Source organism: Bradyrhizobium sp. BR2003 (assembly GCF_009720285.1).
In the GTDB taxonomy this organism is placed as follows: domain Bacteria; phylum Pseudomonadota; class Alphaproteobacteria; order Rhizobiales; family Xanthobacteraceae; genus Bradyrhizobium; species Bradyrhizobium elkanii.
Genome location: NZ_SMYJ01000048.1, coordinates 53,491 through 166,238 on the forward strand (window position 1 = coordinate 53,491; position 112,748 = coordinate 166,238).

General features: G+C 63.5%; 107 protein-coding genes and 2 pseudogenes (2 of these 109 only partly in view). 78 read left to right on the forward strand and 31 right to left on the reverse strand.

Annotation, left to right across the window (positions count from 1 at the left end; all coding sequences use genetic code 11):
* Both E2I15_RS37000 and E2I15_RS37005 read left to right on the forward strand, forming a co-directional pair.
* A protein-coding gene (locus E2I15_RS37000) for a hypothetical protein (RefSeq protein ID WP_028342613.1) crosses the window boundary here: on the forward strand, positions 1 to 215 show its end. Its footprint begins 265 nt before the window's first position; 215 of the gene's 480 nt are visible here — the last part of the coding sequence; the start codon falls outside the window, past its left edge; it ends in the stop codon at positions 213 to 215.
* 19 nt (positions 216 to 234) lie between these two features.
* Positions 235 to 1,131: an HpcH/HpaI aldolase/citrate lyase family protein gene (locus E2I15_RS37005; RefSeq protein WP_155262773.1), complete on the forward strand. Its 897-nt coding sequence runs from the start codon at positions 235 to 237 to the stop codon at positions 1,129 to 1,131.
* A gap of 20 nt (positions 1,132 to 1,151) precedes the next feature.
* On the opposite strand, the gene E2I15_RS37010 is transcribed toward E2I15_RS37005, so the two are convergent.
* The gene (locus tag E2I15_RS37010; RefSeq protein WP_137476707.1) at positions 1,152 to 2,366 is read right to left on the reverse strand and encodes an EAL domain-containing response regulator; all 1,215 of its coding nucleotides are present in this window, start codon (positions 2,364 to 2,366) and stop codon (positions 1,152 to 1,154) included.
* A 350-nt stretch (positions 2,367 to 2,716) separates the two neighbouring features.
* Positions 2,717 to 4,000 (reverse strand): MFS transporter, encoded by a 1,284-nt coding sequence (locus tag E2I15_RS37015; protein ID WP_137476708.1) that lies wholly within the window; start codon positions 3,998 to 4,000, stop codon positions 2,717 to 2,719.
* A gap of 147 nt (positions 4,001 to 4,147) precedes the next feature.
* Here E2I15_RS37015 and E2I15_RS37020 point away from each other — a divergent pair.
* The 4 genes and pseudogenes from E2I15_RS37020 to E2I15_RS37035 all read left to right on the forward strand — a co-directional run bounded on the left by E2I15_RS37020 (position 4,148) and on the right by E2I15_RS37035 (position 8,660).
* A pseudogene (locus tag E2I15_RS37020) lies at positions 4,148 to 5,094 on the forward strand (TAXI family TRAP transporter solute-binding subunit).
* 176 nt (positions 5,095 to 5,270) lie between these two features.
* Complete coding sequence (locus E2I15_RS37025) at positions 5,271 to 7,379, forward strand: TRAP transporter permease (protein WP_137476709.1); 2,109 nt, start codon at positions 5,271 to 5,273, stop codon at positions 7,377 to 7,379.
* Entirely contained in the window at positions 7,340 to 7,753 is a 414-nt protein-coding gene (locus E2I15_RS37030; protein WP_137476710.1) for a DUF1850 domain-containing protein, read from the forward strand. The genes E2I15_RS37025 and E2I15_RS37030 overlap by 40 nt, the downstream gene beginning before the upstream one ends.
* A gap of 100 nt (positions 7,754 to 7,853) precedes the next feature.
* Positions 7,854 to 8,660 (forward strand): SDR family NAD(P)-dependent oxidoreductase, encoded by an 807-nt coding sequence (locus tag E2I15_RS37035; RefSeq protein WP_018269644.1) that lies wholly within the window; start codon positions 7,854 to 7,856, stop codon positions 8,658 to 8,660.
* Between the two features lie 104 nt (positions 8,661 to 8,764).
* Here E2I15_RS37035 and E2I15_RS37040 read toward each other — a convergent pair whose 3' ends face one another.
* Together E2I15_RS37040 and E2I15_RS37045 are read right to left on the reverse strand one after the other, a co-directional pair.
* Complete coding sequence (locus tag E2I15_RS37040; protein WP_137476711.1) at positions 8,765 to 9,535, reverse strand: hypothetical protein; 771 nt, start codon at positions 9,533 to 9,535, stop codon at positions 8,765 to 8,767.
* Between the two features lie 53 nt (positions 9,536 to 9,588).
* On the reverse strand, positions 9,589 to 11,133 hold the full coding sequence (locus E2I15_RS37045) for a cation:proton antiporter (RefSeq protein WP_028342605.1): 1,545 nt from the start codon (positions 11,131 to 11,133) through the stop codon (positions 9,589 to 9,591).
* A 135-nt stretch (positions 11,134 to 11,268) separates the two neighbouring features.
* Here E2I15_RS37045 and E2I15_RS37050 point away from each other — a divergent pair, with 135 nt between their 5' ends.
* The 3 genes from E2I15_RS37050 to E2I15_RS37065 all read left to right on the forward strand — a co-directional run bounded on the left by E2I15_RS37050 (position 11,269) and on the right by E2I15_RS37065 (position 14,886).
* Positions 11,269 to 12,039, forward strand: a complete 771-nt coding sequence (locus E2I15_RS37050; RefSeq protein WP_137476712.1) for a tetratricopeptide repeat protein — start codon at positions 11,269 to 11,271, stop codon at positions 12,037 to 12,039.
* A 300-nt stretch (positions 12,040 to 12,339) separates the two neighbouring features.
* Entirely contained in the window at positions 12,340 to 14,247 is a 1,908-nt protein-coding gene (locus tag E2I15_RS37060) for a propionyl-CoA synthetase (RefSeq protein WP_137476714.1), read from the forward strand.
* 366 nt (positions 14,248 to 14,613) lie between these two features.
* A complete protein-coding gene (locus E2I15_RS37065; protein ID WP_075969207.1) occupies positions 14,614 to 14,886 on the forward strand; it encodes a hypothetical protein in 273 nt (90 codons plus the stop codon).
* Positions 14,887 to 14,995: 109 nt separating this feature from the next.
* Here E2I15_RS37065 and E2I15_RS37070 read toward each other — a convergent pair whose 3' ends face one another.
* Positions 14,996 to 15,694 carry a DUF1013 domain-containing protein gene (locus E2I15_RS37070; protein WP_170991393.1) on the reverse strand — a complete coding sequence of 233 codons (699 nt, stop codon included), beginning with the start codon at positions 15,692 to 15,694 and terminating at the stop codon, positions 14,996 to 14,998.
* A 229-nt stretch (positions 15,695 to 15,923) separates the two neighbouring features.
* Here E2I15_RS37070 and ispH point away from each other — a divergent pair, with 229 nt between their 5' ends.
* From ispH to rnhA, 3 genes are read left to right on the forward strand one after another with little or no spacing between them, the layout of a single operon-like run.
* The gene (gene ispH, locus E2I15_RS37075) at positions 15,924 to 16,898 is read left to right on the forward strand and encodes a 4-hydroxy-3-methylbut-2-enyl diphosphate reductase (protein ID WP_137476716.1); all 975 of its coding nucleotides are present in this window, start codon (positions 15,924 to 15,926) and stop codon (positions 16,896 to 16,898) included.
* A gap of 5 nt (positions 16,899 to 16,903) precedes the next feature.
* Complete coding sequence (locus E2I15_RS37080; protein ID WP_137476717.1) at positions 16,904 to 17,884, forward strand: homoserine kinase; 981 nt, start codon at positions 16,904 to 16,906, stop codon at positions 17,882 to 17,884.
* On the forward strand, positions 17,881 to 18,333 hold the full coding sequence (gene rnhA, locus E2I15_RS37085) for a ribonuclease HI (RefSeq protein ID WP_028342599.1): 453 nt from the start codon (positions 17,881 to 17,883) through the stop codon (positions 18,331 to 18,333). Before E2I15_RS37080 ends, rnhA begins: the two co-directional genes overlap by 4 nt.
* 165 nt (positions 18,334 to 18,498) lie before the next feature.
* Here rnhA and E2I15_RS37090 read toward each other — a convergent pair whose 3' ends face one another.
* From E2I15_RS37090 to E2I15_RS37120, 6 genes are all read right to left on the reverse strand, one after another.
* Complete coding sequence (locus E2I15_RS37090; protein ID WP_137476718.1) at positions 18,499 to 18,984, reverse strand: peroxiredoxin; 486 nt, start codon at positions 18,982 to 18,984, stop codon at positions 18,499 to 18,501.
* Between the two features lie 210 nt (positions 18,985 to 19,194).
* A complete protein-coding gene (locus E2I15_RS37100; RefSeq protein WP_137476719.1) occupies positions 19,195 to 19,752 on the reverse strand; it encodes a DUF924 family protein in 558 nt (185 codons plus the stop codon).
* A 22-nt stretch (positions 19,753 to 19,774) separates the two neighbouring features.
* A complete protein-coding gene (locus E2I15_RS37105; protein ID WP_137476720.1) occupies positions 19,775 to 21,457 on the reverse strand; it encodes a long-chain fatty acid--CoA ligase in 1,683 nt (560 codons plus the stop codon).
* Positions 21,458 to 21,619: 162 nt separating this feature from the next.
* Positions 21,620 to 23,134, reverse strand: a complete 1,515-nt coding sequence (locus E2I15_RS37110; protein ID WP_422109810.1) for a D-alanyl-D-alanine carboxypeptidase family protein — start codon at positions 23,132 to 23,134, stop codon at positions 21,620 to 21,622.
* A 202-nt stretch (positions 23,135 to 23,336) separates the two neighbouring features.
* Positions 23,337 to 25,115, reverse strand: coding sequence for a glucan ABC transporter ATP-binding protein/ permease (locus tag E2I15_RS37115; RefSeq protein WP_137476721.1), 1,779 nt, complete (start codon positions 25,113 to 25,115; stop codon positions 23,337 to 23,339).
* A gap of 205 nt (positions 25,116 to 25,320) precedes the next feature.
* Positions 25,321 to 26,376, reverse strand: coding sequence for an ABC transporter substrate-binding protein (locus E2I15_RS37120; RefSeq protein ID WP_246667900.1), 1,056 nt, complete (start codon positions 26,374 to 26,376; stop codon positions 25,321 to 25,323).
* 265 nt (positions 26,377 to 26,641) lie between these two features.
* Here E2I15_RS37120 and E2I15_RS37125 point away from each other — a divergent pair, with 265 nt between their 5' ends.
* From E2I15_RS37125 to E2I15_RS37155, 7 genes are all read left to right on the forward strand, one after another.
* Positions 26,642 to 27,076, forward strand: a complete 435-nt coding sequence (locus tag E2I15_RS37125) for a hypothetical protein (protein WP_026192198.1) — start codon at positions 26,642 to 26,644, stop codon at positions 27,074 to 27,076.
* Between the two features lie 118 nt (positions 27,077 to 27,194).
* On the forward strand, positions 27,195 to 27,596 hold the full coding sequence (hisE, locus tag E2I15_RS37130) for a phosphoribosyl-ATP diphosphatase (protein ID WP_018269659.1): 402 nt from the start codon (positions 27,195 to 27,197) through the stop codon (positions 27,594 to 27,596).
* Between the two features lie 63 nt (positions 27,597 to 27,659).
* Entirely contained in the window at positions 27,660 to 28,241 is a 582-nt protein-coding gene (locus tag E2I15_RS37135) for a YqaA family protein (RefSeq protein ID WP_137476723.1), read from the forward strand.
* A 215-nt stretch (positions 28,242 to 28,456) separates the two neighbouring features.
* Positions 28,457 to 29,047, forward strand: coding sequence for a hypothetical protein (locus E2I15_RS37140; protein ID WP_137476724.1), 591 nt, complete (start codon positions 28,457 to 28,459; stop codon positions 29,045 to 29,047).
* A 178-nt stretch (positions 29,048 to 29,225) separates the two neighbouring features.
* A complete protein-coding gene (locus E2I15_RS37145; protein WP_137476725.1) occupies positions 29,226 to 30,197 on the forward strand; it encodes an NAD(P)H-dependent flavin oxidoreductase in 972 nt (323 codons plus the stop codon).
* Between the two features lie 100 nt (positions 30,198 to 30,297).
* A complete protein-coding gene (locus E2I15_RS37150; protein ID WP_137476726.1) occupies positions 30,298 to 31,071 on the forward strand; it encodes a thioesterase family protein in 774 nt (257 codons plus the stop codon).
* A 396-nt stretch (positions 31,072 to 31,467) separates the two neighbouring features.
* Positions 31,468 to 33,591, forward strand: a complete 2,124-nt coding sequence (locus E2I15_RS37155) for an ATP-binding protein (RefSeq protein WP_137476727.1) — start codon at positions 31,468 to 31,470, stop codon at positions 33,589 to 33,591.
* A gap of 152 nt (positions 33,592 to 33,743) precedes the next feature.
* Here E2I15_RS37155 and E2I15_RS37160 read toward each other — a convergent pair whose 3' ends face one another.
* A complete protein-coding gene (locus E2I15_RS37160) occupies positions 33,744 to 35,306 on the reverse strand; it encodes an AMP-binding protein (RefSeq protein ID WP_137476728.1) in 1,563 nt (520 codons plus the stop codon).
* 66 nt (positions 35,307 to 35,372) lie between these two features.
* Between E2I15_RS37160 and E2I15_RS37165 the strand changes: the two genes are divergently transcribed.
* The 3 genes from E2I15_RS37165 to E2I15_RS37175 all read left to right on the forward strand — a co-directional run bounded on the left by E2I15_RS37165 (position 35,373) and on the right by E2I15_RS37175 (position 37,580).
* Complete coding sequence (locus E2I15_RS37165) at positions 35,373 to 36,371, forward strand: NAD(P)H-dependent flavin oxidoreductase (RefSeq protein ID WP_170991394.1); 999 nt, start codon at positions 35,373 to 35,375, stop codon at positions 36,369 to 36,371.
* A gap of 126 nt (positions 36,372 to 36,497) precedes the next feature.
* Positions 36,498 to 36,740 (forward strand): hypothetical protein, encoded by a 243-nt coding sequence (locus E2I15_RS37170; protein WP_137476729.1) that lies wholly within the window; start codon positions 36,498 to 36,500, stop codon positions 36,738 to 36,740.
* A 108-nt stretch (positions 36,741 to 36,848) separates the two neighbouring features.
* Positions 36,849 to 37,580 (forward strand): hypothetical protein, encoded by a 732-nt coding sequence (locus tag E2I15_RS37175; protein WP_137476730.1) that lies wholly within the window; start codon positions 36,849 to 36,851, stop codon positions 37,578 to 37,580.
* A 142-nt stretch (positions 37,581 to 37,722) separates the two neighbouring features.
* On the opposite strand, the gene E2I15_RS37180 is transcribed toward E2I15_RS37175, so the two are convergent.
* Positions 37,723 to 37,974, reverse strand: coding sequence for a C40 family peptidase (locus E2I15_RS37180; RefSeq protein ID WP_137476731.1), 252 nt, complete (start codon positions 37,972 to 37,974; stop codon positions 37,723 to 37,725).
* Positions 37,975 to 38,861: 887 nt separating this feature from the next.
* Between E2I15_RS37180 and E2I15_RS37185 the strand changes: the two genes are divergently transcribed.
* The 10 genes from E2I15_RS37185 to E2I15_RS37230 all read left to right on the forward strand — a co-directional run bounded on the left by E2I15_RS37185 (position 38,862) and on the right by E2I15_RS37230 (position 51,360).
* Positions 38,862 to 39,620, forward strand: a complete 759-nt coding sequence (locus E2I15_RS37185; RefSeq protein ID WP_137476732.1) for an IclR family transcriptional regulator — start codon at positions 38,862 to 38,864, stop codon at positions 39,618 to 39,620.
* Positions 39,621 to 39,761: 141 nt separating this feature from the next.
* Positions 39,762 to 40,823, forward strand: a complete 1,062-nt coding sequence (locus E2I15_RS37190; protein WP_137476733.1) for an acyl-CoA dehydrogenase family protein — start codon at positions 39,762 to 39,764, stop codon at positions 40,821 to 40,823.
* Entirely contained in the window at positions 40,820 to 41,983 is a 1,164-nt protein-coding gene (locus E2I15_RS37195; protein ID WP_137476734.1) for an acyl-CoA dehydrogenase family protein, read from the forward strand. The genes E2I15_RS37190 and E2I15_RS37195 overlap by 4 nt, the downstream gene beginning before the upstream one ends.
* Before the next feature lie 31 nt (positions 41,984 to 42,014).
* Entirely contained in the window at positions 42,015 to 43,469 is a 1,455-nt protein-coding gene (locus E2I15_RS37200) for a CoA-binding protein (protein ID WP_170991395.1), read from the forward strand.
* Entirely contained in the window at positions 43,466 to 44,575 is a 1,110-nt protein-coding gene (locus tag E2I15_RS37205) for an acyl-CoA dehydrogenase family protein (RefSeq protein WP_137476736.1), read from the forward strand. The genes E2I15_RS37200 and E2I15_RS37205 overlap by 4 nt, the downstream gene beginning before the upstream one ends.
* Positions 44,576 to 44,586: 11 nt before the next feature.
* Positions 44,587 to 45,765 carry an acyl-CoA dehydrogenase family protein gene (locus tag E2I15_RS37210; protein WP_137476737.1) on the forward strand — a complete coding sequence of 393 codons (1,179 nt, stop codon included), beginning with the start codon at positions 44,587 to 44,589 and terminating at the stop codon, positions 45,763 to 45,765.
* 66 nt (positions 45,766 to 45,831) lie between these two features.
* Entirely contained in the window at positions 45,832 to 47,049 is a 1,218-nt protein-coding gene (locus E2I15_RS37215; RefSeq protein WP_137476738.1) for an acetyl-CoA C-acyltransferase, read from the forward strand.
* Positions 47,046 to 48,326, forward strand: a complete 1,281-nt coding sequence (locus E2I15_RS37220) for a 3-hydroxyacyl-CoA dehydrogenase (RefSeq protein WP_137476739.1) — start codon at positions 47,046 to 47,048, stop codon at positions 48,324 to 48,326. The genes E2I15_RS37215 and E2I15_RS37220 overlap by 4 nt, the downstream gene beginning before the upstream one ends.
* 266 nt (positions 48,327 to 48,592) lie before the next feature.
* Positions 48,593 to 50,023, forward strand: coding sequence for an MFS transporter (locus E2I15_RS39435; protein ID WP_137476740.1), 1,431 nt, complete (start codon positions 48,593 to 48,595; stop codon positions 50,021 to 50,023).
* Positions 50,024 to 50,046: 23 nt separating this feature from the next.
* A complete protein-coding gene (locus tag E2I15_RS37230; RefSeq protein WP_137476741.1) occupies positions 50,047 to 51,360 on the forward strand; it encodes an alpha-amylase family protein in 1,314 nt (437 codons plus the stop codon).
* A 473-nt stretch (positions 51,361 to 51,833) separates the two neighbouring features.
* Here E2I15_RS37230 and E2I15_RS37235 read toward each other — a convergent pair whose 3' ends face one another.
* Genes E2I15_RS37235 through E2I15_RS37250 form a run of 4 tightly spaced genes read right to left on the reverse strand, consistent with a single transcriptional unit; the run spans position 51,834 to position 54,372 of the window.
* Positions 51,834 to 52,340, reverse strand: a complete 507-nt coding sequence (locus tag E2I15_RS37235; RefSeq protein WP_137476742.1) for a DoxX family protein — start codon at positions 52,338 to 52,340, stop codon at positions 51,834 to 51,836.
* A complete protein-coding gene (locus tag E2I15_RS37240; protein WP_170991396.1) occupies positions 52,340 to 53,125 on the reverse strand; it encodes an HvfC/BufC N-terminal domain-containing protein in 786 nt (261 codons plus the stop codon). The genes E2I15_RS37235 and E2I15_RS37240 overlap by 1 nt, the downstream gene beginning before the upstream one ends.
* Positions 53,112 to 54,023 (reverse strand): MNIO family bufferin maturase, encoded by a 912-nt coding sequence (bufB, locus tag E2I15_RS37245; RefSeq protein WP_137476743.1) that lies wholly within the window; start codon positions 54,021 to 54,023, stop codon positions 53,112 to 53,114. The genes E2I15_RS37240 and bufB overlap by 14 nt, the downstream gene beginning before the upstream one ends.
* A 49-nt stretch (positions 54,024 to 54,072) precedes the next feature.
* Positions 54,073 to 54,372, reverse strand: coding sequence for a BufA1 family periplasmic bufferin-type metallophore (locus E2I15_RS37250; RefSeq protein WP_137476744.1), 300 nt, complete (start codon positions 54,370 to 54,372; stop codon positions 54,073 to 54,075).
* 331 nt (positions 54,373 to 54,703) lie between these two features.
* Between E2I15_RS37250 and E2I15_RS37255 the strand changes: the two genes are divergently transcribed.
* Positions 54,704 to 56,809, forward strand: a complete 2,106-nt coding sequence (locus E2I15_RS37255; protein ID WP_137476745.1) for an adenylate/guanylate cyclase domain-containing protein — start codon at positions 54,704 to 54,706, stop codon at positions 56,807 to 56,809.
* A gap of 225 nt (positions 56,810 to 57,034) precedes the next feature.
* Here the strand turns inward: E2I15_RS37255 and E2I15_RS37260 are convergent, their stop codons facing one another.
* Positions 57,035 to 58,189, reverse strand: coding sequence for a patatin-like phospholipase family protein (locus E2I15_RS37260; RefSeq protein WP_137476746.1), 1,155 nt, complete (start codon positions 58,187 to 58,189; stop codon positions 57,035 to 57,037).
* 66 nt (positions 58,190 to 58,255) lie between these two features.
* On the reverse strand, positions 58,256 to 59,080 hold the full coding sequence (locus E2I15_RS37265; protein WP_137476747.1) for a 3-hydroxybutyrate dehydrogenase: 825 nt from the start codon (positions 59,078 to 59,080) through the stop codon (positions 58,256 to 58,258).
* 167 nt (positions 59,081 to 59,247) lie between these two features.
* On the opposite strand from E2I15_RS37265, the gene E2I15_RS37270 reads away from it, so the two are divergent.
* Positions 59,248 to 60,147 carry a LysR family transcriptional regulator gene (locus tag E2I15_RS37270; RefSeq protein ID WP_137476981.1) on the forward strand — a complete coding sequence of 300 codons (900 nt, stop codon included), beginning with the start codon at positions 59,248 to 59,250 and terminating at the stop codon, positions 60,145 to 60,147.
* A gap of 33 nt (positions 60,148 to 60,180) precedes the next feature.
* Here E2I15_RS37270 and E2I15_RS37275 read toward each other — a convergent pair whose 3' ends face one another.
* Positions 60,181 to 60,888, reverse strand: coding sequence for a peroxiredoxin-like family protein (locus E2I15_RS37275; protein WP_137476748.1), 708 nt, complete (start codon positions 60,886 to 60,888; stop codon positions 60,181 to 60,183).
* 198 nt (positions 60,889 to 61,086) lie between these two features.
* Between E2I15_RS37275 and E2I15_RS37280 the strand changes: the two genes are divergently transcribed.
* From E2I15_RS37280 to E2I15_RS37300, 5 genes are all read left to right on the forward strand, one after another.
* Complete coding sequence (locus E2I15_RS37280; RefSeq protein ID WP_137476749.1) at positions 61,087 to 61,581, forward strand: DUF302 domain-containing protein; 495 nt, start codon at positions 61,087 to 61,089, stop codon at positions 61,579 to 61,581.
* Positions 61,581 to 61,820 (forward strand): oxidoreductase dimerization domain-containing protein, encoded by a 240-nt coding sequence (locus tag E2I15_RS37285; RefSeq protein WP_246667903.1) that lies wholly within the window; start codon positions 61,581 to 61,583, stop codon positions 61,818 to 61,820. The genes E2I15_RS37280 and E2I15_RS37285 overlap by 1 nt, the downstream gene beginning before the upstream one ends.
* 126 nt (positions 61,821 to 61,946) lie before the next feature.
* Positions 61,947 to 62,438 (forward strand): cupin domain-containing protein, encoded by a 492-nt coding sequence (locus tag E2I15_RS37290; RefSeq protein ID WP_137476751.1) that lies wholly within the window; start codon positions 61,947 to 61,949, stop codon positions 62,436 to 62,438.
* A 110-nt stretch (positions 62,439 to 62,548) separates the two neighbouring features.
* Positions 62,549 to 63,766, forward strand: a complete 1,218-nt coding sequence (locus E2I15_RS37295; protein ID WP_137476752.1) for an MFS transporter — start codon at positions 62,549 to 62,551, stop codon at positions 63,764 to 63,766.
* 90 nt (positions 63,767 to 63,856) lie between these two features.
* Positions 63,857 to 64,096: a DUF2798 domain-containing protein gene (locus tag E2I15_RS37300; RefSeq protein WP_137476753.1), complete on the forward strand. Its 240-nt coding sequence runs from the start codon at positions 63,857 to 63,859 to the stop codon at positions 64,094 to 64,096.
* A gap of 34 nt (positions 64,097 to 64,130) precedes the next feature.
* Here the strand turns inward: E2I15_RS37300 and E2I15_RS37305 are convergent, their stop codons facing one another.
* The gene (locus E2I15_RS37305; RefSeq protein WP_137476754.1) at positions 64,131 to 64,352 is read right to left on the reverse strand and encodes a hypothetical protein; all 222 of its coding nucleotides are present in this window, start codon (positions 64,350 to 64,352) and stop codon (positions 64,131 to 64,133) included.
* Between the two features lie 258 nt (positions 64,353 to 64,610).
* On the opposite strand from E2I15_RS37305, the gene E2I15_RS37310 reads away from it, so the two are divergent.
* From E2I15_RS37310 to E2I15_RS37370, 13 genes and pseudogenes are all read left to right on the forward strand, one after another.
* Positions 64,611 to 65,081 carry a DUF992 domain-containing protein gene (locus tag E2I15_RS37310; protein ID WP_276486348.1) on the forward strand — a complete coding sequence of 157 codons (471 nt, stop codon included), beginning with the start codon at positions 64,611 to 64,613 and terminating at the stop codon, positions 65,079 to 65,081.
* A 695-nt stretch (positions 65,082 to 65,776) separates the two neighbouring features.
* Positions 65,777 to 66,262, forward strand: coding sequence for a helix-turn-helix domain-containing protein (locus tag E2I15_RS39635; RefSeq protein WP_137476756.1), 486 nt, complete (start codon positions 65,777 to 65,779; stop codon positions 66,260 to 66,262).
* Between the two features lie 59 nt (positions 66,263 to 66,321).
* Positions 66,322 to 66,624, forward strand: a complete 303-nt coding sequence (locus E2I15_RS37320; RefSeq protein ID WP_246667904.1) for a hypothetical protein — start codon at positions 66,322 to 66,324, stop codon at positions 66,622 to 66,624.
* A 151-nt stretch (positions 66,625 to 66,775) separates the two neighbouring features.
* A complete protein-coding gene (locus tag E2I15_RS37325; protein ID WP_246729483.1) occupies positions 66,776 to 67,711 on the forward strand; it encodes a hypothetical protein in 936 nt (311 codons plus the stop codon).
* A gap of 249 nt (positions 67,712 to 67,960) precedes the next feature.
* Complete coding sequence (locus tag E2I15_RS37330; protein WP_137476757.1) at positions 67,961 to 68,725, forward strand: outer membrane protein; 765 nt, start codon at positions 67,961 to 67,963, stop codon at positions 68,723 to 68,725.
* Between the two features lie 182 nt (positions 68,726 to 68,907).
* Positions 68,908 to 69,261 (forward strand): HdeA/HdeB family chaperone, encoded by a 354-nt coding sequence (locus tag E2I15_RS37335; RefSeq protein WP_137476758.1) that lies wholly within the window; start codon positions 68,908 to 68,910, stop codon positions 69,259 to 69,261.
* Between the two features lie 210 nt (positions 69,262 to 69,471).
* Positions 69,472 to 70,332 (forward strand): AraC family transcriptional regulator, encoded by an 861-nt coding sequence (locus E2I15_RS39750; RefSeq protein WP_137476759.1) that lies wholly within the window; start codon positions 69,472 to 69,474, stop codon positions 70,330 to 70,332.
* A gap of 128 nt (positions 70,333 to 70,460) precedes the next feature.
* Entirely contained in the window at positions 70,461 to 71,207 is a 747-nt protein-coding gene (locus E2I15_RS37345) for an outer membrane protein (protein ID WP_137476760.1), read from the forward strand.
* Positions 71,208 to 71,294: 87 nt separating this feature from the next.
* Entirely contained in the window at positions 71,295 to 71,951 is a 657-nt protein-coding gene (locus tag E2I15_RS37350; RefSeq protein ID WP_246729485.1) for a hypothetical protein, read from the forward strand.
* A gap of 370 nt (positions 71,952 to 72,321) precedes the next feature.
* Complete coding sequence (locus tag E2I15_RS37355) at positions 72,322 to 73,758, forward strand: DUF1254 domain-containing protein (RefSeq protein WP_137476985.1); 1,437 nt, start codon at positions 72,322 to 72,324, stop codon at positions 73,756 to 73,758.
* A gap of 231 nt (positions 73,759 to 73,989) precedes the next feature.
* A pseudogene (locus E2I15_RS37360) lies at positions 73,990 to 74,303 on the forward strand (transporter); the annotation flags it as partial.
* Between the two features lie 175 nt (positions 74,304 to 74,478).
* The gene (locus E2I15_RS37365) at positions 74,479 to 75,588 is read left to right on the forward strand and encodes an HlyD family secretion protein (RefSeq protein WP_137476761.1); all 1,110 of its coding nucleotides are present in this window, start codon (positions 74,479 to 74,481) and stop codon (positions 75,586 to 75,588) included.
* A gap of 61 nt (positions 75,589 to 75,649) precedes the next feature.
* The gene (locus tag E2I15_RS37370) at positions 75,650 to 76,081 is read left to right on the forward strand and encodes a hypothetical protein (protein WP_137476762.1); all 432 of its coding nucleotides are present in this window, start codon (positions 75,650 to 75,652) and stop codon (positions 76,079 to 76,081) included.
* Positions 76,082 to 76,152: 71 nt separating this feature from the next.
* Here the strand turns inward: E2I15_RS37370 and E2I15_RS37375 are convergent, their stop codons facing one another.
* The gene (locus E2I15_RS37375; RefSeq protein ID WP_246667905.1) at positions 76,153 to 77,154 is read right to left on the reverse strand and encodes a helix-turn-helix transcriptional regulator; all 1,002 of its coding nucleotides are present in this window, start codon (positions 77,152 to 77,154) and stop codon (positions 76,153 to 76,155) included.
* A 624-nt stretch (positions 77,155 to 77,778) separates the two neighbouring features.
* Here E2I15_RS37375 and E2I15_RS39450 point away from each other — a divergent pair.
* Positions 77,779 to 78,024, forward strand: coding sequence for a helix-turn-helix domain-containing protein (locus E2I15_RS39450; RefSeq protein WP_246667925.1), 246 nt, complete (start codon positions 77,779 to 77,781; stop codon positions 78,022 to 78,024).
* Positions 78,025 to 78,230: 206 nt separating this feature from the next.
* On the opposite strand, the gene E2I15_RS37385 is transcribed toward E2I15_RS39450, so the two are convergent.
* From E2I15_RS37385 to E2I15_RS37395, 3 genes are all read right to left on the reverse strand, one after another.
* The gene (locus E2I15_RS37385) at positions 78,231 to 78,941 is read right to left on the reverse strand and encodes a hypothetical protein (protein ID WP_137476764.1); all 711 of its coding nucleotides are present in this window, start codon (positions 78,939 to 78,941) and stop codon (positions 78,231 to 78,233) included.
* Positions 78,942 to 79,010: 69 nt separating this feature from the next.
* Positions 79,011 to 79,205: a hypothetical protein gene (locus E2I15_RS37390; RefSeq protein ID WP_137476765.1), complete on the reverse strand. Its 195-nt coding sequence runs from the start codon at positions 79,203 to 79,205 to the stop codon at positions 79,011 to 79,013.
* Positions 79,206 to 79,383: 178 nt separating this feature from the next.
* Entirely contained in the window at positions 79,384 to 80,991 is a 1,608-nt protein-coding gene (locus E2I15_RS37395) for an AMP-binding protein (RefSeq protein WP_137476766.1), read from the reverse strand.
* A gap of 198 nt (positions 80,992 to 81,189) precedes the next feature.
* Here E2I15_RS37395 and E2I15_RS37400 point away from each other — a divergent pair, with 198 nt between their 5' ends.
* The 5 genes from E2I15_RS37400 (at position 81,190) to E2I15_RS37420 (ending at position 87,197) form a co-directional block, all read left to right on the forward strand.
* The gene (locus E2I15_RS37400) at positions 81,190 to 81,783 is read left to right on the forward strand and encodes a GNAT family N-acetyltransferase (protein WP_137476767.1); all 594 of its coding nucleotides are present in this window, start codon (positions 81,190 to 81,192) and stop codon (positions 81,781 to 81,783) included.
* Positions 81,784 to 82,024: 241 nt separating this feature from the next.
* Positions 82,025 to 83,374 carry a DUF3100 domain-containing protein gene (locus E2I15_RS37405; RefSeq protein WP_137476768.1) on the forward strand — a complete coding sequence of 450 codons (1,350 nt, stop codon included), beginning with the start codon at positions 82,025 to 82,027 and terminating at the stop codon, positions 83,372 to 83,374.
* A gap of 23 nt (positions 83,375 to 83,397) precedes the next feature.
* A complete protein-coding gene (locus tag E2I15_RS37410; protein WP_137476769.1) occupies positions 83,398 to 84,564 on the forward strand; it encodes a M20 aminoacylase family protein in 1,167 nt (388 codons plus the stop codon).
* The gene (locus E2I15_RS37415) at positions 84,564 to 85,961 is read left to right on the forward strand and encodes an L-serine ammonia-lyase (protein WP_137476770.1); all 1,398 of its coding nucleotides are present in this window, start codon (positions 84,564 to 84,566) and stop codon (positions 85,959 to 85,961) included. Before E2I15_RS37410 ends, E2I15_RS37415 begins: the two co-directional genes overlap by 1 nt.
* Before the next feature lie 162 nt (positions 85,962 to 86,123).
* Entirely contained in the window at positions 86,124 to 87,197 is a 1,074-nt protein-coding gene (locus tag E2I15_RS37420; protein WP_137476771.1) for an AraC family transcriptional regulator, read from the forward strand.
* Positions 87,198 to 87,476: 279 nt separating this feature from the next.
* Here E2I15_RS37420 and E2I15_RS37425 read toward each other — a convergent pair whose 3' ends face one another.
* The 4 genes from E2I15_RS37425 to E2I15_RS39755 form a co-directional block, all read right to left on the reverse strand.
* Positions 87,477 to 88,676, reverse strand: coding sequence for a CaiB/BaiF CoA transferase family protein (locus E2I15_RS37425; protein ID WP_137476772.1), 1,200 nt, complete (start codon positions 88,674 to 88,676; stop codon positions 87,477 to 87,479).
* Between the two features lie 119 nt (positions 88,677 to 88,795).
* Complete coding sequence (locus E2I15_RS37430; protein WP_137476773.1) at positions 88,796 to 89,770, reverse strand: 3-hydroxyacyl-CoA dehydrogenase NAD-binding domain-containing protein; 975 nt, start codon at positions 89,768 to 89,770, stop codon at positions 88,796 to 88,798.
* Between the two features lie 20 nt (positions 89,771 to 89,790).
* Positions 89,791 to 90,549, reverse strand: coding sequence for an acetoacetate decarboxylase (locus tag E2I15_RS37435; RefSeq protein ID WP_137476774.1), 759 nt, complete (start codon positions 90,547 to 90,549; stop codon positions 89,791 to 89,793).
* Positions 90,550 to 90,759: 210 nt separating this feature from the next.
* The gene (locus E2I15_RS39755; protein WP_349629439.1) at positions 90,760 to 90,987 is read right to left on the reverse strand and encodes a hypothetical protein; all 228 of its coding nucleotides are present in this window, start codon (positions 90,985 to 90,987) and stop codon (positions 90,760 to 90,762) included.
* On the opposite strand from E2I15_RS39755, the gene E2I15_RS37440 reads away from it, so the two are divergent.
* From E2I15_RS37440 to E2I15_RS37490, 11 genes are all read left to right on the forward strand, one after another.
* Positions 90,967 to 91,872: an AraC family transcriptional regulator gene (locus E2I15_RS37440; RefSeq protein ID WP_349629438.1), complete on the forward strand. Its 906-nt coding sequence runs from the start codon at positions 90,967 to 90,969 to the stop codon at positions 91,870 to 91,872. The two genes, E2I15_RS39755 and E2I15_RS37440, sit on opposite strands and share 21 nt — an antisense overlap.
* Positions 91,873 to 92,214: 342 nt before the next feature.
* Complete coding sequence (locus E2I15_RS37445) at positions 92,215 to 93,237, forward strand: AraC family transcriptional regulator (protein ID WP_246667907.1); 1,023 nt, start codon at positions 92,215 to 92,217, stop codon at positions 93,235 to 93,237.
* A gap of 182 nt (positions 93,238 to 93,419) precedes the next feature.
* Positions 93,420 to 94,229 (forward strand): esterase/lipase family protein, encoded by an 810-nt coding sequence (locus tag E2I15_RS37450; RefSeq protein WP_137476775.1) that lies wholly within the window; start codon positions 93,420 to 93,422, stop codon positions 94,227 to 94,229.
* A 61-nt stretch (positions 94,230 to 94,290) separates the two neighbouring features.
* A complete protein-coding gene (gene phaP / locus E2I15_RS37455) occupies positions 94,291 to 94,731 on the forward strand; it encodes a phasin family protein (protein WP_137476776.1) in 441 nt (146 codons plus the stop codon).
* Positions 94,732 to 94,769: 38 nt separating this feature from the next.
* Positions 94,770 to 95,537 (forward strand): SDR family oxidoreductase, encoded by a 768-nt coding sequence (locus E2I15_RS37460; RefSeq protein WP_137476777.1) that lies wholly within the window; start codon positions 94,770 to 94,772, stop codon positions 95,535 to 95,537.
* Between the two features lie 29 nt (positions 95,538 to 95,566).
* Positions 95,567 to 97,276, forward strand: coding sequence for a long-chain-fatty-acid--CoA ligase (locus E2I15_RS37465; RefSeq protein WP_137476778.1), 1,710 nt, complete (start codon positions 95,567 to 95,569; stop codon positions 97,274 to 97,276).
* A gap of 136 nt (positions 97,277 to 97,412) precedes the next feature.
* Positions 97,413 to 98,960 (forward strand): WS/DGAT/MGAT family O-acyltransferase, encoded by a 1,548-nt coding sequence (locus tag E2I15_RS37470; protein ID WP_137476779.1) that lies wholly within the window; start codon positions 97,413 to 97,415, stop codon positions 98,958 to 98,960.
* A gap of 98 nt (positions 98,961 to 99,058) precedes the next feature.
* Positions 99,059 to 100,393: an MFS transporter gene (locus tag E2I15_RS37475; protein WP_137476780.1), complete on the forward strand. Its 1,335-nt coding sequence runs from the start codon at positions 99,059 to 99,061 to the stop codon at positions 100,391 to 100,393.
* A 94-nt stretch (positions 100,394 to 100,487) separates the two neighbouring features.
* Positions 100,488 to 101,084: an adenylate kinase gene (locus E2I15_RS37480; protein WP_137476781.1), complete on the forward strand. Its 597-nt coding sequence runs from the start codon at positions 100,488 to 100,490 to the stop codon at positions 101,082 to 101,084.
* 308 nt (positions 101,085 to 101,392) lie between these two features.
* Positions 101,393 to 102,190, forward strand: a complete 798-nt coding sequence (locus E2I15_RS37485; RefSeq protein WP_137476989.1) for an SDR family NAD(P)-dependent oxidoreductase — start codon at positions 101,393 to 101,395, stop codon at positions 102,188 to 102,190.
* A 69-nt stretch (positions 102,191 to 102,259) separates the two neighbouring features.
* Complete coding sequence (locus E2I15_RS37490; RefSeq protein WP_137476782.1) at positions 102,260 to 103,036, forward strand: esterase/lipase family protein; 777 nt, start codon at positions 102,260 to 102,262, stop codon at positions 103,034 to 103,036.
* 26 nt (positions 103,037 to 103,062) lie between these two features.
* Here the strand turns inward: E2I15_RS37490 and E2I15_RS37495 are convergent, their stop codons facing one another.
* Together E2I15_RS37495 and E2I15_RS37500 are read right to left on the reverse strand one after the other, a co-directional pair.
* Complete coding sequence (locus E2I15_RS37495; protein ID WP_137476783.1) at positions 103,063 to 103,983, reverse strand: LysR family transcriptional regulator; 921 nt, start codon at positions 103,981 to 103,983, stop codon at positions 103,063 to 103,065.
* Between the two features lie 187 nt (positions 103,984 to 104,170).
* Positions 104,171 to 104,776 (reverse strand): MarR family winged helix-turn-helix transcriptional regulator, encoded by a 606-nt coding sequence (locus E2I15_RS37500; protein WP_137476784.1) that lies wholly within the window; start codon positions 104,774 to 104,776, stop codon positions 104,171 to 104,173.
* A 151-nt stretch (positions 104,777 to 104,927) separates the two neighbouring features.
* Between E2I15_RS37500 and E2I15_RS37505 the strand changes: the two genes are divergently transcribed.
* From E2I15_RS37505 to E2I15_RS37545, 9 genes are all read left to right on the forward strand, one after another.
* On the forward strand, positions 104,928 to 105,446 hold the full coding sequence (locus tag E2I15_RS37505; RefSeq protein WP_137476785.1) for a flavin reductase family protein: 519 nt from the start codon (positions 104,928 to 104,930) through the stop codon (positions 105,444 to 105,446).
* A 20-nt stretch (positions 105,447 to 105,466) separates the two neighbouring features.
* Complete coding sequence (locus E2I15_RS37510) at positions 105,467 to 106,936, forward strand: 4-hydroxyphenylacetate 3-hydroxylase family protein (protein ID WP_137476786.1); 1,470 nt, start codon at positions 105,467 to 105,469, stop codon at positions 106,934 to 106,936.
* A gap of 16 nt (positions 106,937 to 106,952) precedes the next feature.
* Entirely contained in the window at positions 106,953 to 107,333 is a 381-nt protein-coding gene (locus E2I15_RS37515) for a cupin (RefSeq protein WP_137476787.1), read from the forward strand.
* A gap of 198 nt (positions 107,334 to 107,531) precedes the next feature.
* Positions 107,532 to 108,779: an ABC transporter substrate-binding protein gene (locus tag E2I15_RS37520; RefSeq protein WP_137476788.1), complete on the forward strand. Its 1,248-nt coding sequence runs from the start codon at positions 107,532 to 107,534 to the stop codon at positions 108,777 to 108,779.
* 47 nt (positions 108,780 to 108,826) lie between these two features.
* A complete protein-coding gene (locus tag E2I15_RS37525) occupies positions 108,827 to 109,726 on the forward strand; it encodes a branched-chain amino acid ABC transporter permease (RefSeq protein ID WP_137476789.1) in 900 nt (299 codons plus the stop codon).
* Positions 109,726 to 110,649 carry a branched-chain amino acid ABC transporter permease gene (locus tag E2I15_RS37530; protein ID WP_137476790.1) on the forward strand — a complete coding sequence of 308 codons (924 nt, stop codon included), beginning with the start codon at positions 109,726 to 109,728 and terminating at the stop codon, positions 110,647 to 110,649. The genes E2I15_RS37525 and E2I15_RS37530 overlap by 1 nt, the downstream gene beginning before the upstream one ends.
* Entirely contained in the window at positions 110,646 to 111,392 is a 747-nt protein-coding gene (locus tag E2I15_RS37535) for an ABC transporter ATP-binding protein (RefSeq protein ID WP_137476791.1), read from the forward strand. The genes E2I15_RS37530 and E2I15_RS37535 overlap by 4 nt, the downstream gene beginning before the upstream one ends.
* Positions 111,392 to 112,084 carry an ABC transporter ATP-binding protein gene (locus E2I15_RS37540; RefSeq protein WP_137476792.1) on the forward strand — a complete coding sequence of 231 codons (693 nt, stop codon included), beginning with the start codon at positions 111,392 to 111,394 and terminating at the stop codon, positions 112,082 to 112,084. The genes E2I15_RS37535 and E2I15_RS37540 overlap by 1 nt, the downstream gene beginning before the upstream one ends.
* Positions 112,068 to 112,748, forward strand: partial view of a DUF2848 domain-containing protein gene (locus E2I15_RS37545; RefSeq protein ID WP_137476793.1) — the 5' portion only. It continues 3 nt past the right edge of the window; 681 of the gene's 684 nt are visible here — the first part of the coding sequence; its start codon is at positions 112,068 to 112,070; its stop codon lies off the right edge, out of view. The genes E2I15_RS37540 and E2I15_RS37545 overlap by 17 nt, the downstream gene beginning before the upstream one ends.

Consider the following 112,748-nt stretch of genomic DNA (forward strand, 5'->3'; position numbering starts at 1 on the left):
GCTGCACCAAGAAGCCGCGCATCTTCGAGACCGACGGCAACTACACGTTCGACGCCACCGAGACCGAGCCGCCGAACACCAACTCGTTCTTCGGTCCGGGCGGCTATGCGATCTGGGCGAGCGACGTCAACACCCAGAAGATTCGCGGCTGCATCACCATCTCGTCCGGCCTCGGCTCCGACATCTCGAAATGCCTCGACATGACGTTCCAGTGACGGCGGCGCGGGCCGCGTGATGCGCAAGCTGCGTCCGGCTCCGCTGTGCCGCTCCTGGCTGTTTCTCGAAGGCGCCAACGAGGACGTGCTGCAGCACGCGGCCGCCAGCGGCGCCGACGTGCTGATCCACGAGCTCGAGGATTTTACCCCGCCGCGGCTGCGCCCGAAGGCGCGGGCCCTGGCGGGCGAGCTCTACCCGGCCTGGCGCGGCCGAGGCGTGGTCGTCGCGGTCCGCGTCAATCCGCTCGACCAGGACGGCATGGACGATCTCGCCGCCGTGATGCGCGGACGTCCCGATATCGTCGCGCTGCCGAAGGTCGCCGAGCCGCACCATGTCGTCAGGCTTGACGAGGCGGTGACGCGGTTCGAGCGCGACTACGGTATCGCCGAAGGATCGACGTCGCTGCTGCCGAATATCGAGTTCGCGCGCGGTCTGGTGCAGACCGGCGCGATCGCCACGGCGAGCCGGCGCACGATCGGCTGCCTGATGGCCTCCGAGGATCTCGCCGCCGATCTTGGTGCCGAGCGCGGCAGCGATGGGCTGGAGCTGGCTTACGCGCGGCAGCGCTTCATCGTCGAATGTCGTGCCGCCGGCGTCGTCGCGGTCGATTGTCCCTACACCTGGAGCGACGCCGAAGGCGTCGAACGCGACACGATCTGGGCGCGACGGCTGGGCTACACCGCAAAGAGCCTGGTCGATCCCGCGCATGCCTCGATCGTCAACGGCGTCCTGACGCCGGGCGAGGAGGAGTTGCGCCGGGCGCGCAGGATCGTCGCGGCGTTCGAAGCGGCGCGAACGCAGGGCTTTGGGCGCGTCGAACTCGACGGCTCGTTGCTGGAGGTCCCGACCTATTCCAATGCAAAACGCCTGATCGCGCGCGGCGAAGCGCTGCGCGCGATCGATCGCGACGCATGAGCCTGACCAGAGAGCCCGCCTCAGGACGCCGGCTCTTTCTCCGAGAAATGCATGCGCGAGCGGGCGAACTTCTTGACGCCCATCGGCTTGCCGAACAGGTAGCCCTGGACCTGATCGAAATCCATTTCGTGCGCGGCGAGAAAGTCCGCGCGGGTCTCGACCCCCTGGGCCACGACCTGCGCGCTATTGTCGTGGGCCAGCTCCACGACACGCCGGCATACCGTCTGCTTCAGGCGCTGATCCGCGCAGCCGGTGACGAATTGATGGTCGACCTTGAGCTGGACGAACGGAAAGTTCGGCAGTCCCAGCAAAGACGGCCAGTTCGCGCCGACATTGTCGATCGAGATGCCGATATTGTGCAGCCGAACGCGCCGGGCGACATCGATTGCCAGATCCAGATTATCGATCACCTCGGTACTGTCGATCTCGATCAGCAGGCCCGCGAAGGCTGCATGATCCGGCATCCGGTAACAGAGCTCGCGCACGGCACGATCGTCGGCGAGGAAGGAGATCGGCAGATTGATCGAGAGATTGACCGGGCCGATCTGCTCGATGAGATAGCGCCAATCCTCGATGGCACGCTCGATCACGAACTCGGACAGCGCATGAAAATGCGGATCGCTTTCGTCTGGGATGAAGTAGGCCGGCGGCACGACACCCCAGGCCGGATGGCGCATCCGGATCAGCGCCTCGGCGCCGCTTGGCACCAGCGTCCGGAGATGAATTTTCTGCTGATACCACAGCTCGAGCCAGCCGGCCTTCAGCGCTTCGGGCACGTCCACCGCCGGGCTCGGCGCGGGTTCAAGCGGCATCAGCGACGCAAGACTGTCGCGAAGGGTTCCGGCGCTGAACGGCGTCGACAGCGCCGGCAGCATGGCAATGCCGTACTCATCGCCGATTTGCCGGACCGCCTTGACGATGATCGAGTCCGGCTGCCCGATGACGAGGACCTTGCCGCCATAGTCCTTTCTCACCAAAGTCTCGAGAATTTTACTGACTTCGATGCCGTCCACGGACACGCCGAGCACCAGGAGATCGGGCCGTTCCGCGTCCAGAACGGTGTCGAGTTCCAAAGCCTGGCTGCATTCACTGGTGATGAAGCCGAGATCTTCCAGCGCCTCGGCGAGGAAGGTGCGAAGGTGTTTTTTGCTGTCCGCAATGCATGCGCGTGGGGTCAGCTTGCGATGTCCGAACCAGCCGGCTCGCGTGCGTTCGATGTGACTGATGTGATTCATGCCCCGCCTTGTCCGTAGTTACCCCGGCTTGACTCGTACATCCTAGAGCGGCGGCAATCATGGAAATTTCTGGTTCATACATTGATTGCCTCGCTAACCTTAAAGGATTCAATTCGATTCAAATTACGCTGGAATCGCGACGTCTCACCGCTGTTACACGTGCAACAAATGCGTCATCTGACGTTCATGAGCGCGATCGCGTGCGACTTTGCACATCGGCAGCAACGCCGTGCGCGTGTGTCATCGAGAGACGGCGTTAATGACTGTGTTGTCGCGTCGATGCACGAGCGGAACTGCGTCATTGTCGGACATTGGATCGAGTTGCCGCCGAGCATTAACGGCGAATCGGATCATCCGTTCTGCGATGCCAATGCAGTCGTGCGTGACGTTGCCGTTGCCGATCGCAACGTCTCCGGCATCAACGCGCAGTAGCCGATCAGCCCGGCGCAGGCGACGGCTGCGAGGAAGAGAAATGCGGCGCTGTAACCGGCGTGGACAATAATGAATCCGGCGACGGCCGTGCTCAGCGCTGCGCCGAGGCCGGTTGCGGTGGCGATCGCGCCCTGGCTGATGTTGAAATGCCCGGTACCGTGCGTGAGATCGGCAACCACGAGCGGGAACAGCGCGCCGAAGATCCCGGCGCCGATGCCGTCGAGCAATTGTACCGACACCAGCCAATACGGGTTGTCCGACAACGGATAGAGCGCGCCACGGATCGCCAGCACCGCGAGTGCCACAGCAAAGATCGGCTTGCGGCCCCAGACGTCGGCCTTGCGTCCGACCAGCATCGCGACCGGCACCATCACGATCTGCGCCGCGATGATGCAGATCGACATCAGCGACGTCCCGAGGTTGCGGTTGACCAATGCGAGCTTCTGTCCGACCAGCGGCAGCATTGCCGCATTGGCGAAATGAAAGATCACCGTCGAGACCGCGAAGATCAGCAGCGGCCTGCAGGTCAGCAGCACGCGAAAGCCGGATGGCCGGTCATGCGACGCGCCGTGCTCCTCCATATCGTCGAGCCCGCGTGCGATCTGGTGATCGATGGCGGCGGCCGGGATCGACAGCGTCACGGCGATGCTGGCGAGCGCCATCGCCGCGAGCAGCCAGAACACCACAACTGGACCGAACCAGTAGGCGGTGCCGCCGGCGATCGCGGCGGCTACGGCATTGCCGGCGTGATTGAACGCCTCGTTGCGGCCGGTCCGTGCCGCGAACGCCTTGGGTCCGACAATGCCGAGCGTCACCGCGGCGATCGCCGGCGCGAACACCGAGCCGGCGGCCGCCGCCAGCGCCTGGGTCGCGGCGACCAGCTCGAACCGGTCGAGCAGCGGCAGCAGCAGGCATACGGCGGTCACGGCAATGGCCGCAGCGATCACCAGTCCGCGCTTGGCACGGCTGCGGTCGATCAGGGCGCCGGCCGGGGTCTGGGCCATGATTCCGGCGATGGCCGCGATCGACATCACTGACCCGATCGAGGCCTCGTCGCACTTCCGTTCGGTGAGGAGATAGATCGCAAGATAGGGGCCGAGCCCGTCCCGCACGTCGGCGAGGAAGAAGTTCAGCGCGTCAAGCGCGCGCCCAACGGTCGTCCCGGACGGCTGCAAGTCATACCCCGCGGCGAGATTGCGCATCTTAACCCGCTTGCAGGCGCCGGGTTCCCGCGCAGGTAAAGTGGTGTTGCTATCAGGGATTTCCGCAGCGCATGCGTCATTTGGATGGGTTGACCCGGCGGGGGTGTCCGGCCAATTTCCGGCCGGCTTAAGGGGAGAATAATACTCATGAATTCCAAGTTGATGGCTGCTGCGATCGTGGCAGCCAGCGTTTTGTCCGCGCCTGTCGCACAGGCCGAGCAGTTCATTAACGTGCTCACCGGCGGCACCTCCGGCGTCATTATCCGCTCGGCGTCGCGATGGGGAAGATCTACGGCGACAAGATCCCCGGCGTGAAAACCCAGGTGCAGGCGACCAAGGCCTCGGTCGAGAACCTGGTGCTGCTGCAGCAGGGCCGCGGCGAGATCGCCTTCACGCTCGGCGATTCGCTGAAGGCGGCCTGGGAAGGCGACGCCGAAGCCGGCTTCAAGAACAAGCTCGACAAGCTGCGCACCATCGGCGCGATCTATCCGAACTACATCCAGATCGTCGCGACCGCCGAGAGCGGCATCAAGACGCTGGCCGATCTCAAGGGCAAGAGCCTGTCGGTCGGCGCGCCGAAATCCGGCACCGAGCTCAATTCGCGCGCGATCCTCGCGGCCGCCGGCATGAGCTACAAGGATCTCGGCAAGGTCGAGTACCTGCCGTTCGCCGAATCGGTGGATCTGATGAAGAACCGCCAGCTCAACGCCACGCTGCAGTCCGCCGGCCTCGGCGTCGCCTCGCTGAAGGACCTCTCGACCTCGAGCGAGATCACCGTGGTCGCCGTGCCGAAGGAGACCGTCGACAAGATCGGTCCGCCCTTCGTCTCCGTGATCATCCCGGCCAACACCTATACCGGCCAGGACAAGGACGTGCCGACCGCCGCGGTCGTGAACTACCTCGTGACCTCGAGCGCGGTGTCGGACGATCTCGCCTATCAGATGACCAAGCTGGTCTACGAATCGCTGCCGGAACTCGCCAACGCCCACGCCGCGGGCAAGGAGATCAAGCTCGAGGCCGCCGCGACCGGCAGCCCGGTGCCGCTGCATCCCGGCGCGATCCGCTATTACAAGGAGAAGGGCCTGATCAAGTAGGGCCGGTTGCTTCGAGGATGGTGTGGCCGGGCGCCCGTCCCCGACTTGATCGGGGATGACCCGGCCATCCATCTTTCTAGAGACGGTGATTTTTCGATGGATGCGCGGGTCGAGCCCGCGCATGACGTGCGATGGGGCGCTACAAGCGCCGTAAGCATGGCGGGGGACTTAATTCGATGCAGCAGCAGGCTGAGGGCGAGCAGCCCATCAAGGTTGAATTCGACAATTTCGAGCATGGCTTTCCGGAAGGCTTCGGCCCGGGCGCCTGGGGACACCTGGCCTATGCCATCGGTCTCGCCTTTGCGGTGTTCCAGCTCTATGTCGCGGCCTTCAACTACCTGCCGAGCCAGGTGGTGCGCGGCGTCCATGTCGGCTTCCTGATCCTGCTGACCTTCGGCCTGATCGGCAATTTCACCGCCAAGACCGATTTCGGCCGCGCGGTGAGCTGGATCGTCGGCGCCGCCGGGTTCCTCTGCGGGCTCTACCAGTGGGTCTTCTATGCCGACCTGATCGCCCGCGACGGCGATCCGACCAACATGGACCTCGCCGTCGGCACACTGCTCGCGGTCCTGATCTTCGAGGGCACGCGGCGGCTGATGGGGGCGGCGCTGCCGCTGATGTGCGGCGCCTGTCTGCTCTACTGGTTCTTCGGCCAATATCTGCCGTCGCCGTTCAATCACCGCGGCTATGACTTCGACCAGATCGTCACCCATCTCTCGTTCGGCACCGAAGGCTTCTACGGCGTGCCGATCTACGTCTCGGCGACCTACATCTTCCTGTTCATCCTGTTCGGCTCGTTCCTGGAACGCGCCGGCATGATCCAGCTGTTCACCGACGTCTCGCTCGGCCTGTTCGGCCGCACCCGCGGCGGGCCCGCCAAGGTCGCGGTGTTCGCTTCGGGCATGATGGGCACGATCTCGGGGTCGGGCGTCGCCAACGTCGTTACCGTCGGCCAGTTCACGATCCCCTTGATGATCAAGTTCGGCTATCGCCGCGCCTTCGCCGCGGGCGTCGAGGCCACCGCTTCGATGGGCGGCCAGATCATGCCGCCCGTGATGGGCGCGGTCGCCTTCATCATGGCCGAGACGCTCGGCGTGCCCTATTCGGAGGTCGTCAAGGCCGCGGTGATCCCGGCGGTCCTCTACTTCGCCTCGGCGTTCTGGATGGTGCATCTGGAAGCCGGCAAGCATGGCCTCGTCGGCATGAAGCGCGCAGAGATCCCGAGCGCCTGGAAGGCGCTGGTGGCGCGCTGGTATCTCGTGCTGCCGCTCGCGGCGCTGGTCTACATGCTGTTCGAGGGCTTCACGCCGCTCTATGCCGGCAGCATGGGACTTGCGCTCACGGTTGCATTGATCCTCGGCGCCAGCATCACGCTCGGCCTCTCCAACACCATCGTGCGCTACATCTTCTGGATCGGCCTCGCGCTGGTGGTCGCCGCGGTCTCGCGCCACGGCATCGAGATCGTTCCGGTCGCCGGCGTCGTCGCCGGGCTGATCGTGATCGCGGCGATCACCCGCGGCGGCCGCGCCACGCTGAAAGCCTGCCGCGACTCGCTCGCCGACAGCGCCAAGTCCGCGCTGACCGTCGGCATGGCCTGCGCCATCGTCGGCACCATCATCGGCATGATGACGCAGACCGGCGTCGGCACCATCTTCGGCAGCTGGATCATCGGACTCGGCGCCAAGAGCCTGTTCCTGGCGCTGATCATGACCATGCTGCTGTCGATCCTGCTCGGCACCGGCATCCCGACGATCCCGACCTACATCATCACCGCGGCGCTGGCCGCGCCGGCGCTCGCCAAGCTCGGCGTGCCGCTGATCGCAAGCCACATGTTTGCGTTCTACTACGGCATCATGGCCGACCTCTCGCCGCCGGTCGCGCTCGCCGCCCTGGCCGCGGCGCCGATCGCCAAGGAGAATCCGGACAAGATCGGCTGGGAGGCGATGCGGATCGCGCTCGCCGGCTACGTCATTCCCTTCATCTTCGTCTATTCGCCGGCGCTGATGCTGCAGGCGGGAGACCCGATGCAGGCACAGCTCGGCTTCTACGGCGCGGTGGCGCTGGCGGCCTTCAAGGCGCTGGTGGCGATCGGATTGTTCGGCATCGTCGCGATCGGCTTCCTGTTCGCGCGGCTGACCTTCATCGAGATCCTGGTCGCGTTCGGCGCCGCGCTCTGCCTGCTCGGCGATTTCCCGTTCTCGGATACGGCGGGCTTCATGCTCGCCGCTGCTGTCGTGCTGTGGCAATGGCGGCAGCGTCCGCGCAATGCGGTGGCGGCGGCTTGAGCCTCTGCCTCGCTTCCGCGGGAGTCGTGAAGGCGCTGTCGATCGCGGCCTTCACGCTCGCCTGGACGCATTCGATCGAGAAGAGCGCCTGGCAGGAGGACTGGCTGGTCACGCCGGCCGGGCTCACGCTGCAACAGGCGCGCGTCAAGGGCACGGGCGCTGGCATGGAGCCGCCGCCGGAGGCGCGCCTTGTCGATGGCTGGTTTCAATGGTCGCCGCCGCCGGTGCCACGGCCGGAGGTCGTGCTCGGCAATTCCGGCGCCGCGGGTGAATGGCACCTGTGCCAGGAGGGACACTGCCAGACGCTATCGGAGATTTTCGGCCATCCGATCGGTGCTAATGTTACCACGATGAGTGTTTGCAAAAATCCGTAGCCCGGATGGAGCGAAGCGTAATCCGGGAACAGTGGCCCCGGATTTCGCTGCGCTTCATCCGGGCTACAAGAACCGCAAGAACAACAAGGGAGAACAGGCGATGGATCGGCTCAAGGGCAAGGTTGCGATGGTGGTCGGGGCGGGCTCGATCGGGCCCGGCTGGGGCAATGGCAAGGCGACCGCCGTCACCTTTGCGCGCGAGGGCGCCAGCGTCTTCTGCGTCGATCGCAACGGCGCCGCGGCGGAGGAGACCGTCGGCATCATCACCGGCGAAGGCGGCAAGGCCGTCGCATTCACCGCCGATGTCTCGCGCGCCGGTGAGGTCGAGGCGATGGTCGCGGCCTGCCTCAAGGCCTATGGCCGCATCGACGTGCTCGACAACAATGTCGGCATCGCCGAGGTCGGCAGCGTGGTGGAAGTGGGGGAAGCCGAATGGGATCGCGTCTTCGCGGTCAACCTCAAGAGCGCCTATCTGTCGATGAAGCACGTCATTCCGGTCATGATCAAGCAGGGCGGCGGCTCGATCATCAACATCTCCTCGATCGCCTCGATCCGCCATGTCGGCATTTCCTATGTCAGCTACAACGCGAGCAAGGCGGCGATGAATCAGATGACGCGCTCGACCGCGGTCGAGTTCGCCTCGAAGCATGTCCGCGTCAACGCAATCCTGCCCGGACTGATGAAGACGCCGATGGTCGCGCATTCCGCGGGCCTCGCGCAGAGCTACGCCAAGGGCGATGTCGAGGCGATGTGGCGCGCCCGCGACGCGCAGGTGCCGATGGGGCATATGGGCGACGCATGGGACGTCGCCAACGCCGCGCTGTTCCTGGCGTCGGATGAATCGAAATATGTCACCGGCATCGAACTCGTGGTCGACGGCGGCATCACCTCCAAGTCGGGTGCGTGAAGGGCGATCATGATGCGATCGGACGGGACCGCATCATAATCTTGCATTCTTGGTCGAGCATGATTTCTTCGGAAAACCGGTTCCCACTTTTCCGGATCATGCGACTATTGCGCCAGCGCCAGGATGCCGCCGGCCAGCGAATGCCACGTCGTCGAGCTGCTGATCGGCCAGTTCAAGAGCTTCACCGCGACCAGTGTCAGCCCGCCATAGACGTAGACCGGGTGTGGGCGGCCGCGGGTGCGCCAGTCGAACACGATCGCGACGACCAGCAGCAGATAGGCGACGAGCGCCGGTGCGATCGTGACCGGGACCGGCGGTGGGCCGGGCGGTCCCGGCGGCGCGAGGAAGGTCAGGAACCAGCGCGCGACCGCTGCATCGAGGATCGAGATCGACGCCAGCAGCATCAGCCGCTTGTGGGTTTCGCGGTCGCGCAGGCAGATGATCGCGAGCGCGAACACGACGGCAAAGAACAGGATGCCGCTGAGCGGAACGATGGCAAAGGCGAGGCCCTCATTGAGCTGTCCGATCGCCGCCGAGCGCTTCATGACGCTGATCGAGGCCACGATGCCCATCATGGTCATCGCGGTCGCCAGCGAGATGCCGATCAATCCGACGCTGCGATGCCGGCTGATACGTCCCGAGGCGGCGAGCCAGCTCTGGAACACGAAATAGAGCGTCCAGGCGAAGAACAGCAGCCCATGCAGGTGCACCACGGGAGGCGATGACAGCGAGCCTCTCGCCATCGGCATCCAGTAGGTCGGGGCAAAACCGAGAAAGGCGACCGCCATGCAGGACAGCGCCATATAGAAATAGAAGAACTTCGCCTCGACTTTCGCCGAGGCGCGCGGGGAATTGCGATCAATGAGGATTGTCATGATGTTAGGTCTGACAAACCCTGTGATGGTTCAAAAGATATTGCGGCGCGGCGCTACGCCTCCACGCTGAGCTCGGCGCGGTCGAGCTCTTCCTCGACCAGATGGAATGCATCGTCGCCGATCGCCTCGGTGCGGCGCAGATTGAGCAAGGCCTGACGCGCCGCGGCAATGGCGCGGCGGCGCAGCGGATCCGACGGCAGCTCGCGTGAGGTCAGGCCGCCGTCGGGATCATTCTCGGCGCGCAGCAGCACGGCGCGATATTCGAGCCGCAGAATCTCGGCCTCTTCCGACGGGTCGGCGTCGATTTCGTCGAGCGCGGCGCGAAACACCACGCCGCGGGCATGGGCCGCCTCGCGTCCGACCGGATCGTCGTCGGCGAAATTCAACGCCAGGATCAACGGCCGCAGCGTCAGCCCCTGGATCACGAGCGAACCGAGCACCACGGCGAACGCCGTCAGCAGGATCAGATCGCGATACGGAAACCATTCCGGCAACGCAAACGCCGCCGCCAGCGTGACGATGCCGCGCATTCCGCACCAGGACACGATGAAGCCGCGCTTCAAGGTCGGCACGGCGTCCACCACATGGGCGGGCAGCAGGTTGCGCGCCTTCAGCGTGCGCAGCAGCGCGCCGTAAGGCATCACCCAGAGGATGCGGGCGAGGATCACGACGGCGAGGATCGCGGCGGCAAAGCTGCAATATTTCCACCGCACCTCGTCGTCGAGCCCGGACCAGATCGGGCGCAACTGCAGGCCGATCAGCATGAAGGCGAGCACGTTGAGCACGAACACCACGGTTTCCCACACCGCGTAGGACGACACGCGCAGCCGCGCCGATGTGCGGGCCGGCGCGGTGCGCGAGATGGTGATCGCATAGGCGATGATGGTGAGGATACCGGACAGCCCGAGATGCTCGGCAATGATCCACACCATGAAGGTACCGCCGAACTGCGTGATGATCGCGCTCGGCGCCTCGGTGATGCGGCGCGTGATCATCATCCAGACTTGCGCGAACAGGAAGCCGGCGGCGAGGCTGCCGACCAGCGCAATCGTGATGGACGGCACGAACTCGCGGATTTTCATGTGCTCGGCGGCGACCAGGCCGACCGCCACACGATAGATGAGCAGCGCGCTGGCATCGTTGAGCAGGCTTTCGCCTTCGAGAATTTTCTGGATCCGGTAGGGCAGGTTGACCTGGCGCAGGATCGCGGTGGCTGCGGCCGCATCCGGCGGCGCCACGATGGCGCCGAGCGCGATCGCAACCGCCCACGGCATGTCCGGGCGCAGCCAATGCGCGACCACCGCGACCGCCGCCGTCGTGACGCCGACCGCGACCACCACCAGCGTCGAGACCGGCAGCCAGTTGTTGCGGAGATCGCGCAGCGAGGTGTCGAACGCGGCATCGAGCAGCACCGGCGCGACGAACAGCGCCAGCGCCAGTTTCGGTTCCAGCGCCCAGGTCGGGGCCCACGGCAGCAGCGTCAGCAGCACGCCGCCGAGCGCCAGGAAGGTCGGGTAGGGCACCTTGATCCGCCGCGCCAGCGCCGACAGGGCCACCGCTGCGAGCAACAGGCCGATGATCCATTCGAATGTGAGCAAGCCGAACCCCCGATGCAGCCGATCGTCGCAATTGACGTATAATCCAGCGTGTGGTTTTGCGGCAAATGGCGCGCTGCCGGGCATCAGAGGCCGGTGGTTCGGGGGCAAGAGAGGAATGACTTGTCGGCGATCGGGATGCGACACAAACGCGCAAATCTGGCCGTGATGCTGATCTGCGTTGGCCTGTCGGGCGGGCTGATGTCGGGCGTTGCGCGCGCCACCGGCAGCGAGCCGGGCGAGGATGTGCAGGCCAATGCCGGCCCCTGCATCGCGGCGGCAGCGGCGGCCGATGATGACAAGATCATCGACGTCTGTGGCGCGCTGATCGACAATGAGAAGACGGCGCGGCCGGATCGCGTCAAGGCGCTGATGGCGCGGGCGGGCGCCTATGACCGCAAGCAGATGATCGAGCGCGCGATCGCGGACTACGACACCGCGCTCAAGCTCGATCCACAGCTTGCCGATGCGCATAATGCGCGCGGTGAGCTGTGGCGCCGCAAGGGCGACCGGCCGAAGGCGATCTTGGATTTCGGCGCGGCCGTCAAGCTCGACCCCAATCACGCCGCCGCCAAGGCCAATTACAAGTCGCTGTCGCTGGAGCTGGAGCGGATCGGCGCCATGATGGCGGTCGCCGGCAAGCCGAGCTTCGATTGCCGCAAGGCGCGCCGGCCGGTGGAGAAGGCGATCTGCGCCAATCCCACGCTTGCCGATCTCGATCGCGAGATCGTCGCATCGACCTTCCGCACGGTGCGCGAGGCGCAGAATCCGCGCCAGGCGCGCGAGCTGCAGCGCGAGCAGGATCAGTTCATCGCCCGCCGCAATGCCGACTTCGGCAAGCCGGGCTACGAGCTCGAAAAGGCGATGCGCGAGCGGCTGCAGCGGATCAATGGCGTCGACGGCTACTAGAGCATGATCCGGAAAAGTGGAAACCGGTTTTCCGAAAAGATCATGCTCAAACAGGGAGATGAGATCATGATGCGATTCCGTGCAAACGCATCATGATTTAGTGCTCCGTTCCGATCGAAGCGGAACGGGGCTCTAGATTCTTGTTTTGACGCGTTTTCTTCACGCGAACCGGTACCCACTTCGCTCGAAAACGCCTTGCTCCGACCCGGCCGAAGGTCGCGGTCATTTCGGCTTGAAACGGCGCCACTTCCCGTGACAATGGTCGGCAAATGACGCGCGACCGCGCGAGGGAGAAACGCGATGAATATCCAGCAGAGCCGGTATCATGAGGTGTATGCCCGCTCGCTTCGGGACCCCGAGGGCTTTTGGGCGGAAGCGGCGCGCGAGATCGACTGGATCGAGCCGACCAAGAAGATCCTCGATCCCTCCGTGGGCGCCTATGGCCGCTGGTTCGCCGGCGCCGTGGTCAACACCTGCCACAACGCGCTGGATCGCCATGTCGCCGGCGGCCGCGCCAGCCAGGTCGCGCTGATCCACGATTCGCCGCTCACCAACACGATCACCAAATTCACCTATTCCGAATTGCTGGAGGAGGTGCAGACGCTGGCCGCGGTGATGCAGGATTTCGGCGTGGCGAAGGGCGATCGCGTCATCCTCTATATGCCGATGGTGCCGGAGGCCGTCGTCGCGATGCTCGCCTGCGCGCGGATCGGCGCGGTGCACAGCGTGGTGTTCGGCGGCTTCGCGGCCAAGGAGCTTGCGACCCGCATCGATGATGCCAAGCCGAAGCTGATCTTCTCGGCGAGCTGCGGCATCGAGCCCGGGCGCATCGTGCAATACAAGCCGCTGCTCGACGAGGCGATCCGCCTCGCCGGCAGCAAGCCCGAGACCTGCATCATCCTGCAGCGGCCGCAGCAGGCTTGCGAACTCACCGCGGGCCGCGATCATGACTGGGCGACGCTGCGCCAGGCCGCGTTCGACGCCGGCAAGGCCGCGCCCTGCGTGCCGGTCGCCGCGACCGATCCGCTCTACATCCTGTACACGTCGGGCACGACCGGAGTCCCGAAGGGCGTGGTGCGCGACAATGGCGGCCATCTCGTCGCGCTGAAATGGTCGATGCACAATCTCTACGGCGTGAAGCCCGGTGAGATCTGGTGGTGCGGCTCCGACATCGGCTGGGTGGTCGGCCATTCCTACATCGTCTACGGCCCGCTGATCCACGGCGCGACCACCATCATGTACGAGGGCAAGCCGGTCGGCACGCCGGATGCCGGCGCGTTCTGGCGCGTGATCTCAGAGCACAAGGCGGTCGCCTTCTTCACCGCGCCGACCGCGTTCCGCGCGATCAAGAAGGAGGACCCCGAGGGCAAGTTCATCCGGAATTACGATCTCTCGAGCTTCCGCACCCTGTTCCTCGCCGGCGAGCGCGCCGATCCGCCGACGGTGGAGTGGGCCGAGCAGCAGCTGAAGGTGCCGGTCATCGATCACTGGTGGCAGACCGAGACCGGCTGGTGCATCGCGGGCAATCCGGTCGGGCTCGGCCAGCTGCCGGTCAAGCACGGTTCGCCGACGGTGCCGATGCCGGGCTATCAGGTCGACATCGTCGACGAGGCGGCAAAGCCGGTCGGGGCCGGCACGATGGGCTCGATCGTGATCAAGCTGCCGATGCCGCCGGGCTGCCTGCCGACGCTGTGGCAGCAGGACGACCGCTTCAAAGACGCCTACCTCTCGGAATTCCCCGGCTACTACAAGACCTCGGATGCCGGCTACAAGGACGAGGACGGCTATGTCTGGGTGATGGGCCGCACCGACGACATCATCAATGTCGCCGGCCACCGGCTGTCCACCGGCGGCATGGAGGAGATCCTCGCCTCGCATCCCGATGTCGCCGAATGCGCCGTGCTCGGCGTCAAGGACGCGATCAAGGGCGAGGTGCCCTGCGGCTTCCTGGTGCTGAAGGCCGGCGTGACCAAGGCGCCCGCCGAGGTCGAGAAGGACGTCGTGGCGCTGGTGCGCGACAAGCTCGGGCCGGTCGCCGCGTTCAAGCTCGCGATCACGGTGGCGCGGCTGCCGAAGACCCGTTCCGGCAAGATCCTGCGCGGCACCATCAAGAAGATCGCCGACGGCGAGTCCTGGACCATGCCGGCGACGATCGAGGACCCGAAGGTGCTCGACGAAATCGGCGAGGCGCTGAAGGGGAAGGCGTAGCTCGACGTCGTGTTGCTGGCTCGCTGTTGAGACAGCACGTCGTGTGGCACCCTCCTCCCTAACCCTCCCCCGCAAGGGGGGAGGGAACCCTTCCGCCGGTGGCTTCTTCACACAAGACGAGCTGAGGGTACGCAATCGATAATGCTGCATCTTGTGAGGTGAGCACGCTAGTCAGGCTCCCGCCCCCTTGCGGGGGAGGGTTGGGGAGAGGGGTAAGCCCCGGGGCGCGATGGACGATGAGGGCACCATCGCGCAATCCGGCCGCGCACCCTCGAAACCCATCGGAAGCAAAACGGCCTTGATTTTGATGGATTGCCGGGTCATCCCGGCCTTCGCTGTCATATGCCACGAGATACGGACTCAAGGATGCGATCCATTTCCGCACGCGCGCCTCTCGCCTTGCTGCTCGCCCTGCCGCTTCTGGCGGGCTGTCTCGAGCGCGGCCGATCTCCGATCGCGGAGAGCATGGGTGACGACGATCAGTATTGCCAGGCCGGCGGCAAGGTTGCGGTCGGCTCGCCTGATTACGTCGCCTGCCGCAAGAACCGCGACGTGCAGCGCCAGAACGCCGAAGCCCGCACCGATCGAAGGCAGCGCGATCTCGGCGAATACATGATGAACAATCCGGACCGGCACTGAGCCGCGCCGACGGTCTCCGTCACGTCCATCGCATGCGCTTCCAAACAAAAACGCGGCGGGTCGCCCTGCCGCGTTTCGGATTCTGCTTTTCGAGTTGCGCGGCCCGCGCTTACTCTTCCTCGTTGTCGGGCTTCTTGCCGCCGATCGTCTTCAGCTTGGCGAACACGGCATCGACGTTGAGATCGTCGTGGCGCTCGATCGGCTGGTCGTCGAGCTCGTCCTTGCGCGTGGTCTCGGAGGCCGGCAGCAGCGTGGCGCCGCCATAGACGGTGGTGGTCGGCTTCTCCTTGGCAGCGCGCTGCACCTCGAAATCGAGCTCGATCTGCGAGCACAGGCCGAGCGTCACCGGGTCCATCGGGGTCAGGGTCGAGGCGTTCCAGTGGGTGCGGTCGCGCACGCTGGCGATCGTGGTCTTGGTGGTGCCGACCAGACGCATAATCTGGGCGTCCTTCAACTCGGGGTGGTTGCGCACCAGCCAGAGGATCGCGCTCGGCCGCTCATGGCGGCGCGACACCGGCGTGTAGCGCGGGCCCTTCTTCTTGGCGGCGGACGGCAGCACCACCTTGCTCTCCTGCAGCTTGAGGCGGTAATTCTGGTCGCGCTCGCCGCGCTCGATCTCCTCGCGGGTCAGCTGGCCGTTGGAAATCGGGTCCATGCCCTTGATGCCCTGGGCGGCGTCGCCGTCGGCGATGGCGCGGACCTCGAGGGGGTGCATTTTGGTAAAATCGGCCACCTGATCGAAGGTCAGGGCGGTATTGTCGACCAACCACACGGCAGTCGCCTTCGGCATCAGCGGTGCGTTGCTCATGGCAAATCTCCTTTGTGCTTCGCCCACCTCTGTCGAGGCGAAGCTGGTAGTCATCGGCGATGACGGGAATTATGAGCTGTATATAAGCCCTGAGGGGGGAATGGCGCAATGGGCGAGTAAAATCGCCTTGACAGCGCCCGAAAGCAGTCCCAAGTCGTTACCACAACTGGCCGTTCCCCGCCCGCCTGGCGAGGGGTGATTCGGTCCGAAATTGCCCCGAGACAGCCCGATGTCAGCGAAAAAACCCGATCTTAAAATCGTGCTTTGTTCCCCCCGCGGCTTTTGCGCCGGGGTGGTCCGCGCCATCGACACGGTCGAACGCGCCCTCACCATTTACGGTGCCCCGGTCTATGTCCGGCACGAAATCGTCCATAACAAGTATGTGGTCGACAGCCTGAAGACCAAAGGCGCCATTTTTGTCGAGGAACTGGCCGAAATCCCCGACGATACCAACGCGCCGGTGGTGTTTTCGGCCCACGGCGTTCCCAAGTCGGTTCCCGCCGAGGCCAAATCCCGCAATTTCTTCTCGCTGGACGCGACCTGCCCGCTGGTGACCAAGGTCCACCGCGAGGCGGCGATCCATTTCAAGCGCGGCCGCGAGATCCTGCTGATCGGGCATTCCCATCACCCTGAGGTGGTCGGCACCTTGGGCCAGTTGCCGGCCGGTGCCGTGACCCTGATCGAGACCGCCGAGGACGCCAAGACCTTCGTCCCCAAGGACCCCGACAACCTCGCCTTCGTGACCCAGACCACGCTGTCGATCGACGACACCGCGGAGATCGTGGCGCTGCTCAAGCAGCGCTTCCCGAACGTCAACGGTCCGCACAAGGAAGACATCTGCTACGCGACCACCAACCGCCAGCTCGCGGTGAAGAAGGTGGCGCCGGTGGTCGATGCCCTGATCGTGGTCGGCGCGCCGAACTCGTCGAACTCGCAGCGCCTGCGCGAGGTCGCCGAGCGCGAGGGCTGTCCGATCGCCGTGCTCGCCCAGCGCGCCAGCGACATCGACTGGCAGCGCTTTGAAGGCATCACGAGCCTCGGCATCACCGCGGGCGCCTCTGCGCCGGAGGTGATCGTCGAGGAGATCATGGGCGCCTTCGCCGAGCGCTACGAACTGCACGTGGAGACGGTCTCGGCCGCGGAAGAGAACGAGTTCTTCCCGCTGCCGCGTTCGCTGCGGCCCGACGCTGCCGCGGCGGAATAGACCATATGGCGGTCTACACCGACGTTGCCGCCGAAGACCTCGCGGAATTCCTCAAGAGCTACGACATCGGCGAGCTGCTCTCCTACAAGGGCATCGCCGAGGGCGTCGAGAATTCGAACTTCCTGCTGCACACCAGCCAGGGCGCCTACATCCTCACGCTCTATGAGAAGCGCGTGGCGGAGGACGACCTGCCGTATTTCCTGTCGCTGATGGCGCATCTCGCCGAGCGCGGCGTGTCGTGTCCGCAGCCGGCGCGCAACCGCAAGGGCGAGGTCACCAGCCGGCTCGCCGGCCGGCCCGCGGCGATCATCAACTTCCTCGAGGGCGTGTGGCCGCGGCGGCCGAACGTGGCGCATTGCGCCGGCGTCGGCGGGGCGCTGGCCAAAATGCACGTTGCCGGCCGCGATTTCCCGCTGGTCCGCAACAATCCGCTGTCGGTCTCCGGCTGGCGGCCGCTGTTCGATCTCGCCGCCGCGCGGGCCGACAGCGTGCAGGCCGGCCTGCACGATTTCATCGTGCGCGAGCTCGATCATCTCGAAGCCGCCTGGCCGGCGGATCTGCCGGTCGGCGTCATCCACGCCGACCTGTTTCCCGACAATGTCTTTTTTCTGGGCGACAAGCTCTCGGGCCTGATCGACTTCCCGTTCGCCTGTAACGACATCCTGGCCTACGACGTCGCGATCTGCCTCAACGCCTGGTGCTTCGAGCCGGATCATTCCTTCAACGTCACCAAGGCGCGCGCATTGCTCAACGCCTACGGCCGCGAGCGCCCGCTGTCGGCGGCGGAAGAGGCCGCGCTGCCGCTGCTCGCGCGCGGTGCCGCGATGCGTTTCCTGCTGACGCGCCTGGTCGATTTCCTCAACGTGCCCGAAGGCGCGCTGGTGCAGCCGAAGGACCCGCTGGAATATGTCCGCAAGCTGCGCTTCCAGCAGAATGTCGCGAGCCTGCGCGATTATGGCATCACGCCGGCCGGGTGCGCGGCGTGAGCGACAAGCCGCATGTGATCGTCTTCACCGATGGTGCCTGCTCCGGAAATCCGGGGCCGGGCGGCTGGGGCGCGATCCTCAGATTCGGCGAGGTCGAGAAGGAATTGAAGGGCGGCGAGCCGCACACTACCAACAATCGCATGGAGCTGATGGCGGCGATCTCGGCGCTGGAAGCGCTGAAGAAGCCCTGTGTGGTCGATCTCACCACCGACAGCCAGTATGTCCGCCAGGGCATCACCGGCTGGATCCATGGCTGGAAGCGCAACGGCTGGCGCACCGCCGACAAGAAGCCGGTCAAGAATGTCGAGCTGTGGCAGCGGCTCGATGCCGCGCTGAAGCCGCATGAGGTGCGCTGGCACTGGATCAAGGGCCACGCCGGCCACGCCGAGAACGAACGCGCCGACGAGCTGGCGCGCGAGGGCGTGGCGATGGCGAGGTTGAAAAGTTAGGGCGCGCCGCTTTCTGCTATCGCCATTCCCACAACTGTCATCGCCCGCGAAAGCGGGCGATCCAGTATTCCAGAGACGGTGGTGATTGAAACGAGAGGCCGCGGCGTACCGGGTCGCCCGGTCGAGCCGGGCGACGACAGTTTAGTTTGCTGCGAAAGCGTCAGCTCAGAGCTGCCCGAGCAGCGTGTCGCCGCCGGAGACCTCGACCTTGCCCGGGGCGGGCTCGAGGTTGAGCTTCTTCACCACGCCGTCCTCGACCAGCATCGAGTAGCGCTTGGAGCGGATGCCGAGGCCGTTGCCGGAGGCGTCGAGCTCCATGCCGATCGCCTTGGCGAAGTCGGCATTGCCGTCGGCGAGGAATACGGCTTCGTCGCGCTGGTCGGTGTCGCGCTTCCACGCGTTCATCACGAAGGCGTCGTTGACCGAGACGATCGCGATGGTGTCGACGCCCTTGTTCTTCATGGCATAGGCGTTGAGGAAGATGCTCGGCAGATGCATCTTGTGGCAGGTGCCGGTGTAGGCGCCGGGCACGGCGAACAGGGCGACCTTCTTGCCCTTGAAAATATCGTCGGTGGTTTTGACCTGCGGACCCTCGGCGGTCATCACGCGAAACTTGGTTTCCGGCAGCTTGTCGCCAACATTAATCGTCATCGTTGTTCTCCCTCGGTGAAGCGGAATTGTCTTAGACCCGGCGATTGGACGGCACAATACGGCCTGCTGCGAGAACGGCAATGCCTGAGGTGAGAGCGTTTTCGAGCGACGTGGATACCGGTTCGCGTGAAGAAAACGCGTCAAAACAAGAATCTAGAGCCCCGTTCCGATTCAATCGGAACGGAAAAGGCTCTGGTCACCGTTCCGTCATCAGCCGGAAAACCCGCCGGCGTCGAGAAAGGCCTGCTCCTCGGCCGCGGTCTGCCGGCCCAGCACGCGATTCCGGTGCGGGAAGCGGCCGAACCGGCGGATGATGTCGGCGTGGTCCTCGGCGTATTTCAGGTTGTCGGGATGGCAGTCATACTGCCGGAACAGCGCCACGCAGCGCTGCTGGTCGGCGAGGTCCTCCGAATGCTCGAAAGGCAGATAGAGGAATTCGCGCAGTACTGGGGCGGTCCGCGCATCGACGCCGCGGTCGATGGCGCGCGTTGCGACCTCACGCGCCAGCGCATCGCTTGAAAAGGCCTTGGCGTCGCCTCGAAACAGGTTTCGGGGAAACTGGTCGAGCACGATGGTCAGCGCCAGCGCACCGTCGTCGCTGGCCTCCCACGACGACAATTCGCCGGCAGCCGCCTTCTGCCAGGTGGCGAGGAAGCGGCTGCGGATCTCCGCATCGAAGCTGTCGTCGCGCTTGTACCAGCGGTCGCGGCCGGCATTCCGCCAGAAACCAAGCACGTCGGCCGGCGTCGCGAGGCTTGCGTCAGACATCGAATGTCAGTCCACTCACGCCTTAAGCCGCAGCCTTCTTCTCGTCGCGCAATTCGCGGCGCAGGATCTTGCCGACATTGGTCTTCGGCAGGTCGGTCCTGAACTCGATCTGCTTCGGTACCTTGTAGGCGGTGAGCTGGGTAGCGCTGAACCTGATGACGTCCTCGGCGGTGAGGTTCGGGTCCTTCTTGACCACGAAGGCCTTCACCGCCTCGCCGGACTTCGCATCGGGCACGCCGATCACGGCGCATTCGAGCACGCCCGGATGGCTTGCGATCACTTCCTCGATCTCGTTCGGATAGACGTTGAAGCCGGAGACCAGGATCATGTCCTTCTTGCGGTCGACGATCTTGGTGTAGCCCTTCTCGTCCATCACGCCGATGTCGCCGGTGCGGAAATAACCGTCCGCGGTCATCACGCGCGCGGTTTCGTCCGGCCTGTTCCAGTAGCCCGCCATCACCTGCGGACCCTTGGCGCAGATTTCGCCGGCCTCGCCGATCGGCAACTCATTGCCGTCGTCGTCGCGGATCGAGAGCCAGGTCGACGGGACGGGAAGGCCGATCGTCCCGGAGAACTCCTCGATCGTGGCAGGATTGCACGTCAGGGTCGGCGAGGTCTCCGACAGGCCATAGCCTTCCGACAACGAGATGCCCGTGACCTTCAACCATTTCTCGGCGACCGGCCTTTGCGTCGCCATGCCGCCGCCGTTGGCGATCTTCAGTTTGGAGAAGTCGAGCTTGTCGAATCCGGGCGTGTTCAGCAGGCCATTGTAGAGGGTGTTGACCGCCGGGAAGAAGCTGACCTGGTACTTCGACAGTTCCTTGACGAAGCCCGCCATGTCGCGCGGATTCGGAATCAGCAGATTGGTGCCGCCGCAGCGCATGCCCAGCAGATAGCACGCGGTCAGCGCAAAGACGTGGTAGAGCGGCAGCGCGCAGACGATGACCATCTGTTCGACGATCGGCGGTTTCGCCAGTGCCGGCTGCAGCCAGGCGTCGTTCTGCAGCACGTTGGCCAGGATGTTGCGATGGAGCAAGGTGGCGCCCTTGGAGACGCCGGTGGTGCCGCCGGTATATTGCAGGAAGGCGACGTCATCGAGCGTCAGCGCGGGCTTGTTGAGCTTCAGGCCGCGGCCGGCCGACAGCGCCTCATTGAAGCCGACGGCGCCTGATATCGACCAGGCCGGCACCATCTTCTTGACCCGGCGCACCACCAGATTGACGATCACGCCCTTGAAGCCGAGCAGGTCGCCCATGCTGCCGACGATGACGTGCTTGACCGAGGTGTTGGGCAGCACCTTCTGTACGGTGGTGGCGAAGTTCTCCAGCACGATGATCGACTCCGCACCGGAATCCTTCAGCTGGTGCTCGAGCTCGCGCGGGGTGTAGAGCGGATTGACGTTGACCACGGCAAAGCCGGCGCGCAGCACGGCGGCGGTCGCGACCGGGTATTGCAGCACGTTCGGCATCATCAGCGCGACCCGCGCGCCCTTCTGCAAGCCCTTGCTCTGCAGGTAGGCGCCGAGCGCCGCCGACATCTCGTCGAGCTCGCGATAGGTGATCGCCTTGTCCATGCAGATGAACGCCTTGCGATCGGCGAATTTCTTGAAGCTCTCTTCCAGCAGTTCGACCAGCGACGAATATTGCGTGACGTCGATATCGGCGGGCACGCCGGCCGGATAATGCTTGAGCCAGATGCGCTCCATGATGGTCAATCCCCTCTCTCAAATTTGGCTGATGTCCCGGATTGCTTCCGGGTTTTCCGACCTTCGGCCGCGCTATTTCAGGCAGTATTGAGCGATGCCGCGGCCGATGGCAAGCCGCTGCGCGTTATCGACGCATTGGAAGAAACGACGGGTGGGGGACCGCTAGCCGGCCGGCTTGGCGTCGGCTTTCGGCTTGTCGGCGGCCTTGGGTTTGTCGGCCGCGGTCTTGGGCTTGTCAGCCGAAGTCTTGGGCTTGGCAGCCGGCTTTGCCGCCGCCGGCTTGCCGGTGGGCTTTGCGGCGGCGGGCTTGTCCGCGGCCGGCTTCGCAGCTGCGGCATCCGGCTTGGCGTTGGCGTGACGCACGGGCTTCGCCGCCGGCTTGTTGTCCGACTTGGAGGCGTTCTTGGAGGCGTTCTTGGAGGCGTTCTTGGAGGTGTTCTTGGAGGCGCTCTTGGCGTCGGCCGTCGCGTCATCGGTCGCATCGGGCTTCTTGCCCGCGACGCGGCTGTGCTTGCCCTTGGCCCGCTTGACCGGCTGCATCTTCTCGGTGTCGGCCTCGACCGCGGCGATCAACGCAGCCCCGGTCTTGGTCGGCCCCGTATAAACCACGACCGGTTCGGAGGCCGCGGCGGGCTGTGCCAGCATGTCGGCCGGCTTGGCCGGCATCGCGGCCTGCAGGCCCGAGGCGAAGAAGCTGACGCCGCCGTCGCCATTGGTGCTGGAGCTTCCGGCGCTGGCAATGGTGTCCTCCGCGTCCTCGTCGCTGGCGGGCCGCTTGTGCTTGGGGCCGCACATCTCCTCGCGCAGGTTCGGCGGCGTGGAATCGATCGGCACCAGATTGTCGACGGTGCCGAGCGAGGGCCGCAGCCACGCCAGCCCGTTATTGGCAAAGCCGCGATCCAGGAGCTGCGCGGCGCGGATCGCGCGCATGCGGCCCGAGGAGGCGCCGAGCACTACGGCGATCAGCCGCTTGCCGTCGCGCGTCGCCGACGCCACGAGATTGTAGCCGGAGGCGCAGATGAAGCCGGTCTTGAAGCCGTCGGCGCCGGGATAGCGGCCGATCAGCTTGTTAAAGTTCTGGGTGATGCGGCGGCCGAAGCGGATCGAGGGGATGTGGACGAAATACTCGTATTCCGGCAGGTCGCGGATGATGGCGCGGGCGAGGATCGCCATGTCGCGCGCCGAGGTGATCTGGCCGTCGGCCGGTAGGCCGTTCGGATTGACGTAGCTCGTTTGCGTCATGCCGAGCTTTTGCGCGGTCTGGTTCATCATCCCGGCAAAGCCGTCGATCGAACCGCCGATGCCCTCGGCCAGCACCACGGCCATGTCGTTGGCCGACTTCACCAGCATCATCTTCAGCGCGTTGTCGACGGTGACCTGGGTGCCGGGCCGGAAGCCCATCTTCGAGGGCGACTGCGACGCCGCGGTCGGCGACACCGTGAGCAGCGTGTCGAGCGAGACGCGGCCGTCCTTGACCGCCTTCAGCGTCACATAGGCCGTCATCAGCTTGCTGAGCGAAGCCGGGTACCACGGCATCGTCGCATTATCGGCCTGCAGCACCTTTCCGGAATCGGCCTCGACAACCAGCAGCGCCTCGGCTTGCGCCATTTGCGGCGCGGCGACGGCGAGCATCGCGACGGCCAGAATCCATTTCAATGACGGGCGAGGAAGGTGCACGAATCCGGTTCCGGTCCTTTGAGACCCGCCTTGAAAAAGGAGGTCTTGCGATTGTGACGTACGGGTTTCAAGCGTGTCCGGCGCCGCATTGCGGCGATGCAAACCCTATACCGGCTTGCCAGCAGAGAACAGAGGCCGGGAAATTATATCGTGGACGAAATCGGCTGAATTTCGGCAGCCGCCTCAATTGGAAAGGCGAGAATTATGGTGTCTCGATGCCGGCGCGCGCCTGTTCCTGGACCATGAACTGGGCCCGCGCGAGCTCGGCAAAACGCCCGCCTTTCGCCACCAGTTCATCGAAAGTTCCGCTTTCGATCACCCGCCCCTGGTCGAACAGCAGGATGCGGGTGGCGTGGCGGATGGTGGAGAGGCGGTGCGCGATAACGAAGGTGGTGCGGCCCTTCATCACTTCATCGAGAGCGGCATTCACCTTGGCCTCGGTGACGGCGTCGAGGGCGCTGGTGGCCTCGTCGAGGATCAGGATCGGCGGATCCTTCAGCAGCGCACGCGCGATCGACAGCCGCTGGCGTTCGCCGCCGGACAGCATGCGGCCGCGCTCGCCGGCATGGGTATCGAACTTCTTTTCGCTGCGCTCGATGAAATCCAGCGCCTGGGCGCGCGCCGCGGCGGTACGCAGCTCCTCATCAGCCGCGTCGGGCTTGCCGACGCGCAGATTGTCGGCGAGCGAGCGGTTGAACAACAGCGCCTCCTGGAACACCACGCCGATGTTTCGCCGCAGCGCCGTCAGCTTCAGCGCGCGTATGTCCATACCGTCGATCCTGATGATGCCCGATTGCGGATCGAACGCGCGGTGCAGCAGCGCGATCGCGGTGGATTTGCCGGCGCCGGTCGAGCCGACCAGCGCGATGGTCTGGCCCGGTAGGGCGGTGAAGCTGAGATCCTCGATCGCCGGCCGCTTGCCGTCATAGGAGAACGAGACGTCGTCGAACTCGACGAGGCCGGACAGCCGTCCGGGATCGACCGCGCCGGGCCGGTCGCGCACCGCCGGCACCGCATCGAGCACGTCGAAGAACTCCTGCAGGCGCGGCGCTTCCATGAACACGTTGTTGATGAAGCTCACCACCTGCTCGAGCTTCTGGATCAGCATGGTGGCGAACGAGACGAACATCACGATCTCGCCGACCGTGGTGAGGTCCTGGTTATGCAGCGCGATGCCGACGGTGAAGATCGCGAGCACCGTGATCGTGGTCGAGGCGCGCGTGATCACGGTGACCAGTGCCCACCATGACAGCACCGGCATCTGCACCGCGAGCAGCTTGTCGGCGACGAAGCGCAGGCCCTGCACCTCGGAATCGATCCGCACGAAGCTCTGCACCAGCGCGACGTTGCCGAGCGCGTCCGAGGCGCGCGCCGAGAGGTCGCTGTAATAGGCCTCGACCTCGCTCTGCATGCCGTAGGTCTTGCGCACCACCAGCGTGGTCAGCACGGTGAACACGACGCAGAGCCCGAACAGCAGGATCGCCAGCCGCCAGTTGATGTAGAGCGAAAGCGGCAACAGCACGATCAGCGACATGATCGCGGCGAAATGCTCGCGGAAGAAGCCGAGCCAGAGCCGCCACAGCGCATCGGTGCCGTTCAGCATCACCTTCATCAGCCGCCCGGAATGGGTGCCGGAATGGAAGGTCAGCGGCAGCTGCAGGATGTGCTCGAAATAATCGGTCAGCACCGCCTGGCGCTGGCGGTGCGCCAGCCGGTCGGCCTGCAGCGCCACGATCGCGCTGCAGCCGATCGTGAACAGGCCGAACGCCGCCCAGGCGACGAGCAGCGGCCATGCCGAGGAGGTCGCGAACAGTCCGGTGACCGGCCGGCCCGACAGCACGTCGACGATCTTGCCGAACAGCACCGGCTCGGCGAATTGCGCGCCGGCGAGCAGCACGTTGGCGATGGCCAGGATCCAGCCGAGCCGCGCCTCCTTGCCGAGCAGTTCGAGGACGCGGGTATAGAGGCGAAGCATGGACATGCCGGCAGGACTCGTCAGCGGTGGGCGCCCGGTCAGGCGGGATGCAATCTAATCAGGGTTCGCCAGCGAGGACCAGCGGGGCGACGATGCATAACGCTCCGTCATGGCCGGGCTTGTCCCGGCCATCCACGTCCTTCTTGCTAGCGGTGACGAAAGACGTGGATGCCCGGGACAAGCCCGGGCATGACGACGAAGTGGGCTAGCCTCAATTCACCAGCCGGGCGTCGATCGGCGGCAGGAAAGCCTCGTCGAAGATGTCGGCGGCGTGCGGCCGCTTCTGGAATTTGAAGTCCTCCGCGAGCTGGTCGACCGAGCGCTCGAAGCGCTCCGCCTCGATGCCGCCGATGCCGTCGCGCTTCACCTCGCTGGTCAGGATGTTGTCGCGGATGATGGCGTTCAGCCGCTCCAGCTCCAGATCGCGCGAGCCGCCATCCATCCGGCTCGCGACCTCGCCGGCGGCGCGGGCAGGATCCTTGACCGCGAGGTTGGTGCCGCCGATCGCCGCGCGCACGAATCCCTTCACCGCATCCGGCTTCGCGGCGGCAAGGCGCGGGCTGACGATCACGGCAAAGCCGTAGGCCTCGCAGCCATAGTCGGCGAAGCGCAGCACCGCGAGATCGTCGGCGGGCACGCCGCGATCGCGCAAATTGATCGCCGAGAGATAGGAGAAGCCGGTGACGGCATCGATCTGGCCGGCGGAGAGCATCGGCTCGCGTACCGCGGCGCTGATCGTGCTCTCCTTCACGCTCGACAGCTTGATGCCGCTCTGCTTCGCGACCGCGGGCCACAGCCGGATCGAGAGGTCGCCCTCGGCGACGCCGAGGCTCTTGCCCTGCATGTCGGTCAGCGTCCTGATGCCGCGGCTCCTACGCGCGATGATCGCATAGGGCGCCTGGTTGAACAGCACGAACACCGCCTTGACGGGCGCAGCACCAGGCTTGTCGCGAAAGCGGATCAGCGAGTTGATGTCGACGAGGGCGAAATCGCTCGAGCCGTCGGCGACGCGCGCGATGGCATCCGCGGAACTGGTCGCGACGTTGGTGCCGACCGCAAGGCCCTCGGCGCTGAACAAGCCGCCGGTCGACGCCATCACGAATGGCGCTGCGGCGGCATCAAGCGGACGGTCGAGCGTGAACTGGATGGCGAGCGGCGGCGGCAGGTCGCTGGCGCGCAGCGGCGCCAATGCCGGCCACACGCCCCCCGCGAGGCCGATCATGCCGGCCAGTATCCAGCGGAGAACGGTGGTCCGACTTACCTGCATCATGACATCCGGGAGGCGAGACAAAGTGCCGCGCCGGCGCGCCTGCTTCATGACATCGAATGCGCCAGAGCAAGCGTCAATTTCAAGCGTTAATTGCAGGCATTTTGCCCCAGGCAAGGTGAACGGTCGATGACTGCCAGGCTTCGGCTTGCCATGTTTTCACCTCAGGTCGTTCAGCTTGCATTCGGTTTGGGGAACCTAATCTGGAGGCAGTGGGTTAGCTAACCAAGGCCCGTCGGGCCGGCTCCCACAAAGGATGACTGCAATGTTTGCGCGAAAAGGTGTTTTTTCGTCCATTGGCCGCGCAGCCACATTGGCAACGGTTGCCGCGGTGGCGTTGACGGCCGTCGAGCCGACGATGGCGTTCGCAGGCTCTGCTTCGGCAGGCAAGGCGACCGCTGTGACGACGTCACAAGGCACGAGCGGCGCGACCGACATCAGTGCCCGCCGTCGCTACTATGGCGGTGGTGGCGCAGCGGCTGCGGCTGCGTTCGCCGGGATCGTCGGTACGGGTCTCGCGATCGCCGCAGCCCAGAGCCGCCGCGACTATTACGACTCCTACGGCTACTATGGTGGCCCGGGCTACTACGGTGGTCCCGTCTACTATGGTGGCGGCCCGGTCTATTACGGCGGCGGACCGTACTATGGTTACCGGGGCTATTACGGGCGGCGATCGCAACTGCCGTATCAGCCGTACTGACCGCCGTCGGCGGTTCTCAGAACTGTCACAAAGCATCCGATCCACCGGCCGCGCGCCGGTGGATTTTTTCGTCGTCGCCGTTAACACGCTGGCGACGCGTTTCGACTAGGCTCGAAGCATGAGTGATTCGATCGAGCGGCTTTACCAGGCGGTGATCGCGGCCAAGGATCTTGATCCGGCTACGTCGCGCACGGCACGGCTGTTCCAGCGCGGGCCGGCCAAGATGGCCAAGAAGCTCGCCGAGGAAGCGATCGAAGTCGTGATCGACGCCGTCAGCGGCAAGTCGGATGCCGTCATTCGCGAAAGCGCCGACCTGTTCTACAACCTCGCCGTTCTCTGGGCGTCGGCCGGCGTGAAGCCGGAGGATGTCTGGCGCGAGATGGAGCGGCGCGAACGGCTGCTCGGGATCGCCGAGAAGCTGCCGAAGTCGCCGGTCAAGCTGCCCAAAACGGCGCCGGTCCCGGTGGCTCGGCGCCGAATTGTCGCGCTGGAGAGCCGGCTGCGCAAACGGCAGCCGTAAATCAACCAAATTCGGCCCAATCCCGGCATGGACAAATCCGCTCCATGATGGTTCATCGCGCCCATGTTGAAACGGACTTACGACTGGTGCGTCGACGCGGCCGACAAGCCCTATGCGCTGTGGATTCTCGCGGCCGTCGCCTTCGCTGAGAGCTCCTTCTTCCCGATCCCTCCCGACATCATGCTGCTGCCGATGTCGCTGGCGCGGCCGAAGCGGGCGTGGTGGTTCGCGGCGGTCTGCACGGCGGCGTCAGTTGCCGGCGGCGTGCTCGGCTATGCGATCGGCGCACTGCTCTACGACTCGCTCGGGCAGTGGCTGATCCATCTCTACGGCCTCTCCGACAAGGTCGACGCGTTCCGCGCCTCCTACGCCGAGTGGGGCGCCGTGATCATCCTGCTGAAGGGACTGACGCCGATCCCCTACAAGCTCGTGACGATCACCTCGGGCTTTGCCGGTTACAACATCTGGCTGTTCATCCTGTGCTCGATCGTCGCGCGCGGCGGCCGCTTCTTCTTCGTCGCGGTGCTGCTCAACCGCTATGGCGATTTCATCCGCGCCGAGCTCGAGAAGCGGCTCGGCCTGTGGGTCGCGATCGGCGCGGTCGTGCTGGTGCTGGGCTTTGTTGTCGCATTCAAGCTGATCTAGTGTGCTGAATGCGAAGTTCGTGCGATTTCGCGGCAACCACTTTCACGAACTTCGCATTCATAAAGCACACTAGAATCATAAGTTTGCTAGTGTCCTTATCGAATCCGAAGTTCGCTCCGAAGATGCGGCAAATGATGCGAACTTCGGATTCGGGACACTAGCGACGGACCGCTTGCGGCTTTGCCTGCGCGCGGCTTCGGGTTACGCTTGGCGCGATGGCTGAAGGAATCGCGGACCTGCTCGATCCTGCCGGGCTCACGCTCGCCAGGCTCACGTGTGCAAAGGCGCGCATTGCGCTGTCGGGTCTTGTGCTGTCGGGCCTTGCGCTGTCGATGACACTGACGACCTTCGACCACAGCTGGGCCCAGACAGCGCCGCCGGCGCTTGGCGTGCAGTCGCCGCCGCAGCAGCCGGTCCCGCCTCAGCAGCAGATCGAGCTGCCGCCAGCGCCGGTCGAGCGCGAGAATCCCGGGCTGATCAACGAAATCGGAAAGCTGTTCGAGAAGTCGAAATCGGCGCTGCCGCCGCTGAAGAGCCCCGGCGAGACCATCAACGAGCTGTCGAACATCGCGCGCCCCTCGACGGTGGTGACCGGACGCGCGCCCTGCGTGGTGGCCTCGAACGGTGCGCCGGACTGCAAGATCGGCGCCGACCGGCTGTGCCAGAGCAAGGGGTTTCGGGAAGGCAAGGGCATCGATACCGACGCCTCCGAGAAATGCTCGCCGCTGGTCTATCTGCCGGGCCACAAGCGCGGCCCGAACGACTGCAGGACGGAAAATTTCGTGACACGGGCGGTCTGCCAATAGCGGCGGCCAGGCTTTGCGTCTGGGATGCCAGGCACCTGCGAAAACACGGGTTTCGGATGAGGATTTGTCACCCTTTTTGCAGCGCAAAAACGCAATACTTGACACTGGAAAGATTGCCTTGTTGGTATGACGATCAGCATTCGAGACCAACCGACCAACGCTTGAGGATCCGCTTCAAATGTCCATGCCTGCTCTGTTCAAGGGCCGCCTGTCTCTTCCCGTGATCGGGGCGCCGCTGTTCATCATCTCCGTGCCCGACCTCGTTATCGCGCAGTGCAAGGCCGGCGTGGTCGGCTCGTTTCCGGCGTTGAACGCGCGGCCGCCGGAGCTGCTCGACGAATGGCTGTACCGGATCAAGGAAGAGCTTGCCGCCTATGACAAGGCGCATCCGGAGCGGCCGTCGGCGCCGTTCGCGGTGAACCAGATCGTGCACAAGTCGAACAACCGGCTCGATCACGACATGGCGCTTTGCGAGAAGCACAAGGTGCCGATGATCATCTCCTCGCTCGGCGCGCGCGAGGAGCTCAACCAGGCGGTCCATGGCTGGGGCGGCATCGTCTTCCACGACGTGATCAACCAGAAGTTCGCGCACAAGGCGATCGAGAAGGGCGCCGACGGCCTGATCCTGGTCGCGGCCGGCGCCGGCGGTCATGCCGGCACGCTGTCGCCGTTCCCGTTCGTGGCGGAGACGCGGCAATGGTTCGATGGGCCGATCGCGCTGTCGGGCACCATCTCCAACGGCCGCGCCATCCGCGCGGCCCGCATCATCGGCGCCGACTTCGCCTATATCGGCTCGGCCTTCATCGCGACCAAGGAGGCGAACGCGGTCGAGGGCTACAAGAGCATGATCACCAATTCGTCCGCCGAGGACATCGTCTACTCCAACCTGTTCACCGGCGTGCACGGCAATTATCTGAAGCCGTCGATCGTCGCAGCCGGCATGGATCCGGAAAACCTGCCGACCTCCGATCCCTCGAAGATGAGCTTCGGCACCGATGCATCCGGCGAGCGCGCCAAGCCGAAGGCCTGGAAGGAGATCTGGGGCTCGGGCCAGGGCGTCGGCAGCATCTCCAAGGTGGTGCCCGCAGCCGAGCTGATCGCGCGGTTCAGGAAAGAGTATGAAGAGGCGATCGATCCGGCACTTGCCTGAAGAGCGATGAGATCATGATGAATCATCATCCCGCTTCAGCTCTTCATTTCAGCATGATCTCGTCGGAAAACCGCGTCCCACTTTTCCGGATCATGCTGTGATGGAGCCGATCTTTCGCGTCGACGGCGACCGCGTCGTCACCAGTCCCGATGCCGCGGGTCCCTGGGACCCGCGGATGCAGCATGGCTCCGCGCCGGCGGCGCTGGTGGTATGGGCGGCCGAGGCCATTCCGACGCCGCTGCCGATGCGGATCGCGCGCGTCACCATCGACCTGATGCGCCCGGTGCCGGTAGCGCCGCTGACGGTATCGAGCGAGATCCTGCGCGACGGCCGCAAGATCCAGCTCTGCGGCGTCAGGCTGCTCGCCGACGGTGTCGTGGTCGTTTCGGCCAGCGTGCTGAAGATCAAGCAACAGGCGGCCGAATTGCCGCCGGACATCACAGCGCTTGCGGTCGATCTGCCGGGCCCCGACGAAAGTATGATCGAGCCGGGCAACCTTGCGAACAGTCCGTTCGTGAAATGCATCTCGATGCGGGCCGCGCGCGGCCGTTTCGGCGTGATGGGACCCGGCGCGATCTGGTTCCGCGTCGACCGCCCGCTGATTGCCGGCGCCGCCGTCTCGCAGGCGATGCGGGCAGTGGTTGCCTCGGACTTCTCCAACGGCACCTCGCCGGCGCTCGATTTCAGCCGATGGACCTTCATCAACGCCGATCTCTCGGTGAGTCTCGCGCGCGAGCCGGTCGGCGACTGGATCCTGCTCGACGGCCAGTCCTGGATCGGGCCCGACGGCGCCGGGCTTGCAATGTCGCGGCTCGCCGATCAGCGCGGCTATTTCGGCCAGGCGGTCCAGAGCCTGGTCATCGAGCGGCGCTAGCTCGGGCTATGTTTCTTCGACCTCCCCCTAAAAAGGGTGAGGTCGCTTTGCCCGCCAGAGCAAAGCAGGTGGGAACAGCTCTCTCGACTTGTAGCATCGCCTGGGGCTGACACCCATCCCGACCTTCCCCTTTCAGGGGGAAGGTGAAGTCCGGTCACGTCTACTGTGCATGGGGTTGTTTCACCGATTCGCGGTGCAGGAGCGCCAAGCGACTGCCCCTGCGGCAAAAATAACTCCGCTTCCCGGGAACGGTTGGCGGCACGTGCGAGTTTCGCTCCCGTTAGGGGGTCCCATGATGCGTATTGATCCCGCCGCCGGCATCGTGGCCATGGCCGTCCGGCGGCTGTGTGATGTGTCGGCCGGTGTCGACGCCCGGCCGCCGCAGGGACAGACGCGATGAAGCCTGGTCCGTCCTCGGAACGCGCGGTCATCCTCGCCGCGAGCGAGCGGGACGCCGTCAAGACTGCCCACCTGATCAAGGAAGCCGGCTATTACGCCAACATCTGCGCTGACCTCGCCGAGCTCGAACGTCAGATCGCAAACGGGGCGGGCCTTGCCATCATTGCCGACGAGGTGATCAAGGCCGCCGACCTCGCCGGCCTGACGCACTGGCTGAACGAGCAGCCGTCATGGTCGGATTTTCCCATCGTGCTGATCAGCGAGAAGGGGGGACCCGAACGCAATCCCGAAGCCGCGCGGCTCGGCCGGGCGCTCGGCAATGTCACCTTCATCGAGCGGCCGTTTCATCCGACCACGCTGGTAAGCCTGGTCGCCGCGACGGTGCGCGGCCGCCGCCGCCAATACCAGACCCGTCAGATCCTCGAGGATCTGACCGAGAGCGAAGGTCTGCTGCAGACTGCGCTCAATGCCGGTCATCTCGGCGCGCTCGAGCTTCATCTGCCGGATTTCGAGCTCGAGGCGTCGCCGACCTGCAAGACCTATTTCGGGCGCAGGCCGGGCGATCCCTTCACCTATCAGGATCTCTTGGACGCGGTGCATCCCGACGACCGCGCCCGCCGGAGCGAGATCGTCGAACAAACGTTGCGCACCGGCTCGGATTATCGGATCGAATACCGCAACATCTGGCCCGACGGCACCGAGCACTGGGTCGACGTGCGCGCCCGTGCGGTGCGGCGGCCTGACGGCGTCCTCCGGTCGCTGGTCGGCGTCTGCTCCGACATCACCGCGCGCAAGACCGCGGAGATCGAGCGCGAGGCATTGCTGGCGCAGCTTGCCGCCGAGCGCACCGCACTCGCCGAACTCACCGCGACGCTGGAGCAGCGGGTCGAGCAGCGCACCGCCGACCTGATGAAGGAGGTCGCCGCGCGCGAGCGGGCGCAGGAGCAGCTCCGCCATGCGCAGAAGATGGAGGCGATTGGCCAGCTCACCGGCGGCGTCGCGCACGACTTCAACAATCTGCTGATGGCGGTGATGGGCAATCTCGATCTGCTGCGCAAGCGGATGCCGGAGGATCCGCGCCTGCGTCGCCTGGTGGACGGCGCATTGCAGGGCGCCGAGCGCGGCGCGTCGTTGACGCAGCGGCTGCTGGCATTCGCGCGGCAGCAGGATCTGCGCGCGGTGCCGGTCGATCTCGGCGCGCTGGTGCGCGATATGAGCAATCTGCTCGAGCGCTCGCTCGGACCGCGCATCATGCTGCGGCTCGACATTCCCGAGGGGCTGCCGCTGGCCTGCGTCGATAGCAACCAGCTCGAGCTTGCGGTCCTCAACCTTGCGATCAATGCACGCGACGCGATGCCGGATGGCGGCCTGATCGAGATCCGCCTCGCGGCCTGGCAGGCGAAGAATGATCCGACGCTGCAGCCTGGCGACTATTTGAAGCTCTCGGTGATCGACAGCGGCACCGGCATGTCGCCGGACGTGCTGAAGCGCGCGATCGAGCCGTTCTTCTCGTCGAAGCCGGTGGGCAAGGGCACCGGGCTCGGCCTGTCGATGGTGCATGGGCTCGCCGTGCAGCTCGGCGGCGAGCTGCAGCTGTCGAGCGCGGTCGGCAAGGGCACCACGGCTGCGCTGGTGCTGCCGGTTGCAACGGCGGTGCCGGAAGTCGAGAGCCCGGCGCCTGCGGCGCAGACGGTCAAGCGCTCGGCGGTGATCCTGCTGGTTGACGATGATCCGTTGATCGCGATGTCCACCATGGAAATGCTGGAGGACCTCGGTCACCGCGTGATCGGCGTCAATTCCGGACCGCAGGCGCTCGAAATCCTCAGGAGCGACCAGGAGATCGACCTGATGATGACCGATCACGTGATGCCCGGCATGACCGGCATCGAGCTCGCCGCGGCTTCGCGCAAGGTGCGGCCGCAGCTCCTGGTGCTGCTCGCCACCGGCTATGCCGAACTGCCCGACGGCACCCAGGTCGACCTGCCGCGGCTGGCCAAGCCCTACCACCAGGATCAGCTGCGCGACCGGCTCGATCGGTTGCTCGGGCAGGGGATGCAGCGGCCGGCGGCGGCTGGCACCGACAGTCCCGCCACACCTTCCGCCTTGTCCCCGTCACCCTGAGGTGCGAGCGGAGCGAGCCTCGAAGGGCGCCGGCCCCGCTGGTGCCGCAGGCGGAGATAGCGCGCGCCGACACATCGGGGCCGTGCATCCTTCGAGGCGCGCGAGAGCGCGCACCTCAGGATGACGGGACCAGCAATCGTCGTGCGAGCATCTTACCCCACCATGCGGTCGCGGCCGGTCCAGAAGCGCGCCTTCAGCACCTTCTTGTCGACCTTGCCGACGCCGGTCATCGGCAGCTCCTTGACGAACTGGATCTGCTTCGGCGCGTGCGCCGAGCCCTTCTTCGCCTTCACCAGTCCGATCAACTCGTCGGCGTCGGGCGTCGCGCCCTCGCGCGCGACCACGACGGCAGTGACGGCCTCACCCCATTTGTCGTCGGGCACGCCGACCACGGCGACCATCGCGACGTCGGCATGTTGCGACAAGACATCTTCGACTTCGCGCGGAAAAATGTTGAAGCCGCCGGAGACGATCATGTCCTTCTTGCGGTCGAGGATGAACATGTAGCCGCGCTCGTCCATGCGCGCGATATCGCCGGTGTGCAGCCAGCCGCTCTTCAGTGTCTCCGCCGTGATGTCCGGCCGCTTCCAGTATTCGGCCATCACATGCGTGGCGCGCACGCAGATCTCGCCGGCCTCGCCGGTCGCGACCTCCTGGTCGTCCTGATCGAGGATCTTGACCTGGCAGGCGGCGATCGGGAAGCCGCACGACAGAAACAGGTCCGGCGTCTTCGGGTCATGATCCGCCTTGCGCAGCACCGAGACCGGATAGCATTCGGTCTGGCCATAAAGCTGCGAGAACACCGGGCCGATCCGTTCGATGCCTTCGACCAGCCGGCTCGGCGACATCGCCGAGGCGCCGTAGAGCAGGAGCTCGAGCGAGGAGAGGTCGGTCTTGTCGAGCGCGGGATGATCCAGCATCACATAGATCATGGTCGGCACGAACAGCGTGAAGTTGATCTTCTCGCGCGCGATGGTCGTGAACACGGCCTCCGGATCGAACCCTTTCAGCATGTGCACGGTACCGCCGCGCATCAACGTCGGCAGCACCTTGGTGCCGGCGACATGGCTGATCGGCGCCACCGTGAGGTAGCGCGGCGTCTCCGGAATCTCGAAATCGGCGAGGATGGCGGCGGCGAAGCCGCCATATTCGCGGTGATAACGCAGCGCGCCCTTGGATTTACCGGTCGTGCCGCCGGTGTAGTTCAAGGTCGAGATGTCGTCCTCGCGGGCGAAGCTCTTCGCGCTCGCGCTGCCGGCATCCTCGGCCACCTGCAACAGGTCGGCGCCGTAATCCGCCGGGCCGAGCGTGAACACGGCCTTGAGGCCCCGTGCCTTCGCCGCGAGCTCGCCGCCGCGATCGCGAAACGTGATGCCGTCGACGATCAGCATCTGCGCTTCGGAATCCTCGATCTGGAACAGCTGGTCGTCGAGCGAGCCCAGCGGATGCAGCCAGGTGATCGCGAGCCGCGACAATTGCGCGGCGACGCCGGCGCACCAGCTGTCGGCGCGGTTGGCGGTGAGCAGCGCGACGCGGGTGCCTGGCGCAAAGCCGAGCCGCATGAAGACGCTCTGCATTCGTCCGATCAGGTCGGTCGCGCCCTGATAGCTGAGCGATCCGCCCGGCCATGCGAAGGCGATGCGCGACGGATAGCGCGCCAGCGCCCGCAAGGTCTGTTCGCACACCGCCGGAAATGCATAGAGCGGATTGCTCATCTCGTTGTCCCTCCCGCCTTTGTCTTTGGCTCTTGTCGTGCCAATGTTGGCGGCAACGCTAACACAATGATGATGGGAAGAAACAACTTGTCCGCCGATCTTCTCGCGCGTTTTCGCGATCGCCTGCGGCTGCCGCTGATTGCAGCACCAATGTTCTTGGTCTCCGGTGTCGAGCTGGTGGTAGCCGCCTGCCGCAACGGCGTGATCGGTTCGTTTCCGACGGTGAATTGCCGTGAGACGGAACAGCTCGATGCCTGGCTCGGCGACATCGCGCGCCGCCTGCAGGCGCATGCCGATGCAACGGGCCAAGCAGCCGCGCCGATCTGCCCGAACCTGATCGTGCATCGCTCCAACACGCGGCTGGCCCAGGATCTCGCCGTGCTGCTGCGGCACAAGCCGGAGCTTGTGATCACCTCGGTCGGCTCGCCCGCGCCGGTGCTTGGCCCTCTGCACGATGCCGGCGCGCTTGTTTTCGCCGACGTCGCCTCGATCCGCCATGCCGAGCGCGCGGTCGCGGTCGGCGCCGACGGGCTCGTGCTGCTCACCGCGGGTGCCGGCGGGCAGACCGGCTGGCTCAATCCGTTCGTGTTCGTCCGCGCGGTGCGCGGCTTCTTCGATGGACCGATCGTGCTTGCCGGCGGCATCAGCGACGGCCACGCGCTCCGCGCCGCGGAGGCGCTCGGCTGCGACCTCGCCTATATGGGCACCAAGTTCATCGCGACGCGCGAGAGCATGGCGGACGGCAGGTACAAGCAGATGCTGGTCGACTCCACCGCCGACGACATCCTGCTCACGACGGCGTTCACCGGCCTGCAGACCAACATGCTGCGGCCCTCGATCGAGGCCGCCGGTCTCGATCCCGACGACCTGCCGGCACGCGGCGCGATCGACATCGGCAAGGACATCGACATCGGCGCCCGCGAAAGCCGGCCGAAGCGCTGGCGCGATATCTGGAGCGGCGGTCACTCAACCTCCGGGGTCACCGGGGTGCTCGGCGTCGACGAGCTCGTGGCGCAGACGATCGCGGAGTATGAGGCGGCGAGCGGACGGGTGCGGCTCGCCTGATCCGCCGCGAAACAGCAGCAGCTCAAATCCCGCCCGCCCGCTTAACGCGGCATTAACCATGCCAGTCCCAACAATAGCGTCACGGGCCGCCACGGCTGGCCGCCCGGCAGTTTGTGGGAATGCGACATGGCCCTTGAGGCGCTCTCCAAGACCCCGGCAACGCTCGACGAGCTCCGGACCCGGGTGTTCTACGCCCTGCAGCGGCATCCGCTGTGCCGTCAGATCGAATTCGACATCGTCAGCACGCCGCGCACCCGCCGCACCAACTGGACGGTCAGCATGCACACGATCCAGCCCGGCGCCCTCTGGACGGCGCACGAGATCGTCGCCGACATCCAGGAGGCCTATGAGCTTGATGCCGCGGCCTGATTTTCCGGCCGTTTCGGGACAATTTCACCTATTTGGCGTCGTCACGGCATGGTACCGCCGCATTTCACGCGCAGTTTGCAGTGACACCGGCCGGCAATGGAGTAGTTTTTGACCAGAGCCATCACCCTCGCCGCGCTGACATGCTTCCTCCTCGCCGGCGCCGCGATAACAGCCATTTTGGGCCGTGACAGCCTGCCGGCGGCGCAGGCCGACATTGGCCCGGTCGCCAACCGTGCCAGCAAGCAGGACAAGCTCGCCGTCACGACACTTGCCGCGGCCTCGTTTGAGGCGCCCCAGCCGATTGAGCCTCCCGCCAATCCGTCTCCGCTCCTGTTGCGGGCGCAAGCGGCGATTCCGGGCGCCACCGACACCGTGCGCCAGGCCTATGCCTCCGTCGAGCCCGCTGATATCGGCCTGCCGAAGATTACCGACCCCGTCGATGCGGCTCAGCCGAAGATCGCCGAGCCCGCACCCGCGCCGGTCGCCCCCGCGCCGCCGAAGCCCAGGGCTGCGGCCAAGCCGGCGCCGCAGAAGAGCTACGCGCTGCTTAGCGACGCCCAGATCGCCGGCATCAAGGACCGGCTGAAGCTGTCGTCGTCGCAGGAATATTACTGGCCGGCGGTCGAGACCGCATTGCGCGCCGTCGCCCGCAAGATCCACGCCAAGCGCCAGGGCGATCCCGCCGTGGGCAACATACCGATCGATCCGGACTCCGAGGAGGTCCAGCAGCTGAAGTCGGCGGCGATGCCGCTGCTGTTCCAGCTCCGCGAGGATCAGAAGAACGAGGTCCGTTCGCTGGCGCGCCTGATCGGCTTGGAACGTGTCGCTGCGATGATCTGAGCGCAGGGGCCGGCCGAGCCGGTTCTGCGCTCCTTATGTTCTAGAGAGCATGATCCGGAAAAGTGGAAACCGGTTTTCCGAAAGATCATGCTCAAACCAGAGGCTAAAGCGCGATGACGATTCGACCCAATCTCATCCCGCTTTAGAACGAAGCATAAGCATTTCGAAATGCGATGGCGCCAGCCAGCGAGCGCGGCCGCGTGCGCACGGCATGCCCGTCGTTGCCGCTCTGCACGATCCACTGGCCGTTTTCGTGACCCACGATCTTGCCGACGTGATGACGCCAAACCACGATCGCACCGACCGAAGGGCCGCCGGCATTGGTGCCGTAGCGCGCCCAGGATCGGGCCAGATTGAATTGCGGACCGGGATCGCTGCCGACCTGGGTGCGCATGAACCACCCGCACCACGCAGCGGGGCGACCGGAATGTGCATAGTGCCGATGATGATGGTGACGGCCGCGGGCTTCGGCAGTTGAAGCGAACGCCAAGAGAACCGCCACAGCGGCTAGAAGTTTACGCATTACAAAATCCTTCTTGCTGTTGGCAGACCATCCATGTTGTGGGGAAAGCGCAGCGATGATCTGCGATTGGCTTGCGAAGTGACCGCATCGGTCAGGCGACGCAAAACGAAGGCGGGGCACGGCCCGCGCGTGCGTTTAAGAAATGCGCTATGGCCAAAATATGGCCGGTCCGTCCCATCCGGCGGCCGCGCCATTGCCGAAGACTTCAGCCGTGGTCCGCGCGATGGCCGGTAATTTGATTATCGCGGATGTTCTGTCGGACAACGACGCGCTGCCGAGCCGGCCAGCCTGGGATCGGCTGCGGGTCTTGAATCAGTGAGGTGTGGTGATTGTAAGTAGCGATCCGTTGCCGTCCGTAGGCCTGGACCGATCGATGATTCCGGACGCCGTTCGACGTGGCGCGAAGCTCGACCGGAGCTGTTCGCTCCGGGAGTGGCCGTTGCATTGAAGGTGCGCTGACCCTAACGAGCAGCCCTCGCAAGCTTCTCACTACAATACTCTTTCTTCTCCACTACTCGCGCCAGCCGGCTCGACACACGCCTTCGGCAAACCTCGTGAACCGGCGTCCGGCCTGCATCGCCTGCCGACACGGCTCTCCCGGATTGGTCCGATCGCTCCCTACCAGACTTTCGACTTGCATTTGTTACCGCGATCGCGTGTGGCGGCCGTGCCGAGGCGTCGAGGGAGTGGCGCCGGTTTGTGAATGCGTATATGGAACGTCTTTCCACATATGCAGAAACCATGCCTGGAGAGTTCCGATGGCGGATGCCGCGATCAAGTCGGCACGGCGCGTGTTCGAGATCATGGAATTCTTTGATCGCGCGCGTCGACCGCTCGGCCTCAAGACGATCTGCGATGAACTCCGCTACCCCGTCTCAAGCGGCGCGGCGATGCTGAAGAGTCTCGTGACGCTGGGCTATCTGGAGTACGACCGCAAGACGCAGACCTATCTGCCGACCATGCGGATCGCGGTACTGGGGCGTTGGGTGTCGGAGCAGCTGTTCGGCGAGATCAGGATGCTGCCGCTGATGGAGGAGTTGCGCGAGCGCACCCGTGAAACGGTGATCGTGGGAACCCAGAGCGACATCAGCGCCCAATATGTGCATGTGCTGCGCTCGAACCAGGCACTGGCCTATTCGGCCGAGCCGGGATCGCTGCGCCCGCTGGCGCGCTGCGGCGTCGGTCTGACCTTGCTCAGCAGCAAGTCGGACGAGGAGATCGACACGCTTGTCTACCGCAGTAATCATGCGGAGCCGGTGCGCAGCCACCGCGTGGCGCTGAAGGACGTGATGACGAACGTCGCACGCATCCGCAAGCAGGGCTACTTCTTCTCCCGCGGCCTCTACAGTGAGGGCATCGGCGTGATTGCAATGCCGCTGCCGCAAGCGCCGTTCACCCGCAGCTTCGTCATTGCTCTTGGCGGGCCGGTGTACCGCCTCGAGCGGCATCTCGATCAGAACGTCGCGGCACTGCTCGGGGCGATCCGTCGGTTCTTGCCGAAGAACGCAAAAGCCTGATCTCGCATTTCCATGGATATGGAAATGACCGACATATCCATGTAGCGGATTGCGAGCTGCATCCTCCCCGATCTAACTTGCCGGCGAACGACGAGCCGGTTTGCACATCGCCCGGCACAATCGCTCGGGAGGACAGGCGGCGTGGACTTTGCGCAAGGAGAAGGCGACGAGATCATCGCCGAGACGATCGGGCGCTTCGCGGTTGACGAACTGCGGCCTCGTCTTCGCGAGTTCGAGGCGGCTCGTGCGGTCAGCGAAAGCGTGCAAGAGCGCTTCGCCGCGCTGGGCTTCGCGGCGCTGGATATCGCCGAGGACGCCGGCGGTGCCGGGCTCGGTCTGCTCGCTCGTGCGAGGATCAACCGTTTGCTCGCTGAAGCCGACGCCGGCGCCGCGCTTGCGCTGGACCGGTTCGCGCCGGCGATCTACGTGATCGAGACCTTCGGCGGCGTCGAGATTCTGAAGTCGCTTGCGCCCGACCTCGCGCAGTCGGATGTCCGCTTCGCCCTGGTGATGGATCCTGGCGCCGGGGATGTTGCGGGTGCGCGCGTCGCCGGCCAGGTGGCCTGGACGCCTGCGGCCGGGGCGGACGTGCTTGTCGGCCTTGGTCCACAGGGCGCATGGGCGTTGAAGGAAGGCTTTGCATTCGAGCCCGTCCATGGCGCGGCCCTGCACGCCGCAGGCGCAAGCAGCGTCAAGTTTGACGGCACGCCCGCTCTGGCGTGGCACGATCCGGTGCGCGCCGCGCGCGCACTGGCGCGGATCAGCGTCTACTACGCGTCGTTGATCTGGGGTGTCCTGTCCGATGCGGCGGGGTTTTCGCGCAGCTACGCGCTCGACCGTGTCGCGTTCGGCAAGCCGATTGCCCATCATCAGGCGCTCGCATTCCTGATCGTCGATATGCACGTCGCGGTCGAGCGGCTGGGACTTCTGATCGAAGACGCGGCTCTCGCGATCGACGCTGGTGAAGGCCGCGCCGTCGGTGCGGCGGCGGCTGCCTTCGTCGATGCTATCGACGCGAGCCGCTTCGTCGGCCCGAATGGCGTTCAGATCCTCGGCGGCCACGGCTTCATGCGTGATTTTCCCGTCGAGAAGGCGATGCGGGACTGTCGTGCGCTCGGCCTGCTGGCGGGTGGATACGATGCCGCGCGCGAGCAGGCTGGCGCGGCGCTTGCGGCCACAATCTCGGAGAGGATCGTCGCGTGAACAATTTCAGCGCCGCGCTCAATGCGTATATCGAACAAGTCCGGGAGTGGGGACAGCGCGAGGTCCGGCCGGCCGGATTGGAGGCCGATCGTAACGGCGCGCCGTTGCCGCCCAATCATCGGTATTTCGCTGGGTATGTCGCCTTCCGAAAGACGCATCCCGCGTTGATCGAAGACGGCGCGGTGCCTGAAGGTCCCGCGGTCCGAATGGCAGCGATCAATGAGGAGAATGCCTACTGGGATCGCGGCATGGGTGTCGCCGCGCCAGGGCCGGGACTGCCGGCGCCGATCGTGACGGCCGCCGGAACGCCAGAGCAGCGCGAGCGCTTCCTCGGGCCGTTCCGCGGCACTGGCATCCCGCGCTGGGGCAGCTTCGCGCTGACGGAGCCGAGCGGAGGCTCGGACACGGCGGCGTTTCGCACCCGCGCGACGCGGACCGACCGCGGCTATCTGCTCAATGGTGCCAAATGCTTCATCGGCAATGCCGCGCGCGCCGACTGGGTGCTGGTGCAGGCCAATCTCGATCCCGACAAGGGCCGGGCCGGTCAACGATCGTTCTTTGTCGAGCGCGGCAACTGCGGCATGACCGGAATCAAGATCGAGAAGAAGATGGGGCTCCGCGCCTATGAGTCGGTCTCGTTCATCCTCGAGGACTGCGAGGTGCCGCACGACAACATCCTGGGCGGTGAGCGGCCTGACCCCTCCTCGAAATCGAGCGCCTACGGCGCGACGATGGGGACGCTCAACACGACGCGCGTTGGCGTTGCGGCGAGTGCCGTCGGCCTGGCGCGCTCCGCCTATGACGAGGCCTTGAATTTCGCCAAGCAGTCAGGCGCGTTCCGGTCGACACGGGTGCGCGATCGGCTGGAGATGATGTACCGGCAACTGCGCGCGGCCTGGCTCATGACGCTGCGAGCGGCCTGGAAAGCGGACAACAGAATTCCCAACGTCGTGGACGCCTCGATGGCCAAGGTGTTTGCCGCGGAGACCGCCCAGGATCTCGCCAGTGCAGGCATGGAGATCGTCGGGCTTGAGGCAGGTGCCGGTCATCACCTCGTCGAGAAGCTGTTTCGCGATGCGAAGGCGCTGAACATCGTCGAGGGCACCGGACAGATCCAGCGCATCATCATGGCGAGGAACCTCGTCGCACTGCCGCGCTGACGCGATCCGAAACATTTGCATGGATGGTCCCTTGAACAATATCCTCCGCCCATTGGACGCGGCGTCGATCGCCGCCTTTCTTGCACCGCGCGCGATCGCCGTCATCGGCGCCGCTCCCGCCGAACAGCGCTCGATCCGCGGCCTGTTGCTGCTGATGCTGCGCCGCGCCGGCTTCACCGGGCCGATTGCACCGATCAATCCGAGTTACCGCGAGGTCAACGGCTTGGCCTGCTACCCCGCGATTGCCGCGGTCGAGTTCCCGATCGACCTCGCCATCATCGCGCTCCCGGCGGAGCTGGTCTGCGACGTCGTCGAACAATGCGCCGCAGCCGGCGTTCGCTGGGCGATCGTCATTTCCTCGGGCTTTGCCGAAGAAAGCGCGGCGAAGGCCGAACGGCAGTTGCGGCTGTCGGACATCGCGCGACGCACCGGGATCCGGATCTGCGGTCCGAACTGCGAGGGATTCTACAACGTCCGCGGTCGCATCGCGGCGACGTTCAGCTCGGCGGCGGAGCCCTTGCATCGCGGCCCGGCACAAAACGCGGCTGCAAGCCGCGTGGCGATCGTGGCGCAGAGTGGGGGCCTCGGCTTCTCGCTGCTCAGTCGCGGACGCGCCGCCGGCCTCGAGATCGGGCATGTCGTCACGACGGGCAATGAGTGCGACCTTACCGCGGTCGACTTCATTGCGCATTTTGCCGGCGATCCCGGCTGCGCCGCCATCATTGCGTACCTTGAGGAGGTCCGCGACTTCGAGCGCTTCGCCGTCGCGGCGGATAAGGCGCGTGCGGAGGGCAAGCCGGTGATCGTGATCAAGATCGGCCGCTCCGACGCTGGCCGCCGTGCGGCTATCGCGCACACTGCAAGCGATACCGGTGTGGCTGCGGATTTTGACGCGATGTTCGCCGCCACCGGCGTGATCGCGGTCACCGATCCCGACGATGCGGTTGCGGCAGCGCTTGGATGCTTGACCAATCCGGTTGCCGCCGGGCGTCGCGTCGGCATTGTCACGACGGCAGGGGGCGCTGGAACCGTGCTGAGCGAGTGCCTGACGGAAGCAGGGTTCAACGTTCCCCTATTGGATCAGAAGCTGCAGGCACGGCTTCGACCGACGTTCCCCTCCTATGGCTCCGCCGCGAACCCCGTCGACGTCACCGCGCAAGGCATCTTCACTGGTGGCGTACTTCAGTCGCTCGAGCTGCTGCTTGACGGCGAGGAAGTCGATTCCGTCGTGCTGGCGCTGTCCCTGTCGAACGAACGCAGCATCTCGCTCGACGTGGAGGCGCTCAGCGCGCTCCGCGCGCGCCGGTCGAAGCCGGTCCTGATCTACAGCTACACCTTGCTGTCGTCCTTCGCGCGCGAAGCGCTCTCGGCTGCGGGGTTTGCGGTGTTCGAGCGGGCCCGGGACGTCGTTGTCGCGATGCGGGCACTGAGCACAATCCGCCACGACCATGCGCATGCATTCGACCGCGGAGCCATCGCATCATGATCAGCTTTGATATCACAGACGAGCAAAGCCAGATCCGCGACATGCTCGTCGCGTTCGCGAAGAACGAGCTGGCGCCGCGGGCACGGCAAGCCGACGAAGCGTGTGTCGCGTCGGCCGATGTGCTCGACGAAACGTGGTCCCTCGGGCTGGTTTCGCTCGCGATTCCGGAGGCCTATGGTGGCAGCGGCGCGCCGCGCTCGGCGCTGACCGGCGCATTGATGCTGGAAGCGATGGGCACCGGATGCACCGGGCTCGGCGGCACCGCCGTTGCGTCGTCGCTGTTCGTCAACCCGCTGATCGACCTCGGGTCGGACGCACAGAAGAAACGTGACCTGCCAAAATTCTGCGGGAGCCTCCGCCGCGTGGCCACGCTCGCGCTGCACGAGGATTCGTTTGCATTCGATCCGTCGCGGATCGTCACCCGGGCCGAACCGGATCGGGACGGTTGGAGGGTCACCGGCGTCAAGCGGCTGGTCCCTCTCGGCGAGGAAGCCGAGGACATGCTGGTGCTGGCGCGGGCATCCGACGCGCCGGGCATCGACGGGATCAAGGCCTTCATCGTCGCTCCACGTGCCGAGGGCGTCACGATTGCCCGCGAGAGCGGCACCATCGGGCTGACGCCGATGCGCTTTGCCCGGGTCGAACTGGCCGGCGTGTTGCTTCCGGCTGACGCGATCCTCGGCGAGGGCGGTGGCGCGGATATCCGCCCCCTGCTGGCCAGCCTGCGCATCGGTGGTGCGGCGCTCGCCGTGGGGCTGGCGCGCGCGGTCACCGATTTCGCGATTCCGTACGCCAGGGAACGCGTTGCATTCGGCGAGCCGATCGCGAAGAAACAGTCGATCGCCTTCATGCTCGCCGACATGCACATCGAGTGCGACGCCATGCGCTGGCTGGTCTGGAAGGCAGCTGCCGCGTTCGACCGGGGAATAGATGTTTCGAAAACGGCGCTCCTTGCGCAGAATTACGTCAACCGCCGCGCGATCAAGATCGCCGACGACGGGCTGCAGATATTCGGCGGCCACGGCTATATCCGCGACCTTCCGCTCGAGTTGTGGCTGCGCAACGCGCGGATGCTGACCATCCACAGCGCGCTCGCTGCGGCGTGAAGGAGCAGGGCATGGTGAATTTCACGCTTTCGGACGGCGATCGGGACATTCTTTCGGGAGTAGCCGAAGAGGCAAAGGCGAGCGAGAAATACGCGCGCCACTACGACACGCACGAGGACGAAATCCTGCCCAAGGCGTTTGCCGAGGCCGCGGCGTTCCCCTCGCTGCTTGAGCGGATGCGGCGCCGTCCGAGCGACGGCACGCCATCCGTGATCATGCAGATGCTGATCAAGATCGAGCGCGAAGCGCACAACGGCGTGCCGTTGCGCCAGGCGCCATCGGCGCTGGGCAATGCGGCGCTGGGCGCGGCCGGCACGCCCGCCCAGCAGAAGCGGTGGGGGCATCTGATGCTGGCGATGTCGATCACCGAGCCCGGTGCCGGATCCGATACCAAGGCGATCCAGACGACCGCAGTGCTCGACGGCGACGAGTGGGTGCTGAATGGTGACAAGATCTTCGTCACCAACGGCGTGCGGTGCCACGGCACGATCGTCTGGGCAACCGTCAACAAGGCCGCCGGTCGCGGCGGCATCAAATCGTTTCTGGTGCTGAAGGGCACGCCCGGGTTCGAGCTGGTTCGCAAGGAAAAGAAGCTCGGAATTCGCAGCAGCGATACCGCGGCCTACGCGTTTCGTGATTGTCGCATTCCGCGCGACCATCTGATCGGTGACGACGAGCACGTGCCGCAAGGCGCGGACGAGGGCTCCGCCTCCTACAAGGGCGTCCTCAAGACGTTCAACATCACCCGTCCGACCGTCGCCGCTGGCGGGATCGGAAAGGCGCTCGGCGCTTTCCGCTATGCGCGGGATCATCTGGCCGCGGAAGGGATCGCGGTCGACTGGGACAAGGGGCCACACGATCGGAGATCGACGGAGCAGACGCTGCTGGAGCTCGAGGCCGACATCGAGGCCGCGACGCTGACGGTGCTGCGCGCAGCCTGGCTCGCCGCACGCGGCGAACCCAACAACCTCGAGGCATCGGTCGCAAAGGCCAAGGGCGGCGAACTCTGCCGCAGCGGTCCGCAGCGTGCGATGGAGCTGTTGGGGGCAATAAGCCTCAGCCATGATCATCCGGTCGAGCAATTCCTGCGCGATGGCCGCATCACCGACATCTATGAGGGCACCGGCCAGATTCAGCGGCTCGTCATCGCGCGTGCCATCCTCGGGTATTCGTCGGCCGAGCTCAGTTGAACGCAGCCCCCAGGCCAAGGCCTGGCGCGCTCGATCGACGGAAATTTCCGGACAGGAGGAGTTTTGATGCGTGAAGCTGTGATCGTTTCGACGGCGCGGACGCCGATCGGCAAGGCTTATCGAGGCGCGTTCAACAATACGACGGCGCCGACGCTGGGCGGCCACGTCATTCGCGCGGTCGTCCAGCGCGCCAGGCTCGATCCAGCCGAGGTCGACGACGTGGTGATGGGCGCCGCCCAGCAGCAGGGAACCTCCGGCAACAACGTCGCCCGTCACGCCGCGCTGCGCGCCGGATTTCCTGACAGTGTCGCCGCAATGTCGATCGATCGCAAATGCTCGTCCGGTCTGATGGCAATCGCGACCGCTGCGAAATACATCATCAATGACGGTGCACCGGTCGCGATCGGGGGCGGCCTGGAATCGATCAGCCTGGTACAGAACGACAAGGTCAATCGTTACCGGGCGTGGGACGATTGGATCCTCCGCCATGCGACGGGCCTCACGAGCTCGATGATCGAGACCGCCGAGCTCGTCGCGGAGCGTTACGGCGTCAGCCGCGAGGCGCAGGACGAGTATGCCCTGCGGTCGCAGCAGCGGACCGCGATAGCGCAGGCCGAAGGCCGCTTCGATCGGGAAATCGTGCCGTTCAAGACCGAGATGACGGTCACGGATCACGCCGGCGGCGAAACCTCCGTCAGGGAGGTTACGCTGACGCTGGACGAGGGCAATCGTCCACAGACCACCCTTGAGGATCTCGCGAAGCTCAAGCCCGTGTTCGCCGGCGGGCGCTTTGTCAAGCAGGGACGATTTGTCACCGCCGGAAATGCCTCGCAATTGTTTGACGGCGCCGCGGCGGTGCTGCTGATGGAAGCTGCGGAAGCGGAGCGGCGCGGCCTTGAGCCGCTCGGAGCCTATCGCGGCATGGCGGTTGCCGGCTGTGCGCCGGAGGAGATGGGCATCGGCCCGGTCTTCGCGGTACCCAAGCTGCTCGAGCGCAACGGACTGCGAATCGACGATATCGATCTCTGGGAGCTGAACGAGGCGTTCGCGTCGCAGCTGCTGTATTGCCGCGACCGGCTCGGCATTCCTGACGAGCGGCTCAACGTCTCGGGCGGCGCGATCGCGATCGGTCACCCCTATGGCATGACGGGGGCGCGCTGCGTCGGGCATCTACTGCACGAGGGGAGGCGCCGCAAGGCCCGCTATGGCGTGGTGACGATGTGCTGCGCAGGCGGCATCGGCGCCGCCGGCCTGTTCGAGATTTTTCCTGGAGGGACTGCATGAGCAAACGCGAGGCCGATCTGTCGGAAGTGCAGCAGCACATCCTCACCGCAGAGCGCGACGCGGCGCGGATCGATGGTGTGAGTGCCGATACGCCGCGGATCCCGATCAAACGCGTCGGTATCCTCGGCGCCGGCACGATGGGCGGCGGCATCGCCATGAACTTCCTGTCGATCGGGACTCCCGTGACGATCGTCGAGCGTGACCGGGCCGCGCTGGAGCGCGGGATTGCCACGATCCGCCGAAACTATGAGCGCGCTGTGAGCCGCGGCCGCCTCGCCGCTGAGGACGTCGAGCGCGCGCTGGCGCTGCTGACGCCGAGCCTTGTCATCGACGAACTTGCCGACAGCGATCTCATCATCGAGGCCGTGTTCGAGAATGTGGCGGTCAAGAAGGATGTGTTTCGCAAGCTCGATGCGATCGCCAGGCCGGGCGCCATCCTGGCGTCGAACACCAGCCGGCTCGACATCGACGCGATTGCCGCGGAGACGCGCCGGCCCGAGGCGGTGATCGGCCTGCACTTTTTCTCGCCGGCGAACGTCATGCGGTTGCTGGAGATCGTGCGCGGGGCGAAGACCGGACCGTCGCAGCTTGCGACCGCGATGGACCTCGCCGGCCGGATCGGCAAGATCGCCGTCGTTTCCGGCGTCTGCCCGGGGTTCATCGGCAACCGCATGCTGGGCCGGCGACAGGCGCAGGCGCAAAGGCTGATCCTCGAAGGGGCAAGACCCTGGGACGTCGACCGCGTGCTGACCGAATTCGGGTTTCCGATGGGGCCGTTCCAGATGAGCGATCTGGCGGGCCTCGATCTCGGCTGGCGGCGCGAGACCTCGAAGGGCGATAGCATCCGCGACCTGCTGTGCGAACGTGACCGCCGCGGACAGACGTCGAAGGGTTACTACGACTACGACGCCGAGCGTGTCGCGACGCCGTCGCCGGAAGTCGAGGCACTCATTGCCGAGTTTGCAAGCAGTCGCGGCTATCGCTCGCGCCAGGTCGCCGACGATGAGATTCTGGAGCGGCTGCTCTATCCGATGATCGACGAGGGGATGAAGATCCTCGATGACAGTATCGCGCAGCGCGCGTCTGACATCGATGTGGTCTGGCTCAATGGCTACGGTTGGCCTGCGCGCACGGGAGGCCCGATGTTCTGGGCGGAACGCGTCGGGATCGGCCGCATCGCCGCGCGTCTTCAGTTCCATGCCGACAAGCTCGGTTCGGATGCCGCACTGTCGCCGCGGCTCGCACGCAGCGCCGCATCGGCTGGACATGCCGACTGACCGGCGGCGCATTTCGTCGCAGGAGAGCCCGGCGTCGAATTCGGTGCGAGCGTCGTTGCCGGCTTTCGCTTTCTGCGCCGGCCGCAGTTTCCATATCCATGGAAGTGCGCGTGCGTCCCGCGCGGATGAGGCGGATCGCGATCGGTGACGATAGGATCGCTGCAATGGCCGGTGTTGGTCGCCCGCTTCGTGGCGCCCGATCGCAAAGAGCCCATCGTAACAGCTGCGCGTGACGCAGCAGCCACGCCACAAGGGAAACGCTCCGGATGTCTGAAGATGTTATCGCCGTATCGCGACCCGTCGCGACCGCAAGCCCTGGCTCGCGTGCCCTGACGATCAGCGCGTGGTCCTGGATCGGCTACGAGGCGACGCGGATCCCGTATCTAGTTCTGCTCAAGATCTACATCTTTGCGCCCTATGTCAGCAAAGTCATGATCGGCGATCCCGTGCTCGGGCAGACGCTGTTTGCGCGATACGGCTTTGTTGCAGGTTTGGTCGGAGCCGTGACCGTGCCGTTTCTCGGCGCCTCGCTCGACCGGATGGGCCCGCGAAAGCCGTGGATCACGGCCTGCATCCTGATTTCGCTGCCGCTGCTGGTCGGCCTGTGGTGGGCGAAGCCGGACCGCAGCGGACTGTCGGTCGCCGCCGTGCTGATGATCGTGATGGCGCTCAATTTGCTGTTCGTCTATTCGGAGATCCTGCACAACGCGATGCTGGGACCGGCGGTCGGGATGTCGCGGGTTGGCCGCTACTCGGGTATCAGCCTGGGCGTCGCAAATCTCGTGTCCGTTTCCATCATGATGTTCTTGCTGTGGGGATTTGCGCTCCCCGGGCAGTTGCATTGGTTCGGCATCCCCGATCAGCCGCTGTTCGGCTTCTCGCAGGCAAGCCACGAGATGGAACGCTTGATCGGGCCGCTGATCGCGGCGCTGGCCTGTGCCGGTCTGTTCATGCTGTTGCGCTTCACCATCGACGCGCCGGCATCCGGCGAGACCTTCGTGAGGGCTGTGCGCCTCGGCTCAAGGGACGTGTTCGCCCTGATCGCCGGTCTGCGACAGCAGCCGAACCTGCTGAAATTCCTGGTCGCACGGACCTTCTACGCTGACGGCTTTCACACCCTCATCATCTTCGAGGGCATCTACGCCTCGGGCGTTATGGAATGGCACGGTTTCAAACTGCTGAGTTTTGCCGTCGTCAAGATCGCCTTCGCGGCTCTCGGCGGCTTGCTCGCGGCAAGCCTGAACGTGCGCCTCGGCACGCGCCGCGCCATCATCGTTCAGATATCGATGACGGTCGTTCTGCTGGTCATGGTCCTCGGCACGACGCCGGACCGGATGATCTTCTTCTGGCCGCATGATCCGGCCGCGCCGGCGCTGTGGAGCGGCCCGGTTTTTCGTACGCTGCCCGAGGTCGCCTTCATGCTGCTGTCGGGATCGATGACGGCATTCGCGGTAGCCTCGATCGCGTCGGGGCGCGCCATGATCATCCAGATCGTGCCGCCGATGCGCGTCGGCGCCTATTTCGGGCTGTTCGGCCTGACCGCCAGCACGACGGTCTGGATCGCCCCGATGCTGGTTGGCATCCTGACAGCGCGCTTTCAGTCCCAGGCCGTCGGTCTCGTGCCGATCGCCGTGCTGTTGACCCTCGGCGCGATCGGTATGCTGCTCGTCAAGGGTGGCGACCGGCTGGAGGCGTGAGCGTGGCTGGCAGGGGTGGTCGGGTGAGCGATTGGGCCAAGCACGCCGTCTGGTGGCATGTGTATCCGCTCGGCTTCGTCGGCGCCGAACGGGAGGCCGGCGCGTGTGGGGGCGTTGTGCATCGCCTGGACCATCTTGTCCGGTGGCTGGATTACGCCGTGGAGCTCGGCGCATCCGGCATCCTGCTGGGGCCGATCTTTGCCTCATCGACCCATGGATACGACACCACCGATCACCTCCTGATCGACAGGCGGCTTGGGGACGACGCGGACTTCGATGCATTAATCGCAGCAGCCCGTTATCGCGGTCTGCGCATTCTCCTGGATGGCGTGTTCAACCACGTCGGCCGCGAATCGCTGCGCTTCCGTCGCGCCGTCGCCGGCGGTCCGCAATCGCCGGATGCCGCCTGGTTTCGCTTGACCTGGCCGCCGGACGGAAGCGAGCCTGATTGCGCGACCTTCGAAGGTCACCACCAGCTTGTAACGCTGAACCATGACGAGCCGGTGGTCGTCGACTATGTTATCCGCGTAATGAATCATTGGCTTGATCGCGGTGCCGATGGTTGGCGCCTCGACGCGGCCTACGCTGTCCCGCGGCAATTCTGGCAGCGTGTCTTGCCTGCGGTTCACGCGCGGCATACGGACGCCTACATCTTCGGCGAGGTGATCCACGGCGATTATGCCAGCTTCGTCGACGAAACCGGTGTCGATGCCGTCACGCAATACGAGCTTTGGAAGGCGATCTGGAGCGCCCTGAACGATCGCAATTTCCATGAGCTCGCATGGGCGCTCGCGCGGCACAATGTCTTGATCGACCGGTTCATGCCGCAGACATTCATCGGCAATCACGACGTCACGCGGATCGCGAGCCAGCTTCTGGACGAACGGCATCTCCCGCACGCGCTGGTCATCCTCATGACCTGTGGCGGCACGCCCTCGATCTACGCCGGTGACGAGCAGGCGTTCCGCGGGATCAAGGAGCGCCGTGCCGGAGGCGACGACGCGATTCGTCCGGCCTTTCCGGCGGCGCCAGCCGAGCTGGCGCCATTCGGCTGGCCGGTCTACCGGCTACATCAGGAGCTGATCGGATTACGGCGGAGACATCCATGGCTGCTTCGGGCGAAGTCCCGTGTGATCGAGCTTCGCAATTCCGACCTTGTCTTCGAAGCATTCGATGAAGGCAATCGGCTATGGGTTGCTCTGAACCTGGCCGACGCAGCAGTCGTACGCACCATCGACTCCGGCGTCGAGAGGCTCGCAGGATCAGCTGCGGTGCGCAGGGCAGGAGCAAGGACTGAGCTCACGCTGCTGCCGCATGGGTGGGCTGTCCTGGGCTAGCGGCAGTCTGCATTGATGATTACCAATACCGACGTCGGTGGTGCGACGTTCACGGCAGAACGTAGGAAATCTTGGCCGGGCTTCACGCGCCATTGTCGAATTTCGGTCGGACGGCGCGACAGTCGACGCCGGTCCTGATCCACTCGGGATTGGCGCTCGCGTCATCGTTCTTGCGGGGCATCCGCTCATTTCCATTGTTCGCCTCTGATTGCTGTCGATGCCAACAAAACTACCAACAAGCTGACGCGCAGCATTGGCTGGCAAAAAATATCGGGTTTCCCGGCAGCTGGCATGCCCAATGCTGCTTCGGTCGCGCGACGCTTTTGAGCGCTTGATAGCCTTGGGCCCGAGCACAAGCCCATCAAGCCAAATCTCTAGACCGGTCAGACGTCATCTGGACGCATATGCCGTCGACGCGTCACGTATCAGGCCTCGCATCGTCCAACTTGTCTCAGCACAGAAGCTTGATGTGCTCAGTTCTCCGGTCGAAGGAATCCGCGTATCAGATGATCCGCCGAGATGCGTCCCGGTCCCCAAGCCATGATCCCGAGCGCCATCGCCGCCCAAGTGAGGTGGATCGGCCAGCCGTCAGGTACTGTGAGTTCTACGATGATGGTCATGAACAACAGCCCAAGCGCGGCAAAACGGGTGCCAAGGCCGAGCACCAGCAGCACCGGAAAAGCGATCTCGCCGCATCCGGACAGGAACGCCATCACCGCGGGTGCGGGATAGTGATAGGGCCCGCCCGGCAGGTGCAGCACGAACTCGTCGGCGAACAGCGTCACCGCGGTGTCGCTGAGCTTCAGGAAGCCGGTCCATTTCAGGATGCCGGATTTCCAGAACGGCACTGCCAGCGCCACGCGCATCACCAATTGAACCAGCGACGGAAGCGCTACCGTCTGGATCAGGTGCTCGGCCTTGTCCACGATGTGCCCCAGCCGGAAACGCTCGCCCGCGCCGTAATGTTGATCGATGACCATCACGTCTCTCCGAAATTGATCGATATGAAGGCACCCGCCTCAATCATGCCGGCGATGTTCGCGGCGATATCGAAGGAGGGCGAGGACTGCAGTGCCGAGGCTGCGGCGACGCCAAGCGTTCGTCCCGACATCAGACTTATCAGAAACATGGCGCCCCCCTCAGGCAGATGACGCACGACGACGTCCATTTCAGGTCGGGTGACCAAGGCATCTTCCGGCGTGCCTGCATCGATTTGACCCGAAGCCTCCTCGCCGCGATTGGCGGCGAAGATCGTCACTGCCGCGAACGGCGAGCGGACGATTCCTGCCGCGGGATGCGCGGTGAAGACCACATCTGCCAGCCGCTCCGGCGGAACCAAAGCGAGCGCATCCCGCGACAGTAGCGCAGGATCGGCGGCATGATACGCGTCGAGCCAGGCTCGCTCGATCCGTGCCACATCCGCAAGCCAGGGCATGGCGCGCGCATATTCGTAGTTTTCGATGAACGCCGGAAAGTCGCGGCCATAGTCGAACAAGAGTGGCGATGCTGGCGGTGAGGCTCGGACATGGAAGCGCGCCATGGCACGGAAGAACTCGACGCCCGTGATGCGCTGGACCGCAGGATAGACCGCGGCAAGCGCATCGATCAGGCTGACCGTGACGTTGTTGCGATAGACATTGTAACGCCGGACCGCCGCTTTTCCGTTCGGCCCCGTGATGAGTGAGGGCGTCTTGCGCGCGGGGTCGATCAGCGCGGCTGCGAAGCGCGCCGCATAGGATGACAATTCCTCCTCAAGCGGCAGCATGACGCATCTCCCGATGGTGGCGGTCGAGGATGGCCTGCGCCGCGGCCGCTTCGGCCTTCAGCACCGGCCAATCCGGAATTTTGCTGTCCCATTCGACCAGCGTCGGGACAGGGCCGCAGCGCGTGATGACGATCTCGTACAGCTTCCACACGGCATCCGTCACCGGTCCGTCATGGCTGTCGATCAGGAGCAGGTCGCCTTCATCGTCGCGCTGCTCGGCATGACCGGCGAGATGGATCTCGCCGACGCGCGACAATGGAAAGTCGGAGAGGTAGTCGAGCGCGGAGAAGCCGTGATTGGTGGCGGAGACGAATACATTGTTGATGTCGAGCAGCAGTCCGCACCCGGTGCGCTCCGCGACGCGACGGATGAACTCGGTCTCGCTCATCGTCGATTCGGTGAATTCGAGATAGGTCGACGGATTTTCCAGCAGCAGCGGCCGCCAGATGGCGTCTTGCACCTTATCGATATGATCGCAGACCCGCGCGAGCGTCGCCTCGGTATAGGGCAGTGGCAACAGGTCGTTGAAATAGGTCGTGTCGTGCGTCGACCAGGCGAGATGCTCCGATACCAGCGCGGGCTCGTAGCGCTCGACGAGATCGCGGAAGCGCTTCAGATGCAGCTTGTCGAGCGGGCGTTCACCACCGATCGACATGCACACGCCATGCAATGATACCGGATGGTCGCGGCGCACGGCTTCCAGCGCGCGATGCGGCGGCCCGCCCGCGCCCATGTAGTTCTCGGCATGCACTTCGAAGAAACCGCGCTGCGGCCCTTCGTCAAGGATCGCAGCGAGATGCTCGGGCTTGAAGCTGGCGCCAGCGAGGCCCCGCATGGCAAGCGCGGGAAAGCGGGGAGGCTCGGCTGCGAGCAACCGGGACGAGATCGCAGCGTTCATGTCGTCTCTCCGCTTTCCTATGATCGTGAACGATTGCCGTGCGACGCGGTTAGACCGGCTTGAGCGATCCGGTCTTCCCGTTCGGAAGCTGGATGCTAGTGCAGGTGCCGCCCTGCACGAACTTCCACGCATTGCCCTGGAAGTCGACCGTCGAGGTGCCTTGGCAGGTCGTGCCGGGGCCGGCCGCACAGTCGTTCTGACCCTTCAGCGCGACGCCGAAGCACTTCTCCTTGTGGGCTGCGGTCGCTGCATCCGCCTCGGCCTTGGTGAGGGGAGCGGCGGTGGCAAGGCTCGCAAGCGCGGTCGAAACGGCGCCGGCAAGGACAAGCGAACTGATGACGTTCTTCATTGATCTCTCCACATCGTTATTGTGCGTCGCCTCCTGAGGCGTCGGGGGGCGCATCGACTGGTTCGTTCCGTTCGCTGCCGCCATTACGGTTTTGGCAGCTCACGAATCCGTGACATCGCTGCAGGTGTCGCGCAAATGGCTCTTGCGCCGTCTGCGTGCCGCTCGAATACGCTGGCATCGGCCGGGGCTTCCAATGCCTTGTCGCTATGGAAACCGGGCCGGTTGAGCATTGGCGATGGCGACGCTCCGCCTGTCATGATTCCGAGACGTAACAACCTGCCGGACGCAAGCGTATCGCCATCAAGCCCTCCGACCGCCGGCGAAGGCCAACATGAACGCCGTTGAACGCCCAAGCGTCCTCGAACGATTGCGGTCACCGTCTTCGGCAAGGACGCTGACGATCAGCATTCGTCTTGCCGTTTCGGCGCTAGTCCTTACCGCGATCCTGCTTACTGCCGCAGCCTCGAGCCTGCTCTGGTGGCGAACCGCGGAATCGATCAGCCGGCAGCTCGCCTCGACGATCAACGAGCAGATCGTGGCTGCCGTTCGCAAGGAGGTGTCCGCGATCATCGGTGAGGCGCGTGCCGCCCACACTGCCGTGCGCACGCTGTTCCTGCAGAACGTGCTCGACACGCGCGAGGCCGACAAGCGCGAGTTCGTGTTCCTGTCACAATTGCAGTCGCAGGCAACGATCTCCTGGGTCGCCTTCGGCTGGCCTGACGGTTCCTTCTTCGCCGCACACAAGCTCGGTGACGGTCATCTCGAGATGATGGAGATCTCGAAGACCGACCATGTCGGCCAGCGCCGCATAGACGAATATCAGGTCATCCCCGGCGACATCGAATTTGAAACCCGTCGTTTCGAACCCACAGACTTTCGTGTGACCGACCAGGACTGGTTCAAGACCGGCATGGAGGCCAAGGGCCCGCAGTGGTTCGGGGTCGTAGACCATCCGATCGGCCCGCGCCCATCGATCGCCTTTGCGGGGCCGATCGATGTCTATCAGGAGCGTCAGGGTGTACTTGCGATCATCATCGAGTACACAAGGCTCTCCCGGTTTCTCGCCCAGCTCGAGGTCGGCCGCACCGGAACGGCCTTCATCCTTGGTGCCAGCGACGAATTGATCGCGGCTCCCGACAAGGACGCCGACGAGCTGCATCCCGCGCACAGCCGGATCGATCTGCTGCCGCTGGCGCGCACGGCATTGACACTGGCCGGCGACGAGGGTCGCAAGGAAGCCTGGCGGCGGCGGCTTAGCCTCGATGGTGCAGCCTACGAGGTCGCGCTCACGCCCTTGCCATTTGCCGGCTGGTCCCTGGCGACTGTGATCCCTGAAGCTGAGTTTCTTGGTCCGGTCGAAACCACGTTGCGACGGCTCATCATCGGTCTTGCCATCGGTGCGGTGCTCGCCGCTCTGTTCTCTGCAATGCTGGCGCGGTCGGTGATTGCCGCACCGCTTGCCCGTGTTGTCGGCGAAATCCGACATGTGGAAAGTTTTGCGCTGGACCAGGTGCGCCGCCACCCGTCGCGGCTCGCCGAGATTTCGAGCCTTTCGGGCGCGATCGCCGAGATGGCGCAGGGCTTGTCCGCTTTCCGCAAATTCATCCCGGCCGATCTGGTCCGGTCGCTCCTGCGCCAGGGCATCGAGGCGAAACCTGGCGGCGCGATCCAGGAACTGACGGTAATGTTCATCGATGTGGCCGGCTTCACCGGGCTTTCCGAGCGCATGGGCGATCGCGTTGTGCCGCTTTTGTCGCGATATCTCGACGTCGCCTCCGAAGTCATCGTCGCCCATGGCGGCACCATCGACAAATTCATCGGCGACGCTGTGATGGCATTCTGGGGCGCTCCGACTGAGCAGGCCGAACATGCCCTGCTCTGTTGCCGTGCAGCGCTCGCCTGCCGCCAGGGCATCGAGGCCGCCGGCGTCAGGGACGACCAGGGCCATCCCTTGCAAATCCGAATCGGCATCAATTCCGGCCGCATGCTGGTTGGCAATGTCGGCTCCGAATTGCGACTGAACTACACCGTGATTGGCGATGCCGTGAACGTGGCGAGCCGCCTCGAAGGCGCCAACAAGCACTATGAGACGCAAATTCTGATCGGCGCCGAGACCAAGCGCCTCGTCGAGGGGGCCATGATCACACGCGAGATCGATCGCATAGCCGTCTACGGCAAGACAGAAGGCCTCGCCGTGCATGAACTGATCGGCTCGGCTACAGGCGACGCTTACCCGGCCTGGATCATGGATTACGAACAGGGACTACTTGAATATCGCAACCGAGGCTTTGCGGGCGCCATATCCTGCTTCGAGGCTGTCTTGCGCCAGCGTCCTCACGACAGGCCGACCGAAGTGATGCTCGATCGCTGCAAGCTTCTCGAGCAGTCGGGCGTTGACGACACGTGGTCACCCGTCGTGACGCTTCAATCGAAATAGCCGACCCGCCGGCACCGGACAGACGACTGGATGCTGATCGGAAGTTCTGGCGGGAAATAAGTCAAGAGGAGGCCCTATTCGTGGACTATTGGTTCGCTCGTCCACGAGGTAATGAGATCGGTGTGGCTAGGTGACGTCCCTCTTGCCGTCAAGGACCTCTCCGCTGAGGAAGCTGGATCGGACGAGTAGTTCTCCCATCACGCAATCCTGTTCCTGGAGCGCGCCTTATTCCGCCGCCACCGGCATCAATTCCATCTGCTCATGCAGGATCACGCCCGACAGCGGATCAAACTCGCCGACCCACGGCGCGTGTTCAAGGGCTGCTCTCGTGTGCGAGTAACCGGCGTCCCACCGCTGCATGATGCCGCGCGGGCTGAAATCGATGTCCTTGGTGTGAGTTTCGCGATCAAGCTGCGGCGCAAGCAGACGCACGACGTGCATGCGTGTCTGACAGCCGTAACCGACCAGTTCGCGCACCTCGGGCGTGTTGCGTTCGCTGTCGGGCAGTCGTTTGGCCAATTGGTTGATGATGTGACGCAACCGATGCGCCTGCTGCTGGCGTGCGATGTGGCTCATGATGCGGCTGGAATATTGGACATCCTTGTGTCGGTTCAGCACCTCCGCCATCGTGGTCGGCTCCTGGCCAGCGGGATTCCACAAGTGTACGGCGAAGATCAGCGAGTTCTTGCGGGGATTGTCATCGAATACGACTTCAGTCGGCGTGTTGGACAGAATACCGCCGTCCCAATAGAGCTCGCCGTCGATGCGGACGGCGGGAAACGCCGGCGGCAAGGCGCCGGAAGCCATAATATGCCTGATGGTAAGCTCGCCATCGCGGCTATCGAAATAGCGCATCTGGCTGGTCCGCACATGGGCGGCCCCGACCGTCAGGCGGGGCGAACAGCTATTGAGCAGGTTGACGTCGACGAGTTCGCCAAGGGTCTGCTCGAGTGGCGCGGTCGAATAGTAGCCGGCTCGTTCGGCACCCAGCGGATAGCCGTCACCCGCATGCGCCAGGGCATTTGGACGGAAAAAACCGGGAATTCCGTGAGTGATGGTCGCCCAGTAGGATAGCCGCTCATTGAAGCCGGGAAACGCGGTGCGGATATTCCAGACGGGATCTTGTTCCATCTTCCTCCAGAACTCCTTCAGCTTCGCCAGCCGGTCCTCGACCGGATTGCCGGCGATGAGGCTGGCATTGATGGCGCCGATCGATGTGCCGATGATCCAGTCGGGCTCGATGCCTGCTTCGTGCAAGGCTTGGTAGACACCGGCCTGGTACGAGCCCAAGGCGCCGCCGCCTTGCAACACCAGAACGACCTGGCCGGGGAGATCCTTGGCCAGCGATTTGATATTTCGCGACGAAGTTCTGTCCTGCATGTTCGGCTCCCATTCCGGCCTGATCTGATATTCGCAAGCGCACCCGGCTCTGTTACGAGCGTCGTCTCAATGTGCTGTCCAACCGCCATCGACCGGCAATGCAGTTCCGGTGATTGAGGCCGCCGCGTCACTGGCGAGAAACACGGTCAGGGCGCCGATTTCCTCGACGGCGGCAAAGCGTTTATTCGGTTGCTGGGCCAGCAGCACGTCGCGGATCACCTGATCCCGGGAGATCCCATGCGCCGTGGCCTGTCCATCGATCTGAGCTTCGACCAGCGGGGTATAGACATAGCCGGGGCAGATGGCGTTGCACGTAATCCCGTCCTCGGCGGTCTCGAGCGCCGCTACCTTTGTCAGGCCGACGATGCCGTGTTTGGCGGTGACATAGGCCGCCTTGAAAGGCGAGGCGACCAGCCCGTGTGCAGAAGCCACGTTGATGATGCGACCGAATCTTTGTTTGCGCATCGCCGGCAGTGCCAGCCGCGTGGTGTGGAACGCAGACGACAGGTTGATCGCAAGGATCTGATCCCATTTCTCGGCCGGAAACTGGTCGAGTGGTGCGACGTGCTGAATGCCGGCATTGTTGACGAGAATGTCGAGCCGACCAAGGTCAACCAGTGTCACCGCCATCATCTCGGCGATCGCATCGGGCGAAGTCATATCGGCCGCTGAATAACCTGCCTTGACGCCATGATCGGCTTCTATCGAGGCCTTTGTTCTCGCGATCTCGGCTGCGGCTCCGAAGCCATTCAGCATCACGTTTGCTCCCGCCGCAGCAAGCGCACGGGCGATGCCAAGCCCGATCCCGCTGGTTGAGCCGGTCACCAGGGCTACCCTGCCATCGAGCATTCTTGCGTCCATGGCGGCATGCGATTTGATTTGGAGATTCATCTTCTCAATCCCGTTTGCGTCGTCGGCGGTATCCCACGATCGCCAAAATCTGCATCGCGAAACGGATCTGCGGAAATACCCTTTAGCTTCCAAAACCATAGGTGCGCGCTATGGCCGACGTGGCCCTCAATCGGCTAGACTGCTGGCCGGATCAGGGGAGTTCGACCATGGAAATGCATCAGGTTCGGTATTTCCTCGCGGTCGCGCGGACGCTCAATTTCACGCGTGCCGCTGATGAGTGCAATGTCACCCAGCCGTCGCTGACGCGAGCCATCAAGCAGCTCGAGGCTGAGCTTGGCGGCGATCTGTTTCGGCGCGAGCGTCCAGCCGGATTGACCGAGCTCGGTCAGCGCATGCACCCCTTGCTGAAGCAATGCTATGAGGCCGCCGTCGGCGCGCGCTCGCTCGCCTCGTCATTCAAGAGTGGTGAAATCGGCGCGCTGAGGATTGCGCTCACCCACTCGATCGATCTGTCACTGCTGATCCCCTTCCTCGATCAGATCAAGCGCCAGTTCAATCGGTTGGAATTCCGCTTTCTCCGTGGCAACGGCCGCGAAGTCGGGGACATGCTGAAGAAAGGCGAGGCCGAACTCGGAATTGCGGCTGAGCTCGACCCGAATTGGGAGCGGCTCGACACCTGGCCGCTGTTTACCGAGGACTTTCAGCTCGTCGTCAATGCTGACCACCGGCTTGCCGGACAGGACAGCATCGACCTCGATGATCTGCGTTCCGAACAGCTTTTGTCGCGCGGGTACTGCGAGCATGGCTCGCGTTTGAACGCCGCCTTGCGGGAGCACGGCGTAGACGTCGATCATTGCCACGAAATCTCGAGCGAGCGCGATCTCGTTGAGCTGCTTGAGGCCGGTATCGGCATCGCCGTGGTCCCTGACACTTCACGGATACCGCAGACGCTCAAACGTACGTCAGTCGAGGGGCTCGATGCCCGACGCACAGTCAATCTCTACGGCGTCGCCGGCCGCGAGCGAACCGCGGTCGCGTCTGCCGTCATGCGCATGCTGCGCGGCACGGATTGGCGACAGTTTCTGGAGAAGGGCCGGGCGGCTTGAGAGTGCCAACGCACGCGGGTCGCCTGGCTGAAGCTATCGCGCATCCTTCAGAGCTGCGAGTAGATCCTCGATCGCCATGCGGCGCCGGAAGTCGGGATCAACAAAACGCGTTTTGACGATGCCATCGCGTCCGATCACAAAGGCCGCAGGAATTGGCAGCACCCAACCGTCGTTGCCGTGAAAGCTCGGCATGTCGAGATACGAGAGGAGCCGCTCGATCTCCGCGCCAAGCCAGATCGCCAGGTTGAGCGACAGCGCATAGCCATTGTCGAGATCGGTCAGCACTGGAAACGGTGCTTCGGCTTCGGACTTGAATTCTGCTGAATATTCCTGTGTTTCGGGCATGATGGCCACAACGTCCGCGCCCATGGCCTTGATACGGTCATAGGCCTTGATCACCGCCCTGACGTTGAGCCGGCAATAGGGGCACCAATGGCCGCGGAAAAACATCACGGCCACCGGACCCCGCTCGAGCAGAGACAGCAGACTAACTAGTCGGCCGCGTTCGTCGGGTAGTATGAAGGGTGGCATGGGCTCGTCCGGACGCGGCGCGTTTTCCCCGCCGCCATTTTCGTTGACCCTGATAACGAGGCGATCGACGGCTTCGCCATAGGCCGGAAAGATTTCCCGGCCGGCTGCCGCATAGGCTTGGAGCTGCTCGTTGAGAGTACCTTCCATCTCCCGGCAGCGCTGAAATGCGAGCTTGAGCCGCTCGGCGTCGGCTGGGGAAAGCGATGTCATCCCTTGCTCCCGCATGTTTGACCTTCAGATGGTAATTTCCTGCACGGACCGCCCAAAAGAGGCGCCTTGTCTCTGCCAGGAGCATTGCACAAAGTACGATAGCAGTGGGCTATCGATATCAGAGCAGGCCCGCATTTCATGTTGGACGCCCGAGCGGCGATTCTGTCGCGGACAGCCGTCACCCGACAGGAGCTTTCTATGCCCCACCATAACGTACTGCGAATTGGCAAATTCGCTACCTTTCTCTTCCTGATGCTCCTTTTGGCGTCAGCGGCGCCGATCGATGCCCGGATCGGCCGCGATAATGGCATCGTCCGGGTCAAGAGCGCCGTTCCGATGTCCGAGGCGGTCGTCCGTATCAAGGCTGATATTGCTGCCAAGGGGATCAAGTTCTTCGATGAGATCGACCAATCGAAGCTTGCGGCGGATGCTGGCATCAAGCTGCGACCGTCTATCCTGCTCGTGTTCGGCAATCCGCCGCTCGGCACGCAGTTCATCACGTCCAATCCCAATGCGGGACTGGACTGGCCAGTCCGCCTGCTGCTGACGCAGGACGACAATGGCGACGTCTGGGCGGTGTGGACGGACTTCGCCTGGATCGCGCGGCGCCACAACATCCGGGATCGTGACGCTCAGTTCGACATGGCCACGATGGTCGTCAAATCGATCACCTCTGCTATCGTTAGCAAATGATGCACGACGGGTTTTCGGTGCGGACCTACGCCGAAACAGTCGCCTGGTCGAAGATCATCGTCGATCGCGGCCGCGACCGTATTCTTGGCGCTCACTTCGTCGGCCATGCCAGTCATGAGCTTGTAAATATCTTCGGCCTTGCAATGAAATTCGGCATCGGTGCTAGCGCGCTGAGGGAACACGTCTACGCCTATCCGGCGTTCGCTTCTGAAATGGAGCATATCCTTGGCCACGCTTGAGGCGCATAGCCCGCCGCTATCGACTCAACAGCGAACCGGCATTTCCCGAAGCAAAAGCTTTGCGTGATGCTCTTGACATGCCGGCCAGCCTTTCGGGGCCGCGACATCAAGCAAGGAGATAACGACATGTTCAATGACATCGCAACCTCGCGCAAGATCTGGCAAGCTCTCGGCGTCGCGAGCGCCATTGCGATTTCCCTCGCGACAGCATCTGCGGCTTTCGCCGGCGAATGTCCCGCCGACAAGATGAAGGCCAACGCCCGCTCGATGGTGGACTACAAGCCGGTCGGTGTTACCGACGTGACGCTTGGCTCCATCGATCTCGGCAAGCAACCCGCGCATATCGAGGGCCGCGAACTGCGCTTCCGCAAGCTGACCATCGAGCCCGGTGGCATTGTGCCCTGGCACAGCCATGACGATCGGCCGGCGCTGATCTTTGTCCAGCAGGGCGAGGTCGTCGAATACGCCAGCAACTGCATCGATCCGATCGTGCACAAGGCAGGTGACTTGCGACCGGAGGTCTACGGCACCTCGCATTGGTGGAAGAACCTCGGCAAAGAGACCGTCATTCTCTATGTCGGCGACGTTCGCAAGGATCCGACTGACCACAACATGTAACGAGTGCTCCAGCCCCACGCCTCGTTACCGGATGTGACGACCCGGGAGCCACGTGTCGGCCCCGCACGCCTGGGCGTCACATCCCCCCTTCGATCACAGGAGCTGCGGCGATGACTGATATGCCGATGGAAGTCACAGCAAAACCAATGCAAGAGCACGGTCATTTGCCGGACGTGGCAATGCGGTCTCTGGTGATCGGCCTCACCGCATTCCTGACCGTCGTGGACCTGTTTGCAACTCAGGCAATTCTACCAACTCTGACGCGGCACTACGGCGTAACGCCTGGTGCGATGGGTTTCGCGGTCAATGCCAGCACGATCGGTATGGCGGTCGCCGGACTGGTGGTCGGGTCCTTCAGCCCGCACATCGATCGCAGGACGGGCATTCTGGCAAGCCTGCTTCTGCTCGCGATTCCGACGAGCTTGCTTGCCGTTGCGCCGAACCTTACCCTCTTCACGATTCTTCGCATCATGCAGGGCCTCTGCATGGCTTCAGCCTTTACGCTCACCCTTGCCTATCTGGGCGAACAGTGCAGCGCGATGGATGCTGGCGGCGCCTTCGCGGCCTATATCACCGGGAACGTCGCAAGCAATCTGATCGGGCGTCTCATCTCGGCGTCTGTGTCCGACAATCTGGGCCTGGCGACAAATTTCTGTTTCTTTGCCCTGCTCAACCTCGCAGGCGCGCTGCTGGTCTACTTCACGATCAAGCGGGTCCAGCCCGTGCACTCTATCGGCCCAGCACAATCGCCACTTTCGGCAATGATAGGGCATTGGCGCGATCCGGCCCTGCGCGCGGCCTTCGGCCTTGGCTTCTGCATCCTGTTCGCCTTCATCGGCACCTTTACCTACGTCAACTTCATCCTGGTCCGTGCCCCGCTGTCGCTCGGTATGATGGGGGTGGGTCTTGTCTATTCCGTATTTCTCCCCTCCGTAGTTACGACGCTGCTGGCGGGCAAGGCGGTGGCACTGTTCGGCATGCGCCTATCACTTTGGGGCGGTCTCGCAATTGCTGCGCTAGGCTTGCCACTGATGCTCTCATCGCACCTTGCGGACGTGCTCGCGGGGATGGTGCTGGTCGGGATCGGCACCTTCTTTGCGCAAGCCTGCGCCACCGGCTTCGTCGGGCAAGCGGCGCAAACAAACCGCGGGGTTGCCAGCGGCACCTACCTTGCCTGCTATTTTCTCGGCGGCCTGGTCGGCAGCGCCGTGCTTGGTCAATTGTTCGATCATTTCGGATGGGTCGCCTGTGTCGCGGGCGTGGGTATGGCGTTGGCATTAGGATGTATTCTGACCACAAGCCTCCGGATCCCGGTGTCTGGTCGATAACTAGGCTTCCTTGCGAAATAAGGCCCAGCCTGCCTGGCGTCGGCTCGAGGTCGGCATGACCTTTGCTTCCGTCTTGCCAAAGGTCCTCCAATGCTCGGCATTCCGCGTCGCTACAGCCATTTCGTTTTTGCGGTCATTCAGTCCGGATTGACCTGCCTCGTCGCGGCCGGAATCGCTAGTTTTCCATCTCTCGTGCTTGGCAACTTCTTGCACAATTGGCTGTCATCTTGGCTGATTGCCTGGGCGACAATGTTGCCGATCGTCGTTCTGGCCGCGCCAGCGATTAGAACGCTTGCTTCTGTCCTCACGCGAGACGAGCGGGCAAACTAGAGTTCACGAGGGTACGCCTCTTGAGGGCCGTCACCTACGAAGCTCCGCCACCTGGGCTCACGAGCGCTACCAACGTTGCGCCCCGCGAATTGAGAACGATGAGCGATGGCACAATTTGGGCTTGTGCAGCGGAAGGCGTGCAGATCGTCTTCGGGTTTCCGTGCGTAGCACTCTGGGCCAGCGCGCTCCCGGTGTCGAGCAGTAACGCCGTCGCCAGCAATGCCATGCAAATCTGCACGCCCTTCTTGTTGCGCATCTCGTTCTCCTTGCGATCAGCCGGAGCTCCCGGCAGGTTGGTCGGTGCGGACCCTAGACAGCGCGAAACCCGCCGCACAAACCGCTTCCGATCAACGCGACAAAAAGGCCTGACGGCGGGTTCGGCTTGCCGATTTTGCATAGCCTCGTCCGCTTTGTACATGCTCCTCTACGAAACGGAACGCGGTCGGGACCAAGCGCCGACACGCGATCAACGAGTTTTACGGGATGATCGGGAAGCGAAATGCGTGCACGAATTATGGCTGTCCTCTGCGTCCTCGGTGTCTGGTGCGGCTCTGTGTCCTCCGCGGGCGCCCAACAGCCATCGTGGACCCAGATCGGCATGCTGGCTTGCAAGCTCGACCCCAGCGTCGGGTTTGTCATATTCGGCCATCAATCGATGTCATGTCGCTTTACTCAAAACCCGCCATTGCCGACGCAACTCTATGAAGGCGCCCTCAATACCGTCGGAATCGATATCGGCGTTTCGGCCGGAGGCGCACTCGCCTGGGCGGTCCTTGCCCCGACGGCAGGCCCTCCGCCCGGAGCTCTCGCCGGCGAATATGTCGGGGCGTCAGGCGACATCGGCCTCGGCTTGGGCGCCGGCGTCAATGTTCTTGTCGGTGGCTCGGGGCGGTCATTTGCGTTGCAGCCCGTTTCGGTAGAGGGCTCGGTAGCCGTCAATGTGACCCTCGGCCTTTCCGGGCTCCAACTGCGTCCGATCTATTAAAGCGCGGCCGTCGCTGTGGGGAGACCAGATTTCGACCGGGGCGTCGCGGTCGGAGCTCCCACTTCGTTATGAATCTCTGACGAATTGGCAGAGGGTTTAGGGAATTGCGCTCATGTTGCTCGTCCCCTGCCTGCGGCGTTCATTTTTGCGGCTGTGCTTTGTCGTCGCGGCAGTATGAGGAGCGATCTCGAAATCTGCTCGCCGGATGCGTGGGGTGCCGGATTGCAGCGGCGCGTGCGAGACTGGGACGTCTAGGTTCCTGAATTCAATTTAGGGCCAGCAAAAGTCAGCGCATGCGCGGCTTGCACTGATTGGTCGCGGTAGGCGCGAAAGCGCAAGGCCACGACGCAGGGAGAGGCCCCGCGTCGTCCCGCAAACGAGCGTCGCCCTAGCATTTTACCAGTATTCGAGCTGTGTTTTTCGGCGGCAAGGCGGCCCGGAAGAAATGGCGCCGTGCGCCAATGATTGGCGCGAAATGGCAAGACGCTTCGCGCTGAAAGACGCGAGATGCAGAGGTAAAGCCAGACGTTGAGGTCAATCATTATGCACTGCGCTGCGCCTATTGCCATTGCTGCTGCCGATCTGATCTGCACGCCCGCGCGAGGTGGTTCGTCAGGAGGCCAAGCAAACGGGTTGCGTTGCCATAGCCTCCTCACGTCAGCGGCCTATTTGATGCAATCGAAAGGCATCGACGAATGATTGGCGGTGCCAGCGATCGATATCGCGTTCTTGTCGCGCGGGCCGAGGCTATCGCTGCGGGGAATGCCGAAGAAATGCCTCGCATTCCCGCGATATGCCACCAGCTCTCGGTGAGCCAGCGTACTCTACGAAAGGCGTTCAGGAGCGTTTACGGCCAATCGCCGTGCCGCCGAATTCGTGTGCTCCGACTGAATCAGGCAAGGCAGGCGCTTCTTGCGGTGGACGGCGAGACCGCAAAGGTGACGGAAATTGCGATCTGCTTCGGGTTTTTCGAGCTTGGACGGTTTTCGGTCGAATATCGCAAGCTGTTCGGCGAGAGCCCTTCGCAGACGCTTCGAGCGGTGGGCCGGGGCGGCGAGATGTCGCACGATGGCAGAGCTGGACTGCGCATCGCTGGGATCGACTACCGGAATCCATTGTCGAGGCCTTTCGGAGCTAGCGTGATGGACGCCGCTCAAGATCTTGATGTCGAAAGCGCTTAGCGGGAGCGGGTTGGCTGAGATGAGGCGAGTCCACAGGGAAAACCAATCGGAAGGACGCGGTGTCGATTGATCTGACGAAGGTCTGGTATGTTTCGTTCGAGGTGCCGAAAAGGATTCGCAAGGCATCTGCGCAACGACAGCCGAGACAGAGTGAGACCTTTCCGACCGAGCTCGACGCCCAGCGGTTCGCTCGCCAGAAGTTCGAGCAGGGATACATCGTGACCGCGGGCACCATCAACCCCTGCACACCGCGACGGGCGATACCTTCGGCCGTCATTCAGCATTGGCTTGCGGAAGCGTCCGAGCAGCCATCGGTCGGGCCGGCCACATTCGAGGACACCAAGGCGCCGGATCCGCCGTAGGAGCCTGCCGCGATGCAGTGTCCCTGTGCATTGGCAGATTTTGTATAGACGGTTCCGGTGCATTGTCGATATCGTTTCGACGATCTTCTCCCCGAATGTGCATCACTGCGGTCAGACATCGCCCATAACGATCTCGTTTGAGGAACGCGTCTTGCAGGTTACGGCGAAAGTTGGAGCGGTGAACGCGCGGAATTACGCACCAGCGGTGGTGTTGGCCGGCTTGATCTGCCTCTCCAGCGCAATTGCCCGTGCTGGCGACGATGACAGTAATTCATCGACGGGATTATCGAGCGCGCCGAACGTCTACCTCGACGTGAGAGCCACCTACGGGAGGGTGCCCGCCGGTGCGCTCGCGATCGGTTTCGGCAATTCGTCCTTTCTCGCGGCGTTGCAACCCGGCGCCATCTCGAATGCCGGCAGCTTGGCGGCAATTGCGAGCGGTGCGACGCTGCCGGCCGCCCAGAGCGTCGTGATCGATCTTCCCATGACGGTCGACGTGAGTGATAACGTCTCGCTCTATGCCGGCGTATCGGCCAGCTCGACCAGCACTCCGATGACCGGCTGGTCGTCGGTGGCGATCACAAGCTGGAATCTTGGATTTCAGGCAGACCTCTACAATCAGAACGGCGGCGCGATTCCGACCTTGAGCTGGCAATCGACCATTACCCAGGCGATTCCGAATGGACCGTTTGCTACCACGACATTTACAAACATTTTCGAATTCGACTATGCGTTCGACCAGGACGAGACCCGCGGGTTACTCGCGGGCGTGCAGGACACACGGGTAGTCATCGGCAGTCCGCTCGCGACGATCCATCCCGATATCATGGGCTATGTCGGCGGTTACTACCAATGGCCGAACAATTGGAAGTTTACGGGCCGCGCAGGCGTGCAGGTGTTCGGCGGCGCTGAGCTCTTGGGCCGCGCGTCGGTCTCCTCCTTTACCCAGCCGATCCTGCGACTGGACCTTGACCGGATGGACGATAACGACAACCGCCTGTTTGGCGTAACCGCGCAGATCATGTGGGTGCCAAAGCCTGCCTACCAGATCACGCTCAGGACGCCGCTCTATTTTGTACGCAATTAAGCTTCCGGTCACCACGACGGTATTTCGGCAAGGTTGAACCGGGCCAGGAGCGCCCGGTCGCCGCTCGACACCACCGGATTGTCAGAATTTGCATATTCGTCAGCCTGCTCGCCTGACACCGAAGGCCGTTTGCAAAGGTCCTGTGGTCAACACCGACTGCGCGCCGATGCCTCCGCTGCGGCAACTTGGCCACAGTCGGGAAAACAGAACGCACGCGTCAGATTCTGCATAGTGGGTTGCGCGCATTCGATGCGATCACCGCTGCACGATTTCTTCAATCAATCAGGTGCGGCAATGAATAAGATTGGAAGGCTTGGAATTGCGATCGCGGCTTCGCTGATGATGGGCGGCTACGCGGCCGCCGCGGATTTGCCGGCGTCGCCCGCCTACAAGGCGCAGGCTCCGGTTGCCGCCGTCTATAACTGGACGGGATTCTATATCGGCGGCAACGCCGGGTACGGTTGGGGCAACCAGGACCCGATGGTGCTGTTCGCCAACAGGTTCGATCGAACCGGTTTTGACATCAGTGGCGGCATGATCGGCGGCACGCTTGGTGCGCAGATTCAGCAGGGATATGTCGTGATCGGCCTGGAAGGTGACATCGACTGGGCCAACATCAGCGGGTCCTCCGTCGTAACGCCAAGCATTCTCGGCATCGGGCAGGGCGTCACGCTGAACACCTCATCAAACATAACTGCGCTCGCGACGGCGAGAGCTCGGGTCGGTATCGCCATGAACAACGTGCTGTTCTATGCCACCGGCGGCGGAGCCTTCGTCAAGTCGACCGCCAGCGCATCAACCATCGCCGGCGTGCCCTGCGGCACGGTTGGCGTCCTGCCGGATTGTTCAGGCTCGTCCTGGCGTCCAGGCATCTCCGCGGGGCTCGGCGTGGAATATGGCTTCACACCGAACTGGTCCGTGAAGGCCGAGTATCTCTACACGAAAATCGTCGGCACCGGAGTCGGCACGGATGAATTGAATGTCGTGCGTGGCGGCATCAACTACCGGTTCTGAACGGAGGACATCGATCATACGTCCGGTCTTTGGCGGACGATGCGCCGCCTCGACCCTCCGATAGAACTGTCCTGCTCCTAATCGCGCATCCGAGCCGATGATTTCAGTTCGTATACCGGTCGTCCGCCTCTGAAAGTCGTCAGTAATCTCCCCACATCCAATCATTCCAAATGAGATCCCAAATGCGTTCGAAACTGCTGCTTTCCGTAGCTTTGCTGGTTGCCACAATGGTTTCCGCCAGGGCCCAGACTCCGCTGTCGGCCTATGTCGACGCGAATGGCTTCATCGATGTCCAGAAGCTGACCTGCGCGCAGCTCGCCGGGACCTATCAGGAGGACGCCGATGCGCTGACGGCCTGGTACAGCGGCTGGTACAACGGCCTTGCCAAGAAGCATTTCCTCGACCTGCGCAAGGGCAAGCTCGTGGAGCACGAAGTCATCGTCTACTGCAAGGCAAATCCCGAAAAGCTCATCATCGATGCTATTGCCGTCGTGTTCAAAGCCGAGCGGGAGATGATGGGCATCCAGATGAAGTAGATCGTGAGAGCGGATCGGTCGCCCGCTACCGACCGATCCGCTGTGCGCGGTCTTTCAAAAGCGGCATAGCTTGTTCTATTTTTCGCTTGAAGTGCCGCTCAGACGGGCGGGATTTTTTGAAAATTGAATGATTTCGGGCAATATACCGACGCCATTAGAGGCGCGAGGGTGACATTTCTGAAATCCGCTCCGTCCTCTCACGATTGGGGAGTGAAGTCTCTCGTATTGAATCGCACGATCCTCCAGTTCGGCACCGACGGCGGCCCCGGGATTGCGCATGGCGTCACTGATCCGAATTTTACGACGTTGATCATCCAGTCGTCCAACTTCGACGATCGCGTCGTGCTCGATGGTGCGCCATGCCAGGCGTCTGACTTGGTCATTTTTCCTCCGAACTGTCACTTCACCTTTGTCCGCTCCGGTCATGTCGAATGGGTGGCGTGGTCGCTGCCGAAGGAGGAGAGTATCTCGAGGAAGATGCTCCCTGTAGCCACGACTCAAGCTTCGCCGAAGACCGCCAAGCATCTCGTCCGGCTGCCAGAGCCGATCAAATCGAGTCTGATCGAGGTGTCGAGGCAGGCTCTGCGCTCCATCTCCGATCCCACCGACCAGCCTATGATGGCCCGGCAAGCAGAGCACGCCCTGATGGATCAACTGGCTTGCATCCGGGACAGAAGCCTGAGCGAGACCTTCCTACCCAACAAGTACACCCTCTCGTACGAGCGCATCGTTCTGGAAGCGCTCGAGTTCGTTGGGACAAGGTCGGAAAGCATCGTCCATATCAAGGACATCGTGAAAGCGACCAAGGTGGAATACCGCACCCTGCTGCGCGCCTTCGAGCGCTATCTCGGCTTCTCGCCAAAGCACTATCTGAGGCTGCGGCAGTTGAACCTGGTTTATCATGAGATCAGTCGCGACAACGGTGCATCGGTCAGAGTCGTCGATATCCTATCGGCCCATGGCGTCACCGAGTTCGGCAGATTTGCTGGCCACTACCGGTCGCTGTTCGGCGAACTGCCATCCGAGACATATCGCCGGTCTCGCGCATTGATGTCCGGCAACGCGCCGTAACCTCGGAGTGGGGTTTTGGTGCAACACCGCGAAGAATTGGTCGGCGGTGACAGTTTCTGCATACCGGCTGGGACAAGGTCGATGGCAAGTGACTCACGTGTTTCCACATTCGACGAGGCTCGCAGGCGATGAAGAAAATCAACTTATTTAGCGCAGCGGCGGTAATGTCCGTTTCGTTGACGGGTATTGCAAAGGCCGCCGACCTGCCACCGCGGCCGACGTACAAGGCGGCGCCGATCGCGGCGCCGATGATGTACAACTGGTCCGGCTTCTATCTCGGCATGAACGGCGGATATGGCTGGAGCAACCAGTGCATCGATCTCACCGCAATCAATGGAATTGGCGGCATATTCGCGGAAGGCTGCAACAGCAAGGGCGGCGGCATCATCGGCGGTCAGCTTGGCTATCGCTGGCAGGCCGGACAATTGGTGTACGGTCTGGAAGCGCAGGGCGACTGGGCCAACATCCGCAACACGCGCATCAGTGCGCAAGATCCGACCCGAACCTACAAGTCGACCCTTTCAGGCCTGGGCCTCTTCACGGCTCAACTAGGCTACGCGGCCAACGAGGCCTTGTTCTACGTCAAGGGCGGCGGCGCGGTTGGTAGCCAGGACTTTGCCATCATCGACAATGTGACCGGGATCGGCCTCGCCTTTGCGAACCGGACCCGCTGGGGTGGCGTCGTGGGTGTCGGCTTTGAGTACGGCTTCTCTCCGAATTGGACGGCCGGCATCGAGTACGACTATTTGTGGCGGGTGAACGAGAGCAGCACCTTGCCGACGCCATCGCTTGGGCGCATCACGTCGATCACCACCAACACCAAAACGGACGCGAGCCTTCTCGCGCTCCGCCTTAACTACAAGTTCGGTTACTAATGAAGAAAGGAGGTCGGCCAATTCGGCCGGCCTCCTTTCGTTTCCTTCTTGCCTGGGCCTAGGTAGTCCATGATTCCGGAGTTGATCATGCTGTCGAATACGATGCGTGCGATTGCTTTTCTCGGTGCTTTGACGGTCACAAACATGGCCTTGGCGCAAGACGCGGCGCCCCACGCGCAGCTGAAGATGATCGGGGCCACCAAACCCCAGGTCGTTCCATCGCTGATCGTCTTCAACTCCAGGGGAGCGAACGTGCAGCCCGGCAAGCTGGTCCTCACCGGCGTCGCGCCAAATGCGATCATATTTGCGGATCGGCCGGTTCGCTCGGCTGGTCACGATCTAACCAGCCATATCGTGGAAGACTGGGGAACCGGAAGCGACAATTTCGCAAAGAATCCGCCCAACGCCACGGTGTCCGTATTCCAGAAGGACGGCAACACCGTGCGCGATGTCGTTGTCACGCTGAAGAACCCCAAGCTCGAAGGCGACAACCTTGCCTTCGATGTCGATATTCTCGAGGGTGACATCAAGGGCGCCGAAGGTCCTGCCTCTGTCTTCATCGACATCATCGGCCTTCCGTTTACGCCGCTTTCATTCGCGGGCGTTGCGCGACGCACCGCCTACCGAGGAGCGTATTACGCTGGAGCCGCCGCGGCGGCTGGCGCTGCGGCCGCTTACGTCTACCATCCGTATTACTATCGGCCGCCGGCTTGCGGATACTATCCCTATCCGCCATGCTACTAGCGGGACTGCGCGGAGTGCGGCCTGGTGTTCTTGCGCCGAGGCCAGCCGCCACGCCCGACGATGGACGATTCTGTCGGCGGTGGTGGCGAAGCGCCCGGATTGAAGACCTGCTAGCGCGCGCAATCAGGAGGCGACTATGCAATTTCGTGCAGAGGTCGACGCCCGAGTTGAAGGGCTCGGCAGATCACAAGCCGGATGCGGCTGGAGACAGCTGCTTCGGCCGCGCGGCTGCAGATTGCCGAATCTGCATAGCGGACGGCCGCGTTTTCGCTAGGTTGGCAAGCGGACGTAAGGACGCTTGGCGTGTCAGCCCCGTCCACCACGGAAACGGAGTATTTTGATGCAAAAGCGATCGATCCAGAGCCCGTACATGCTGACGAAGCGCGATTTACTGAGATCTGCCGCGCTGGCGAGCGTCGCCGCTGCCGGCGTCAAATCGAGCCAGGCCTGGGCCCAGTGGTCCGAACGTCCGGGATTCTTCAAGGCCAAGGACATTGCAGAGGCTGGCTTCATCTATGGCCTGCCGATGGTGATGGCCTATGGCGTCATGAATGAGTACGCGGTCGACAAGTCGTCGGGCCAGTACAAGGCGCCGTTCAATACGCTCTTCAACGAGGCGCGCGTCTTCACATATGAAGATACCGCCGTCATCACGCCCAACAGCGACACGCCGTATTCGTTCGCATGGCTGGACCTGCGGGCCGAGCCCATTGTCTTTTCCGTGCCGGCGGTCGATCCCAAGCGCTACTATGCGCTGCAGCTGAACGACCTTAATACGTATAATTTTGGCTATGTCGGCACCCGCGCCACCGGCAGTGATGCCGGAAGCTATATGGTCGTCGGCCCGCGATGGACCGGCGTGACGCCGGCGGGCATCAAGAAGGTGTTCCGGTCGACCACCGATTTCTGCCTGGCACTTTTCCGGACGCAACTGTTCGACCCGGCCGATATCGAGGCCGTCAAAAAGGTTCAGGCCGGCTACAAGGCACAGCCGCTTTCCAGCTTCCTGAACCAGCCAGCGCCCACGCCCGCACCGGCGCTTTCATTCCCCAAATTCGAGAAGGATCTCGTCCGTACCGAGTTCTTCGAATACCTGGATTTCGCGCTTCAGTTCGCGCCGGCGCTGCCAGAGGATCGCTGGATCCGCGAGCAACTGGCGCGGATCGGTGTGGGGCCCGGCAAGAGCTTTGACTTCCGCAGCCTGTCGCTGGAGGACAAAGCCGAGATCCTGCTCGGCATGAAGGAAGGCGAGCGCAAGGTCACCGAGGCCGTAGCAACCCTCGGCAAGGATATCAACGGCTGGCGCGTCGGCGCGTCGTTCGGCGACGCCGCATTCTTTCATGGCGATTGGCTGCTGCGCGCGGCAGCCGCGAAGGCGGGCATCTATGGCAACGACGCGGTGGAAGCAATGTACCCTCTGGGCAAAGTGGACGCCGATGGCAAAGAGCTCGACTGCTCGAAGTCGAACTACATGCTTACCTTCCCTGCAGAGCAACTGCCGCCGGTCAATGCGTTCTGGTCGGTCACGATGTATGATGGCAAGACGCAGCTGTTGGTGAAGAACCCGATCAACCGCTACCTGATCAACTCGCCGATGCTGCCGCACATGAAGCGCGGCTCCGACGGTTCGCTGACGATCTACGTCCAGAACAAGTCTCCGGGAGCGGACAAGGAGGCAAACTGGCTGCCGGCGCCGGACGGTCCGATCTATGTGGCGATGCGGCTGTATTGGCCGAAAACCACCCCGCCATCGATTCTGCCGGCTGGCGAGGGGACGTGGAAGCCGCCCGGCTTCAAGAAGGCATAGCACCTTTGGGTGAAAGCAATGGCGACCTCGAGCTCTGGAAGTTTCAGGAGAGTTTGAGGTCGTAATTCCGATCGCTGGTGGAGGCGCCGATCCCTGCTGACGCCAGCGACACTGCTTCTGTCAAAGAAATACCGAGCGCGTCGCGACTTGCCGATTTTGCATAGGAGCCGCTTTAATCTAGGGTTGTTGGTGAGACGCGCCGCCGGTTGGGGAGCGTCGGATGCAGTGCCTGCAGGGTTCACCTACAATTTCAAGAATCCGGACACGCAGTATCGGAGCGGAATTGATTTTCATTTCGACTGGGGCGTATCGCAATTTCTCTCAAAGCAGCTTTTTGTGGGTCTTGTTGGATATGCCTATCAGCAGATCACCGCTGATTCCGGACAACTTCCTATTCTAGGGTCTTTCGAATCGCGCATTCTCGGTGTCGGTCCTCAGATCGGTTATCTATTTCCAGTCGGAGGCATGCAGGGATAACGTTTTCGATTTTGCAGGTGCCTCCGGCAAGCACGGTCACGCCGACCCGTCACCTCGTGACGAAATAAGAATCACTCCCACCAAGTCCCCTTGGTTGACAGCGGCAGAACAAGGCTCGCGCCTGGCGTTGCCGAAACTGCATAGCGTTCCGGCCGAGCTCGTTGGAAGGTCTAGTCGGTCATGCTGGTCGGCTGGCCGCGACCGTTGTCGCCTGGAGTTCGACGGTCCCCGGAGATATGAGTCATGCTGATCATCCTGACCCTTTACATCGTCCTGGTTTGGCTGCTCTTCACAAAGTTCAAGCTCGTGAAATGGGGGTGGGGTTCGGGCGCCGTCACGGTGCTGTTCGGCGCGTTCATCCTTTCCGTGTTCCTTGCGATGTTCAACTATCTGACTCCGTCGGGAAGCTTTGTCGTGATTTCCCGCGTCATGGAGGTCGCGCCCAACGTTGCCGGCGAGGTGATCGAAATTCCGGTCAAGCCGAACGAACCGGTAAAGGCCGGCGCGGTGCTGTTTCGCATCGATCCGGCGCCGTTCCAGTACAAGGTCAACCAGCTCGAGGCATCGCTCGCCCAAGCGCGCCAGCAGGTCAAGCAGCTGAAGGCCAGTTACGAGCAGGCGACGGCGAATGTCGACGGGCTGACCAAGCAGCTCGCCTTTCACACCCAGCGGCTCGCCGACTACCGAAAGCTCGTCAGCGAGGACGCGCAGGCTGTGTTCAAATTGCAAGACGTCCAGGCGCGGTACGACACGGTCGAATTCCAGCTCCAAGCGGCCAAGGCCACCCAGCTGAGCGCACAATTGGCGATGGAATCGGAAATCGGCGGTGTCAACACGAGCGTGGCGCAGATCCTGGCCCAGCTCGACCATGCCAAATGGGAGCTCGAGCAGACGACGATCCGTGCGGTGGGTGATGGCGTCGTCACCATCATGGCGCTGTCCGTCGGCGATCGTGCCATGCCGGCGCGATCGGTGATGTCGTTCATCGTCGCAGACGATGTCGTCATCACCGGCATGTTCGCGCCGAACGGATTTAGGACCATCAAGCGCGGCGCGCGGGTCAAGCTCGTCTTCGACGACGACCCCGGCCACATCCACGAAGCGATGGTCATGGCTATTCCCCAAGGCGTGGGGCAGGGCCAGATCGCGGTCTCAGGTACGCTGGCGCGGGTCGGCTCGATCGGTGGGGCGAAGGTTTATCCGGCTGCTATTTCGATCCCGAAGACCATCGACCGTAGCCAACTCCGGCTCGGAATGCCGGGCACCGCCACTGTGTTCGCGGACAACGCCGGCGTCATCGGCCTGCTGATGTCGATCCTGGTCTGGATCGGCTCGTATACGGCATATTTGTAGACTCCTTCCGTTTCACTTTCGGCTCCAATTGGTAGCCGATCCAGATATCTCCGGAGAAAGAATGGGTCTTCGATCTGCAGGCGCTACTGCAACCCTCGTTTCGGTCACCCTTCTTGTCCAGTTGTACTCGGGTGCTCGCGGTTACGCTCAGCAATCAACTGGTCAATTGTTGATGTCATCGGGCTTCAGCCCCATCGCTGCTACCACGCCGGAGATGTTGAATCGGCTGATGTCATTCCCGCCCAATCAGTTTCAGCTACGGCACAAGAGCGGACGTCCCTACTACGTCTACGCGGATCCCTCCGGATGCACCTGTGCGTATGTCGGCAGCGTGGCCGCAATGGACAAATATCGCGCCAGTTATGGTGCATTGCCGGGAACTTCGCTCTCGGCAGGTGGCTTTACGAACCCAGAGCAAAACCTGATCAACAGCATGGAAGACGATGACGCCGCAGCCCAGTTCAACGATGACGTGTTTGGTCCGGACTTTTAGGTTTGCCTGATGTGCTTTCGAGGATGGCGGTCCTGCGCGTCCGTGACACACGCGCCGCACCGACGTGACGCTTATTCCGGCCGCGATTGCGCACGAAACTCTCGCGGCGTAACGCCGCTAATTCGGCGAAAGGCGCGAGTAAAGTGCGCTGGATCAGCGTAGCCGGAGGAGAATGCGATTTCGATAATCTTGGAATCAGTGTCACGCAAGAGCTTGCTTGCATTCTCGAACCGGATGGTGTCGAGCAGATCCGAGTATGTCATGCCGGCGTACGCGAGTTTGCGTTGTAAGCTCCTCGCGCTAGCGCCAGCCATCTCCGCGACCTCAGCGAGAGCCGGAAGTCCTTGGTCCAGGTAGGACGGCAACATCAACTTGAGCGCTGCAATGATATCATGACCTGACGGGCCAGCCTGATCGTCCTGCAAGGAGAGCACTTTCTCCTTTGCGCGATTGGGAAGGCTGAGAAGCGAGATCGGCACGTCGATCCATGATGCGTCCTGTCCGGACAGGAAGCGCGTGTTTGGCCAGGATGAATGACACGCAGGGCTCGGCGTATAGCGGGCTTCAAAGGCGATTGTTGCAGGAGCCCAATCCGGTCCGGCGAACTGCTGGACGATATATATAGGGAAAATGTTCTGAAGCCACTGTGAATGCTCGAGGTGCAGCAGTCCTTTCGTTCCAGCGAGACTGCTGCAAAACCTCACGTGATCGTCGTGGCGCTCGATCCAGTTCTTCAAGTTCGAGTCCTCGATCGATGCCCATTTGCAAGCCTGTTGCAGCGCGACCAACAACGTCGGGGCATGGCCGATCAGAGTCCGGGTTTTCTCGCTCAGGTGACAATAGCGCAAACGTTGGGAAGCCAGGAACCCGAAATCCGGAATGCCTTGTGATCTCCGGGCGATTTCCGCGAAGTCGATTGCTCGCAGAATCGGAACATAGTGATTGGCCTTTTCTTCCAATGATGTCGGAAGATGAAATTTTGCCAGAAGCGAACCCGTCGACGCGCCGATTTCGCTAAGGATATCAGCGAAGGGAATGATGAATTGGCAGCGCGTCAAATGAATATTTGCCACCGGGCCGCCTCTCGATCGTAAAATGGATGCTGCCCGTCGGCGGGAATTTCGCTCGGGCCGGGCGTTGGCGTTGCCGGCGAAAATGGAAGAGTTCGCTGCCCCGCTCCCGGCATGCAGCGTTCTCTGCACCCCAGCGATCTGCTGCGTTGATCAGCAGAGCCGCTCCTTCGATGCCGGATTTGCCGGCTTTTTTGGCGGCTTATGGCCAGACGGCCGACAATTCGCTGTATAGGCATACTAGATCAAGACTGGGATCTGAATGGAGGAAAGCTGAGCCCTTCGTGCTGCGTATCGATGAATTCTCTGTCCGTACCCTCGCAGTATTACGTGCGTTCGACAATGGTCGAACGAGGGCCACTGGGTGATCGAAAGACGCCCTGGTTTTCCCGGACCGTCGGCCAGACAGGAGGCCCGGATACCCATGGCGCCGAAGCATCTGGTATTCTCTAGACGGAGCATAGACTTCGTGCCTTACAACAACAGATGAGAGCCGTCCGTTTGCCTTCGTCCGAGGCGGTCCGCGCAGCCATTGTCGCGTCGCTGCGACAGGGTGACGCAACTATAAATGGCACAGCTCGTGCGTGCAAGATCAGCACGCGGACGTTGCAGCGTCATCTCGGCCGTATGGGCACAAGCTACCGCGCAATGCTTGCGGAAGTTCGCTTGAATATGGCTTGTCAGCTGCTCGCAGACTCCGGCAAGCCCCTGTCCGACGTCGCAAAATTCCTCGGCTATTCCAGTGCGAGCAGCTTCAGCCGCACTTTCGCGCGTTTGATGAAAGTTCAGCCCGTTGTCTACAGGCGGCAGCAACTTGCCGGTAAACATCAGCAAGCGTCCCATCGCAGACGGCTTTGCGCGATCGATAGCTGAAACATTCCACGAGACTGGCGTGAAATGGCAAGACGCGCGATTTGAATCGGAGCGAAACGTTTGGCGAGATTTCCAGGCTCCGCAAGGAGCCATTTGCTTTGACGTTCAACTGGAGCGCTGGGACACTATGGTGAGCTATCTGGGCCGGCCGAAGCAAAAGCTGAGCGGTGCAGGGTGGCGAGCAAGGTAGGCACCGCGTCATGCAATCACGTCGCCGAGCACGAGCGGCCGACCGCAGGATCAGCTCCATCCGTTCGCGACAAACAGCGGGAGTTAGGGCCATCCGCCAGACGGCTGTCGTGGCGGCGTCGGCGAGCCCTGAGATCGTCCAATCGGCGCATGCACAGACCTATCTGGGCGCCGCCAGTCTCGACCAGCGCATTGTCGAGGCGATCGCAGTCGTGTGCCTGGCACATGGGATAGGTTGACATCATGAAGCCGTTATTGAGAGCGCCGCCGAAGCCTCCTGGAGCCATTTTGTGAAATTTGAGGGGACCAATTGAGGCCAAGTGCGAAGGGGTGGTTGTTGCGACAAGGACTTCGCCGAAATCATCCGTCTTCCATCCCCATGCTAACGCCGTGTTGCGCGCCGCATGATGATTTTCCTGGTTCGCGGTCGCTCGACCTCCTGCATCAACGCGACGATGGGAATCGACGCCTTGAAGGCTTCCGCCATCGCGGCGAAGCTCCAGCGCAATTCGATGCACGACGGTTTCACCGCTCACGATAGCAGCCTCTCGTCGCTTGCCGCAAGCGCTGCAGCAGGTACGGTCCATGCGGTTCTTGTCACCACAATCGCCCAATTGGAATCGAACCCGGCTCAGACTCAGAATCTTTGGAGGAGGAGGCTGGCGCTTACTCAGCAGCTTTAGTGGAATGATCAAAATCGTGAGTTTGACTCCCACTTTCTCCGCCATTTGCCCGATTCCATACGCCAAACTACGATTTCGTGCGGATCGGCTCATTCATTCTGCCCAGACTACGCGTCAGTCCGCGACTTTATCAAAGTCACACACCATAAGTGCGGTTTCGGCCAGGCTCACAATGTCGACCCGCAGGTCCGTGGTCGTCCCCTGACCGATAATGCCTTGCAGCGTCAGTTCTCCTCTGAGCGCTTCGATCATCCGTTTCATGCGTCGTTGATACTTGATGCTCGAGCATTCGTCGTCGTGACTGAACATGTCGCAAGCTGCAATTTGCACTTTATCGATGGATCGCCGGGATCAAAATGAGATGTCCAACATGGACATTGATTCCTGAAAAGGTGCCGTCGGACCAAGTTGCGAGTGATTTTGGGACATCGCCAATCGGCATTCCTGGCTGACGCCGGCGGCCGGTCGCGGCCGGTTCGCCGCAGCGTCAGTCCTTGAGCAGCCGCCGCAACAGCTTGCCGGCCGGTGAGCGCGGCAACTCGGTCACGAAGCTGACATCGCGCGGCACCTTGTAGGGCGCCATGTTCTGGCGCGCCCATGCCACGAGCCGGGCGGTGTCCAGTTCGGCACGCGGGGCCAAAACGACGAAGGCCTTGACGACTTCGCCTCTTGTTGCGTCGGGCACGCCGATCACGGCTGACGCCGCCACGTCGGGGTGCTTGTTCAGAATCGACTCGACCTCTTCTGGGAAGACGCTGTAGCCGGAGACCTTGATCATCTCCTTGAAGCGTCCCATGAAGGTCAGATAGCCGCCGGCATCGACGCGGCCCATGTCGCCAGTGTGTAGCCAGCCGTTGCGCAGCGTTTCCGCGGTCGCATCGGGACGATTGCGGTAGCCCTTGAATACGCCTGGGCCGCGGATCACGATTTCGCCAGGAACGTCCGCTGGCTTGTCTGCGCCGGAGTCGGGATCGACGATCCGGATCTCGTTGCCGGGCACCGGCCTGCCATGGGTACCCCAGCGGATCGCATTGCGCGGCATGAAGGTGTCGACCGTGTGGGTTTCGGTCAGCCCGTACGCCGCCTCGAAGCTCTCGCAATTCGGCGCGACGGCCTGCCATTGCCTGGCAAGCGCTTCGGTCCAGTCGATGCCGAAACTGGTCACGGGATTGACGCGGAGGCTCCTCAGCCCGAAGTCGGAAATGTTCGGGAGCTGCGTGATCGCGACGTTCATCGGCGCCACGCTGTACCACCAGCTCACCTGATAGCGGTCGATCGCCTGTGCGGTCACGAGCGGATCGAATCGGAACAGCAGCACGGACGTCGCGCCGGCATAGACCGGTGCATTCACGCCCATCACCATACCGGCGATATGATAAAGCGGCGCAATCGAGAGCAGGACGTCATCGGTGCCGATTCCGTTGCAGTTCACGGTCGCGGCCGTCTTGAATATGACGTTGCGATACGACAGCATCGCGCCCTTGGGCCGGCCCGTGCTGCCCGACGTGTAGATCATCAGCGCCGTGTCGTTCATGTCGATCGCGACATCGCGCGGCGACGCGCCGCTCGCAGCGACGGAGAGGAAGTCCTCGATTTCGCCGGACGTACCGGCCCGTTCGGGGCCGAACGCGAGCAATTCATCCGGAACGCCGATCGGTGGCTGCTCGGGCAGCAGGTCCGCGTAGCGGACTACGAAGACATGCTCGAGCTTGGTCTTGTCGCGGACCTGATTCACGATCGGCAATAGCGGTTCGGCCGCGACGATCACGCGCGCGCCGAGATCGTCGAGCTGGTAGGCGAGCTCGTGCTCCTTGTTCAGCGCCCCGCAAGGCGAGGCAATGGCGCCGATCTTCTGGATGCCGTATTGCGCCATCAGGTATTGCGGACAGTTGTTCATGAACAATGCGACCGGCTCGCCCTTGTCGACGCCGAGTTGTTGCAGCCGCGCCGCGAATGCATCACTCGCGCGGTCGAGCTCGAGAAACGTGATGGCGCGGCCATACCAGATGCAGGCCGGTTTCTCCGGCCGCCCGCGGGCATGCCTGCGCAGCATTTCATGCAGCGGTTGTTCGAGGGTGTCGTTGGGAGCGCTCATGGTCGTTGTCGCCAGGTTCATGTGCTCATATCGAGACGGAAAGGTGCAAACGGGCCGTTTCAGGAGTTATATTAGGACATTGGTACGCTCGGCTTGCGTGATCCGGCTCCTGCGTGCAGGACAGGCAGGAAAAGCGCTGCGATCCCCGCCAGGTGGTTGCAGTGAAGTCTGGATTTTCGGATTGAGCGAGCGATCTGCATGAGGAATACCAAGATGCGATCCTATCCGCGTCGCGTCAACTTCGAGAGCGGGGATGTCGAGTTTCGGTTGATGGGGCCTGCCGACGAGGCCGTCGTCCTGAAGTTTGCCAACGCGCTTGCCGTGCACGACATGCTTTTCCTGCCGCGGAATATCCGTGAACCGAAGGTGCTCTCGGCATGGATCAAGGAGATCGAGCGCGGCTCGATCGTCAGCCTGCTGGTGGTCAAGGACGACATCGTGGTGGGGTGCGGTACGATCGTGCGGGACCCCATGTCGTGGTCGGCTCATGTCGGCGAGATCAGGACCGTGATTTCCGCGCATGTGCGTGGCACCGGCGTCGGACGGGCGCTTTCCAATGAGGCGTTTGACCTCGCGCTCTCGATGGGCCTGGAACGCCTGACCGCGCAGATGACGTCCGACCAGACCCGCGCGATCGCGATTTTCGAGGCACTCGGCTTCCGCGCTGAGGCGCTGTTGCGCGACCAGGTGAAAGATCTTCAGGGCAAGATGCACGACATCGTCGTGCTTGGTGTCAACGTGACGGACGTGCAGAAGCTCGAACCGGGCGGATCGTCCGCAGCGACCGACTAGCCTAGGGACTACCCGAGGAATGGCTTCACCTTAATCGCGCCGCTCGCATCCATGACGGCGACGGTCGCGGTCATGCCGGCTTTGCCGGCTGGATCTTCGTTCCGCCGGTGTTGCAAAAAATGCAACGATCGCGAGACACTGCGATCATTGATGCAAAGTGGATTCTCCCTGATGCTGCACGGCAAGTTGGTTCACGTTCACCGCATTGCCTCGCAATCATCTTCTGGAGGTGTCCAGCACTATGACGTCGACCTCTTCTTCATCCGCAGATCTGGCCGCCCAAGCAGTCAATCCCGCGGTTAGCAGCAAGCTCACGCTGTTCGTTGCCGTTCTGATCATTGTTGCCGTCGCCGAGACGGTCGGGATCGCCCAGTTCCAGATCGGACCGGGCAAGGTGCTGCTTCAACCGATGGTGTGGGCGCTGCTGATCGCAGCCGCATGGGGCCTCTCGGCGCGCTATCTGCCTGCCGCCGCGCGGATCGGGCCCGGCCTGCAAACTTATGCGGGACAACTGCTCAACGCAGGCCTGCTGCTCTTCGTGATCAAGATGGCATTCACGGTCGGTGGCGCGCTGCCGGAGGTGCAGAAGGCCGGCTGGGCGTTGATCTTTCAGGAACTCGGGCACACCTTCGGCACGCTGGTCCTCGGCTTGCCGATTGCGCTCCTGCTCGGGGTCAAGCGCGAAGCGGTCGGCGCGACGTTCTCGATTGGCCGTGAAGGCAACATGGTGATCATCGGCGAGAAATACGGCATGAACTCGGCCGAGGGGCGCGGCGTGCTGGCCGAGTACATCACCGGCACCGTGCTCGGCGCGCTGTTCATCGCGATGTTGGCCGGCTTTGTCGCCAGCCTGCACATCTTCGATCCGCGGTCACTTGCGATGGGCGCTGGCGTCGGCTCGGGCAGCATGATGGCGGCCGCGATCGGTACCATCAACGGCCACAATCCGGCCGAGATGGCGAAGGAACTGATCGCGATCGCTTCGGCGGCGAACCTGATGACCGCCGTCCTCGGCTTCTATTTCGCCCTGTTCTTCTCGCTGCCGGTGTGCTCCTGGCTGTATGACAGGCTGGAGCCCGTGCTCGGCCGGTTCTCGAACTTCGCGTCGGGAGATCTCGGGCCCTCGATTGCCAGCGCCGGCGAGGCAAAGCACGGCACGTTCGGCTTCTCCGACTCGCTGCTCGCCTGGATCACCGTCGCGGGCGGCGTGCTGATCGGCAATTCGCTCACCTACAAGGTTCCCCTGCTGGAATCGGGGGCAGGTCTCCTGGTTGTGCTCGCGGTCGTGCTGCTGGTCGACGTCCTCGCCCGTCTGCTGCCGAAAGTGCCGCACATCCTGATCCTGGTCGTGGTTACCACCGTGCTCGGCATTCCTGGCCTGCTGCCGTTCTCCAACGCGATGATCGGCTCGGTCGACAAGCTGAACTTCCTGGCTTTCACGACCCCCGTGCTGACGCTTGCCGGCTTCTCGGTCGCCAAGGATCTCCCGATCTTCAGGAAGCTGAGCTGGCGTATCGTCGTGGTCTCGCTGACGGCCGCCGCGGGCACGTTCCTCGGTGCGACATTGATCGCCGAATTCTTCCATCGCTAGCCAACGGACAGGTGAACCCACCCATGTCAAAGGAATTTGGAATCGCCGACGATATCTGTGCCCGGATGCTGGATTGGCGTCATGACATCCATGCCAACCCGGAGACCGCGTTTCAGGAGCACCGCACCGCCCAGCTGGTGGCCGATGCGCTGATGGAAATGCAGATTCCGGTCCATCGCGGACTCGGCGGCACCGGCGTGGTCGGAACGCTGACGAACGGCGAAGGCCCGACGATCGCGCTGCGCGCCGACATGGACGCGCTCGATCTTCAGGAACTGGGCGACCGCCCCCACAAGTCGACCCGTGCCGGTAAGATGCACGGCTGCGGCCACGATGGTCACACCACCATGCTGCTTGGCGCTGCCGTGGAGCTCGCCCGTCACCGGCCGTTCCGCGGCACCGTCCATTTCGTTTTCCAGCCCGCCGAGGAGAATGCGGGCGGCGGCAAGAAGATGGTCGAGGACGGGTTGTTCAAGATGTTTCCCGCCGACGCGGTCTACGGGATGCACAATATTCCGAATATCCCGCGCGGAAAATTTGCTATCCGGACCGGCATTGCGACCGCCTTCCTCGATACGTTCGAGATCGTCGTGACCGGGAGTGGTTGCCATGCCGCGACGCCGGAGAAGGGCATCGACTCGATCCTGGTGTCGGCCGATCTCGTCTCCGCGCTGCAGGGCATCGTGAGCCGCCGCATCGGCGCAATGGACGCTGCCGTCGTGAGCGTCACCCAGATCCATGGCGGCGACACCTGGAACGTGGTGCCCGAAACCGTCACGTTGCGCGGCACGGTCAGAACGCTGTACGCGGAGATCCAGAATCAGGTCGAGGCTGCCATGAAGCAGGTCTGCGCCGGCGTGGCGCAAACCCACGGTGCAAAGATCGATCTGAGCTACATGCGAGGTTATCCGGGGGTGATCAACACACCTGCCGAAGCCGATGCCGCAGCCTCGGCAGCAGCAAACCTCGTCGGCGTCGAACAGGTGCAAACCGACATCAAGCCGGCGATGGGATCGGAGGACTTTGCGTTCATGCTGCAGGAGCGCCCCGGTGCCTATATCTGCATCGGCGCGGGCGAGACCGCCAATGACCCGCCGTTGCACAATCCATATTACGATTTCAACGACGCGATCCTGCCGCTCGGCGCCGCCTATTGGGTCGAGCTCGTCAAGCAACAACTGCCCGCCTGATGCTTTCGGTCTTCGACATATTCAAGATCGGCATCGGCCCATCGAGTTCGCATACGGTGGGGCCGATGCGCGCGGCCGGGCAATTCGTCCGCGCGCTCGAGCGCGATGGCCTTCTTACGAGGACTGTGCAGGTGCGCGCCGATCTCTATGGCTCGCTGGGCGCGACCGGACGAGGGCATGCGACCGATCTCGGCGTGATCCTCGGCCTGCTGGGCGAAAAGCCCGATACGGTCGATCCGGCCGAGGTGGCGCCGCAGCTTGCGGACATCCGTCGCTCCGGCGAGTTGCGGCTGCTCAAGGTTCACCCGATCCCGTTCCGCCGCGGGCGAGATATCACCTTCCAGGCCGACAGTGTGCTGCCGGAGCACCCCAATGGAATCTGTCTTGCGGCGTTTGCGGCCAACGGCAGTCTGTTGGCGGAACGCTATTACTTCTCGATCGGCGGTGGATTCGTGCTCGAGCGTGGCTCGGGCGACTTGGCTGGCGGTGCAGACGGCGAGCTTCCGGTCTGGCCATATCCGTTCAGAACGGGCGCCGAGCTGGTGGCACGCGCGCAGTCGAGCGACCGCTCGATCGCCGACATGGTACTGGCCAATGAGTGCGTTCATCGCACCGACGCTGACGTCCGTGCCGGCCTCCTGAAAATCTGGCAGACGATGAAGCAATGCGTCGATCGTGGCTTCGGAATAGACAATGCCGGCGCGACCAAACCGTTGCCCGGGCCGCTGAACATTCGCCGTCGCGCGCCGGCTCTCTACCGCGAACTGTCGGCCCGCAACAGCGACACCGAGAGCGTCGACCCGCTCGCGGCGATGGATTGGGTCAATGCCTTCGCGATGGCTGTCAACGAGGAGAATGCGGCGCGCGGACGGATCGTGACGGCGCCGACCAATGGCGCCGCCGGCGTGATCCCGGCTGTGCTGCATTACTACGTCAAGTTCTGTCCGGGCGCGAACGACGACGGCGTCGTTACCTTTCTGCTCACCGCGGCTGCGATCGGCATGCTTTACAAGGCGAATGCCTCGATCTCCGGCGCGGAAGTTGGCTGTCAGGGCGAGGTCGGCGTCGCCTGTTCGATGGCTGCGGGCGGCCTGACGGCCGTGCTCGGCGGTGCGCCGGCCCAGGTCGAGAACGCTGCCGAGATCGGGATGGAGCACAATCTCGGTCTCACTTGCGATCCCGTCGGGGGCCTGGTGCAGATCCCTTGCATCGAGCGCAACGCGATGGGCGCCGTCAAGGCCATCAACGCCGCCCGAATGGCACTGCGTGGTGACGGCAAGCACTATGTATCGCTTGATGCCGTCATCAAGACGATGCTGCAGACCGGCGAGGACATGAAGTCCAAATACAAGGAGACCTCGCTCGGCGGGCTCGCGGTGAACGTCGTGGAATGCTGAAGCACGGCGGTGCCGGCCAAACACCTCGATAACGAATTCGACATGCTTGGATACGATCCGTGCTGTCCCAAGGCTGGGGATAGGGGAAGCCGGCCAGTTGCTGCCGGCATTGCGAATGATTTCGATTTGAGCAAGACTTTGGGCCCAAGGAGGAAGACGACCATGAGCGCTGGAAGGCGCCTGCGAGACGCCGTGCCGGAATGTCAATTGCCGCCGGATTTCGACCAGCATGTATATTCGGCGCAGTTGATTGCTGCCATCATCGCCGAGCTCGGCAGGCAACAGGTTCGATCGACCGTGGCGCTGGCGGGCACTGGCTTGACCGAGGATCAGCTCGAAGCTCACACCACGCGTATCTCGTACCGGCAGATCGACATCGTGGTTCGCAATGCATTGCGGCTGTCGAACGAGCCGACGGTTGCACTCCGTGCCGGACAGCGCATGCGCGTGACGGCGCACGGAATGTACGGATACGCGTTGCTGAGCAGCGCGACCTATCACGATGCGCGCGCCTTCGCCAATCGATACCTTCGGGTCGTCGGCCCGCTGTGCGATGCGAAATACTCCTATGACGGCGCGGCGGTCGTCTGTGCGTTCGAGCCGTTGCATTGGCCGAATCCGACGCAGGACGTGCATCGCTTCGCGGCCGAGTTCGCCCTGTCATCGCATTTGACGACGATGAAGGATCTGGCGGGCGAGTCGTTCCGCTTCTCGCAGATTTCTCTTGCCTATGGCGAGCCGGCTCATGCCAGCGCCTACCAGGTGATCTTCGACTGCCCGGTCCTGTTTCGTCAGCGTGGCAACGAGTACAGATACCAGCTGTCGCAAGCCGACGGGCCGGTGGCGCTTGCGGATTCCCGCACCCACGGAATGGCACGTGAGATGTGCGAGCAGGTGCTGTCCGAGGTCAATCACGCGGGCGGGATCGCTGCCGACGTCCGGCGGGTGCTGATCGAGCAGCCCGGCCGGTACCCGAACATCGAGGCGATCGCCGAGAGGCTTTCGATGCATCCTCGTGCGCTGCGGCGCAAGCTCGAGGCTGAGGATACATCGTATCGTGAGCTGCTCGCCGAGGTACGGACGCGGCTTGCGATCGAATATCTGCGCAAGACCGCGATGACCAACGAGGAGATCGCGAGCCGGCTGGGCTATAGCGACGCTGCCAACTTCCGGCATGCCTTCATCCGCTGGACCGGCAAAAGCCCATCCGATTTCCGGGTCTCTTCGCCGATGTGAAGGCCGTGCGGACAGGACAGCGCCGCGTTTGACCGTTCAGCGCGCCGCGCTGTCCATAAGTCACCTCCGAACCGGTCTCATCGAACCTCCTCGCGGACGAACTCCATGTCGCTTCTGCTCGGGGGCGTCCTCCGAGCCACAGCTGCGCCGCACCGCCGCTGTGGTGCCGTGGTGCCCCCGGTTCGGGCGTCCCGAGACTGGCCGCGCCTCTCAATCCGAGGGCGCGGCTTTTTCGCGTGCGAGCGGCGAAGGCGGCAGGCGCCGCCTTGCGGTCAGGTATCATGCCAGGATCTTGCTTTCGCGCATCCCAGCGATGGCGGCGTCATCGTAACCGGCCTCGCGCAGAATCTGCGTGCTGTGCTCGCCGACCGCGGGCGCCTTGCGCGGCTTCACCTTGGTCGCACCGTCGACAAAGAACGGGCTGTCGATGGTCAGCATCTCGTCGTCCTCGAACGGCACCAAAACGCCGGCCGACAGCATCTGCCGGTCGGCGGCCAGGTCGCCCATCTCGGCAACGCATTCGAAGACGATCCCAGCGTCATCGAGGCAGGCCCGCCATTCGTCCCGGTCCCGTGTCGCAAATGCCGTGTCGAACAGAGCGATCAGTTCCGCGGAACGGGCGAAGCGATCGGCCTGCTTGGCAAAGCGCGGATCTGTGAGCAGGTTGTCGAGGCCCAGGCATTTCGCCACGGTCGGAAAGTCGCGCTGCTCGTTGACGATCGCGAGCAGCAGCCAGCGGCCATCGCGGCAGCGATAGTAGCAGCCGAGCGCATTGAACAGATTCTCGCGCGGCGGCCGCGGGGTGAATGTCGCCCCGCACAGGGCCGCCTGCGCCATGATGCCGTTCGACCAGACGCCGTTGGCGAGCAGCGAGGAGCCGACCTGGGTGCCGCGGCCCGTGCGCTCGCGCTGATACAGCGCCACCGCGATGGCTGCGAACAGCGAGACGCCCGACGGGTGATCGCCCATGCCGGCGAGCGCCCGCGCCGGCGGCGTGCTGGCGTCGCTCCGGACCATATCCATCAGGCCCGAACGTGCCCAGTAGGCTGTGACATCGAAGCCCGGCTTTCCCGCCTCGTCGCCGGTCTCGCCATAGCCGGTGAACGAGGCGTAGATCAGGCGATCATTCGCCACGGCAAGCCGCTCGTAGCTGATCGCAAGCTTCTTGCGGACCGCGAGCGGATAGTTGGTGATAAAGACATCGGCGGAGGAAGCGAGGCGATGCAGCACCGCCTGGCCCTCGGGCTTCGAGAGATCGAGCGCAAGGCCGCGCTTGTTTCGATTGTCGAGCAGCCAGCCATAGGGCTGATCGGATCTCGGCATGCCCGGCAGCTTCGGCACCTGACGGAACGCGTCGCCTGCACCGGGCGGTTCGATCTTGATCACGTCGGCGCCGAAGTCGCCGAGCAGCGTCGCGGCGGTTGGCGCGGCGATGAAGCTGCCGCAGTCGATGACCTTCAAACCTTCGAAGATGCTCATGTGAGTCCGTCTCCGCTTGATGCCGGGGATCAGCTGTTGTCCGTCGCCGAGATTGGCCTATTCCGAAACGTGGCGGCCGCCTGTGTCTGCGAGTGCGCGCAGCCCAGGGGCCGAGCCGGTCATGTCCCGTTCCTGCCGTTCCGTGCCGCCAGCACGTGCAGCAGCGCCACCTGTGTGTCGTCGCGTTCGCGCTCCATCCGCGGGATCGGCGTCTTGCCGAAAGATGCCGTAGCCTGATCAATGATCTTGCGCTGCAGCGCATCGCCGAGCTCAACCTGCGGTATCACCTTGAACGACGCGGCCATGTTCTTGCCGAGGTGCTGGAAGAATGATTCGAGCCCCTTCGGCCCACCGCCCATGTGGAACGAGCTGAACGGCCCGTTCACGGCCCAGCGCAACCCGATCGAGCTGGTGACGATGTCGTCCAGCTCGTCCACGGTGACGACGCCTTCCTGCACGAGATAGCAGGCCTCGCGCATGATCGCGCGCTGCAGCCGGTTGGCGACAAAGCCCTGAATCTCCTTCTTGAGCACGCGCGGCACCTTGCCGAGCGCCTCGTAGAAGGCCACGGCATCGGCGGTGGCCTGCGGATCGGTGCGTTCGCCGGGAACGACCTCGACCAGCGGGATCAGATGCGGCGGGTTGAAGGGATGGCCGACGAGCAGACGGCTTGCATCCTTCATCTCTCGCGCCTGCTCGGTTGCCGGCCGCGCCGAGCTCGAGGACAGCAGCAACGCATGTTTCGGCACTGTTGCCTCGATCTGCGCCCAGAGCCGCTGTTTCCATTCGGGCTTCTCGGGGCCGTTCTCCTGCACGAGGGCGACACCGGCGACGGCGCGCGCAAGGTCCGGCTCGAAGCGCAGGTTGCGTTCCAACCCCTCGTGCGGCAGGCCGAGCTTCAGCAATGTCGGCGCGATCTTGATCAGGGCATCCCTGACCGTGGCCTCGATGCCGGGCTGCGGATCGTTGATTACGACATTGAGGCCGTGCGCGAGAAACAACGCCGCCCAGGAGGAGCCGATGACGCCGGCGCCGATGACGCACACATTGCGATAGCGATTGAGCGCCGCGGCGCGATCTGCGGATGATGGCATGACTTTCTCCGAGTGCCCGCTTACCGCGGCTGATCGAGATAGTTGTGGCAGCGCTTGGCGCGGGACAACGTCAAGTCGGTCATGATGTGGCTGCACGCGACGATCTCGCGCACGGGAAAATCGGCCATCGGGGCCAATGCATGGGCGAACAGCTCCAGCCGGGCCGGGCCGGTCCAGGCACCCTTGACGGTGATGTCGGTGATCTCGGAGCGCAGCAGCTCGCAGATGCGCGGTTCGCCCGCCGGCTTCGGACTGTCATAGGTCCACAGGATCTTCAGCATGAAGGTCGGCACGCAGATCTCGGCCTTTGCCTTTTCGAGGTCCAGCGCGCGGTGCTTGTAGCCCATCGTCGCGGTGGCCACGCGCAGGCTGCCGTAATCCATTGTGCCGACCAGCGTATCGGAATCGACATAGAGCCTCGGCTTGCCGATCACCTTGGGATAGCCGCTGATCTCGCGGCCCGACGCCAGCGCCGGCAGGTTATCGAGGTACATCGCGTGAAGGTATTCGCCCTTTTCGTCGCCGTAGCGCACCTGGACGGCCTGGCCGCATTCTGTGTAGTCGCCTAGACCGGAGGTGTCGGGCATCCGCATGATCTCCCAGCGCACCAGCGGATCATCGATCTCCAGCGGCTCGGGAACGACGGCGCGCAACGCCTCGATGTCGGTGCGATACAGGATGTTGAGATATTCGCGGTTGTTGAAGCGAAACGGTCCGCGGGGAAATGCCGGGGCGCCGATTGGCGTCGTCAGCTGCTTGAGAACGTCCTCCCGTCGCATCCGCTCCTCCCTTGATAGCGCTTGCGTGGTCCGTGCGGGCCTCCGGCTGCATGCCGGTTTGTCGAGCAAGGCGTCGCGAGCCTAGCGATCTTGAGAAGCGGAGAAAGGTGCGATTGGACCGCCGACCGGGTGACTTCCGGACACGGACTGCGCGCGGATACGCGATCATTGCGTCGCGTACGTGATCGAGCTTACGTTTGGAGTAGCAAATCATTCATGGGGCAGGAACACGCGGAATGCCAGGGACATGCGGCCGGAATGGCTAGGCAAGAGTCGCACGCAACCCAATCGCCGAGTCGAATGCTCCCCGGCTTCGCACAGCGGATATTCCCGCCGCATTCGATCGCGGCCATCGCGGCCGAGCTTCGCGCGCAGGGCATTGATCCATCTAAGGTTCTCGACGGCACCGGGCTTGTCATCGCCCAGCTCGAGTCGCATACGACGCGAATATCCTACCGGCAGCTCGACACGGTGATCCGCAACGCGCTGCGGCTGACAAGAGACCCTGCCATCGCGCTGCGTTCCGGAGCACGAATGCATGTCACCGCCTATGGCATGTACGGATACGCGCTGCTGAGCAGTGCAACGCACGCGGAGGCCCGCGACTTCGCTGCGCGATACATCCGAGTGGTGGGTCCGCTCTGCGATTTCGGCCTCTCTTATGCTGGTGAGACGGTGATGGCCGCGTTCCAGCCCATGCACTGGCCGAATCCGATCGAGAGTGTGCATCGCTTTGCGGTTGAGTTCGCACTGGCCGCGCATCTGACGACCATTCGCGACCGGTCCGGTCAAGGCTTCGGGTTTTCGCGCGTGCTGGTCGACTACGCACCGCCGCCGTCCGCCGCGACGTATCGTGATCTCTTCGGGTGCCCGGTGCTGTTCAATCAGCATCATTGTGGATACGAATACGCGCGCAATGACGGCCCGCGGGCGCTGGCAAATCCGCGTACCCATGCCATGGCGCGGGAGATGTGCGAGGAGATCCTAGGCGAGGTCAACCGCGCCGGCGGCGTTGCCGCCGATATCCGCCGGGTACTGATCGAGCAGCCGGGTCGTTATCCAAGTATCGAGGCGATCGCCGAGCAGCTCGAGATCTATCCGCGTGCGCTGCGGCGCCGGCTCGAGGCGGAGGGAACCTCGTATCGCGGCCTGCTCGCCGAGGTGCGCATGCGGCTCGCTATCGAGTATCTCCGCAAGACGCGCATGACCAATGAGGAGATCGCAAGCCGCCTCGGCTACAGCGACGCGGCCAATTTCCGCCACGCCTTCTCGCGCTGGACCGGCAGAAATCCGTCCGAGTTCAGGGGCGACGAGGGTCTTTGACCCCGAAATATCCAAAGGCGGGCTTCGCCGGCTCTGTCCGGAGTTCACCGGCAAATTGGTTCAATCGAACCTTTTGTGCGGCCGAAGCGCGCGTAAGCTCAACGCCGTGATCGCGTTCTCCCAACCTGGACCGCCCTCCCTCGGCGGTCTTTCTTTTGGCTAGTCTTTGTCCGGAACTCACCTGCAAACGTGACCAATCGAACCTTCCGCTGTCTCGTCCAGCTGATTAGCCTCCCGGATTGCAGGACTGGAAACAGGCGCGGAAGGCGGACGAGGAAGCTCGTGTATCACCCGTCACCAAATCTCCTGCAGTGTCTCTATTCGCCGCAAAGGATCGCTGCGGTGCTGGACGTCCTGGCGGAGGAGGGGATCTCCGCGTCGCGCGCGCTTAGCGGGGCCAATTTGCGGCGTGCCGCCCTCAGGGATTCGTCGGTGCGCGTCTCCTATCGGCAGGTCGGGACGGTCTTTCGCAATGCGATGCGGCTGTCGTGCGATCCGGCGATCGCGTTTCGTGCCGGAGAACGAATGCATGTCATGGCTTACGGCATGTACGGCTATGCCATGCTGAGCAGCCCGACGCGGGTCGGAGTCATCGACTTTGCGGCCAAGTATGGACGGATCCTCGGAACGGTCGCCGACATCGACCTTACCCGCAAGGGCGATACGATGAGCTGCCTGCTCGAGCCGCTGCTTTCGCGCGATCCGGCCGATGACGTCTATCGGTTCGCGCTCGAGTTCGCCTTTGCGACCTATCAGACGCTGAGCCGTGACGTCTATGGCAGCTCGTTCCGCTTCTCGAAGCTGAGCGCCGCCTATGCGCCGCCGCCGCATGCTGCGACCTATGACCGCATCTTCCAGTGTCCGGTCGAGTTCGACCAGTGCAGGAATTCGCTGGAATTCGATGCAGCCTGGATCGACCGTGCGGCGGTCGGCCCCGACGCGATGACCAGGACGATGGCAGGCCGAATCTATGATCAGCTTCTCGATCCTGTCGCGCGGGGCGACGGTCTTGCCGCCGACATCCGGCGACGGCTCGTTGAGCATCCCGGCCGCTTCCCGAGTATGGAGGCAATGGCGGCGGAGCTAGCGATACATCCGCGGACGTTCCGCCGCAGGCTGCAGCTGCAGCGGAAAACCTACCGACAGATCGTCTCCGAGGTCCGCATGCAGCTCGCGGTCGGCTATTTGCGCAACACGCAAATGACCAATGACGAGATCGCAGCGCGGCTTGACTACAGCGACGCGGCGAACTTCCGCCACGCCTTTGTCCGCTGGACCGGCAAAAGCCCGTCGGACTTCCGCGATGGCCGGACACCAGGCATCGCGGCAGGCGCGCAAGATTCATTGGCGGATGTCCCAAACTAACCGGTCAAGCGGGCCAATTGCACCTTTTACGGGTCTGACCTGCTCGATAGCGTTTTGAGACCAAAAGGATGCGCGGCTGCGCGATCGGGGTCTGCATGGCGCAGCTCGCGGGGCTGCGCGGCAATCATAAAATGTCGGGTCGTGCGGGACGCACTGCGTGATCCGGGAGGGGACATTCTGACATGAATACGGTCGTCGATCGCTCTGCGCCGCCGTCGCAATTGCTGCTCGCGCTCGAGGTGCGCGGGATCTGGGAGCTGCAGGCGTTCTTCGCGAGCTATCCGCTGCTTCGCCGTGCGCCGCGCGGCGATGGACATCCGGTCCTCGTGCTGCCGGGGCTTTCCGCCAGCGATATCTCGACGCGACCGTTGCGTGCTTACCTGAAGGCGCAAGGATACGCCGTCCACGGCTGGAAGCTCGGACCCAATCGCGGTCCGCGACCCGGCGTCGAGGCTGCCATGGACGCAAGGCTGGCCGAGCTCGCGGAGCGATACGATCGCAAGGTCAGCCTGATCGGCTGGAGCCTCGGCGGTGTCTTTGCGCGCGAGATTGCGCGGCGCGCACCCGATCTGGTCCGCCAAGTGATCACGCTCGGCAGCCCGTTCGCCAACGAGCCGAAGGCAAGCAACGCCTGGCGTCTCTACGAGATTCTGAGCGAGCGCCAGATCGACGACTGGCCCGACAGGGACATCATGAAGTCCCCGCCGCCGGTACCGAGTACGGCGATCTATTCACGCACCGACGGCATCGTCTCGTGGTGGGGTTGCCGCGAGCAGCATGCCGACCGGACCCAGAACATCGAGGTCGAAGGCAGTCATTGCGGGCTCGGACACAATCCGGCCGTGCTCTATGCGATCGCGGACCGCCTGGCGCTCGCCGAGGATGAATGGTCACCGTTCGACCGGGGCGGCCTGCGCAGCATGGTGTACCCCGATCCGGACCGCACCGAGGATAATTTGAAACTGTTTCGGCCGCCGTCGCCGGTGGCCTGAGGCGCGCTCCACAGGATGGCGCTCTGTCGCCGTCCGCCAAACACCAGAAGGAGGACCATCGATGGGGACCGATGACAAGCAATCCGACGCAGCCGGCACGGGCGCGATGCTGTGGCTCGGCGACCTGAAGAAAATGGCCGAGAAGTTCACGCTGCCAGGGTTCGATATCGCCGCGCTCGTCGAGTGGCAGCGCAAGGATATGGAGGCGTTGGCGGAAGCGAACCGGCAGGCCTACGAAGGCATCCAGGCGCTGGTCAGCCGGCGCAACGAGATTCTGCAGGAGACACTCGCGCAGTGGCAGGCGGCGATGCAGGATCTCGCAGGCGGCGCAGCCATGACGAAGCAGGCCGAGGCCGCCAAGCAGCAGGTCGAGAAGGCGGTCGCGGATTTCCGTGAGCTGTCGCAGATGGAGGCGCAGGCGCGCAACAACGCCTGGAAGGTCATGCAGGAGCGCATGCAGGAGAACCTCGCCAACCTTCAGAAGCTGTTGCAGCCGAAGTAGTGCTGCGTGTGTGAGGCGCCAACCATCAGGGGAAAGCCATGAGTCTGGCCAAGTTGCAGGACTTGACGGGTCGCGTTGCGCTCGTCACGGGCGGATCGCGAGGTCTAGGTCTTCAGATCGCCGAGGTGTTGGGCGAACTCGGAGCCAAAGTCGCGATCACCGCGCGCAAACGCGATGAGCTCGACGCTGCGGCCGCCCACCTGAAGGGATTGGGGATCGAAGCGCTGCCGGTGGTTTGCGACATGGGCAGACTGGATACGATCCCACCAATGATCCAGCAGGTCGTGGCGGCGCTTGGCCCGATCGACATCCTCGTCAACAACGCCGGCACCTCGTGGGGCGCCGCGACGATCGAGCATACGCTCGACGGCTGGAACAAGGTGATCAACCTGAATGTGACGGCGATCTTTGTTACTACCCAGGAGGTGGGACGCCGCTGCATGGTGCCGCGGCGCCGCGGCAAGGTGATCAACATCGCATCGATTCAGGGGCTGACCGGCGGCTATCCGGAAGGCACGCCGACGCTGGCCTACAACGCGAGCAAGGGAGCGGTCGTCAATCTGACCCGCACGCTCGCCAATGAATGGGCACCGCTCGGCATCAACGTCAACGCGATCGCACCGGGCTACTTCCCGACCAAGATGACCGCACAGCTCGACCAGGACGCGACCGCGCATATGGCGCCCATGAATCGCGGGGGTGGTCCCGAAGACCTCAAGGGCGTGGCCGCGTTGCTCGCCTCCGACGCATGCGCATTCATCACCGGCCAGACCATTGCGGTCGATGGCGGCGTCACCGCCGTCTGATCCGAGAGACTGTGGAAGGGAGAGATTTCATGAACGACATGCCTTGGACCCGATCCTATCCCGACGGCGTGCTGTGGGATATCGAGATCGCTCCCGAACCCGTGCAGAGTCTCCTGGATGAGACTATCGTGAAATGGCCGACGCGTCCTGCCATCGATTTCATGGGCAAGCGGCTCACCTACGGCGAGCTCGGGCAGCTCACCAACCGGGTGGCCAAAGGCTTGCAGTTGCTGGGCGTGAAACCGGGCGTCCATGTCGGCCTCTATCTGCCCAATACCCCGCATTACATCATCGCATTCTTTGGCGTACTGAAGGCCGGAGGCACCGCCGTCAACTACTCGCCGCTCGATGCCGCCCAGGTGCTCGAACACAAGATCGAGGACAGCCGGACCGATGTTCTGATCACGCTCGACATGGCGTCGCTTTATCCGCAGATGGCGGCGATGCTGGGCAAGACCAGGCTTAAGAAGTTGGTGGTCGGCTCACTCGCCGAGATGGCGTCCGACCCCGGTCAGGTCACTGGCGACATGAAGGCGGCCAAGCAGCTGAGCGAGGTCACCTGGGATGATCGTCACGTCAGGTTCGACCAGTTGATCCGCAATGACGGGAGCTACGAGACCTATCGGATCGCTGATCCACGCGAGACCATCGCTGTGCTGCAATATACCGGCGGCACGACGGGTCTGCCGAAGGGAGCGATGCTCACCCACGCCAACCTGACCAGTGCGTGCCAGCAGTACCGGGCGACAACGGCCGGCTCACCGCCGGTGCTGGTCGACGGGCAGGAGCGCTTCCTGGCTGTCTTGCCACCGTTCCACATCTACGCGCTTTCCGTGAACGTACTTTTCGGCGTCCTGATGGGCGCGGAGATTATCCAGCATGTCCGCTTCGATCCGAAGGCCGCGCTCGAGGAAATCTCGACCAAGTCGGTCAGCGTCTTCTGCGGGGTGCCCACGATGTTCACCGCGCTGATCAACCATCCGGAGACGGCGAAGCACAGCCTGCGCGCCCTGAAATATTGCGGATCCGGCGGCGCTCCGCTGCCGCTCGAGGTGGCGCAACAATTCGCCTCCATCACGGGCTGCAATTTGAGCGAAGGCTGGGGCATGACCGAGACCTCGCCGAGCGGCACGTTTACGCCGGCGCAGCCGGGAGCCATGCGCAAGACTGGCTCCTGCGGCATGCCAATGCCCGGCATCGACATCAAGTTCCTCGACGTCGACAACGGCAGCCAATACGTCCCGCTCGGCGAACGCGGCGAAATCTGCATCAAGGGCCCGAACGTGATGAAGGGCTACTGGAACAAGCCGGACGCCACTGCCGAGGTCACGACCACGGACGGCTACCTGCGCACGGGCGACGTCGGCTACATGGATGAGGATGGCTTCATCTTCATCGTCGATCGTACCAAGGACATGTTGTTGTGCAGCGGATACAACGTCTATCCGCGCGTCCTCGAAGAGGCGATCTACAAATATCCGGCGGTCGAGGAAGTCGCCGTGATCGGCATCCGCGACGAGTATCGCGGCCAGTCGCCGAAGGCCTTCGTCAAGCTGAAGGCCGATGCCAAGCCGTTCAAGCTCGAGGAGCTGCAGGCGTTCCTGAAGGACAAGCTCGGCAAGCACGAGATGGTGCAGGCGCTCGAAATCCGCGCCGAACTGCCGAAGACCGCGGTCGGCAAGCTTTCGAAGAAGGAGCTGTATGACGAGGAGGAGCAGGCGGCCCGGGCGCAGGCCTGAGATCGCCTGCGTGAACTGGATCGGTAGCGGCTGACAAGCATCGGGTCTGGCCGCAATGAAATGACCGCGACGCGCCCGATATCGCCACACGGTCATCAAGACGGCGATCGCCGTCACAACGTCTTGGGAGGGAAGAATGGATCAACTCAGCAGCATGGATGCATCGTTCCTGCATCTCGAAACGCCGGAAACGCCGATGCATGTCGGCAGCCTGATGATCTTCGATCTCCCCGAGGGCTACCAGGGCGACTACTACGAGGATGTCAAGGGGATGCTCGGCAAGCGTCTCCATCTTTCGGGATTGCTGAACCGCAAACTGGCGCAGATGCCATTCCAGCTCGCCGAGCCGGTCTGGATCGAGGACGATGATATCGAGCTCGATTATCACGTGCGGACCGTCACCTTGCGGCGGCCAGGCACCATGGCACAGCTCGAGCAACTGGTCGCGCGGCTGCACGCCTCGCTGCTCGACCGCAGCCGTCCGCTGTGGGAGATGTATGTTATCGATGGCCTCGAGAACGGCCAGGTCGCGTTCTATACCAAGGCGCATCACAGCGGCGTCGACGGCAAGGCCGGTGTCGAGCTCGCCAAGGTGCTCTACGATGTCTCGCCCAAGATGCGCGAGGTGCCGCCGCCACGGCGCAAGCGCGCCACCGGGCAATACCAGCTCGGCGTGACCGAGCTGTTGCAGGCGGCGGCCAACAATGCGGCCCAGCAATACCGCAAGCTCGCCGAGTTGCTGCCGACGGCGGCCAAGGCGCTCGGCACCGCCGCCACCGTGATGGCCAGCCAGCGCTCGCAGAAGGGAGAGCGCTCGCTCAGCCTTGGACTGGCGCCGAAGACGGTGTTCAACGATTCCATCACCAACCAGCGCTCCTACAGCACGATGTCGTTGCCGCTCGCCGACATCAAGCTCCTGGGCAAACGTGTCGGCGGTACCGTCAACACCATCGTCATGGCGATGTGCAGTATCGCGCTGCAACGCTTTCTCGCCGAGCGCGGCCTGCTGCCCAAGGAAGCCCTGATCGCGATGGTGCCGGTCAGCCTGCGTGCCGAAGGTGACAAGGCGATGAACAACCAGGTCTCGGCGGTACGCGTGGACCTGGCGACCGATATCGATGACCTGCCAACCCGATTCAAGGCGATCCACGCGTCATCCGAGGCGGCCAAGGCGGTCGTGCGCGAACTCAAGCCGGTGCTCGGCGTCGACGTGCCGATCACGGGCTCGCCATGGCTGATGACCGGCCTTGCCTCACTGCTTGGCCGCTCCAACCTCGCCAGCCGCATGCCGGCAGCGGGCAACGTGCTGATCTCCAACGTGCCGGGACCGGGGCAGCACCTCTACATGGCCGGCGCACGGATGGTGCATTATTTCCCGGTCTCGATCCCCTATCACGGCAGCGCGCTGAACATCACGGTGCACAGCTATTCGGGCCTGCTCGAGTTCGGTCTGACGGCGTGCCGGCGTGTGGTCTCGCAGGACGAGTCCTACGAGATGATCGAGCATCTCCGGGCAGCCTTGCGCCAGATCGAGGCTCTGCCGCCGGTCGAGGCCGAGGTCGTCGAGCTGCAACCTGCGGCTCAAGCGAAGGCGCCATCCGCGACCGCAGCGTCGGTGACGGTCATCCAGACCGACGAGGTGCCGCCGGCCGCCGCAAACGACAAGGCAAGCCGGGCCAGCTAGGCGCCGAGGCCTTCAACGCTTCACATCGCCGGAGCCGGGACGCCACCGCGGTCTCCCGCTCGGCGCCGGAATCAAAAGAACATTTGGAGGAAACCAGGATGCACCCACCCGCCGCAAAGGGATCCCTGTCGGTACTGGAAAGTCCGGCGCATAAATCCCTGTTCTCGAAGATCGATTGGCGCCTGATCCCGCTTCTGCTGATCTCCTACATGATCGCCTATCTCGATCGCATCAATATCGGCTACGCACAGCTGCAGATGAAGCAGACATTACCGTTCGATGATGCGGTCTATGGTCTCGGCGCGGGCATCTTCTTCGTCGGATATTTCCTGTTCGAGGTGCCGAGCAACCTGCTGCTGGAGAGGATCGGCGCGCGCAAGACCCTGCTGCGCATCATGGTGCTGTGGGGACTCGCGGCATCCGCCATGATGTTCGTGTCGACTCCGTTCCAGTTCTATCTCGTCCGCTTCCTGCTCGGCGTGTTCGAGGCTGGCTTTTTTCCCGGCGTGATTCTGTACTTTACTTATTGGTATCCGTCGGCGCGGCGCGGGCAGGTGATCGCCATCTTCATGTCGGCGACAACGATCGTGTCCGTGATTGCCGGTCCGTTGTGTGGCTCGATCCTGAAGTATTTCGACGGTGCAGGCGGGCTTCATGGTTGGCAGTGGCTGTTCCTCGTGCAGGGTTTGCCGGCGCTGATCCTCGGCATCCTGGTTTACGCCTTGCTCGAGGACAAGCCCGCGCAGGCCGCGTGGCTCTCGAAGGACGAGAAAGCCTTGCTTGATGACGCGTTCCAGCACGATGAGAAGGACATTCAGAGCGAGCCCTCGGGAACGTTCGGGCAGATGCTGAAGGACCCCAAGGTCTATGTGCTGTCGTTCGTGTATCTGCTCCTGCTCGGCGCGACCTATACGATGGTCTTCTGGATGCCGACCCTGATCCAGAGTTGGGGCGTCAAGGACCTGTTCCTTGTCGGCGTCTATGCCGCGATCCCGAACGCCGCCGGCGTCATTGGCATGATCCTGATCGGCCGTCACTCCGACAAATGGCACGAGCGCCGATGGCACTATGCCGCCTGCGTCGCGATCGCCGCGTTCGGTCTGTTCATCACAACGATGCTGCAGGGCAACCTCGTCGGATCGATCCTCGCGCTGTCCTTTGCGGTGATCGGAATTGCGTCGGCGACGCCGTTGTTCTTCGCGCTGACCAGCGAATATCTCTCCACCGGCGCCGCCGCCGGCGGTCTTGCGCTGATCAGCAGTCTCGGAAACCTCGGTCCGGCAATCAGTCCTTCGATCAACGGACTGATCGTGCGAAGCACCGGCGACAACATCTACAGCATGTACTTCGTGATGGCGCTTTACGTGCTGTCGGGATTGCTGTTGCTGCTGTCGATGCGGCCTGCTCCCAGTGCACGGCTGGCGATGGCGTGAGCACGATTTGAGCGGCCCGGCTCCGTGCGGGCCGCGCCGCCGGGCGCTCCGTTGGAATGTTGCCGGTTATCTGGAGAATATTGGGACACATGCGATGAGAGTCGTGCTGCTGGGGCCGCCTGGCGCGGGCAAGGGAACGCAGGCGAAGCGCCTGGTCGAGGAATACGACATACCGCACCTTTCGACCGGCGACATGCTGCGTGCTGCGGTCGATGCGGGCACCGGCATCGGACGGAAGGTCAAGGACACCATGATGAATGGTGGGCTCGTTCCTGATCAACTCGTGATCGCCGCGGTGATCGAACGCATCTCGCAAGCGGATGCCAGGCGTGGCTTTGTGCTCGACGGCTTCCCGCGGACGATGGCCCAGGCGGTCAGCTTCGACGATCTGCTCGATACCGAAGGTCTTGCGATCGACCACGTCGTCGAGCTCAAGGCCGACGAGACGGTGTTGTTGGACCGGATCGAGACGCGGGCCCGCGAGGCGAGAGAGCAGGGCGGCGCGGTGCGTGCCGACGACAATCACGAAACGCTCAAGCTGCGTATCGACGCCTATAAGGAGCAGACCGCCCCACTGGTCGACTATTATAGGTCGCGGAATATTCTCAGAACCGTCGACGGATTGCAGCCGGTCGAGGTCGTCACCCTCGACGTCGTCAGGGCGATCGGCCAAGATCGTTCGGTGATGTGATGCCGGCCACGCAAAACCGCGGTCCGCGATCCCGACTGTCCGGCGATCCCGACCGGATCGAGGTACTGGAGCCATTGCGCAAGTCGCTTGGTGAGGTGAGCGAAACGGCCGATCAGTTCGAGCAGGCTAGAGCCTTGCTGCGGGCGATCGAGCGGGTCTCCCACACACATGCTGCCGACCCGATCTGCGCCGGCACGCCTGCCGAGCTGACGCAGCGCGACGAACGTCGCCTGGCGCGGAGGCGGCTCGTCGCGTGCGCGGTCCGGGGATTGGCGCAAGACCGGTGCGGCAGCGAGGGGAGGCGCCTTATGTCGGTGAGGGGAAACGAAGGTCAATGCGCGCTGGTGACCGGAGCATCGGCCGGCATCGGACTCGAACTCGCGCGCGTGCTCGCAGCCAATCGCTTCAGCCTCGTGCTGTTGGCGCGCAACCGCGACAAGGTGCAGGAGCTCGCGCGCGAGCTCAAGACCAGTCACGCCACCAAGGTGACCATCGTGGCCGCCGATCTGAGAGAGCCGGCAGCGCCGGAGGCGGTGTTCGATTCGCTGAAGAGCGCCGGCGTGCGGGTCGACCTGCTCGTGAACAATGCCGGTCTCCTGTTCGAGGGACCCGCCGGCGCAATCGGCCTCGACGACCAGTTGCGGCTGCTGCAAGTCAATGTCGTTGCCATGACGGCATTGACCCGTCTGTTCCTCGCGCCGATGCTCGAGCGCAACCACGGACGGATCCTGAACGTTGCGTCAGTCGCGGCCTTCATGCCGGTGCCGAATCTTGCGGTCTATGCCGCGTCAAAGGCCTATGTGCTGTCGTTCGGCGAGGCGTTGTCCCAGGAATTGAGCGGCAGCAAGGTCACGCTGACGACGTTGTGTCCCGGCGTGACGGACACCGGAATGGTACATGGCACCAATCTCGGCAACATGCCGAGCATGATGATCATGGATGCGAAGACCGTCGCACAGGAGGGCTACCGCGCTTGCATGGCGGGAAAGCCGGTACATGTCGCGGGACTTGCCAACGAACTGGCGGTCCAATGGATCAAGTATCAGCCGAGTTGGCTCTTGCGGGCCATCGGCGGGGTGTTCGGAAAGGCCGGGCCGCCGAACTGACGTCTCGTACTCGCCTGGCGATGCACGGTTGCATGGGCCATTCTTGACCATCAACAACGGACGCTACTCATGGGACGTGACGAGCACACCGTCGAACCACCTTCGCTCGCCCTGCTTGCTGCGGAGGGGCGCGGCTTTCTCGACATCCCGACGCTGCTGGCCGTGGCGGCGCCGCTCCTGGCGACCGCGCCGCGGGGACCGCGGCATCCGGTCATGGTGCTGCCCGGGTTGGGCGCCGATGATCGGTCGACGTTGGCCATACGCTCATTCCTCGAGTTCCTCGGCTATCAGGTTCATGGCTGGGGCCGCGGCCGCAATGTACGCGCGCCGGATGCGGACCTTTCCGCCGTGGCGGCGCAAGTCATCGAGCTCGAAAAGCAGGGTGGCTCGAAGGTCAGCCTGGTCGGCTGGAGCCGCGGCGGCATCATTGCGCGCGAGGTTGCGCGGCAAATCCCCGCGGCGGTGCGGATGGTCATCACGCTCGGCAGTCCGTTCGCAGCGCCGGGTGCGAGCAACGTCCGCGCGATCTGGCGGCTTCTGACCGGTCAGAAGTACGAGCCGCCAACAGCCGAGCGGATCAGTCGCCTCGCGCGACCTATTCCTGTGCCGACAACGTCGATCTATACCCGTGCCGATGGTGTGGTGGCGTGGCGCGCCTGCCTGGAGCAGGAGGGTGGGGAGCGCGAAAATGTCGAGGTGAACACGACGCATTTGGGGCTTGGCTTTCATGCGCCCGCGCTGTGGGTGATTGCCGATCGCCTCGCTCAGCCGGCGGGGACCTGGAAGCCGTTTCGTCCGCCTCTGCAGGTCGCAATCTGGTTTCCGACAGCGACGCGCCGCGATTGAGATCGCAAAGGCGCAGCTGCCTGACGCTACCGCGCAGCGCTTCCCGGTGACCGCATCTCCCCAACCATCATCCGCAGCAGCTGCATCGCAGCGGGCGGTAACGTACGTCCCTGACGCGAGACCACGTGGGTGCGGCCGCGGTGCAGCAGCGCGTTCTTCATCGGCAGTGCCACCACCTTAGCGGCATCGGCCTCCGTCATCGCAAGGCGCGATGCCAGCGCATAGCCAAGTCCGGCGATCACGTAATGGGCGAGTGCGTCGAACGAGGCGGTGGTAAACGCGAAATTGAGGCGGACGCCCTCGCTGATCTCGGCGGCCTGGACATGCTGGCGCAGGCCGAAATTGGGATGCATTGCGGCGCCGGGGTAGGGGACAAGGTCGGCGAGCCTGAGCGGTCGGCCGAGTTTGGTCAGCGGATGCCCGCGCGGCACCACGGCCTTGATCGGATGCGGCTGCGAATGATGCGAGCGCAGCCGATCGTCGCGCGGTGGATTGAACAGGACACCGATATGCGCGCGTTCGTCCACGACTTGCTGGACGATCTCGTCGGTGCTCCCGATGTCGAGGCTGATCGTGATCTTCGGGTGGCTTTGCATGAAGCGGCACAGGCTGCTCTTCGCCAGCCAGTCGACATAACCTTCGCCCGTCATGAGATCGATATGACCCGACTCGATCTTGCGGATGCTGTCCATCTGCGCCAGCAGCGCCCGTCGTTCGCCCCGCTGGCGGTGGAGGTAGGCGGCCAGGAGTTGGCCGGCGTCGGTCGGCGCAACGCCGCGGCCCCGTCGTTCGAGCAGGCGCGCGCCATATTCCTTCTCGAGCAGGCCAAGCGCCCGGCTGACCGCCGAGGCGTCCATGCCGAGCGCGCCGGCGGCGCCGCGCACGGAGCCGCTATTGAGCACTTCCATGAAATAATGCAGTCGGCGCGGCTCCAGCTTGGCGTTCATCGGCGTGGTCCTGATCGTTGCAAACAGCACAACGAATATTCAATGGCATGGCCATTCATGCAAGCGCGTGAACGTGGGCGCGCGACAACGGATCAGCGTCGGAAATCGGATTCGCGATCCGGGATTGGCCGGCTCGCTCGCGCTGACATGAGCAAAACCGACATCTGTTCTGTGCTCCGAGCGGATCCTATCGATTGCTCCCACGCTTCACCCGTCGCTTGTTGGGGGAATTTCGCAAGCTCAGCGCGGAGGGCTGCTCCTCCTCCTGACATTTTAGGGTCGCTCGAACATGTTCGGCGAGCTTCAACGCATTGTCGGCATTGGATGCAAGACGAGATAGGAGGTGAGATAACAGTTTGAACTCCTCCCTCGTCAGCGTCCCAAACAATGCGTCGTTGACTGGTCGCTGCAAGGCCGCAAGGCGGATCAATAGACTCATTCCGTGCTGGGTGAGGGCAAGCTGCACCCGCCGTCCGTCGTCGGGATGGGGGCTTTTCTCGAGCATTCCGTCCGATACCAGCTTGTTGATCTCGTTGGTGACGAAGGCGCCGCTCAGGTACAGCCGTTCGGCGACCTGATTCACGCCCATCGGCTCATCCGCAGTCGAGTTCTTGATCGCGATCAGGATCAGATACTGGGTCGGCGACAGGTCGACGAAGCCTGCGAATATTTCCCGGCAGGCTTCCAGGCTGCGTCCGAACGCGAAATAGTCGTAGAGCAGGCCGCGAAGCGTGCGGTCGCCTTCCTTGTCGAGCAACTCGGGTTTCGACGCCGTCAAAAGCGCATCGGTCACGCGGTCAATCTCCACGCCAAATCATGGCCTTGCGGTTTGCCTAAGAAGCACGCATGCGGCCGTCCAGCAAGGGGGCTTGACATTTTCAAATAGCTTTGTCAGAAAGCTATCTGAGAATTATAATTCGCTGTCAGAAGCAAGGCGGAGTTCCATGGAGGATCGTTCATTCAGACGTGCCCTCGGCGAATTCGCCACCGGCGTCGCGGTGGTGACCGCGCGCGGCAACGGGGAAGAGCTCATCGGCATGACCATGAGCTCGTTCAACTCGGTCTCGCTCGATCCGCCGCTCGTTCTCTTCAGCGTCGACCGCAAGGCGCGCAGCCTGCCTGCGATGCTCGAAGCCAAGGGCTTTGCCGTGAACATCCTGGCGCGCGACCAGGAAAACATCTCCAACCAGTTCGCGCGCGCTCTCTCCAACAAATGGGACCAGGTGAAGACGTCGGTCGGCCATGCCGAGGCCCCGCTGATCTCCGGCGCGATGGCTCATTTCGAATGCGCGCCCTACGCGATCTATGAGGGCGGCGACCATGTGATCTTCGTCGTCCGTGTCATCAGGCACGCGAGCCGCGCCGAGGCCGCCGCTCCCCTTATCTTCTTCCGCGGTCGATACCGCGATCTCGTCGATGACACCCAGCGCGAGCCGACCTGGCCGCTTCCCATTCACTACTAGCTTTGAACCGGAGACCTGCGATGCGTAGCGCAAAGGAATATCTGTCAGGCCTGAAGGACGGCCGGACCATCTACATCAATGGCGCCTCGGTCGGCGACGTCACGACGCACCATGCCTTCCGCAATCTCGCCACCTCCATGGCGGGCCTGTTCGACTTTGCGAATGCCAAGGAGAACGTCGATCTCATGACGTTCGACACGGGCACAGGTCGGGCCAACCGTATCTGGCAGCTTCCGACCTCCTATGCCGAGCTCGTGACGCGTCGAAAGGCGCTCGAGGCATGGGCCGCTCTGCATGCCGGCTTCATGGGTCGCGCCCCGGACCACGTGGCGTCCTGCATTTCCGGCCTGTATATGGGGCTCGACGTTTTCAAGGCCTACGATCCCGCCCGCGCCGGCGCGCTCGAGAGCTACTACCGCTACGCCCGCGACGAGGACCTCTATCTCACCTACGTCATCATCAACCCACAGGCCGATCGCTCCAAGGGTGCAGCCGAACAGGCCGATCCGTTCCTCACCGCCGGCGTCGTCGACCGCGACGCGGAAGGGATCACGATCCGCGGTGCAAAGATGCTCGCCACCGGCGGAGTGGTCGCCGACGAAGTCTTCGTCACCACCATCCAGCCGATGCGTCCGGGTGAAGAGCGTTACGCAATGTCGTTCGCGATCCCAATGAACACGAAGGGCCTCAAGATGCTGTCGCGGAAATCCTACGAGGATGCCGCCGGCGCAGTGTTCGACAACCCGCTGTCGAGCCGCTTCGACGAGAACGACTCGGTTCTTTATTTCGATGACGTGAAGGTGCCGTGGGACCGGGTCTTCATCGAAGGCAACGTCGAAATGTGCCAGAAGCAGTTTCATGCGACGCCCTGCCACGTCTATCAGAACTACCAGGCGATGGTCCGCCTGAGTGTGAAGCTCAAATTCCTGACCGGCCTTGCGCATCGGATAGCCGACATGAACGGCGTCACCCAATTCCCGCAGGTGCGCGAAATGCTCGGCCAGCTCGCGGCCGAGACCGGCATGGTCGATGCCCTGGTGGCGGCGATGGAGGCCAAGGGCGCGCAGGTCGGCCCGTACTTCATCCCGGACCGGCACACGCTCTATTCCGCGCAGGTGCTGACGCAGCAGCTCTATGCCCACATCGTCAATACGCTGCGCGAGCTCGCCGGCGGCGGCATGATCATGCTGCCCTCATCGGTTGCGGACTTCGACAACCCCGAGATCGCGGCCCTCATCGGCAAGACGCAGCAGTCGCCGAAGGCCAACTCGCATGACCGCGTCAAGTTCTACAAGCTCGCCTGGGACGCCGTGGGCTCCGAGTTCGGCTCGCGCCACCAGCAATACGAGATGTTCTACGCCGGCGCGACCTTCGTCACCAAGGGCCATTCCTATCGCACTTACGATTGGGCCGGCGCCGATCGGCTGGTCCAGGCCATGCTCGATTCCTACGACCTCAACGACGTCTCGACCGCCAACAAAGCCGCCTGATCCAGGGAGACAATCCATGCCTGTCAACAAGGAGCACGACGAGTTCCATACGCTCGACATGACCTCCGGCTGGGAAGTGCCGGCAGGCTATCCGGCCGGCATCCAGCAGAAGATCATCTCTGGTGGACTGGATGAGGAGAACCGGCGCGGGACGCGTACTCGGCTTCTGCGCTTCGCACCCGGCGTCTACACCACCGCGCCGTTCTCCCACGAATATTGGGAAGAGGTGTATCTCGTCTCGGGCGATCTGATCGTCGGCAATGATGCGAACGGCGAGGGCGGCCAGAGCTTTCCGCCGAATACCTATGCCTGCCGCCCACCGCACGCGCCGCATGGCCCGTTCAAATCCGTCAACGGCTGCCTGCTCCTGGAGATGCATTACTTCGATCCGGTCTGACTCCAGTTCGATATCGCCACCAACATCATCGATTGACCGGCCAAGGGGAAGAGGAATATGGCGTTCAAAGGTATGTCCAACGTAGCCGCGCGTTGCCTATCGTCGCTCGGGCTGCTCTTTAGGCTGGAGCGCGGGCTACCGCAGCCCAATCTTCGGTTGGTTGTCGATGGTCTTGTTGGCGCTCTCGCGATCGGCGTCATGGCGACAACTCCAGTCGCTGCGCAGGAAAAACCGAGTTCGCTGGGGCTGGGTATCTTCACGTTCACGTCCGGTCCCGCCGCAGCCTACGGTATGCCGGGCAAGAATGCCGCCGACCTCATGATCGACGAGATCAATGCAAAGGGCGGTATCGGAGGCGTTCCGGTCAGTGCGACCTATGTCGATGAGGCGCAGGGCGCGCAAGGCGTAATCGCGGAATACCGGCGGCTCGCGGGGGATGCGAAGAACCAGGTCATGGTCGCGGCCTTGTCGAGCGCGAACTGCCTGGCGCTGGCGCCGCTCGCCGAACAGCTCGAGGTTCCTACCGTCGGCTGGAACTGCGACACCCATCAGTTGCTCATGGACGGCAAGAGCAAATATGTGTTCCGCCCCAACGGAAACACGGTGCCGGAATTCATCGCCTACGCGATCTACCTGCTGGATCGCAAACCCGATGTGAAAACGGTCGCGATCATCAATCCGGACTATGCATTCGGCCATGACGCGGCAAAGATCTTCACCGCGGCGTTGAAAGCCCTGAAGCCCGACGTCGAGATCGTTGCAGAACTCTATCCGAAGCTCGGCTCGCCGAACTACCAGACCGAAATCTCGCGCCTCACCACGGCACGCCCTGATGTCGTTTTTTCCAATCTTTGGGGCGCCGATCTCGAAAACTTCGTTCGCCAGGCTGCACCGCGTGGAATCTTCACCTCCAGTCAGGTCATCCTGGCACTCGGCGAGACGGTGCTGCAACGCGTGCCGTTGCCCGACGGCGTGATCGTTGGTGTTCTAGGCGATGGCTGGTGGATGTCACCGGACGCCAAGGCGAAGCCCGAGACAGTGAAGTTTGCCGACGCCTACAAGGCGCGCTTTGGTGAGTATCCGGTGTTTCCGTCGATCAAGATGGCCAACGCGCTGATCTACGTGAAAGCCGCCTACGAGGCTGCGATGCAGAAGCACGGCGGCAAATGGCCGACGCGTGCCGAACTCGCCGCCGCCATGAAGGGCAGCAAGGTCGAGACCCTGACCGGCACGGCGCAGACCCGCGCCGACAATGACGGCCTCGTGGACCAGATCGTAGGCGTCACCGTGAAGACGCAGGCGCAGCAGTTTCCCGGGATCGGCGAGATGGCCCGCTACAAGGGCGATAGTCTGATGCCGCAGGCCGGCCAGGATCCGCTCGCCTGGATTTCGACGCTCAAGCCCGAGTTCGCCAAGAGCCTGCCGAGGCCCGGCAGCTACAAATAGAGCGGGACGACGTTCACCCTGATTTCAGTCAAGGAAGGCAATAGCCGATGTTGAACGCAATCATCCCCTTGCTGTTGGACAGTCTGGCGAACGCCGCGCTGATCTTCTTCGCGGCGGTCGGCCTGACGCTGGTCTTCAGCGTGCTTCGCGTCCTCAATGTCGCCCATGGCAGCCTCTATTCGATTGGCGGGTATGTCGCAGCCTCGATCTGCCTGTTCATCGCGAGCCGCCAGCTCAACCCGTATCTATCGTTCCTGGCGCTCCTGTTCAGCGCCGTGTTCGTAGCAGCGATATTCGGTCCGCTGATCGAGCGCGGCCTGGTCCGCTGGACCTATGGCAAGTCCGAGGCGGTGCAGATCCTGATCACGTTCGGGCTGTTCCTCATCCTGGAGGATCTCCAGCGCGTGATCTTCGGCGTCCAGTCCTTCTACGAAGACGCGCCGATGCGACTGCTCGGCACCACCTCAATCGGTGGCGTCCTCTATCTCAACTACCAGATCGTGCTGATCGGGATGGCGCTCATCGTGGTCGGCGGCCTGCGGTTCCTGATCAACCACACCCGGCTTGGTCGCCTGATCACGGCCGTCGTCACCGACCGCGAGATGGCGCAGTCGATCGGCATCGATACCAACCGGATCTTCATCCTCGCCTTCTCATTGGGCGTGTTCCTTGCGGCATTGGGTGGTGCGCTGGCGACGCCTACGTCAGGCATCGCGCCGGGGCTCGGGGCCGATACCATGGTGCTCGCCTTCGCCGTGGCGGCGATCGGAGGGCTCGGACAAATCGAGGGGGCGGCCGTCGCCTCGCTGATCGTGGGACTGGCACGCGTGCTGGCGATCTATCTGGCGCCGTCGCTGGATGCTGTTTCTCCCTATGCAGCGATGCTCGTCGTTCTCCTGATCCGTCCCTACGGCCTGTTCGGATCGGTGACGGCGCGGAGGATATGATGCGAACGATCTCTGCAACTGCTGCGGTTCTCGTCCTGGCGTTGTTGCCCATCGCCGCGCCCTGGCTGCAATTCGTGTTGACGCTTGCCATCGCCAAGGGGTTTGCGGCACTCGGCGTCGCGGTGCTGCTCCGCGCCGGACTGATCTCGATCGGTCATGCGATGTTCTTTGCCGCGAGCGCCTATGGGGTCGCTTTCCTGGCGCGCACCGGCGTTAACGATCTTGGGCTGCTGCTGATCCTGTCGGTGCTGGGCGGGGCGCTCGTTGGCGCCATCGCCGGATCGTTCCTCGTCCGCTATCGGGCGATCTTCTTCGCGATGTTGAATCTTGCCGTCTCCATGGTGTTTTACACGTTGTGCTCAAAGCTGTACGGCGTCACCGGCGGAACCGACGGCATGCCGGTGCCGGTCCCGGCGGTGTTTGGCGTCGAGCTCGGCGAACCGGCGTTCAAGACCGTGCTGTTCTATCTCAGCTTGGCACTGATGGTGCTGGTCGGCCTTGCCGTGCAGCGTTACCTGAACAGCCCGCTCGGTCACGCGCTCTCGGCCGTCCACACCAACGAGATCCGGCTTGAATATCTGGGCATCCCGGTCTGGGCGGTCCTGCTGATCGCCTATGTCGTCTCGGCCGCGCTTGCCGGCCTTGGCGGCGCGATCGCCGGTTTTGCGATCGGTCGCGTGGTCCCGGATTTCGCGTTCTGGACCGCATCCGGTCACCTCGTCCTGATCGCCGTGCTCGGGGGCATCGGCGGCGTTCCTGGCGCGTTCATCGGTGCCTTGTTCCTGGAATTGCTGCACAGCGCGGCCGTGACGGTCACGGATTCCTGGAACTTGATCGTGGGGATGACGCTGATCATCGTGATCATGTTCATGCCCCAAGGGGTCTATGGGTTGTTTGCGCGCAAGGAGGCGACGATCCTATGACGCGTCCAATCCTGGAAGCCAAGCGCCTCCACGTCTCTTTCAACGGCGTCAAGGCCGCCGACGACGTCAGCATCGCAGTCAACGAGGGCGAGTTCCTCGCGATCATCGGGCCGAACGGGGCCGGCAAGACAACGCTGCTGAACATCTGCACGGGCTACATCCGTCCGAGATCGGGCAGCGTGCTGCTCGACGGTCACGACATCACCCGCCTGTCGCCACGTGCCATCGCGCGCCGCGGCGTAGCCCGCGCATTCCAGATCCCGCAGCTCTTCTCCGCACAGCGCGTGATCGACAACATGATGCTGGCGTTGGCGGCAACGGAAGGTCTGTGGAGCGCGGTCCAGCCGCTCGAAACTGCGACGCGACGTGACGAGGCAATGGCATTGCTTGACCTCGTCGGGCTCGCCAAGGATGCCGACCGGATCGGTAGCACGCTTCCCGAAGGACATCGCAAGCTGCTCGACATAGCGGTTGCATTGGCGCTGAAGCCGCGGCTGCTGCTGCTCGACGAACCCACCAGCGGCGTGAGCGCCCTCGAACGCTTTCCGTTGATGGAGGCGCTGATGGGGGCGCTGCACCAGCGCCGCATCACGGCCCTGTTCGTCGAGCACGACATGGACGTGGTCGCGCGTTACGCGAGCCGCGTCCTGGTGTGGAACGCCGGCAACATCATGGCCGAGGGCCGGCCCGACGAGGTGTTCAGCAATGCGCAAGTCCGCCAACGTGTCGTAGGGGTGGCCTGATGCTAAGTCTCGACAAGGTCAGCGTCTCGATCGAGGGCGTCCGCGTGCTGCGCGCCGTCAGTTGCGAGATCATCGGGGGCAAGACGACGGTATTGATTGGGCGCAATGGTGCCGGCAAGACGACAATGCTGCGCGCAATCATGGGCCTCATCGCGCTGGACGAGGGTTCGGTCCGCCTCGATGCCGACGATCTAGGCAGCAGGCCTGCTTATACCCGTGCCCGTGCCGGAATTGGCTATGCGCCGGAGGACCGGCGCCTGATTCCGGACCTCAGCGTGGAGGAGAACATTCGCCTTCCGGCACTGGCGCTGAAGCTCGACCGTACCGAGATCGGGCGCAGGCTCGACGAGATTTACCACCTGCTGCCCGAATTGCACGTGATGCGCTCCAGGCCCGCGGCCGGCGTTTCCGGAGGGCAGGGCAAGATGGTTGCGCTGGGGCGCGCGCTGACAGTGGCGCGTAAGGTCCTACTGCTCGACGAGCCCTTCCAGGGCTTGGCGCCCGCCCTCGCGCTCGACTATGCGCGGACGCTCGGCGAATTGCGCAAGCACCGGCCGGAGCTTGCCATGCTGATTACTGAGTCATCGCCCGCACTGCTCGACCGGATCGCCGACAGGACGCTGCAGATCGAGCGCGGCGAAGTCCTGGGCAACTGGACGAGGGAGAAGGAATTCCATGTTCTTGAGATTTGACCGCCTCGCAAATAACCGGACGGACCGGATAGGTATCGATATCGAGGCCCTCGTCATCGCTGGCTGGGCGGGCAGGGACGCCGCGGCGATCGAGCATCATATCGAGGAGCTCGCCGCGCTCGGCATTCCGCGCCCCTCGACGACCCCGCTCTACTACCGCGTCGCGGCGCAAACATTGACCCAGGAAAGCCGGTTGACCGTCCTTGGTCCGGATAGTTCCGGCGAGGTCGAGCCTGTCATTGTCGCCATGACAGATGGGCTCTGGGTCGGCATCGGCTCCGATCATACCGACCGCAAGGCGGAAGCTTCGGGCATCGCAGTTTCGAAGCAGCTGTGCGGCAAGCCGGTCGGCCCACAGCTCTGGTCATATGCTGATGTTGAGGGGCATTGGGATGAGCTGGTCCTTCGATCGTGGACGACGATCGACGGGAAACGGGTGCTCTATCAGGATAGTCCGGTCTCCTCGCTCAGGACGCCGCGCGATCTCGTGCGGCGCTACGCCGGGAAGGACATGTTACCAGCCGGCACACTGATGTTTTGCGGCACGCCGGGCGCGATCGGCGGCATTCGGCCGGGGACGCGTTTCGAGATGGAGCTGAAGGATCCCGTCCTTAACCGGTCCCTGACCCACAGCTACGACGTCGACGTCCTGCCAGTCGTCTCC

What these genes read in the sequence shown, in the direction of transcription:
- E2I15_RS37005 (WP_155262773.1), top strand. Translation starts at nt 235, where the DNA reads ATGCGCAAGCTGCGTCCGGCTCCGCTGTGCCGCTCCTGGCTGTTTCTC.
- E2I15_RS37010 (WP_137476707.1), bottom strand. Translation starts at nt 2,366, where the DNA reads ATGAATCACATCAGTCACATCGAACGCACGCGAGCCGGCTGGTTCGGA.
- E2I15_RS37015 (WP_137476708.1), bottom strand. Translation starts at nt 4,000, where the DNA reads ATGCGCAATCTCGCCGCGGGGTATGACTTGCAGCCGTCCGGGACGACC.
- E2I15_RS37025 (WP_137476709.1), top strand. Translation starts at nt 5,271, where the DNA reads ATGCAGCAGCAGGCTGAGGGCGAGCAGCCCATCAAGGTTGAATTCGAC.
- E2I15_RS37030 (WP_137476710.1), top strand. Translation starts at nt 7,340, where the DNA reads ATGGCGGCAGCGTCCGCGCAATGCGGTGGCGGCGGCTTGAGCCTCTGC.
- E2I15_RS37035 (WP_018269644.1), top strand. Translation starts at nt 7,854, where the DNA reads ATGGATCGGCTCAAGGGCAAGGTTGCGATGGTGGTCGGGGCGGGCTCG.
- E2I15_RS37040 (WP_137476711.1), bottom strand. Translation starts at nt 9,535, where the DNA reads ATGACAATCCTCATTGATCGCAATTCCCCGCGCGCCTCGGCGAAAGTC.
- E2I15_RS37050 (WP_137476712.1), top strand. Translation starts at nt 11,269, where the DNA reads ATGCGACACAAACGCGCAAATCTGGCCGTGATGCTGATCTGCGTTGGC.
- E2I15_RS37060 (WP_137476714.1), top strand. Translation starts at nt 12,340, where the DNA reads ATGAATATCCAGCAGAGCCGGTATCATGAGGTGTATGCCCGCTCGCTT.
- E2I15_RS37065 (WP_075969207.1), top strand. Translation starts at nt 14,614, where the DNA reads ATGCGATCCATTTCCGCACGCGCGCCTCTCGCCTTGCTGCTCGCCCTG.
- E2I15_RS37070 (WP_170991393.1), bottom strand. Translation starts at nt 15,694, where the DNA reads ATGAGCAACGCACCGCTGATGCCGAAGGCGACTGCCGTGTGGTTGGTC.
- ispH (WP_137476716.1), top strand. Translation starts at nt 15,924, where the DNA reads ATGTCAGCGAAAAAACCCGATCTTAAAATCGTGCTTTGTTCCCCCCGC.
- E2I15_RS37080 (WP_137476717.1), top strand. Translation starts at nt 16,904, where the DNA reads ATGGCGGTCTACACCGACGTTGCCGCCGAAGACCTCGCGGAATTCCTC.
- E2I15_RS37090 (WP_137476718.1), bottom strand. Translation starts at nt 18,984, where the DNA reads ATGACGATTAATGTTGGCGACAAGCTGCCGGAAACCAAGTTTCGCGTG.
- E2I15_RS37100 (WP_137476719.1), bottom strand. Translation starts at nt 19,752, where the DNA reads ATGTCTGACGCAAGCCTCGCGACGCCGGCCGACGTGCTTGGTTTCTGG.
- E2I15_RS37105 (WP_137476720.1), bottom strand. Translation starts at nt 21,457, where the DNA reads ATGGAGCGCATCTGGCTCAAGCATTATCCGGCCGGCGTGCCCGCCGAT.
- E2I15_RS37115 (WP_137476721.1), bottom strand. Translation starts at nt 25,115, where the DNA reads ATGTCCATGCTTCGCCTCTATACCCGCGTCCTCGAACTGCTCGGCAAG.
- E2I15_RS37120 (WP_246667900.1), bottom strand. Translation starts at nt 26,376, where the DNA reads ATGCAGGTAAGTCGGACCACCGTTCTCCGCTGGATACTGGCCGGCATG.
- E2I15_RS37125 (WP_026192198.1), top strand. Translation starts at nt 26,642, where the DNA reads ATGTTTGCGCGAAAAGGTGTTTTTTCGTCCATTGGCCGCGCAGCCACA.
- hisE (WP_018269659.1), top strand. Translation starts at nt 27,195, where the DNA reads ATGAGTGATTCGATCGAGCGGCTTTACCAGGCGGTGATCGCGGCCAAG.
- E2I15_RS37135 (WP_137476723.1), top strand. Translation starts at nt 27,660, where the DNA reads ATGTTGAAACGGACTTACGACTGGTGCGTCGACGCGGCCGACAAGCCC.
- E2I15_RS37140 (WP_137476724.1), top strand. Translation starts at nt 28,457, where the DNA reads ATGGCTGAAGGAATCGCGGACCTGCTCGATCCTGCCGGGCTCACGCTC.
- E2I15_RS37145 (WP_137476725.1), top strand. Translation starts at nt 29,226, where the DNA reads ATGTCCATGCCTGCTCTGTTCAAGGGCCGCCTGTCTCTTCCCGTGATC.
- E2I15_RS37150 (WP_137476726.1), top strand. Translation starts at nt 30,298, where the DNA reads ATGGAGCCGATCTTTCGCGTCGACGGCGACCGCGTCGTCACCAGTCCC.
- E2I15_RS37155 (WP_137476727.1), top strand. Translation starts at nt 31,468, where the DNA reads ATGAAGCCTGGTCCGTCCTCGGAACGCGCGGTCATCCTCGCCGCGAGC.
- E2I15_RS37160 (WP_137476728.1), bottom strand. Translation starts at nt 35,306, where the DNA reads ATGAGCAATCCGCTCTATGCATTTCCGGCGGTGTGCGAACAGACCTTG.
- E2I15_RS37165 (WP_170991394.1), top strand. Translation starts at nt 35,373, where the DNA reads ATGATGATGGGAAGAAACAACTTGTCCGCCGATCTTCTCGCGCGTTTT.
- E2I15_RS37170 (WP_137476729.1), top strand. Translation starts at nt 36,498, where the DNA reads ATGGCCCTTGAGGCGCTCTCCAAGACCCCGGCAACGCTCGACGAGCTC.
- E2I15_RS37180 (WP_137476731.1), bottom strand. Translation starts at nt 37,974, where the DNA reads ATGCGCACCCAGGTCGGCAGCGATCCCGGTCCGCAATTCAATCTGGCC.
- E2I15_RS37185 (WP_137476732.1), top strand. Translation starts at nt 38,862, where the DNA reads ATGGCGGATGCCGCGATCAAGTCGGCACGGCGCGTGTTCGAGATCATG.
- E2I15_RS37205 (WP_137476736.1), top strand. Translation starts at nt 43,466, where the DNA reads ATGATCAGCTTTGATATCACAGACGAGCAAAGCCAGATCCGCGACATG.
- E2I15_RS37210 (WP_137476737.1), top strand. Translation starts at nt 44,587, where the DNA reads ATGGTGAATTTCACGCTTTCGGACGGCGATCGGGACATTCTTTCGGGA.
- E2I15_RS37215 (WP_137476738.1), top strand. Translation starts at nt 45,832, where the DNA reads ATGCGTGAAGCTGTGATCGTTTCGACGGCGCGGACGCCGATCGGCAAG.
- E2I15_RS37220 (WP_137476739.1), top strand. Translation starts at nt 47,046, where the DNA reads ATGAGCAAACGCGAGGCCGATCTGTCGGAAGTGCAGCAGCACATCCTC.
- E2I15_RS39435 (WP_137476740.1), top strand. Translation starts at nt 48,593, where the DNA reads ATGTCTGAAGATGTTATCGCCGTATCGCGACCCGTCGCGACCGCAAGC.
- E2I15_RS37235 (WP_137476742.1), bottom strand. Translation starts at nt 52,340, where the DNA reads ATGGTCATCGATCAACATTACGGCGCGGGCGAGCGTTTCCGGCTGGGG.
- E2I15_RS37240 (WP_170991396.1), bottom strand. Translation starts at nt 53,125, where the DNA reads ATGCTGCCGCTTGAGGAGGAATTGTCATCCTATGCGGCGCGCTTCGCA.
- bufB (WP_137476743.1), bottom strand. Translation starts at nt 54,023, where the DNA reads ATGAACGCTGCGATCTCGTCCCGGTTGCTCGCAGCCGAGCCTCCCCGC.
- E2I15_RS37250 (WP_137476744.1), bottom strand. Translation starts at nt 54,372, where the DNA reads ATGAAGAACGTCATCAGTTCGCTTGTCCTTGCCGGCGCCGTTTCGACC.
- E2I15_RS37255 (WP_137476745.1), top strand. Translation starts at nt 54,704, where the DNA reads ATGAACGCCGTTGAACGCCCAAGCGTCCTCGAACGATTGCGGTCACCG.
- E2I15_RS37260 (WP_137476746.1), bottom strand. Translation starts at nt 58,189, where the DNA reads ATGCAGGACAGAACTTCGTCGCGAAATATCAAATCGCTGGCCAAGGAT.
- E2I15_RS37265 (WP_137476747.1), bottom strand. Translation starts at nt 59,080, where the DNA reads ATGAATCTCCAAATCAAATCGCATGCCGCCATGGACGCAAGAATGCTC.
- E2I15_RS37270 (WP_137476981.1), top strand. Translation starts at nt 59,248, where the DNA reads ATGGAAATGCATCAGGTTCGGTATTTCCTCGCGGTCGCGCGGACGCTC.
- E2I15_RS37275 (WP_137476748.1), bottom strand. Translation starts at nt 60,888, where the DNA reads ATGACATCGCTTTCCCCAGCCGACGCCGAGCGGCTCAAGCTCGCATTT.
- E2I15_RS37280 (WP_137476749.1), top strand. Translation starts at nt 61,087, where the DNA reads ATGCCCCACCATAACGTACTGCGAATTGGCAAATTCGCTACCTTTCTC.
- E2I15_RS37285 (WP_246667903.1), top strand. Translation starts at nt 61,581, where the DNA reads ATGCACGACGGGTTTTCGGTGCGGACCTACGCCGAAACAGTCGCCTGG.
- E2I15_RS37290 (WP_137476751.1), top strand. Translation starts at nt 61,947, where the DNA reads ATGTTCAATGACATCGCAACCTCGCGCAAGATCTGGCAAGCTCTCGGC.
- E2I15_RS37295 (WP_137476752.1), top strand. Translation starts at nt 62,549, where the DNA reads ATGACTGATATGCCGATGGAAGTCACAGCAAAACCAATGCAAGAGCAC.
- E2I15_RS37300 (WP_137476753.1), top strand. Translation starts at nt 63,857, where the DNA reads ATGCTCGGCATTCCGCGTCGCTACAGCCATTTCGTTTTTGCGGTCATT.
- E2I15_RS37305 (WP_137476754.1), bottom strand. Translation starts at nt 64,352, where the DNA reads ATGCGCAACAAGAAGGGCGTGCAGATTTGCATGGCATTGCTGGCGACG.
- E2I15_RS37310 (WP_276486348.1), top strand. Translation starts at nt 64,611, where the DNA reads ATGGCTGTCCTCTGCGTCCTCGGTGTCTGGTGCGGCTCTGTGTCCTCC.
- E2I15_RS39635 (WP_137476756.1), top strand. Translation starts at nt 65,777, where the DNA reads ATGATTGGCGGTGCCAGCGATCGATATCGCGTTCTTGTCGCGCGGGCC.
- E2I15_RS37330 (WP_137476757.1), top strand. Translation starts at nt 67,961, where the DNA reads ATGCGATCACCGCTGCACGATTTCTTCAATCAATCAGGTGCGGCAATG.
- E2I15_RS37335 (WP_137476758.1), top strand. Translation starts at nt 68,908, where the DNA reads ATGCGTTCGAAACTGCTGCTTTCCGTAGCTTTGCTGGTTGCCACAATG.
- E2I15_RS37345 (WP_137476760.1), top strand. Translation starts at nt 70,461, where the DNA reads ATGAAGAAAATCAACTTATTTAGCGCAGCGGCGGTAATGTCCGTTTCG.
- E2I15_RS37350 (WP_246729485.1), top strand. Translation starts at nt 71,295, where the DNA reads ATGCTGTCGAATACGATGCGTGCGATTGCTTTTCTCGGTGCTTTGACG.
- E2I15_RS37355 (WP_137476985.1), top strand. Translation starts at nt 72,322, where the DNA reads ATGCTGACGAAGCGCGATTTACTGAGATCTGCCGCGCTGGCGAGCGTC.
- E2I15_RS37365 (WP_137476761.1), top strand. Translation starts at nt 74,479, where the DNA reads ATGCTGATCATCCTGACCCTTTACATCGTCCTGGTTTGGCTGCTCTTC.
- E2I15_RS37370 (WP_137476762.1), top strand. Translation starts at nt 75,650, where the DNA reads ATGGGTCTTCGATCTGCAGGCGCTACTGCAACCCTCGTTTCGGTCACC.
- E2I15_RS39450 (WP_246667925.1), top strand. Translation starts at nt 77,779, where the DNA reads ATGGGCACAAGCTACCGCGCAATGCTTGCGGAAGTTCGCTTGAATATG.
- E2I15_RS37385 (WP_137476764.1), bottom strand. Translation starts at nt 78,941, where the DNA reads ATGGCGGAGAAAGTGGGAGTCAAACTCACGATTTTGATCATTCCACTA.
- E2I15_RS37390 (WP_137476765.1), bottom strand. Translation starts at nt 79,205, where the DNA reads ATGTTCAGTCACGACGACGAATGCTCGAGCATCAAGTATCAACGACGC.
- E2I15_RS37395 (WP_137476766.1), bottom strand. Translation starts at nt 80,991, where the DNA reads ATGAGCGCTCCCAACGACACCCTCGAACAACCGCTGCATGAAATGCTG.
- E2I15_RS37400 (WP_137476767.1), top strand. Translation starts at nt 81,190, where the DNA reads ATGAGGAATACCAAGATGCGATCCTATCCGCGTCGCGTCAACTTCGAG.
- E2I15_RS37405 (WP_137476768.1), top strand. Translation starts at nt 82,025, where the DNA reads ATGACGTCGACCTCTTCTTCATCCGCAGATCTGGCCGCCCAAGCAGTC.
- E2I15_RS37410 (WP_137476769.1), top strand. Translation starts at nt 83,398, where the DNA reads ATGTCAAAGGAATTTGGAATCGCCGACGATATCTGTGCCCGGATGCTG.
- E2I15_RS37415 (WP_137476770.1), top strand. Translation starts at nt 84,564, where the DNA reads ATGCTTTCGGTCTTCGACATATTCAAGATCGGCATCGGCCCATCGAGT.
- E2I15_RS37420 (WP_137476771.1), top strand. Translation starts at nt 86,124, where the DNA reads ATGAGCGCTGGAAGGCGCCTGCGAGACGCCGTGCCGGAATGTCAATTG.
- E2I15_RS37425 (WP_137476772.1), bottom strand. Translation starts at nt 88,676, where the DNA reads ATGAGCATCTTCGAAGGTTTGAAGGTCATCGACTGCGGCAGCTTCATC.
- E2I15_RS37430 (WP_137476773.1), bottom strand. Translation starts at nt 89,770, where the DNA reads ATGCCATCATCCGCAGATCGCGCCGCGGCGCTCAATCGCTATCGCAAT.
- E2I15_RS37435 (WP_137476774.1), bottom strand. Translation starts at nt 90,549, where the DNA reads ATGCGACGGGAGGACGTTCTCAAGCAGCTGACGACGCCAATCGGCGCC.
- E2I15_RS39755 (WP_349629439.1), bottom strand. Translation starts at nt 90,987, where the DNA reads ATGCGACTCGAGCTGGGCGATGACAAGCCCGGTGCCGTCGAGAACCTT.
- E2I15_RS37450 (WP_137476775.1), top strand. Translation starts at nt 93,420, where the DNA reads ATGAATACGGTCGTCGATCGCTCTGCGCCGCCGTCGCAATTGCTGCTC.
- phaP (WP_137476776.1), top strand. Translation starts at nt 94,291, where the DNA reads ATGGGGACCGATGACAAGCAATCCGACGCAGCCGGCACGGGCGCGATG.
- E2I15_RS37460 (WP_137476777.1), top strand. Translation starts at nt 94,770, where the DNA reads ATGAGTCTGGCCAAGTTGCAGGACTTGACGGGTCGCGTTGCGCTCGTC.
- E2I15_RS37465 (WP_137476778.1), top strand. Translation starts at nt 95,567, where the DNA reads ATGAACGACATGCCTTGGACCCGATCCTATCCCGACGGCGTGCTGTGG.
- E2I15_RS37470 (WP_137476779.1), top strand. Translation starts at nt 97,413, where the DNA reads ATGGATCAACTCAGCAGCATGGATGCATCGTTCCTGCATCTCGAAACG.
- E2I15_RS37475 (WP_137476780.1), top strand. Translation starts at nt 99,059, where the DNA reads ATGCACCCACCCGCCGCAAAGGGATCCCTGTCGGTACTGGAAAGTCCG.
- E2I15_RS37480 (WP_137476781.1), top strand. Translation starts at nt 100,488, where the DNA reads ATGAGAGTCGTGCTGCTGGGGCCGCCTGGCGCGGGCAAGGGAACGCAG.
- E2I15_RS37485 (WP_137476989.1), top strand. Translation starts at nt 101,393, where the DNA reads ATGTCGGTGAGGGGAAACGAAGGTCAATGCGCGCTGGTGACCGGAGCA.
- E2I15_RS37490 (WP_137476782.1), top strand. Translation starts at nt 102,260, where the DNA reads ATGGGACGTGACGAGCACACCGTCGAACCACCTTCGCTCGCCCTGCTT.
- E2I15_RS37495 (WP_137476783.1), bottom strand. Translation starts at nt 103,983, where the DNA reads ATGAACGCCAAGCTGGAGCCGCGCCGACTGCATTATTTCATGGAAGTG.
- E2I15_RS37505 (WP_137476785.1), top strand. Translation starts at nt 104,928, where the DNA reads ATGGAGGATCGTTCATTCAGACGTGCCCTCGGCGAATTCGCCACCGGC.
- E2I15_RS37510 (WP_137476786.1), top strand. Translation starts at nt 105,467, where the DNA reads ATGCGTAGCGCAAAGGAATATCTGTCAGGCCTGAAGGACGGCCGGACC.
- E2I15_RS37515 (WP_137476787.1), top strand. Translation starts at nt 106,953, where the DNA reads ATGCCTGTCAACAAGGAGCACGACGAGTTCCATACGCTCGACATGACC.
- E2I15_RS37520 (WP_137476788.1), top strand. Translation starts at nt 107,532, where the DNA reads ATGGCGACAACTCCAGTCGCTGCGCAGGAAAAACCGAGTTCGCTGGGG.
- E2I15_RS37525 (WP_137476789.1), top strand. Translation starts at nt 108,827, where the DNA reads ATGTTGAACGCAATCATCCCCTTGCTGTTGGACAGTCTGGCGAACGCC.
- E2I15_RS37530 (WP_137476790.1), top strand. Translation starts at nt 109,726, where the DNA reads ATGCGAACGATCTCTGCAACTGCTGCGGTTCTCGTCCTGGCGTTGTTG.
- E2I15_RS37535 (WP_137476791.1), top strand. Translation starts at nt 110,646, where the DNA reads ATGACGCGTCCAATCCTGGAAGCCAAGCGCCTCCACGTCTCTTTCAAC.
- E2I15_RS37540 (WP_137476792.1), top strand. Translation starts at nt 111,392, where the DNA reads ATGCTAAGTCTCGACAAGGTCAGCGTCTCGATCGAGGGCGTCCGCGTG.